This is a genomic window from Geodermatophilus saharensis (assembly GCF_900188205.1).
In the GTDB taxonomy this organism is placed as follows: domain Bacteria; phylum Actinomycetota; class Actinomycetes; order Mycobacteriales; family Geodermatophilaceae; genus Geodermatophilus; species Geodermatophilus saharensis.
In genome coordinates, this window is the sequence record NZ_FZOH01000001.1 from 34,359 (window position 1) to 149,701 (window position 115,343).

At 73.2% G+C, this 115,343-nt stretch carries 97 protein-coding genes, 2 tRNA genes and 1 pseudogene (1 of these 100 only partly in view); 50 read left to right on the forward strand and 50 right to left on the reverse strand.

The annotated features are described in order from the left end of the window. The 5 genes from CHC04_RS24425 to CHC04_RS00195 form a co-directional block, all read left to right on the forward strand. On the forward strand, window positions 1-516 hold a 516-nt coding region (locus CHC04_RS24425; protein WP_217897114.1), incomplete at its 5' end, for a tetratricopeptide repeat protein. Window positions 517-618: 102 nt separating this feature from the next. Then, a complete protein-coding gene (locus CHC04_RS25160; protein ID WP_176449773.1) occupies window positions 619-3,573 on the forward strand; it encodes a tetratricopeptide repeat protein in 2,955 nt (984 codons plus the stop codon). A gap of 165 nt (window positions 3,574-3,738) precedes the next feature. After that, window positions 3,739-4,446, forward strand: a complete 708-nt coding sequence (locus tag CHC04_RS00190) for a hypothetical protein (RefSeq protein ID WP_176449774.1) — start codon at window positions 3,739-3,741, stop codon at window positions 4,444-4,446. Window positions 4,447-4,890: 444 nt separating this feature from the next. Then, entirely contained in the window at window positions 4,891-5,391 is a 501-nt protein-coding gene (locus CHC04_RS23345; protein ID WP_176449775.1) for an HNH endonuclease signature motif containing protein, read from the forward strand. Between the two features lie 164 nt (window positions 5,392-5,555). Continuing rightward, window positions 5,556-6,695, forward strand: coding sequence for a PDDEXK family nuclease (locus CHC04_RS00195; RefSeq protein ID WP_089401923.1), 1,140 nt, complete (start codon window positions 5,556-5,558; stop codon window positions 6,693-6,695). A gap of 721 nt (window positions 6,696-7,416) precedes the next feature. Here the strand turns inward: CHC04_RS00195 and CHC04_RS00200 are convergent. The 8 genes from CHC04_RS00200 to CHC04_RS00235 form a co-directional block, all read right to left on the reverse strand. Then, window positions 7,417-7,758 carry a hypothetical protein gene (locus CHC04_RS00200; protein WP_089401924.1) on the reverse strand — a complete coding sequence of 114 codons (342 nt, stop codon included), beginning with the start codon at window positions 7,756-7,758 and terminating at the stop codon, window positions 7,417-7,419. A gap of 69 nt (window positions 7,759-7,827) precedes the next feature. Continuing rightward, window positions 7,828-8,991: a hypothetical protein gene (locus tag CHC04_RS00205; RefSeq protein WP_089401925.1), complete on the reverse strand. Its 1,164-nt coding sequence runs from the start codon at window positions 8,989-8,991 to the stop codon at window positions 7,828-7,830. Window positions 8,992-9,043: 52 nt separating this feature from the next. Continuing rightward, a complete protein-coding gene (locus CHC04_RS00210; protein ID WP_089401926.1) occupies window positions 9,044-10,138 on the reverse strand; it encodes a hypothetical protein in 1,095 nt (364 codons plus the stop codon). Further along, window positions 10,110-11,171, reverse strand: coding sequence for a hypothetical protein (locus CHC04_RS00215; RefSeq protein ID WP_089401927.1), 1,062 nt, complete (start codon window positions 11,169-11,171; stop codon window positions 10,110-10,112). The genes CHC04_RS00210 and CHC04_RS00215 overlap by 29 nt, the downstream gene beginning before the upstream one ends. Window positions 11,172-11,367: 196 nt before the next feature. Further along, the gene (locus CHC04_RS00220) at window positions 11,368-11,778 is read right to left on the reverse strand and encodes a hypothetical protein (protein ID WP_141233655.1); all 411 of its coding nucleotides are present in this window, start codon (window positions 11,776-11,778) and stop codon (window positions 11,368-11,370) included. A gap of 80 nt (window positions 11,779-11,858) precedes the next feature. Next, window positions 11,859-12,497 carry a hypothetical protein gene (locus tag CHC04_RS00225; RefSeq protein ID WP_141233656.1) on the reverse strand — a complete coding sequence of 213 codons (639 nt, stop codon included), beginning with the start codon at window positions 12,495-12,497 and terminating at the stop codon, window positions 11,859-11,861. Between the two features lie 311 nt (window positions 12,498-12,808). Next, the gene (locus tag CHC04_RS00230; protein WP_089401930.1) at window positions 12,809-13,522 is read right to left on the reverse strand and encodes a hypothetical protein; all 714 of its coding nucleotides are present in this window, start codon (window positions 13,520-13,522) and stop codon (window positions 12,809-12,811) included. Window positions 13,523-13,788: 266 nt separating this feature from the next. Then, window positions 13,789-14,187 (reverse strand): hypothetical protein, encoded by a 399-nt coding sequence (locus CHC04_RS00235; protein ID WP_141233657.1) that lies wholly within the window; start codon window positions 14,185-14,187, stop codon window positions 13,789-13,791. Window positions 14,188-14,382: 195 nt separating this feature from the next. On the opposite strand from CHC04_RS00235, the gene CHC04_RS00240 reads away from it, so the two are divergent. From CHC04_RS00240 to CHC04_RS00255, 4 genes are all read left to right on the forward strand, one after another. Further along, a complete protein-coding gene (locus CHC04_RS00240) occupies window positions 14,383-14,739 on the forward strand; it encodes a hypothetical protein (RefSeq protein WP_089401932.1) in 357 nt (118 codons plus the stop codon). After that, a complete protein-coding gene (locus tag CHC04_RS00245; RefSeq protein ID WP_089401933.1) occupies window positions 14,739-16,697 on the forward strand; it encodes a HesA/MoeB/ThiF family protein in 1,959 nt (652 codons plus the stop codon). Before CHC04_RS00240 ends, CHC04_RS00245 begins: the two co-directional genes overlap by 1 nt. 147 nt (window positions 16,698-16,844) lie before the next feature. After that, entirely contained in the window at window positions 16,845-17,777 is a 933-nt protein-coding gene (locus tag CHC04_RS00250; RefSeq protein ID WP_176449776.1) for a tyrosine-type recombinase/integrase, read from the forward strand. Beyond that, on the forward strand, window positions 17,774-19,261 hold the full coding sequence (locus CHC04_RS00255) for a hypothetical protein (protein ID WP_089401935.1): 1,488 nt from the start codon (window positions 17,774-17,776) through the stop codon (window positions 19,259-19,261). Before CHC04_RS00250 ends, CHC04_RS00255 begins: the two co-directional genes overlap by 4 nt. Before the next feature lie 176 nt (window positions 19,262-19,437). Here CHC04_RS00255 and CHC04_RS00260 read toward each other — a convergent pair whose 3' ends face one another. Further along, entirely contained in the window at window positions 19,438-20,163 is a 726-nt protein-coding gene (locus CHC04_RS00260; RefSeq protein WP_089401936.1) for a DUF6308 family protein, read from the reverse strand. Window positions 20,164-20,454: 291 nt separating this feature from the next. Next, window positions 20,455-21,789 carry an SAM-dependent methyltransferase gene (locus CHC04_RS00265; RefSeq protein WP_141233658.1) on the reverse strand — a complete coding sequence of 445 codons (1,335 nt, stop codon included), beginning with the start codon at window positions 21,787-21,789 and terminating at the stop codon, window positions 20,455-20,457. 404 nt (window positions 21,790-22,193) lie between these two features. On the opposite strand from CHC04_RS00265, the gene CHC04_RS00270 reads away from it, so the two are divergent. The 5 genes from CHC04_RS00270 (at window position 22,194) to CHC04_RS00290 (ending at window position 33,052) form a co-directional block, all read left to right on the forward strand. Beyond that, window positions 22,194-22,940: a GP88 family protein gene (locus tag CHC04_RS00270; RefSeq protein ID WP_089401938.1), complete on the forward strand. Its 747-nt coding sequence runs from the start codon at window positions 22,194-22,196 to the stop codon at window positions 22,938-22,940. Window positions 22,941-23,135: 195 nt separating this feature from the next. Then, window positions 23,136-26,642, forward strand: coding sequence for a helicase-related protein (locus CHC04_RS00275; RefSeq protein WP_089401939.1), 3,507 nt, complete (start codon window positions 23,136-23,138; stop codon window positions 26,640-26,642). After that, window positions 26,639-29,368, forward strand: a complete 2,730-nt coding sequence (locus tag CHC04_RS00280; RefSeq protein WP_176449777.1) for a DUF1156 domain-containing protein — start codon at window positions 26,639-26,641, stop codon at window positions 29,366-29,368. The genes CHC04_RS00275 and CHC04_RS00280 overlap by 4 nt, the downstream gene beginning before the upstream one ends. A gap of 35 nt (window positions 29,369-29,403) precedes the next feature. Then, the gene (locus CHC04_RS00285) at window positions 29,404-32,766 is read left to right on the forward strand and encodes a DUF499 domain-containing protein (protein ID WP_176449778.1); all 3,363 of its coding nucleotides are present in this window, start codon (window positions 29,404-29,406) and stop codon (window positions 32,764-32,766) included. A gap of 213 nt (window positions 32,767-32,979) precedes the next feature. Further along, window positions 32,980-33,052, forward strand: a tRNA-Lys gene (locus CHC04_RS00290). A 218-nt stretch (window positions 33,053-33,270) separates the two neighbouring features. On the opposite strand, the pseudogene CHC04_RS25460 reads toward CHC04_RS00290, so the two are convergent. Together CHC04_RS25460 and CHC04_RS00305 are read right to left on the reverse strand one after the other, a co-directional pair. Beyond that, a pseudogene (locus CHC04_RS25460) lies at window positions 33,271-34,209 on the reverse strand (tyrosine-type recombinase/integrase); the annotation flags it as partial. 128 nt (window positions 34,210-34,337) lie between these two features. Next, window positions 34,338-35,018, reverse strand: a complete 681-nt coding sequence (locus tag CHC04_RS00305; protein ID WP_089401943.1) for a hypothetical protein — start codon at window positions 35,016-35,018, stop codon at window positions 34,338-34,340. 184 nt (window positions 35,019-35,202) lie between these two features. On the opposite strand from CHC04_RS00305, the gene CHC04_RS23820 reads away from it, so the two are divergent. The 6 genes from CHC04_RS23820 to CHC04_RS00340 all read left to right on the forward strand — a co-directional run bounded on the left by CHC04_RS23820 (window position 35,203) and on the right by CHC04_RS00340 (window position 46,424). Then, the gene (locus CHC04_RS23820; RefSeq protein WP_176449779.1) at window positions 35,203-35,376 is read left to right on the forward strand and encodes a helix-turn-helix domain-containing protein; all 174 of its coding nucleotides are present in this window, start codon (window positions 35,203-35,205) and stop codon (window positions 35,374-35,376) included. Then, complete coding sequence (locus tag CHC04_RS00315; protein WP_217897115.1) at window positions 35,373-35,567, forward strand: hypothetical protein; 195 nt, start codon at window positions 35,373-35,375, stop codon at window positions 35,565-35,567. Before CHC04_RS23820 ends, CHC04_RS00315 begins: the two co-directional genes overlap by 4 nt. Window positions 35,568-35,987: 420 nt before the next feature. Continuing rightward, window positions 35,988-36,482: a DnaB-like helicase N-terminal domain-containing protein gene (locus CHC04_RS00325; RefSeq protein ID WP_089401946.1), complete on the forward strand. Its 495-nt coding sequence runs from the start codon at window positions 35,988-35,990 to the stop codon at window positions 36,480-36,482. Further along, entirely contained in the window at window positions 36,479-38,371 is a 1,893-nt protein-coding gene (locus tag CHC04_RS00330) for a hypothetical protein (protein ID WP_089401947.1), read from the forward strand. Before CHC04_RS00325 ends, CHC04_RS00330 begins: the two co-directional genes overlap by 4 nt. Before the next feature lie 628 nt (window positions 38,372-38,999). Further along, complete coding sequence (locus tag CHC04_RS00335) at window positions 39,000-43,043, forward strand: Eco57I restriction-modification methylase domain-containing protein (protein WP_089401948.1); 4,044 nt, start codon at window positions 39,000-39,002, stop codon at window positions 43,041-43,043. A gap of 3 nt (window positions 43,044-43,046) precedes the next feature. Then, window positions 43,047-46,424, forward strand: a complete 3,378-nt coding sequence (locus tag CHC04_RS00340; RefSeq protein WP_089401949.1) for a helicase-related protein — start codon at window positions 43,047-43,049, stop codon at window positions 46,422-46,424. 457 nt (window positions 46,425-46,881) lie between these two features. Here CHC04_RS00340 and CHC04_RS00345 read toward each other — a convergent pair whose 3' ends face one another. Then, window positions 46,882-50,640: a tetratricopeptide repeat protein gene (locus CHC04_RS00345; RefSeq protein WP_176449780.1), complete on the reverse strand. Its 3,759-nt coding sequence runs from the start codon at window positions 50,638-50,640 to the stop codon at window positions 46,882-46,884. Between the two features lie 32 nt (window positions 50,641-50,672). Next, on the reverse strand, window positions 50,673-50,978 hold the full coding sequence (locus tag CHC04_RS00350; RefSeq protein WP_089401951.1) for a trypco2 family protein: 306 nt from the start codon (window positions 50,976-50,978) through the stop codon (window positions 50,673-50,675). Window positions 50,979-51,493: 515 nt separating this feature from the next. On the opposite strand from CHC04_RS00350, the gene CHC04_RS23825 reads away from it, so the two are divergent. Then, window positions 51,494-51,560 (forward strand) — tRNA-Lys (locus tag CHC04_RS23825). Between the two features lie 53 nt (window positions 51,561-51,613). Here CHC04_RS23825 and CHC04_RS00355 read toward each other — a convergent pair. From CHC04_RS00355 to CHC04_RS25165, 3 genes are read right to left on the reverse strand one after another with little or no spacing between them, the layout of a single operon-like run. Beyond that, window positions 51,614-52,633, reverse strand: coding sequence for an ABC transporter substrate-binding protein (locus CHC04_RS00355; RefSeq protein WP_217897116.1), 1,020 nt, complete (start codon window positions 52,631-52,633; stop codon window positions 51,614-51,616). 27 nt (window positions 52,634-52,660) lie between these two features. Further along, complete coding sequence (locus tag CHC04_RS00360; RefSeq protein WP_141233659.1) at window positions 52,661-53,158, reverse strand: hypothetical protein; 498 nt, start codon at window positions 53,156-53,158, stop codon at window positions 52,661-52,663. 9 nt (window positions 53,159-53,167) lie between these two features. Beyond that, window positions 53,168-53,782 carry a GNAT family N-acetyltransferase gene (locus tag CHC04_RS25165; protein WP_089401953.1) on the reverse strand — a complete coding sequence of 205 codons (615 nt, stop codon included), beginning with the start codon at window positions 53,780-53,782 and terminating at the stop codon, window positions 53,168-53,170. Between CHC04_RS25165 and CHC04_RS00370 the strand changes: the two genes are divergently transcribed. From CHC04_RS00370 to CHC04_RS00390, 5 genes are read left to right on the forward strand one after another with little or no spacing between them, the layout of a single operon-like run. Further along, window positions 53,781-54,275, forward strand: coding sequence for a DUF2975 domain-containing protein (locus CHC04_RS00370; RefSeq protein WP_089401954.1), 495 nt, complete (start codon window positions 53,781-53,783; stop codon window positions 54,273-54,275). The two genes, CHC04_RS25165 and CHC04_RS00370, sit on opposite strands and share 2 nt — an antisense overlap. After that, window positions 54,275-54,520: a helix-turn-helix domain-containing protein gene (locus CHC04_RS00375; RefSeq protein ID WP_089401955.1), complete on the forward strand. Its 246-nt coding sequence runs from the start codon at window positions 54,275-54,277 to the stop codon at window positions 54,518-54,520. Before CHC04_RS00370 ends, CHC04_RS00375 begins: the two co-directional genes overlap by 1 nt. After that, window positions 54,517-55,446: an ABC transporter ATP-binding protein gene (locus CHC04_RS00380; protein ID WP_089401956.1), complete on the forward strand. Its 930-nt coding sequence runs from the start codon at window positions 54,517-54,519 to the stop codon at window positions 55,444-55,446. Before CHC04_RS00375 ends, CHC04_RS00380 begins: the two co-directional genes overlap by 4 nt. 29 nt (window positions 55,447-55,475) lie before the next feature. Then, window positions 55,476-56,237 (forward strand): hypothetical protein, encoded by a 762-nt coding sequence (locus CHC04_RS00385; RefSeq protein ID WP_141233660.1) that lies wholly within the window; start codon window positions 55,476-55,478, stop codon window positions 56,235-56,237. After that, on the forward strand, window positions 56,234-57,445 hold the full coding sequence (locus tag CHC04_RS00390) for an FAD-dependent oxidoreductase (protein ID WP_089401958.1): 1,212 nt from the start codon (window positions 56,234-56,236) through the stop codon (window positions 57,443-57,445). Before CHC04_RS00385 ends, CHC04_RS00390 begins: the two co-directional genes overlap by 4 nt. Here CHC04_RS00390 and CHC04_RS00395 read toward each other — a convergent pair. The 4 genes from CHC04_RS00395 to CHC04_RS00410 all read right to left on the reverse strand — a co-directional run bounded on the left by CHC04_RS00395 (window position 57,364) and on the right by CHC04_RS00410 (window position 59,984). Next, window positions 57,364-57,864, reverse strand: a complete 501-nt coding sequence (locus CHC04_RS00395) for a VOC family protein (protein WP_089401959.1) — start codon at window positions 57,862-57,864, stop codon at window positions 57,364-57,366. The two genes, CHC04_RS00390 and CHC04_RS00395, sit on opposite strands and share 82 nt — an antisense overlap. Further along, on the reverse strand, window positions 57,861-58,217 hold the full coding sequence (locus CHC04_RS00400; RefSeq protein ID WP_245816877.1) for a GNAT family N-acetyltransferase: 357 nt from the start codon (window positions 58,215-58,217) through the stop codon (window positions 57,861-57,863). Before CHC04_RS00400 ends, CHC04_RS00395 begins: the two co-directional genes overlap by 4 nt. A 79-nt stretch (window positions 58,218-58,296) precedes the next feature. Beyond that, the gene (locus tag CHC04_RS00405; RefSeq protein ID WP_089401961.1) at window positions 58,297-59,670 is read right to left on the reverse strand and encodes a cytochrome P450; all 1,374 of its coding nucleotides are present in this window, start codon (window positions 59,668-59,670) and stop codon (window positions 58,297-58,299) included. A 107-nt stretch (window positions 59,671-59,777) separates the two neighbouring features. After that, window positions 59,778-59,984, reverse strand: coding sequence for a hypothetical protein (locus CHC04_RS00410; protein ID WP_089401962.1), 207 nt, complete (start codon window positions 59,982-59,984; stop codon window positions 59,778-59,780). A 303-nt stretch (window positions 59,985-60,287) separates the two neighbouring features. Between CHC04_RS00410 and CHC04_RS00415 the strand changes: the two genes are divergently transcribed. The 5 genes from CHC04_RS00415 (at window position 60,288) to CHC04_RS00435 (ending at window position 65,363) form a co-directional block, all read left to right on the forward strand. Next, on the forward strand, window positions 60,288-60,920 hold the full coding sequence (locus CHC04_RS00415; protein ID WP_089401963.1) for a hypothetical protein: 633 nt from the start codon (window positions 60,288-60,290) through the stop codon (window positions 60,918-60,920). 448 nt (window positions 60,921-61,368) lie between these two features. Continuing rightward, window positions 61,369-61,617: a hypothetical protein gene (locus tag CHC04_RS00420; protein ID WP_089401964.1), complete on the forward strand. Its 249-nt coding sequence runs from the start codon at window positions 61,369-61,371 to the stop codon at window positions 61,615-61,617. Next, the gene (locus CHC04_RS00425) at window positions 61,614-62,555 is read left to right on the forward strand and encodes a hypothetical protein (protein WP_245816879.1); all 942 of its coding nucleotides are present in this window, start codon (window positions 61,614-61,616) and stop codon (window positions 62,553-62,555) included. Before CHC04_RS00420 ends, CHC04_RS00425 begins: the two co-directional genes overlap by 4 nt. A 125-nt stretch (window positions 62,556-62,680) precedes the next feature. Then, entirely contained in the window at window positions 62,681-64,036 is a 1,356-nt protein-coding gene (locus CHC04_RS00430; RefSeq protein ID WP_089401965.1) for a neutral zinc metallopeptidase, read from the forward strand. A gap of 166 nt (window positions 64,037-64,202) precedes the next feature. Continuing rightward, window positions 64,203-65,363 carry a papain-like cysteine protease family protein gene (locus CHC04_RS00435; RefSeq protein ID WP_089401966.1) on the forward strand — a complete coding sequence of 387 codons (1,161 nt, stop codon included), beginning with the start codon at window positions 64,203-64,205 and terminating at the stop codon, window positions 65,361-65,363. On the opposite strand, the gene CHC04_RS00440 is transcribed toward CHC04_RS00435, so the two are convergent. From CHC04_RS00440 to CHC04_RS00470, 7 genes are all read right to left on the reverse strand, one after another. Further along, the gene (locus CHC04_RS00440) at window positions 65,248-66,948 is read right to left on the reverse strand and encodes an HNH endonuclease signature motif containing protein (RefSeq protein ID WP_342743445.1); all 1,701 of its coding nucleotides are present in this window, start codon (window positions 66,946-66,948) and stop codon (window positions 65,248-65,250) included. The genes CHC04_RS00435 and CHC04_RS00440 overlap by 116 nt on opposite strands. Window positions 66,949-67,014: 66 nt before the next feature. Continuing rightward, entirely contained in the window at window positions 67,015-67,860 is an 846-nt protein-coding gene (phaZ, locus tag CHC04_RS00445; protein ID WP_089401967.1) for a poly(3-hydroxyalkanoate) depolymerase, read from the reverse strand. After that, on the reverse strand, window positions 67,844-69,598 hold the full coding sequence (locus CHC04_RS00450; RefSeq protein ID WP_089401968.1) for a PHA/PHB synthase family protein: 1,755 nt from the start codon (window positions 69,596-69,598) through the stop codon (window positions 67,844-67,846). The genes phaZ and CHC04_RS00450 overlap by 17 nt, the downstream gene beginning before the upstream one ends. Further along, window positions 69,534-70,286: a phosphatase PAP2 family protein gene (locus CHC04_RS00455; RefSeq protein ID WP_089401969.1), complete on the reverse strand. Its 753-nt coding sequence runs from the start codon at window positions 70,284-70,286 to the stop codon at window positions 69,534-69,536. The genes CHC04_RS00450 and CHC04_RS00455 overlap by 65 nt, the downstream gene beginning before the upstream one ends. After that, window positions 70,283-71,386, reverse strand: a complete 1,104-nt coding sequence (locus CHC04_RS00460; RefSeq protein ID WP_089401970.1) for a lysylphosphatidylglycerol synthase transmembrane domain-containing protein — start codon at window positions 71,384-71,386, stop codon at window positions 70,283-70,285. Before CHC04_RS00460 ends, CHC04_RS00455 begins: the two co-directional genes overlap by 4 nt. Continuing rightward, window positions 71,383-72,018: a hypothetical protein gene (locus CHC04_RS00465; protein ID WP_176449782.1), complete on the reverse strand. Its 636-nt coding sequence runs from the start codon at window positions 72,016-72,018 to the stop codon at window positions 71,383-71,385. The genes CHC04_RS00460 and CHC04_RS00465 overlap by 4 nt, the downstream gene beginning before the upstream one ends. Beyond that, complete coding sequence (locus tag CHC04_RS00470; protein ID WP_089401971.1) at window positions 72,015-73,775, reverse strand: phosphatase PAP2 family protein; 1,761 nt, start codon at window positions 73,773-73,775, stop codon at window positions 72,015-72,017. The genes CHC04_RS00465 and CHC04_RS00470 overlap by 4 nt, the downstream gene beginning before the upstream one ends. Before the next feature lie 122 nt (window positions 73,776-73,897). On the opposite strand from CHC04_RS00470, the gene CHC04_RS00475 reads away from it, so the two are divergent. Beyond that, window positions 73,898-74,806 (forward strand): ABC transporter substrate-binding protein, encoded by a 909-nt coding sequence (locus CHC04_RS00475; RefSeq protein WP_089401972.1) that lies wholly within the window; start codon window positions 73,898-73,900, stop codon window positions 74,804-74,806. Between the two features lie 125 nt (window positions 74,807-74,931). Here the strand turns inward: CHC04_RS00475 and CHC04_RS00480 are convergent, their stop codons facing one another. Continuing rightward, window positions 74,932-76,113: an acyl-CoA dehydrogenase family protein gene (locus CHC04_RS00480; protein ID WP_089401973.1), complete on the reverse strand. Its 1,182-nt coding sequence runs from the start codon at window positions 76,111-76,113 to the stop codon at window positions 74,932-74,934. Between the two features lie 143 nt (window positions 76,114-76,256). Here CHC04_RS00480 and CHC04_RS00485 point away from each other — a divergent pair, with 143 nt between their 5' ends. After that, window positions 76,257-76,961, forward strand: coding sequence for a hemerythrin domain-containing protein (locus CHC04_RS00485; protein ID WP_089401974.1), 705 nt, complete (start codon window positions 76,257-76,259; stop codon window positions 76,959-76,961). A 63-nt stretch (window positions 76,962-77,024) separates the two neighbouring features. On the opposite strand, the gene CHC04_RS00490 is transcribed toward CHC04_RS00485, so the two are convergent. Together CHC04_RS00490 and CHC04_RS00495 are read right to left on the reverse strand one after the other, a co-directional pair. Then, window positions 77,025-78,071 (reverse strand): YihY/virulence factor BrkB family protein, encoded by a 1,047-nt coding sequence (locus CHC04_RS00490; RefSeq protein WP_089401975.1) that lies wholly within the window; start codon window positions 78,069-78,071, stop codon window positions 77,025-77,027. Window positions 78,072-78,173: 102 nt separating this feature from the next. After that, window positions 78,174-79,691 (reverse strand): MFS transporter, encoded by a 1,518-nt coding sequence (locus CHC04_RS00495; protein WP_089401976.1) that lies wholly within the window; start codon window positions 79,689-79,691, stop codon window positions 78,174-78,176. A 167-nt stretch (window positions 79,692-79,858) separates the two neighbouring features. On the opposite strand from CHC04_RS00495, the gene CHC04_RS00500 reads away from it, so the two are divergent. Then, window positions 79,859-80,083 carry a hypothetical protein gene (locus CHC04_RS00500; RefSeq protein ID WP_245816883.1) on the forward strand — a complete coding sequence of 75 codons (225 nt, stop codon included), beginning with the start codon at window positions 79,859-79,861 and terminating at the stop codon, window positions 80,081-80,083. A 73-nt stretch (window positions 80,084-80,156) separates the two neighbouring features. Here CHC04_RS00500 and CHC04_RS00505 read toward each other — a convergent pair whose 3' ends face one another. Next, complete coding sequence (locus CHC04_RS00505) at window positions 80,157-81,947, reverse strand: acyl-CoA dehydrogenase (RefSeq protein WP_089401977.1); 1,791 nt, start codon at window positions 81,945-81,947, stop codon at window positions 80,157-80,159. A 93-nt stretch (window positions 81,948-82,040) separates the two neighbouring features. Between CHC04_RS00505 and CHC04_RS00510 the strand changes: the two genes are divergently transcribed. Both CHC04_RS00510 and CHC04_RS00515 read left to right on the forward strand, forming a co-directional pair. Further along, window positions 82,041-82,511 carry a hypothetical protein gene (locus tag CHC04_RS00510; RefSeq protein ID WP_089401978.1) on the forward strand — a complete coding sequence of 157 codons (471 nt, stop codon included), beginning with the start codon at window positions 82,041-82,043 and terminating at the stop codon, window positions 82,509-82,511. Next, window positions 82,508-83,683 (forward strand): zinc-dependent alcohol dehydrogenase, encoded by a 1,176-nt coding sequence (locus CHC04_RS00515; RefSeq protein WP_089401979.1) that lies wholly within the window; start codon window positions 82,508-82,510, stop codon window positions 83,681-83,683. The genes CHC04_RS00510 and CHC04_RS00515 overlap by 4 nt, the downstream gene beginning before the upstream one ends. A 90-nt stretch (window positions 83,684-83,773) precedes the next feature. Here the strand turns inward: CHC04_RS00515 and CHC04_RS00520 are convergent, their stop codons facing one another. Both CHC04_RS00520 and CHC04_RS00525 read right to left on the reverse strand, forming a co-directional pair. After that, complete coding sequence (locus tag CHC04_RS00520; protein WP_089401980.1) at window positions 83,774-85,552, reverse strand: MDR family MFS transporter; 1,779 nt, start codon at window positions 85,550-85,552, stop codon at window positions 83,774-83,776. Then, window positions 85,549-86,076 carry a MarR family winged helix-turn-helix transcriptional regulator gene (locus CHC04_RS00525; protein WP_089401981.1) on the reverse strand — a complete coding sequence of 176 codons (528 nt, stop codon included), beginning with the start codon at window positions 86,074-86,076 and terminating at the stop codon, window positions 85,549-85,551. The genes CHC04_RS00520 and CHC04_RS00525 overlap by 4 nt, the downstream gene beginning before the upstream one ends. A 263-nt stretch (window positions 86,077-86,339) precedes the next feature. Between CHC04_RS00525 and hrpA the strand changes: the two genes are divergently transcribed. Continuing rightward, window positions 86,340-90,287 carry an ATP-dependent RNA helicase HrpA gene (hrpA, locus tag CHC04_RS00530; protein WP_089401982.1) on the forward strand — a complete coding sequence of 1,316 codons (3,948 nt, stop codon included), beginning with the start codon at window positions 86,340-86,342 and terminating at the stop codon, window positions 90,285-90,287. 13 nt (window positions 90,288-90,300) lie between these two features. Here hrpA and CHC04_RS00535 read toward each other — a convergent pair whose 3' ends face one another. Continuing rightward, window positions 90,301-90,684, reverse strand: coding sequence for a hypothetical protein (locus tag CHC04_RS00535; protein WP_089401983.1), 384 nt, complete (start codon window positions 90,682-90,684; stop codon window positions 90,301-90,303). 217 nt (window positions 90,685-90,901) lie between these two features. On the opposite strand from CHC04_RS00535, the gene CHC04_RS00540 reads away from it, so the two are divergent. The 3 genes from CHC04_RS00540 (at window position 90,902) to CHC04_RS00550 (ending at window position 92,588) form a co-directional block, all read left to right on the forward strand. Next, on the forward strand, window positions 90,902-91,291 hold the full coding sequence (locus CHC04_RS00540) for an ATP-binding protein (protein WP_089401984.1): 390 nt from the start codon (window positions 90,902-90,904) through the stop codon (window positions 91,289-91,291). 76 nt (window positions 91,292-91,367) lie between these two features. Then, the gene (locus tag CHC04_RS00545; protein ID WP_089401985.1) at window positions 91,368-91,547 is read left to right on the forward strand and encodes a hypothetical protein; all 180 of its coding nucleotides are present in this window, start codon (window positions 91,368-91,370) and stop codon (window positions 91,545-91,547) included. A 126-nt stretch (window positions 91,548-91,673) separates the two neighbouring features. Further along, on the forward strand, window positions 91,674-92,588 hold the full coding sequence (locus CHC04_RS00550; protein ID WP_089401986.1) for an NAD-dependent epimerase/dehydratase family protein: 915 nt from the start codon (window positions 91,674-91,676) through the stop codon (window positions 92,586-92,588). Here the strand turns inward: CHC04_RS00550 and CHC04_RS00555 are convergent. Further along, the gene (locus CHC04_RS00555; RefSeq protein ID WP_089402577.1) at window positions 92,585-93,898 is read right to left on the reverse strand and encodes a sulfate adenylyltransferase subunit 1; all 1,314 of its coding nucleotides are present in this window, start codon (window positions 93,896-93,898) and stop codon (window positions 92,585-92,587) included. The genes CHC04_RS00550 and CHC04_RS00555 overlap by 4 nt on opposite strands. A gap of 100 nt (window positions 93,899-93,998) precedes the next feature. On the opposite strand from CHC04_RS00555, the gene CHC04_RS00560 reads away from it, so the two are divergent. Further along, a complete protein-coding gene (locus CHC04_RS00560; protein WP_089401987.1) occupies window positions 93,999-94,229 on the forward strand; it encodes a hypothetical protein in 231 nt (76 codons plus the stop codon). Here CHC04_RS00560 and cysD read toward each other — a convergent pair. From cysD to CHC04_RS00590, 6 genes are all read right to left on the reverse strand, one after another. Further along, a complete protein-coding gene (gene cysD, locus CHC04_RS00565; protein ID WP_089401988.1) occupies window positions 94,183-95,094 on the reverse strand; it encodes a sulfate adenylyltransferase subunit CysD in 912 nt (303 codons plus the stop codon). The genes CHC04_RS00560 and cysD overlap by 47 nt on opposite strands. A 23-nt stretch (window positions 95,095-95,117) precedes the next feature. Further along, window positions 95,118-95,843, reverse strand: a complete 726-nt coding sequence (locus tag CHC04_RS00570) for an inositol monophosphatase family protein (RefSeq protein ID WP_089401989.1) — start codon at window positions 95,841-95,843, stop codon at window positions 95,118-95,120. Then, on the reverse strand, window positions 95,840-96,559 hold the full coding sequence (locus tag CHC04_RS00575; protein ID WP_089401990.1) for a PaaI family thioesterase: 720 nt from the start codon (window positions 96,557-96,559) through the stop codon (window positions 95,840-95,842). The genes CHC04_RS00570 and CHC04_RS00575 overlap by 4 nt, the downstream gene beginning before the upstream one ends. Then, window positions 96,549-98,138, reverse strand: a complete 1,590-nt coding sequence (locus tag CHC04_RS00580; RefSeq protein WP_089401991.1) for a sensor histidine kinase — start codon at window positions 98,136-98,138, stop codon at window positions 96,549-96,551. The genes CHC04_RS00575 and CHC04_RS00580 overlap by 11 nt, the downstream gene beginning before the upstream one ends. Next, the gene (locus CHC04_RS00585; protein WP_089401992.1) at window positions 98,135-98,863 is read right to left on the reverse strand and encodes a response regulator transcription factor; all 729 of its coding nucleotides are present in this window, start codon (window positions 98,861-98,863) and stop codon (window positions 98,135-98,137) included. Before CHC04_RS00585 ends, CHC04_RS00580 begins: the two co-directional genes overlap by 4 nt. A 112-nt stretch (window positions 98,864-98,975) precedes the next feature. Next, window positions 98,976-99,752, reverse strand: a complete 777-nt coding sequence (locus CHC04_RS00590) for a siderophore-interacting protein (protein WP_089401993.1) — start codon at window positions 99,750-99,752, stop codon at window positions 98,976-98,978. Window positions 99,753-100,086: 334 nt separating this feature from the next. On the opposite strand from CHC04_RS00590, the gene CHC04_RS00595 reads away from it, so the two are divergent. Together CHC04_RS00595 and CHC04_RS00600 are read left to right on the forward strand one after the other, a co-directional pair. Further along, window positions 100,087-100,296 (forward strand): hypervirulence associated TUDOR domain-containing protein, encoded by a 210-nt coding sequence (locus tag CHC04_RS00595; protein ID WP_089401994.1) that lies wholly within the window; start codon window positions 100,087-100,089, stop codon window positions 100,294-100,296. Between the two features lie 25 nt (window positions 100,297-100,321). Beyond that, a complete protein-coding gene (locus CHC04_RS00600) occupies window positions 100,322-100,753 on the forward strand; it encodes a DUF2795 domain-containing protein (protein WP_089401995.1) in 432 nt (143 codons plus the stop codon). A 25-nt stretch (window positions 100,754-100,778) separates the two neighbouring features. On the opposite strand, the gene CHC04_RS00605 is transcribed toward CHC04_RS00600, so the two are convergent. Continuing rightward, window positions 100,779-101,720: a hypothetical protein gene (locus CHC04_RS00605; protein WP_089401996.1), complete on the reverse strand. Its 942-nt coding sequence runs from the start codon at window positions 101,718-101,720 to the stop codon at window positions 100,779-100,781. Between the two features lie 213 nt (window positions 101,721-101,933). On the opposite strand from CHC04_RS00605, the gene CHC04_RS00610 reads away from it, so the two are divergent. Further along, complete coding sequence (locus CHC04_RS00610) at window positions 101,934-104,063, forward strand: LCP family protein (RefSeq protein WP_089401997.1); 2,130 nt, start codon at window positions 101,934-101,936, stop codon at window positions 104,061-104,063. Window positions 104,064-104,255: 192 nt separating this feature from the next. Here the strand turns inward: CHC04_RS00610 and pstB are convergent, their stop codons facing one another. The 6 genes from pstB to CHC04_RS00640 all read right to left on the reverse strand — a co-directional run bounded on the left by pstB (window position 104,256) and on the right by CHC04_RS00640 (window position 110,277). Next, entirely contained in the window at window positions 104,256-105,035 is a 780-nt protein-coding gene (pstB, locus tag CHC04_RS00615) for a phosphate ABC transporter ATP-binding protein PstB (protein ID WP_089401998.1), read from the reverse strand. A 26-nt stretch (window positions 105,036-105,061) separates the two neighbouring features. Further along, window positions 105,062-106,141: a phosphate ABC transporter permease PstA gene (gene pstA, locus CHC04_RS00620; RefSeq protein ID WP_089401999.1), complete on the reverse strand. Its 1,080-nt coding sequence runs from the start codon at window positions 106,139-106,141 to the stop codon at window positions 105,062-105,064. Next, the gene (gene pstC, locus CHC04_RS00625) at window positions 106,141-107,094 is read right to left on the reverse strand and encodes a phosphate ABC transporter permease subunit PstC (RefSeq protein ID WP_089402000.1); all 954 of its coding nucleotides are present in this window, start codon (window positions 107,092-107,094) and stop codon (window positions 106,141-106,143) included. The genes pstA and pstC overlap by 1 nt, the downstream gene beginning before the upstream one ends. Window positions 107,095-107,195: 101 nt before the next feature. Next, window positions 107,196-108,317 carry a phosphate ABC transporter substrate-binding protein PstS gene (gene pstS / locus CHC04_RS00630; RefSeq protein ID WP_089402001.1) on the reverse strand — a complete coding sequence of 374 codons (1,122 nt, stop codon included), beginning with the start codon at window positions 108,315-108,317 and terminating at the stop codon, window positions 107,196-107,198. Between the two features lie 245 nt (window positions 108,318-108,562). Then, entirely contained in the window at window positions 108,563-109,501 is a 939-nt protein-coding gene (gene mshD, locus CHC04_RS00635; RefSeq protein WP_089402578.1) for a mycothiol synthase, read from the reverse strand. Next, a complete protein-coding gene (locus tag CHC04_RS00640) occupies window positions 109,498-110,277 on the reverse strand; it encodes a winged helix-turn-helix domain-containing protein (protein ID WP_089402002.1) in 780 nt (259 codons plus the stop codon). The genes mshD and CHC04_RS00640 overlap by 4 nt, the downstream gene beginning before the upstream one ends. Window positions 110,278-110,503: 226 nt before the next feature. Between CHC04_RS00640 and CHC04_RS00645 the strand changes: the two genes are divergently transcribed. The 6 genes from CHC04_RS00645 to CHC04_RS00670 all read left to right on the forward strand — a co-directional run bounded on the left by CHC04_RS00645 (window position 110,504) and on the right by CHC04_RS00670 (window position 114,525). After that, complete coding sequence (locus CHC04_RS00645) at window positions 110,504-111,319, forward strand: hypothetical protein (RefSeq protein ID WP_089402003.1); 816 nt, start codon at window positions 110,504-110,506, stop codon at window positions 111,317-111,319. A gap of 5 nt (window positions 111,320-111,324) precedes the next feature. After that, window positions 111,325-112,026, forward strand: a complete 702-nt coding sequence (locus CHC04_RS00650) for an LmeA family phospholipid-binding protein (RefSeq protein ID WP_245816886.1) — start codon at window positions 111,325-111,327, stop codon at window positions 112,024-112,026. 36 nt (window positions 112,027-112,062) lie between these two features. Then, entirely contained in the window at window positions 112,063-112,386 is a 324-nt protein-coding gene (locus CHC04_RS00655; protein ID WP_089402004.1) for a thioredoxin family protein, read from the forward strand. 275 nt (window positions 112,387-112,661) lie between these two features. Next, on the forward strand, window positions 112,662-113,495 hold the full coding sequence (locus tag CHC04_RS00660) for a sulfurtransferase (RefSeq protein WP_089402005.1): 834 nt from the start codon (window positions 112,662-112,664) through the stop codon (window positions 113,493-113,495). Window positions 113,496-113,497: 2 nt separating this feature from the next. Next, the gene (locus CHC04_RS00665) at window positions 113,498-113,791 is read left to right on the forward strand and encodes a DUF1416 domain-containing protein (RefSeq protein ID WP_089402006.1); all 294 of its coding nucleotides are present in this window, start codon (window positions 113,498-113,500) and stop codon (window positions 113,789-113,791) included. Window positions 113,792-113,913: 122 nt separating this feature from the next. Beyond that, window positions 113,914-114,525 carry an NADPH-dependent F420 reductase gene (locus tag CHC04_RS00670; RefSeq protein WP_089402007.1) on the forward strand — a complete coding sequence of 204 codons (612 nt, stop codon included), beginning with the start codon at window positions 113,914-113,916 and terminating at the stop codon, window positions 114,523-114,525. A gap of 34 nt (window positions 114,526-114,559) precedes the next feature. On the opposite strand, the gene CHC04_RS00675 is transcribed toward CHC04_RS00670, so the two are convergent. Further along, on the reverse strand, window positions 114,560-115,343 hold the 3' portion of the coding sequence (locus CHC04_RS00675) for a PP2C family protein-serine/threonine phosphatase (RefSeq protein WP_245816887.1). The gene runs 425 nt beyond the window's last position; 784 of the gene's 1,209 nt are visible here — the last part of the coding sequence; the start codon falls outside the window, past its right edge — the gene reads right to left on this strand; it ends in the stop codon at window positions 114,560-114,562.

Consider the following 115,343-nt stretch of genomic DNA (forward strand, 5'->3'; position numbering starts at 1 on the left):
GACCGTGAACGCATCCTCGGTCCCGACCACCCCGACACCCTCACCAGCCGCGGCAACCTGGCCAGGGCTCTAACCCAGTCCGGCCGTCCGGCAGATGCGCTACCGCTGTTCGAGCGCACGCTTGCCGACCGCGAGCGACTGCTCGGCCCCGACCACCCCGACACTTTGACTAGCTGCAACAACCTTGCCGCCGCCTATGCGGACGCCATGCAACTAGAGAAGGCGCTGGCGCTATTCGAACGCACTCTTGCCTCTCGTGAACAACTACTCGGGCCCGACCACCCCGACACCATCATCAGCCGCAACAACCTCGCCCATGCCTACTTCTCAGCAGGCCGACCAGACGCAGCAATGACGCTACTCAAGCGGAGTCTTGCCGCCCGGGAACGCGGCTTGAACCCGGACCATCCTGAGACCTTGAGCAGCCTCGAGAACCTCGCGATCATTCGCCGGAGCAGCCCTTCCCAGGAAAAACGCCGTCGGAGGTGGATACCGTCTTGGTGGCGCAAGCGGTGATCGTTTGCGGGGTCGGTGTACCGGGTCGAGGAACACCGCGCTGATCGCAGGGAGGGGGAGCCGGCGATGGGCGAGGACACCGATGGGTCAGGTGGGGTGTTCGTGTCGTGGACGCGGGCGGACACCGACCGGCACGGTCCGCTGGGCCACCTCGTGGATGCGCTGCGCGACCTCGGGGTGCCGGTGTGGGTCGACGACGCCGGTATCGGCCCGTTCGACTCCGTTCCCGACCGGGTGCGGGAAGGGCTGGCCGCCTCAAGGGTGGTGCTCGCCTGGTACTCGCACGCCTATCCGACCCGGCGCGCCTGCCGGGAGGAGCTGACCCTGGCGCTGCTGGCCGCTGAGCGGGCCGGGCAGGGTGCGGGGCGGGTGCTGGTGGTCAACCCCGAATCGGGCATGGGGCACGTGCTGGAGGGGCGGCTGCTGGAGCGCCGGTTCGCCGGCCCGGACGACCTGGCCGACCTGCCGGGTCTGGCCGCCCGAATCGCCGACCGCGTTCCGGCACACCCGGTCCCGTTTGGTGCGCTGCCGGCGCCGGGGCGGCCACGGTGGTACGGCGGGGCCGGCTGGGAGGGCAGCTCGATTCGGTTCGTGGGCCGGCTCGGCCAGTTGTGGGCGGTGCACGACCGGCTGCATCGCACGACCGGGCTGGCTGGCCCCGGTGCCGCGGGCCGGTCGGTGGCGGTCGTGTCGGGGTTCGGGGGGATGGGCAAGTCGTTGCTGGCCGCCGAGTACGCCCACCTGTTCGCCGACTGCTACCCCGGTGGGGTGGTGTGGCTGTCGGCGGCCGGCAACGACCCCACCGGCACCCCACCGAGCCCCGAGCAGACCCGCGCCGCCGCCGACACCCAGATCGCCGCGGTCGCCACCGCGCTGGAGATCGACGTGGCCGGGCTGGACCCGGACACCGTCCGGGAGCGGGTCAAGACCGCCCTCGACGAGCGAGGGCAGCCGGTGCTGTGGATCGCCGACGACCTGCCCACCGGCCTCGACGCCGCCGGCCTGGACGCCTGGCGCTGCCCCGCCGCGGTGGTGCACGAGATCATCACCACCCGCGACCGCGCCCACAGCAAGCTGGATCGGGTCGACCTTGACGAGCTTTCCGACGCCGATGCCCTGGCCCTGCTGACCCAGGGCCGCCCGCTGCTCAACGAAGAACTTGAGCAGGCCCGGCTGCTCGCCGAGGACCTGGGCCATCACCCGCTGGCCTGTGATGTCGCCGGCCTCTACCTCGCCGGCACCGGCACCACCTTCACCGCATACCGCCGGCGCCTGAACGCCGATCTGGGCCGCTTCGACCAGCTCGCCGCCCGGCTGGCCGACCAGCTGCCCGGCGGGCACGCCCGCCAGATCACCGCCACCCTCGCCACCAGCCTCAACGGCCTGGGTAAGGATGCCTGGACCCTGCTGCGCCTGACCGGCCAACTCGCCCCCACCGCCATCCCCCGCCGGCTTATTGCGGACGTGTTCGCCCGGCGGGGGGCCTCCAGCGACGCCGAGGACGGCGGCAAGGGCGGTGACGAGGCCGAGGACGCCGTCGACCGGGCGCTGCTCGACCCGCACCGGGACGGGCTGTTCAGCGCCGACCCGGCCACCCAGACAGTCCTGGTGCACGTCCTCGTGCGCGCGGCAGCCATTCTGCTGGACCCCCACCCCGACGACCAGGCACCCACCCGTGCCGCCGCGGTCACGGCCCTGCTCGACCAGTTCGGCGACGCAGCGGACGACGTCCGCCGACATCCGCCCCTCACCGACCTGGCCGCCCACGCCCGGCACCTCACCACCACATCCGAGCCCCTCCTGGACGTCGATGCCGTGAGGCTGCTCGCCCTGCTGGCCCGCTACGACCTCGAAGCCGGGCGCCCGGCCCTCGCCGCCCAGGAGTACGAGCGCACCCTCGTCCAGGTCGAACGGCTGCTCGGCCCCGACCACCCCGACACCCTCATCACCCGCGGCGACCTCGCCTTCGCCTACCAGGACGCCGGCCGGCTGGACCAGGCGCTGCCGCTCTACGAGCGCACGCTGGCCGACCGCGACCGGCTGCAAGGCCCCGACCACCCGCACACCCTGACCAGCCGCGGCAACCTCGCCGCCGCCTACCACGCCGCAGGCCGGCTGGACCAGGCGCTGCCTCTGTTCGAGCGCACGCTGGCCGACCACGAACGGCTCCTCGGCCCTGACCACCCCGCCACCCTCACCAGCCGCAACAACGTCGCCGCCGCCTACCACGACGCCGGTCGGACGACCGAAGCCCTGCCGCTGCACGAGCGCACCCTCACCGATGTCGAGCGGCTGCTCGGCCCCGACCACCCGCACACCCTGGGCAGCCGCCACAACCTCGCCTTCGCCTACCGGGCAGCCGGCCGACTGGACGAGGCGCTGCCTCTGTACGAGCGCACGCTGGCCGACCGCGAGCGGATACTCGGCCCCGACCACCCCGACACCGTGACCAGCCGCGGCAACCTCGCCCAGGGTTACGGGGCCGCCGGGCGGCTGACTGAGGCGCTGCCGCTCTACGAGCGCACGCTGGCCGACTTCAAGAGGTTGCTCGGCCCCGACCACCCCGCCACCCTCGCCAGCCGCGGAGCGCTCGCCTTCGCCTACCAGGACGCCGGCCGGCTGGACCAGGCGCTGCCGCTCTACGAGCGCACGCTGGCCGACCACGAACGGCTGCAAGGCCCCGACCACCCGCACACCCTGACCAGCCGCAGCAACGTCGCCGCCGCCTACCACGCCGCCGGCCGCCTGGACGAGGCACTGCCTCTGTTCGAGCGCACGCTGGCCGACCACGAACGGCTGCAAGGCCCCGACCACCCGCACACCCTGACCAGCCGCAGCAACGTCGCCGCCGCCTACCACGCCGCCGGCCGCCTGGACGAGGCGCTGCCGCTGTACGAGCGCACGCTGGCCGACCGCGAGCGGATTCTCGGCCCCGGCCACCCCGCCACCCTCACCAGCCGCGAAGCCCTCGCCGCCGCCTACCGCGCCGCCGGCCGGACGGACGAGGCCTCGGCGCTGTACGAGCGCAACCTCACTGAACCAGGCGGTGCACGGTGACGAAATGCAGAAGGACACTCTTTATCGCCTTACGGACCCGCGCATCGAGCCACAGGTCAGCCCCGGACCGGCACCGTCTGCCGGCCCAGTTGTGCCGGTGCCAGAGGGGGTTGGCTCCTGCCGTAGGGCCGAAGGCCCGGCTCTGCTAGTCGTTAGCGTCCTGTCGTGGCTTTCGCCCCGGTTTTCTTCGCCAAGCCCGACGCCGGGATGGCGGCACTGGAGATCGCCCCTCGGCTGGCCAGTTGGGAGGCGGCCGGGCATCCCGACCAGGTGGCGTTGCGGGCGTTCCTGGATTACGCGGAGGCGGTGTTCGCGCCGCAACTGGCCCAGCTGTCCGCACCGAGGGCGCTGCGTCTCGATGTCGGGCTGCCCCAGAACGTCGACCTCCTCGACGCGCACGATCTCGACAACTACGGCTTCCCGCTGGCCGCGCGGCTCACCCAGGCAACCGGCCGGTCGTTGGCCAGCGTGTGGGTCACCAAGCTGACCGGCACGACTTCCGTGGCGGCCGTGCAGGAGGCCGTGCCGCGCGCCACGCCGTCGATCGGCGCGCCGGTGCTGGAGGTGCGAACGACCGCCTCGGCCACCACCGCCGCGTACAAGCAGCAGATCCACGACCAGGTGCACGCCGCCTTGCCACCGACCGGCCCCGTCGCCCTGGAGTTGAGCTTCACCGTCGGTCCACGGCGGAACTGGCTGAACCTGTGGAAGCCGACCATCGATGCTCTGGATGCGCTGCTCGGCCAGGCGGTCCTCGGGCAGGCATGGCACCCCCGGGACGGGCGGATCGTGTGGTTGGGGCTGCACCAGCAGGTCGACGACACTCTCGGCGACGACGTCGTGGTCGCCATCGCGGCCACCGTGCCTAGCTGAGTCGCGTCGGTCAGAGCGCCGGTTGGGGTGCATGGCGCCGACCCAGGGGCGCTGGATCGTCATCCGCCACCGCACCGCCGCGGACTTCGCTCCGTCCTCGGCCGGGCCGTCCACGCCCTGCGTCAACTGCGGACCTGCCTGCCGGCGTCGTGACAGCGGGGTGCCACCGCCATCGCTTCAGTCACGATGCCAGCTAGCCGATGACTTCCACGACGCGCCAACGCAACTGCGGAGCGCGCCGCCGCGGGATGGCCGACCTACCCTGCGGTGCTGGATTGGCGACTGAGAGGACACTTGATGGGATTATTGCGATGGCTTCTCGGGTCGGGTAACAAGAAGCTGCCCGCGATAGAGGTGCCTCAGTCGTCCCAGTTGTGGACGCCGTGTGGGTTTTCCGTGGTCAACGTTGACACTCGAGATGCGGCATTTCTCAATGGGGCGGTCATGCCGCTCTACAAGACACGAATCCGAGAAATCGCTGATTCTCCGCACACGCCGTGGGTCTGCGGCGAGTGGCAGGAGGATAGTCGGACACGTTGTCTGGAATGCAACAAGGAGATAGCCCTGCCTCAGCATCATCATTGCTGTGGGGGGCACATCCATGTCACCAGCGGCGGATCCTGCTACTTCAAGCACATCCGGACTCACCTGAAGTTGGATGTTCCCGTCCAGCCGCTGTCCGAGCTTCTCGCTCATCGCCTGCTGCGGCCCGCCACGACGCCGGGTCCCGTCTACCAGGTGCTCAGGCGGTCCTGGTGTCAGCACTGCCACTACATCGGTCCCAGCCTCACGGTTGACCACTGGGATGGGGATCATGCCAACAACGATCCCGACAACCTGGTGACTCTCTGCGCGAACTGCCACATGATGAAGACACGTGCGAAGGGTGAAAATCGGCCGATAAGGCTCAGGCGCCGCGACGCCGACTACATGCCCGTCGGCTAAATCCTTGAAGTAGCGTTCATTGGAATGGAATCCTTCATGTGGCAGTCTGCCCGTCTCCAATAAGTGTGCATGTGGCCGTAGGGCCACCCAGTGGGAGTGGGACGCCTTCGGTCTGCCGGGACATGGGATCGGTGCCTGTTAGAACTGTGCATAGTGAGGTTCGTATGACGAATCCGGCGATTTTCCTGCAACTGGATGGTCGGCTTGAGCCGTTGATCGAGACCAGCTACGAGAATGAGCCGCTCCTACAGCAGTTGCTGCAGGACTTCCCCGACCTGATCGCCGGCGTCGCTACCACCGGCGAGGGTGGCCGACTGCTCCTCGTTCAGCGGGAGATGCCAGTCCCCGGCCCCTCTGGGGCGCTCGGGCTGAGCCTGGACCACCTATTCGTTGATCACGCCGGGGTCCCCGTCTTCGTCGAGGTGAAACGGGCCAGCGATACCCGGGCGCGTCGGGAGGTCGTGGCGCAGATGCTCGACTACGCCGCCAACGGCAGCACCCAGTGGACCGCCGACCGGCTGCGCGGTGCCGCCGAGACCACGGCCGAGGCCGCTGATGCTGCGGAGCTGCTACACGACCGGCTCGGCATCGACGACGATCCCGACGGCTTCTGGCGCACCGTCGAGGACAACCTTCGGCAGGGGCGCATGCGGCTGATTTTCTTGGCCGACCGCATCCACCCGGAGCTGATCAGCATCATCGAGTTCCTCAACGCGCAGATGCGCGACACCGAGGTGCTCGGTATCGAACTGCCGCAGTTCACCGGGGCCGGCGCCGGCACCGCCTACGTTCCACGGGTGGTCGGGCGCACCGCCGTCGCGGCCGCAACGAAGGGTGCCTACCGCGCCAAGTCCGGCCCGCGCTGGACCGAGGAGACCCTGCTGGCCGCCGCCGAGGCCGAGCGCAGCCCGGAGGAGGTGGCCTTCCTCCGGCGACTGATCCAGCACGTTCGCGACTACCACGGCCACTTTTACTGGGGCACCGGCACCGCCGCCGGGCTGACCGGCTACTACATCATCGCTGGTGTGGACACCCCGGTCTGGAACTTCAACCTGCTCAAGCGCGGGACGATGTACTTCCCGCTTCGCGACTTTCGAAGCAGGCACACCGAGGAGCGAACCGCGCAGTTCGCTCGCGCGATCGCCGGCCTCGACCGCGCCCGCGCCGATGTAGACCGGGTTCGGGACAAGGACTGGAAGGGTTGGGCGTCTTTGCCGTTGGCCGACGCGACAGCCGCTCAGGACGCTGTGGTGGCCGTCCTCGACCACGTGCTGGACGCTCCGCAGACTGCCGCACTGCCGTAACCCTGGTGGCGCCGGAGTGGCAAGACTAGGGCGGCGCGGCTGCCGTCGTCAGTCAGCGGCCGAGGAGGGCGAGCCCGGCCTCGTCCTCGTGCCGGACGCAGACACCGGGTCGATGCCTAGTGGGAGGACGCCACCAGGCTTCGGCGTGCCCCGCCGCGGACGTGACCTTCGCCAGGTGAGAGGTGCGCTGGCGCGACCGACTCGCGCGTTCGAGGGATTGCCCGGCGGTCTCGCTGGCTTGTCTGGAGGCGGCTGAACGGCGCGGTAACCATGCGACGCGCATCGGCGCAGGTCAGGGCAAATGGCGAGCAAGTCGGGCGACGTCGTCGCCCGAAGAGCACTATCCGCAATGATTGGTGCCGCCGCGTGGCATGTCGGCTGGTGGAGGCGGCGATGCGTACCCTCCGTATCTCAATGGTTGCGTAAGGGGTCGCAGCCGACGTCGATGGAGCGCAGACATGGCACGCGGGCACCTGTGCAGGTTGTGCGAGACCTACACCGTTCAGCCGCTGAGCACGAACCGGTCCAAGTGCTCGAAGTGCGGCACCGTCTATCCCAACGACGTACTCGGCCGCTGACGGCATCTAAGGAGGGAACGCCGGCCTTCCGTGCCCTCCCGATGAAGGCTGGATGGATGGCTTCAGCTCTCCTCCGATGTGGTTGGCCACCCCAGGCGTGACACCCGCCCGGACGCCTTACGACCGGGCCGGGCACGCTGGGGTCAGGCGCCCGCGGCCGGCTCGTCGTTGGCTTCCCACCTGAGCAGCTGCGCACGCTCGGCGTAGTAGACGTTGTCGGCCACATCGACCAATCCGGTAAGCCGTGCGGCGAGTTCCACGATGGCGCCGTGGGGCATTGTCCCGAGGGTGCTCGACGGGGAGGCGGTCAGCCGGACACTGGCCCCGACGGCGGTCTGAATGCGCAGCCAGACGTTGCGGTAGGTACCGCTGTAGCCGTCCCCGCTCTCGGCGACGATGCCCCGGACGCGCACCCGCTCCCGGCTGATCGCGGCGGTGTGCAGCCGCTTGCGACTGCGGATGAGCTCCAGGTCTCGCGCGGGCATGGTTTCTCCGTTCGTCCCCGGGATCTCCCCGGCTGTGGACGACGGTGACGAGCGGTCCGGGCGGCGCAATCAGGTCCGAGCGGAGGGCCCCGGGAGGTGGGCGACCGCTGCGCGGAGGTCCAGCACGGCGAGCGTCACGCGATCGCGCATCACCGACCAGGCCGCCGTCCAGTCGCACGGGGGACCGGCGACGCCGAGTTCGTTGAGCGCGGCGATGGCGTCGTGGGCCTGGTGGGCGTGCTGTTGCCCGGTCCGGGTTCGGCGCACGGCCTCCAGCACCTTCAGCGCGGGGCTGGTGTCTCCGGCGTCGTCCTCGTCCAGGTGGGCGGCCAGGTAGGCGCCAAGCCGTTGCAGGGGATGGCCGCCGCCGGCGCCCGGTACTCCCGGGACGTCCCAGTTCTTGATCAGGTCCATCAGAGCGCTGCACCGGCCGCGGAACTCGTCCTCGTTGCCCGCCTCGAAGGCCAGGCTGGTGGCGCCGGCCAGATCACTGACCTCCCGCTGCAGGCGCTTGCCCGTGTGCAGCTGCCAGGTGACGTCGAGGTAGCCGAGCGCGGTGGCGAGGCTCACGGGGCTGGATAGAACTCGCGGCGGCAGAGCCGTCAGCGCCGGCGTGAGGTACGTCCGCACGGTGGCCAGGTACTGGTCGACGCTCCCGATCCCGGCGTAGATGCGGATGTCGGGGTCCAGTTCCATGCGCCAGTTGCCGCCCTGGTCGAGACCGCGTGATCCGACGCCCTGCAGCGGTTCGTCGGTCACGACCTCATACAGGCGATTGACCTCGTCGAGCGGAGTCCGGATGCGCTCGGCCAGGGTGTTGCTGATCAGCGTGAGCGGCGTCGAACTGAGGGGGTGAAGCTCAGTGTCGCGCTCGACTTCGGCCGCGGTGCGCAGTAGATCGAGGAAGAGGTTGACCCTGGCGTTGCACCGGGGGAGGCGATGTTGGCGGGCGAGCCCGGAGACGGTCAGCCGCACCCGGCTTTCCGGGCTGGGCGGCGTCGCCCACCACTCGTAGGCCACGTCCGCGTAGCTGAGGGTGTTGTGCCGTCGGGTGCCGATGGTCGGGAACGAGGCGAGCGTCTCAAGCGGGTCCAAGCCCATTCGGCGCAGCTGGTGATTGACCCACCGGTAGGTCGGCCACGCGTCACGCTCCACCCAGACCGAGATCAGAGCGTCAGCGAGCGTCTGTTGTGCATCAGTCCAGGGGTCCCCGAAGGCCCGCAGCTCGGTCATACCGCTCCCTCTTCACGCCGGGCCGGAGGTGTCTGCATTCTCAGACACCCGCTCAGGGGCCCGTCGTTCGGGTGGCCTCGTGGGCTCGGCCCGGTGGCCCTCCGTCGGCTGCGGCCGTTCCCGGGGGTGTGCCCTGGTAGGTCGGGAAGGCGCTGTCGAGGAAGCTGCGTATGGCGGCGGGCTCCGGGTTAGGTTCCCAGCCGACACGGCGTAGATCGCGGAGCGCTTGCCGGAGGCTGGCGCGGCCGAGAAGTGCGAAACCGGCGTCGTCGCCGTGGCGGAGGCAGACGCGGTCGGCGGCCTGGAAGGTGATGCTGCTGGCCGTCAGGTCGGGCAGTTGGCCAAGTCCGGCGTGTCTCAGCAGCCTGGTGAGGGATCCGTCCGCGGAGGCGCTGGCGTCCTCGCTGCCCGGAGCCTTCTTGCCGTTGTAGGTGAGCGGACGGGGGGCCAGTCCGGCGGTGATGCGTTGTTCGGCGTGTCGGGCGAGGATGGGTTGCTGCCAGTCGTCGAGCGGCAGGCGGCGGCGGTCGCGGTCGCGGTAGCCGGGGGCCCAGAACCATTCGGGCTTGGCCGGATCACTCAAATCGTCGAGCATGACCGCGGTGGTTTCGCCGGGGGTCGCGCCGGCTTCGGCGAGCACGTAGCGGGCGGCGGCGAGCAGATCCCGGTGCTTGCCGGTCTGCGTCAGGTGGTGCACGAGCAGGCGCAGCAGAAGCCGCTCGTCGTCCTCGAGCGGGCGGCCCCGGGACAGCCATGTGCGCCGCCCGAGGCGTGGTACACGCTTGGGTTGGAGCGCGTCCCGGGGGGATCGGCCGTGCAGCAACGCGTGTGTGGCCAGCAGCGCGCCGGCCAGGTTGCGGTAGGCGTGCAGGCGGTGCGCCACGTCCTCGTCGTGCTCGGCGTTCAGGCTGGTGGCGCCGGACAGGGCCAGCAGCACGTCGGTCAGGTGTTCGGCCAACGCGTGCGGCGCACGCAGGCCGCGCCGGGCTGCCTCCTCGGTGAGCCTGTGAAGCGGCTGGAGGAAGGAGGGCAGGTCCTCCTCGGCAAGGAGTGAGTGCTCCACCCAGTACCGGCCGGCGCGATCGGCCAGTTCCCGCAGCCGTGCCGGCCCCTCGGCATCATTCCCCGGCGAGCCGGCCGTGGTCACCGGGTCCCCAGGCCCGCTGCGACGGGCGGGGATGCCACGGGTGCCATGCGTAGGGATGGCGCTGCCAGGTGCGGGCATTGGTGACCCGGCCGAAGCTGAAGTGGTCCAGCAACTGCAGATTCGGGTGGAGGTGCGAGGCGCGGCCGTAGTGGGCCATTCCGCTCTTGGTGACGTTGTTCTCGGTTTCCGAGGTGCTCCGGCGACCGTGTGTGGGCTGGAACTGGGCGATGGCGCGGGGTAATGGCCGTATGTGGGCGATCAGGCTGCGGTCGGTGAGTTCATCCTCCGGCGTAGGGCCGGTGTCGGCCGGCGCCCAGAGCTTCTCGAGCACCCAGTCCCCGCAGTCGCAAGGAATGCGCCACTGCGTGCGCCGAGCCCATGCGCCGGTGCGTGTGCGCTCGCGAGTGGAATGCAGCGTCTCGCACAGGTCACCCTTGTTGCCATTCTCGTCTTCGAGAAAGAGCGCTTCGTCGTCGAGAATAAGCCGCTCTTGGTGGAGAATGTGGTGGCCCACCTGATGCGGCTCGGTGAATCGGCGCCAGGCGCTGTCGATCACGTCGTAGCCGCCGGTGGTCTTGTAGATGCTCATGCCCGGGGGCAGATGCCCGGCCGCCAGTTTCTCGCCGGCGAAGTGGGCCACCGCAAGGTCCAGCGCGCGCCCGGTTAGCGTCCGACGTCGGGTCAAGGCGGCCTCGGCTTGTGCCTTGCGGATCAGCCAGCGCAGGGTGGAGTCCTCCCTGTCCCTCAGCGCGCGAGCGATGGCCTTGTTGACCACCTCGATGCCGTAGAGGGCCATCAGATGCGCCAAGATCCAGCCGGAGACGGCACGGTCGTAGACGAGCGTGTGCAGGCCGTCGCCGGCCTCGGCGGCGAGGATCTCCACCATCGGCACGACGCACAGCGATTCGCCGCCCAGTGTCATGTCGAGGGCGAGCACGATGCATCCATTCTCGGTCCAGGTGTAGAGGGTGACGAAGTTGATCCCTGGGTCGCGTTTGCCGTCCGCGCCCCGGTGGCGCTGGGTGTTCTGCACGCGGACGCGGCGGGGATCACGGGCGCGGCTTCCCACCGGAACCTGGGCTCCGGTGATGGGATCCTCAACCCAGGCAATGTTGCTGTACGGCAGGAAGATGGTTCCGTCACCGAACGCGAGATGCGCGGGGTCGGGATGGGCCCAGTCGGGTACGGCCCCGGGCCGCAGGTTGCCGTGCCGGCGGCTGTGGCGGACCTCAACATGGACGAAACCGCTTCAGCATCTCGGCGAGGGCGTCTTCGTCCGCGGCCAGGCGCGTGGCTACTTCGGCGATCTGGTCGGGCCGCGGGGCCGTGCGGGGTACCCGGCGCCCGGTGATCGTGGTGTAGGCGTTGCGGCCCGCGCGGTTGAGGTCGTCGTCGTGCTCGAGCAGCAGCGGCACCCCGGCGTCGGATTGCACGATCCGCCCGGCCTGCCACCAGGCGAACAGGTAGTCGGTGGGGTACTCCCACGACGGTCCGCCGCGGCCGGTCTTGCGGCAGACCCAGTCGAGGATGTCCTTGTCCTCGTAGCAGCCCGGGTAGGCCATGAGGTCGGCGATCAGCTCGCGGGCCACAGGCTTCGCCGACGGTTGTCCGAGCGGTCGGGTTTCCGGTGCGTAGGGCATGGCTTCTCCTTGCCGTGCGCGGCGACGTGGCCGCGGCCGGCGGTGGTAGTGGGACCCGATTCGGGAGACGGCTGAGGCGCCTATGCCCGGGTCGGTGGCGATGAGGGGTGGCCGTCGCGCGCCGTCGTGGCCGCCGACGGCCCCGGGACGTCGTCTGCGAGCATCTGGGCGTAGGCGCGCGCGTCCGGGGTGAGCTGGTACCGCCCCGGGCGCGCGCTGTGTGTCCCGCCGAGATCGGTGAGCCGCTTCAGGACCTTGCGCACGCTCTCCCGGTTCGCTGGTTCACCGAGGTCGTCGAGCTCGTCGGCCAGCTCGGCGGGGCTGAACACGCGGGGTGGTCCGTCCGTCCGCGACGTGGCCAGCAGGTGCTGCCACACCCGGCGTTGGCTGGGACCCACCAGCCTGTCGGCGATGTCCGCGACTGACGTCGGTGGCAGCGTGGCCCGGGGAAGAGGCGGTGTCCGCGTCCGGCGGCGACCGAGGAACCCTCCGGTCGCGCCGAGGCCCAGGACCTTGCGCATTGAATCGGTCACCACCGGTGGCAGGAGTGCCTCGATCTCCGCAGGTGCAACGCCTTCAAGCACGAGAAGGTTGGCCAGGCCTGCGACCTTTCGGCGTAAGACGCGCACCGCCTCCTCCCGTACGCCGAGCTCGTCGGCGCTCACCTGCAGCCAGTCCTTGACTAGGGAGACCTGGACCGGGCTGTCGTCCGGGCTCACCGCCGGCACCGCCACCGACGTCGCGGACACTCGGGTGCGGGCACATGCCAGCGCGGCGGACACCGCAGCTGGCCAAGCCGCTGTCGACTTGCTCGCTGCGCGATCGTTCCCGGCCTAGCCGGGGACGGTGAATCAGCGGGATGGAGAATCTGAGTTGAGGACATGCCGAAATGACCCTTCCCCGCGCGGAGCGCGTGAGGGCCCAGGCGTCGGCCTCAGTCGCTAGACTGGCGCCGCACCGAGGGGCTCGAGTGGTCTGGTCGGTGTAGGTCGCCGGTCGAGCTGCCATCTCGGCCGGCGGCGTCATGTGGTCAGGTGGCTATACGCATCGCCTCCCGATCGGGTGCCGTTTCCACGTCGCCGTGGCCGTTGCCAGCAACAGCAAGGCCGTGCTCGTCGGCGGCCAGAAGCTCCCAAGTGTTGGCTGTCGGCGAGAAGCGGTGGCCGACGTGGGCGGCCCATCCCCTCTCTGTCATGCGTCTGAGTGTCGTGCCGACCGTGTCGTCCCGGCTCTTCTTCCGTTTGCCCGTCAGACTGCCCGGCGGGTCGTTGTAGAGCAGGGGCACCAGATCCTGGATTCGCCACGACCGCTGCGGCTCCCTGCACATGATCCTCGCGATCCGGACCGGCTTGGGCTCGTCGGCTGCTGGTGTTGCCGCGGTGGGCGGTCGCGCGTCCGCGCTGTCGGGCGTGGTTGACGGCGGGGCAAGGTCTGAAGTCAGCGACTCCCTACCTGGCCCGCCGTCAGGTCCTGTTGACGGCTTGTCGCTGTCGGTGTGCCCGACGATGCGTACGGCGTCCACGTGCAGGGGGGAGTCGTTGGACTGGGCGAAATCGACGAACAGAGCGATCGCGTGGCGGCCGTCCTCGACCCGCGCATGCTCGGCCTCCAGGTCGGCCAGCTGTCGGGCTACCTTGTCGGCCTCTGCGGACAGCCGAGCCTTCTCAGCCTCGTAGTAGGCCTTCTCCTTCGCGTAGAAGGCCTCGACTTGCGGTACCAGATCCTTCGCGACCACGTCGCGCATGCGGGGAGGGTAGACCTGCCCCGGTCGTATGTCAGCGGACGTCAGCGTCCTGTTCGCCGCTGCCAGCGCCAATGCTGCGGTCGTCATCTGCGGTCAACCTCAGCGTCAGCGGGCCGCGCACACCACGGCGCTGGGCGCGGTTCCGCAGTGCTGGGAGGCGAGTCGGGTGGGCACGTCAAGATGTCCCTGCCGGAATGCACCCCAGCTGGATCGTGCCAGCCGGCGTCTCACGGCCCAGCGCAACAGGTGGAGTACGGGCCTCGGCGTCAGCTCCGGCCGTCGGTGAAGCCGTGGGTGCGAGGACGCCCCGGCCGTCGCGGACTCGGGCGGCTCGTCGTGCGGGGCAGCGCGTCCAGGTGGTGCAGCAACGCACTCATGACGGTCTCACCCATCCATCGCTCCCCGAGTAGGCAACGGCTCCACACCGAGGACGAGACCCCGAACGCGGCGGCGTCCCGAGTGCCCGACCGCGGCGGCCGGCGCGCCCGCCAGGCAAGGGCGAGGGCGTGCTGGCCCTGCGCGATCTTCGCCGACACCACATCGCCGCCGTCCGGGATGTGGAAGCGCGCCATCGGGTTTTCGCCGAAGTCGCTCGGGTCGACCGCATAGTCACGCGGCAGCAGTTGGCGGCGCCGGTCGGCGTGGTTGCCTCCAGGTCGGTTCATGGCCCGGGCGGTGCCGGACCCACCGCGGCCGGCAGTCGGCTGCGGAGGGCGTCACTCGAACGGCGGACTTACGCCCGGGCTTGCCCGGCGATGGCCGGGCAATGGGGCCGGTTCCTGCTTGCTCCGGTGCGGCCTGGCTGCGCAGATCGGCCGCGGCGCCGCTGATCCGCAGCGGCCGGAGGAGAGGACAAGCGCATGACGGACACCCCGCCGAGCGGCGGAGCGACCGAGGAGCCGGGCGCGGCCGAGCAGCCGACGGGACCGGGCGACGCCGGCTCCGAGGCGCGCGTCGAGGAGCAGGCCCCGACCGCGGCCGACGCCGACCGCGTGGCCGACGAGCCCGCGCCGACGGCGCCGGCGGCCCCCGAGCCACCGCCCGCGGGCGCGGGCGAGCGCGGGCAGCGGCGCATCACCCGGGAGACCCACAACACCACGACCCGCTCGCAGAGCCAGACGACCACCCACGAGACCAGCACCACGGTGGAGGACATCGCCGTGGCGCCGCCGGTGTACGCCGCACCGGTGGGTGAGCACCCGCGGCCGGTCGGCTGATGAACGCGTCGGCGGCGGTCAGCGCGCCCGCCCCCTGGTGGCGGGCGTACCCGGAGATCTGGCGCGCCGAGATCGAGGCGCTGACCGTCGCCGGCGCCTCCTGGGGCGAGGAGCCCCCGGGGGCACCGGACGGCGGTCCCACACCGGCCGTGGACGCGCCCGAGCCGCTGACCCTGCGGCTGCGGTGGCCGCACCCCGCCCCCCAGCCCGGCGACCCCGCCGCGCTCACGCTGCTGGCCACCTTCGCCGCCCACCACCCGTGGTTCCCCCCGAGGGTGCGGCTCCCCGAGCCGCTGGCCGGCCTGCGGCGGCACCGCAACCCGGTCGACGGCGGCCTGTGCCTGCTGGCCAGCGACGACGACTGGCGGCCCGGCACCACGCTGGCGCAGCTGCTGAGCGAGCAGCTGCCGCGGCTGCTGGCGGCCGGCCGCGACCCGGGTACCGACGCGGCGACGCTCGCTTTGGAGGCGGGCGCGGAGGCGGCCTGGACGCGGGTGCGGCTGGCCTGGGGCGGGCTGCTGGTCGACTCAGCCTGCGCCCCGCCGGCCGAGGTGCCCGGTGGCTGGGCCGATCTGGTCCGGATCAGCGGAACCGTCGCTCCGGTCTCGGCGCTCGTCACCCTCCTGGACCCCGAGCACCGTGTGTTGTGGGAGAGCCGCGCGTTCGGGCTACGGCAGGCCGCCCGCGTCCGCTGGGCGCGCCTGCCCGGCCTGCCGCCGGAGGCCGCCGACACCGGCGAGCTGTGGCGCCGCGCCACCGAGCGGCTGGTCGGCCTCGGCGCCGAGCAGACGCGCTGCGACGAGCCGAACGCCGTAGTCGTCTTGGTGCCCAGCGAGGGCGCGGGGCGGCGTTCCTGCGAGGAGTGGCTGCTGCTCACCCGCGGCGTGCTGCGCGGGGAGGGGCCGAAGGCCGCGGTGGCGCCGGCCGAGCCGGAGGACCTGGACGGTTCCGACCAGCCGGACGGGCCGGGGCAGCAGGCGCCGGCCGGCGAGCAGCTGGCCCTTTTCGGCGACGCCGACCTGCCCCAGCCGCCCACGGACACCGGGCCGGCCGATCCCGTCGCCGACGCGCTGCGGGTCCGGGTGCGCCGCGGCTACCCCGCCGGCCGGGACGACCTCACCGCCCGCCTGCCCGGCGCGCCCGGCCACCTCGCCGGGACCACGGTCAGCGTGGTCGGCGTCGGCGCGCTCGGCGGCCCGCTCGCGCTCGAGCTGGCCCGCGCCGGCGTCGGGCGGCTGCACCTGGTCGACGGGGATCTGCACGACCCGGCCACCGGGGCTCGCCAGCTGCTGACCATCCGCGACGCCGGCAGCCCGAAGGCGCTGGCGCTCGCACTGCGGATCCTGGACACCAACCCCCATGTGCAGCTCACCGTCGGGCTGCGTCCCCTGGGCGGCGACGACGGCACCGAGCTGGCCGGGCTCGCCGCCAGCGACCTGGTCATCGACGGCACCGCCAACCAGGCCGCGACCCGGTTCCTCGCCGCCCACCTCCGAGTCTCCGGCACGCCCCTGGTGATCGCCGCGGCGACCGCCGGCGGCTGGGGCGGCACCATAACCACGCTGCCCTCATCCGGCGGCGGCTGCTGGGAGTGCCTGCAGTGGCACCGGGCCGACCGCACGGTGCCCTGGCCGCCGGCCCGCCCAGACGGGGCGCTCACCCCGGTCGGGTGCTCGCACCCGACCTACGTCGGCGGCTGGTTCGACCTCGGCGCGATCGCGCTGCAGGCCACCCGCACCGCGCTGGCGGTGCTCGCCGCCGGCCCGGCGGACACGCCGCCGGCGGCGCGCTTCGGCGACGTGCAGGTCCTGACGCAGTACCGGCGCGGCCGCCCGGTCCACCCGCGCTGGCAGACCCGGCCGCTGGCCGTCCATCCCGCCTGCCCGCTGCACCCGCCGCCCGCCGACCGGCCGGCGGCGGCAGGACACGCGAGCCCCGGCGCGGGCGCCGATGCCTGACCCGAGCGCCCGCCGATGGCCGCCCCGGCGCTGCGGACCCGCACTCGCAGCGGGCACCACCTCCCTGCCGGACACGCACGCCTGCACCGCCCGCCGGCGACAGCGACGCCCGCCGCGCGCCGGGAAGGCCGGTAGATGCCCCGCCGCGTGACCCAGCCCAGCCGCAGTACGCCACCCCGCTCGGCCCCGCTGAGCCTCGACGTCGCCCTGACCGCGGTGCTGGCCTCCTGGCACTCCGAGGGCCTGCACAGCGAACAGACCGTCGCCCGGGTGGGGGAGACCGCGGCCCGCTTCACCGCCCGGCTGCAGGCCAGCGGGGTGGCCACCTTCGCCGACGTGACCCCGGCCGACGCCGCCGGCTTCATCGACGCCCGCACCCGCGCCGGCGCGTCGCCGGAACTGGCCACCCGGCACGCCCGCCGCACCGCCGTGCGCATGCTGTACCGGACGCTGCGCGCCCTGGGGCAGCCCGTCGGCGACCCCACCCTGGACCTGCGGCTGCCCCCACGGGGACTGCTCGCTGCGCGCCCGCTGACCGACGACGAGGTCATGCTCTGCCGCGCCACCGCCCAGCTGGGCTGGCCGACCGCGGCGCGGCTGCGGGCGGTGGTCTGGGCGCTCGGTGAGAGCGGCGCGGTCACCAGCGAGATCACCACGCTCACCGTTGCCGACCTCGACGACCCGGCCGCGCCGACCACCGTGCGGCTGCCCGGCACCGCCCGGCACGATCCCCGCTCCGGGGACCTCAGCCCGTGGGGCGCGCGCCTGCTGGCCCGGCACGCCGCGGACCTGACCAGCCGCGGTGCCACGCCGGCCACCCCGTTGGCCTACGCCGGCGCCGCACCGCGCGGCGGGGCGAAGGCGCAGGCCGCCGCCTGCAACGCCATCCGCACCGTGCTGGACCGGGCCGGCTTCGGCGACGACGCCGACGTGCGCCCGGCCAGCCTGCGCAACTGGGCCGGCCGCCGGCTCTACGACGCCGGCGCTCCGCTGGAGCAGGTGGCCCGCGCGCTGGGGCACCGGTCGCTGGACGCCTGCGCCGAGGACATCGCGCTGACCTGGCGGGAGGACACCCGGTGAGCCGGCTGCGGGCGCTGCCCGCGCCGCGCCGGCTGTCGACCGCCGAGCAGATCGAGGCGGTGTTCGCCCACCCCGCGCTGTACGAGCTCGCCCAGGTCATTCCGCGTCCGCCGGTGGGCCGCCCTCCGGCCAACCCCGCCTACGTGGTGCTCGCCTACGGCGTGCTGGCCCGGCTGTTCCGCTCCGGCATCCGGGTGCAGGCCGAACTAGCCCACCCCACGACCTGGCGGCTGGTGCACGACACCGTCGCCCGCGCCGCCGCCCGGCTGCCCGAGAGCCTGGTGCCGCGGCTGCCCGGCGATCGGCCGGCCACGTTCGAGGCCTTCCGCAACGCCCGCGACCGCTATCTCACCGCCCCCGACCTCGCCGCCGAGCTGCGCCAACGGTTCATCACCGGCGCCGTGCGGCAGGCCCACGACCTCGGGCTGCTGGACCCCAACGGGCCCGGCTCTCTGTCCCACCCGGACCGCTCCCGCACCATCTACGGCGACGGCACCGTCGTGCGCCCGCTGTACCGGCCACCGGCCGCCCGGCGGAAGACCGACCCGAGGACGGGCGAGACCCGCGTGGTCTACCTGGATGCTGCCGGTGACCCGATCGACGCCCCGACCCGCCGCTTCGACCCCGATGTCGCCGAGTACCACGGCCACACCGGCAGCGTCACCGGGCAGAACTTCGTCGCCCTCTACGTCCGCGGTGATGCGCCGCAGCAGCGGGTCGTGCTCGCCGTCGACCGCGTGCCCCGGCCCGGTCAGGAAGCCGACACCGCGGTCGAGCTGATCAAGCAGGTGCACGCCGTGGCCGGCGGCGGGATCCAGGCCGTCGCCTACGACGGGGCGTTCCAGGGCCCGCAGATCGAAGAGATCATGACCCGCACCGGCCTGATCGTGATCAACAAGGTCGCCGCGGCGCCGCAGAGCAGCGAACAGAAGCAGCGCAGCGGCGGCGCGAAGGTTCCCCGCTGGTTCCCGCTCGGGGTGTGGGAGCACGACACCGACGCCGGCGCCTGCGGGCACACGCTGGCCGCGGTGAACGGTGCGGTCAGCGAGATCGGCCTGGACGAGGCCGGCGAGCCGGTGGTGCTGGTGCGGCTGGACCGCCTCCAGGTCAAGCGCTCCCGTCGGGCGACCGGCCTCTACCACTTCAACGTCGCCTACCGGGTGCCCTGCCCGGCCGGTGCGTTCACCGCATGGATCACTCCGCACGGCGAGGCCGGCGACGCCGACCACCGCCGCGCCGGCCATGTCCGCGTCGTCGCCGAAGGCGAGCCCGAGTTCACCAAGCTCTACGGGCTCAGGAACGACGCCGAGAGCTGGAACTCGATGTTCAAGCGGAGCCTGCTGGTCGATCGGGCGATGTCACTCGGCGGAGCGCGGCAACTGGTCGACGTGCTCTGCTTCGCCCTGCTGCACAACGCCACGACGGCTCACCAGGCGACGCTGTCGAGGAAGAACCGCCCGGGCCTGACGCGGACCGCCTACTGACCGAGCTGACCGCCGCCCTCGGGCTGGCCTGTTTGCCGAGGGTCGACCGGCGGCCCGGCGGACCGGGCTCCGGCGGCCGCCCGGTTCTCGTGCCCGGCGGCCGCTCCGCGGTTCCTCCCGGGGCTGGCCGGAGGCTCGGACTCACCGATCCGGCCGGCTGGCGCCTGTCGTGCTGGTCAGTTTCGAAGCCAGGTCCACAGGGCGACGTCCAGCACCCGCAGCGGCACCGAGTCGCAGCGCACTCCGTGAGCCGTCCGCACCTGCTCGGCAAGCTCGTCGATCCGGTCGACGAGCTCGCGATCCCTCATCAGACAGGCGAACACCTGCCAGTCCACCCGGCGGTCACCCAGGCGGCGGCGAGACGTGCCGAACAGCCCCAGCCCCTTGCAGACGACGTTGTCCCGCACCGGGAACAGCCGCGGCCGCTTACGCGCACACAGCTTGGCCGCGGTCACCCACGGGTTCGACTCCGACGCCCAGGGGTCTCGACAGGCCGCCTGGATGGGCTGCGACAGCGCCTCCATCGCGAGGAACGTGGTCCAGTCTGCGGTCGCGAGGTCGGCGGTCGGCTCGAGGCGCGCCAGGGCCGCCTTGATGTCCGCGCGGGTGTCCTCATCGTCGAGCAGACGGCGGGTAGTCAACGCGTTGACCGGAGCGTTCAGCACGGTCAGCGCGTGCAGGTCCGCCGCGGTCACCGTCGTGGGCGCGACGGGGGACAGCTCGAGGAAGGTGGTGCCCGCGCCTCGCCCGGCGGGGTCGTAGTGCGCGGCCAGCCGCTGGGTGGCCGGCCGGGCGGAGTCGTCGCTGAGCGCCGCCCGGGCGATCCGGAGCGCCTCCTCAATCTCGTCGCCGTAGGGGCGGGGCCAGTCGTCGGGAACGTCTGGAGGCGGCTCGCAGGTCACGGAGGCGGACGGTAGCGCCCCGAGTTGGAGGACTTGTGCAAGCGCGCGACATCGCGGAGCCGGCCCGCGCCGCACGCCCGAGGTGGAAGATGATGCCCACCGCGCCGGCGGCGATCGACTCGCCCGCGGGGTGGGTGGCGGCGCACCGCCCGCCGGACGCACCTGATCACCGCGGACACCGGTGCGGCCGGAGACGATCCTGGCCCTGAAGACGGGTCCGGGATGGGCCCACCCGAGCCGCGACCAGTGGGGCTCCGGGCCGCCCGCGCGGCGAACGGTGCAGCCGTGCATCTACGCCGGCGCGATCGTCGAGCCTGACTGCAAGCCGTCATCACTGGTGACGACCACGCAGCTGCCCGCGGTGGTCATCTGGCCGACCTGATCGCGCCACCGCGCCACCGCCTCCGCCAGCGCGCCGACGGGCAGGCGCAGGAGCTCGCGCATCCGCTTGCTCGTGGCCTGCCACACCCACCCGCTCTGACCGTCGGGAATGATCTCGACCCGGTGCACCCCGCCACCGGTCGACTCCGGATACCGGATCTCCGCCCACCACAGCGGCGGACTCGTCAGCCGGGCACGCGGATGCTCGGCGTCGATGTCGGGCAATCGGTCGTTCCGGGGCGCGGCCTGGGCCCAGGCCAGCAGCGCGGCGGCGTCGATCGGCTCCTTGCCACGCCGCCCGACCAGCCGCACCATCCGCACCGCGTCCGCGCCGTCGGGAACGGCGCCCGATTGCACCCCGCTGTCGACGAGGTCGACCGCTGCGCCGGCGATCTGCATCCCGGCCGCCAGCACCGCCAGCTCGCCAGCATCGTGCACCCGCTCGGCCAGCAGCAGCACACCGCCGTCGGTGAGCGCGGCGACCGACGGGGCGAGCAGCGCGGCGACCGCCTCCGCTGCTTGGCTCGACCAGCCGGCCCGTACCGCAGCCGGCGCATCGACCGCGTCGCCGATGATGTCCCGCGGCCACAGCCCCCGCTGATTGGCCAGCACGCGGGTGATCACGACCTGGTCCACCGTGCCGCCGAGGGCGGCGGTGTCCAGGTCGCTCAGACCGCCGCGGGATGGCCGCACCCGGTCGGCCACGCCCAGCCGGTGCGCGAGCGCAGAGGTCACCGCGGCGGCAGCCGGATGCGGCTCCACCGCGACGACCTCCATCTCCGGCCGCAGCGCCGCGTAGCCGCAGGCGAGCAGCCCGGCGCCGGCTCCGATGTCCAGCAGCCGCTGCGCGGGCGGCGCGTGCTCGGCCCACCACGGCAGCCAGGCGTGCACGAAGCGGGCATCCTCGGCGTCGCGGTAGCCGAGCAGCGCCCGCTCCGGGGTCGCCCACAGCGCCGCGCATCTCTGCTCCACGAACGCCGCCACCTGGCGTTCGTAGGCGTCCAGCTCCTCCGGGGAGGCGTCCTCCGGCGGCTTGTGCACCCCGTGCATTGCCGCGCGGAGCGCGCGCGCCAGTTCCGGATCGGCGGCCACCTGGCTGTGCCACTGGTCGGCGGTCGGCGGTCGGCGAGGTACGCCGGCGGTCTCCAACCATCGGGTGGCCTGCCGCATCGGCGACATCGGGGCCGACGCTGCGGCGGCATTCGGCGGCCGCCGTCGAATCTGCTGGCCCCGCTTCTTGCTCATGTGGCACTGCCCCCGTCCCGTGCGGCGGCCAGTATGTCCGCCGACCGTAGTGAAACGGCTACAGCGCGTAGAGACGCGGTGTTTCGGGCCCGGAAGATCCGTGCGGGGGATCACGACACCCAACCGAGGGACGCCGCGGCAGCTCGACGGTCCTTGACGGCGGGCGGAGACCGCTGGACCGTTCTTCCGAGACCGGGGAGGTCGCCATGAGGGGTTGACCGCGGCGGGCGGTACGCAGTTGCCCGATGGCCCATCCGGTCACGGTCAACGAACCGAGCCGCTCCTGGCCCGGGTATGCCGACCGCTCGCCGTTCACAGGGTGTAGCGCGGGCCGTCCGTCACGACCTCTGCTGCGTCGCGCCGCGGCGGGGTCGGTCACCGATTGAGGGCCGGCGGGGTCTCCGATGAGCCTGCGCCGTTCCACCGACCGCAAGACCGCCAACCTGGTCTCCCCCAACGGCAAGACTCCCAAGATCGCCAACAGTTTCGGGCTTCCCGCCGGCCGCGCGTACAGCTGCCCCGGCGCGACCGCGACCTGCCAGCGCGTCTGCTACGCGGGCAGGCTTGAGCATGGCAAGGGGGTGCGTGAGTTCGTCGCCCGCAACCTCGACCAGCTCATCGAGCAGGACCGAGCAGGCATGGCCGAACTGCTGGCCGAGATGCTCACCGACTTCCGGACCGACTGCGAGCGCGCCCGCAGCAAGGGTGCGACCGTGCCGCTCGCCTTCCGCATCCACTGGGACGGGGACTTTTTCTCTCTGCCCTATGCGCAGGCCTGGGCCGACGTCATCGGCGCCAACCCCGACATCCGGTTCTGGGTCTACACGCGCAGCTTCGACCCCGCGACCCTCGATGTCCTGCCCGCGCTGGGCGGCCTGCCGAACCTCACCGTGTATCTGTCGGTCGACCCGGACAACATCGCGGCCGCCGAACAGGCCAGGCGACGCCATCCCTGGGTCGGCTGGGCCTATCTGGCCGAGACGTTCACCGCCGGCCGGGAGGTTCTGGCCGACCAACCGGGCAAGCGGTATCCGTGTCCGGAGAACGGTGGCCGCATCCCTCTGATTTCGGGCAAGGGCTCCGCCTGCATCCGCTGCGGAATCTGCCCCAGCGGGCGCGGGGACGTCATTTTCTCGATCAGCAAGAGATGAGCGTGATCTGCGGCCGAGCCCCGTCCTCGCGCCGGTGTGAGGGGCCACACCTGGCGCCGGGCAAGCCGCCAGGCCGTCCACCGTTGGCAGTCCCGACGACACCCCGGCCGGACTAGGGGAAACGGCCGGTCCTGTACCAAGTGACAGTCGGTGTGTTCTGATGCACGGACTGTCATAGCAAGGAGTTCAACGGGGATGACGGGGGACGACGCCCTCAGCGGCGCCGCCGGTGGCTTGCTGCAGGTACTTCGCCCGGGTGCGGTGCTGCGCGGCCTGGCCGGCCCGGAGCCGGTCACCATCGTGGCCGTCGATCGGCTCACCGACGACGCGGCGAACGTGGCCTACCGCACCGAGTCCGGCGCGCTCGCCGAGCGGATGGTCTTCGCCGACCAGCTGCCCGGGCTGAGCCCGGTGCAGGCGGGTGCGGCGTTCTCCTTCGCCGGCGACCCCGCCTCGTTCAAGCTCGCCGCCGAGGCCCGCCGGATGCGCTTGGCCTACCTGTTCGACCCGCAGGCGGCGTTGGGCACCTCGGACGTGGACCCGCTGCCGCACCAGCTGCGCGCCGTCTACGAGGAGATGCTGCCGCGGCACCCGCTGCGCTACGTCCTCGCCGACGACCCGGGCGCCGGCAAGACCATCATGGCCGGGCTGCTGGTCAAGGAGCTGCTGATCCGCGGCGACGCCCAGAACGTCATGGTCGTGGCTCCCGGCTCGCTGGTCGACCAGTGGGGCGACGAGATGCGGGACAAGTTCGGCCTGGACTTCACCCAGCTGACTAAGGACCAGATCGAGCAGGGCGGCAACCCGTTCGCCCGCGGCGGCCTGTGGCTGGCCCGCTTGGACGTCCTGGCCCGCAACAACGACGCGATCCTGGACAAGGCCTGCGAGGTCGACTGGGACCTGGTCATCTTCGACGAGGCGCACAAGCTGTCCGCCACCGTCTTCGGCGGCGAGGTCAAGAAGACCAAGCGTTACCAGCTGGGCGAGCGGCTGGGTGCGGCCCGCAACACCCTGCTGATGACGGCGACGCCGCACTCGGGCAAGGAGGAGCAGTTCCAGCTGTTCCTGGCGCTGCTCGACGCCGACCGGTTCGAGGGCGTCGTGCGCGAGGGAACCCGCCGCGTCGACGTCTCCGACCTGATGCGCCGGCTGGTGAAGGAGGAGCTGCTCCGCTTCGACGGCACGAGGCTGTTTCCCGAGCGCCGCTCCTACACCGTCCAGTACCCGCTGTCGGACGCTGAGGCGGCGCTCTACGCCGCGGTCACCGACTACGTGCGCGACCAGATGAACCTGGCCGACCGTCTGCAGGACCAGGACAACCGCCGTCGCGTCGCCGTCGGGTTCGCCCTCACCACCCTGCAGCGCCGGCTGGCCTCCAGCCCGGCCGCGATTCACCGCTCGCTGGAGCGCCGCCTACACCGGCTGCAGAGCGAACTCCGCGAGGCTCGCCTGGGCCTCGCGACCAGGCCCGTGAACCTCGAGGTCGACGCCGATAACGTCGACGAGCTCACCGACGAGGAGCGCGAGGCGCTGGAGGACACCGCCGTCTCCACCGCCACCGCGGCCGCCTCGATCCCGGAGCTGGAGACCGAGATCGCCGCGCTGAGGCTGCTGGAGGAGCAGGCCCGGGCGATCCGCAACTCCGGCTCCTACTCCAAGTGGAACCGGCTGCGCGAGACCCTCGACGACGCCGCGCCGATGCGGGATGACTCCGGCGCCCGCCGCAAGGTCATCATCTTCACCGAGCACAAGGACACCCTCGACGACCTCACCGCGCGGCTGCGCAACCACCTCGGCCGCGACGACGCGGTGGTGACCATTCACGGCGGCACCCGCCGCGAGGACCGCAGGAAGGCCCAGGAGACCTTCCGCACCGGCGCCAGCTGCGTGTTCCTGGTCGCCACCGACGCCGCCGGCGAAGGCGTCAACCTGCAGAACGCCCACCTGCTGATCAACTACGACCTGCCGTGGAACCCCAACCGCATCGAGCAGCGGTTCGGCCGGGTGCACCGCATCGGCCAGCACGAGGTCTGCCACATGTGGTCCCTCGTGGCGAAGGACACCCGCGAGGGCGACGTCTACGCCCGGCTGCTGGAGAAGCTCGAGCAGCAGCGCAGCGCCCTGGGCGGGCGCGTCTACGACGTGCTCGGCCAGGTCTTCGAGGGCACCTCCCTGCGGGACCTGATGATCCAGGCCGTCCGGGACGGCGACGCCCCCGAGACCCGGGCGCGGCTGTTCGAGGTCGTCGACGCGCACGTCGGCGACGGCATCCGGGACCTCCTCGCCGCCGACCAGCTCGTGCCCACCGCGCTCACCGGCAGCGACATCGAGCAGGTGCGCCGGGAGATGGACCGCGCGGAGGCGGCCCGGCTGCAGCCGCACCACGTCGAGGCCTTCTTCGCCAACGCCTTCGCCGACCTCGGCGGCAGCCTGCGCGTTCGCGAGCAGCACCGCTACGAGATCCGGTCGGTGCCCGCGGCGATCAAGGACCAGGACCGGATCATCGGCCGGGGCACGCCGGTCGTCGGCGCCTACTCCCGCGTCGCCTTCGACCGCGCCCACGTGCGGGTTGAGGGCCATGCCGCGGACGCGACCCTCATGCACCCGGGGCACCCGCTGATGGCCGCGGTGCTCTCGCTGATCGGCGACCGGCACGGCGACACGCTTCGCCACGGCGCTGTGCTGGTCGAACGGCACGACGCGGCCGTGGACCCGTACGTCGTCTGCCTGCTCGAGCACGAGGTCACCGACGGCCGCGCCGACGCGACAGGTCAGCTGCAGGTCATCTCCCGGCGCGTTCAGTACGTCCGGCTCGACCCCGACGGGACCGTCAGCCCGATCACCCAGACGCCGATCCCGAACCTCGACCCGCCCACCGATGAGGAGCGCGACGCCGCCCAAGACGTCCTCAAGCAGCCGTGGTGCCAGGCCAGCGACCTGGACCGGCGCATGGTCGCCTACGCCTCGGCAACCGTCGCCCGGGCACACGTGGAGGCAGTCACCGCTGTCACCCAGGAGCGGGTCGACAAGACCAAGCGCCTGGTGCGCGAGCGTCTTCAGCGCGAGATCAACTACTGGGACCGCCGCGCCGGCGAAATCCGCGAGAACGAGCGCGCCGGCAAGCGCAGCCGCCTTCCCGCCGATCAGGCCCAAGCGCGCGCCGAAGAGCTCGCACGCCGCCTGGATCGGCGCATCCGCGAGCTCGACCTCGAGGGCGCCGTCGCGGCGACCCCGCCGCGGGTGACCGGTGCGGCCCTCGTCATCCCGCAGGGCTGGATCGACTCCCTCACCGACCCGGAAGGCGCACGAGCGCGAGCCCGGGAAACCCAGCGAATCGAGCGGATCGCCGTCGACGTGGTGCTTGCCATCGAGGCCGCACTCGGCCACCGAACCGTCGAGATGGCGCACAACAACCCCGGCTACGACATCGAGTCCGACACCCCGGATGGCCTCGATTTCATTGAGGTCAAGGGCCGCGTCGAGGGTGAGAACACGTTCGTCCTCACCCGACAGGAGGCAGTGACCGCGCTCAACAAGCGCCGGCACAGCGTCCTCGCCCTAGTTCGCGTTCACGCGGACGACACCACCACGGTCAGGTACGTGCGAGAGCCGATCACCGAACCGATCCAGCCGTGGCAAACCGCCGTGGAAGCCGACTGGAACTACTTCTGGAACCGCGGAACGGAGATGGCCCCGCAGTGAGCAAGACCTGCGAGCGTCGGAAACTCATCGAAGTCGCCCTGCCGTTGGATGAAATCAATGCGGCGTGCAAGGCGGACAAGGGGCGGGCGCACGGGACGATCAAGAACCTGCATAAGTGGTTTGCGCCAATGCCCCTGCCGGCATGGCGTGCACTGCTTTTTGCTGCTTTGGTTGATGACCCGGAAGACGATGAGAGGCGCGCCTATCTGCTCGACGTAATCAAGCGCCTGGTGGCGAATGGGGCCGATGTTCCGGATAGGGATGCGGTCGACGAAGCGCGAGAGATTATCGCCACTCAGTTTCCTTCCGGCGCCCCACTTGTGATGGATCCATTCTGCGGTGGGGGATCCACGCTCGTCGAAGGCCAGCGCCTGGGTCTGTCGACGTATGGCACTGATCTGAACCCGGTGCCCGCACTGGTCAGCCGTACCTTGACAGAACTGCTGCCCCCAGTTTACGGACGGCAACCTCTGCACCCCGCCTCTATGGATTCACACGACCGGGTAGGGCGCGGCGGCACCGTCGCCAGGAGCGAGATGGCGCTCGTGCCGTCAGTGGTCAACAGCAAGCGCTATGCAGGATTCGACGGTGTTGTGTGCGATGTTATGCACTATGCGGAGCGCATTCGCGATGACGCGTGGGAACTCCTGAAGGAACACTATCCACAAGCCGCGGACGAACAGATCGTTGCATGGCTTTGGGCGCGGACCGCGACCTGTCCTAATCCGGCGTGCAAGACTGAGACCATTCTTACGACATCCTGGTGGTTGTCGAAGAAGAACAACGACCTGGCGTGGATTCAGCCGCGCGTCCAAGACGGCGTGGTGCACCTTGATGTCGTGACAGGCCAGCGAGCCGGCGAGGCGCCCGCGGCGCCGAAGTCGCCGAGAGGTGCCACTTTCCAGTGCCTCGCGTGCTCAAGTCCTATCGGCGAGGAAGATCTGAACAAGCAGGTCGCGGATGGAGGACTCGGCCTCCGAATGACCGCCGTTGTGATCGAGAAGAGTGGGCGTCGGACGTATCGGGCGGCGACACCTCAAGACGTGGATGCGATCGCCGGCATCGACCTGCGCGACTTCGATTCTCCGGTCAATGTCCCAGCGGCTGATGGTGGCTCGCGAAATCGGTTCGGGCTGGATACGCAGGCGGACCTCTACACGCAACGACAGTTGCTTTCACTGGCGACGCTCAGCAACCTTGTCGCGGTCGCGCATGACCGAGTGCTGCTGGATGGTGGCACGCAGGCTTGGGCGGATGCCGTGACGACCGTGCTCGGGCTAGGTGTTGGTCGCCTTGCTCAGTTCGCGTCGTCGCAGGCTCGTTGGACCGTGAGAGACAACGTCTCATCCTTCGAAGGGGCCTTTCCTAGAAACGATCTCCCCATGACCTGGGATTTTTATGAGATCAACGTGTTCGGGGACGCAGGTCCTAGCTGGATTCAGACTTTCGTGTCGACAACCCGTTCTCTGAAGAATGTCGTCCCAGATGGTGATGGTCGGGTTGTCCTGGCGGATGCTCGGACGGTCATTGCGCCGCAGCCCGCACTCGTGGCAACGGATCCTCCCTACTTTGATGCAATCGGGTACGCCGACCTGTCGGACTATTTTTATGTGTGGCATCGCAGGGCGCTTCGAAAGGTCCATCCCGACCTCTACGCAACTATTGCAGCCCCCAAAGTCGGCGAACTGACCGCTATGCCGGCGCACCACGGAAACAGCAGGTCGGCGGCGCAGTCCTACTTCATTGAAGGTTTTACTGAGACTTTCAAGAACCTTCAAGAATCACTGGCAAACGAACTGCCGATGATCGTCGTCTACGCTTCGAGGGAACAGAAGGGAGGGGCCGACGAGGAGACTCGTTGGTCCTCCATCCTTACAGCAATGGTGCAGGCGGATCTGGAGATCACAGGCACCTGGCCAATCCTCGGTACGACCGATCGACGCATGGTGGGGCAGGGGGCGAACGCAGTCGCGACATACGTTGCGATGGTCTGTCGCCCGCGTTCGAATGCGGCCGGTACTTGTTCGCTGGCTGATTTCAACCGAGCACTACGTCGAGAACTTAGGCCCGCGGTACACGACTTCCAGGCTGCTGGCATCTTGCCTGTCGATCTTGCGCAGGCGGCGATGGGGCCCGGTATGCAGGTCTACTCCCGCTATCGTGAGGTACTGGATCAATCCGGTAAGCGGGTATCGGTCAAGCAAGCGCTTGGCCTAATCAACGCCGCGCTTGGGGAAGTCCTAGACGAGCAAGAGGGGGAACTTGACCCCTTTTCACGCTTCGCCGTGGCCTGGTGGGAGCGGTATGGCTGGGAGGCGGCGCCCTTCGGTCAAGCGGATCAGCTAGCGCGTCCGCAAGGAATCTCCGTTGACGATGTCGTTCGAGCAGGGGTAGCTGCGTACCCACGCCCAGGGTTTGTGGGTGCTGAGGGAGCTGAGTCCCTTGATCGGGAGTGGAAGCCCTCCAGTGACAGGCGGCCCACTGCTTGGGAGGCGGTCCATCACCTCGCCGATCGGCTCATCAATGGTGGCGGGGCGCTAGAGGCCGGACGGCTCATGAGTGAGCTAGGGACTTTGCGTGACCCGGCTCAAGCGCTCGTTTATCGGCTCCATTCGATCGCGGCGAAGAAGGGCTGGACGAAGGACCAAGAGCGGTACAACGCGCTGATCGGGAGCTGGTCGGACCTGCTCGCGGTCGCGGCGACGGAGAAGGACGGACTCTTCTGATGGCTGGGCTCTCGAATAAGGAGCGTGTCGGGCGGGTGCTCGACACCGTCGCGGCGGGACTTGGGCCGTGGATGATTGACCTGCTCACGCGGAAGTACGGAGAGACCTGGCAGGCCCAGGTCCGCGCCGCCGCCGGCGCAACACCGCGGGAGTTCGGCGACAACATCGACGACCCGTCCTACTTGTTCTGGGTTCTTGACAAGCAGTGGAACAGCCTGTTTCGCAACCACGCCTCCCACGAGGAACGGCGGTGTGTATCCGCGCTGTGGGACGCCCGCAACATGTGGGCGCACAAGGGCGCGGCCCGGTTCTCCGACGAGCAGACTGAGCGCGTCCTCTCCGACGGGGAGCACCTGCTCCGGCGCGTGGGTGCGGTTGCTCGGGCCGACGAGGTGGACGAGCTACGGCGTGAACTGCGACGCATCCGATTTGAGAAGGACCAGCAGCAGTACCAGGCGGCCGCCGAGCGCCAGCTGAGCGTCCGACTCAACACTGGAGGGTTGCCGGCCTGGCGCGACGTCGTCGAACCGCACGACGACGTCGCGCACGGCACCTTTCAGCTGGCCCAGTTCGCCGCGGACCTGCGGCAGGTCGCGGCCGGTATCGCTCGCCCTGAGTACGGCGACCCGGTGCAGTTCTTCGAGCGGACCTACATCACCCGTGGCCTGCGGTACCTACTGTCGCAGACGCTGCAGCGCCTCAACGGCGTCGGCGGTGAACCGGTCATCGACCTGATGACCACCTTCGGTGGCGGCAAGACGCACTCCGAGATCGCCGTGTACCACCTCGCCGGTGGCACGCCCGCGGAGTCGCTCCTGGGCATCGCTGAGATGTGCCAGCAGGCCGGCGTTGCCGGCATCCCGGCGGGGGTCAATCGCGCAGTCATCGTCGGCAACGACTTCTCTGTGCTTGGCACAGAGAAGTCCGACGGCACCGTCGTGAACACCATGTGGGGCGAGCTGGCCTGGCAGCTCGGCGGCAACAAGGCCTTCGCGGCCGTCGCCCGCTACGACAGCAACGGCGTTCCCCCGCCGACCACCGAGCTCGCCGATCTGCTCGCCGCCTATGCGCCGTGCGTCATCCTCATCGACGAGTGGGTCGCCTACCTGCGGCAGCTGTACTCCCGTGGTACCGAGCAGCCCTATCCGGCCGGCACCTTCGACGCGCACCAAACATTCGCGCAGTCACTCACCGAGGCGGTCAAGGCCGTCGACACCGCTCTGCTCGTTGTGTCCCTGCCCGCCTCGGACTCGGTGCGGGACATGGGCGACGGGCTCCTCGACAACACGCACGAGATTGGCGGCACCCCGGGTCTGGAGGCGCTGCGGTCTCTACGCTCGGTCATCCACCGGGTGGAGACCCCCTGGCAGCCGGCAACGGTCCAGGAGTCCTACGAGATTGTCCGCCGGCGCATCTTCAAGCCCCTCGTCGGCGACGGCGCCCGTGGCCGCGACCTGGTGGTGGCCAAGTTCGAGGACCACTACCGCAGGCATGGGGGCACCGTGCCAAGCGAGGTGCTGCAGCCGCAGTACCGCGACGTGATGAAGGCGGCCTACCCGATCCACCCGGAGCTGTTCGCCCGGCTCTACCAGGACTGGTCAACGCTGGAGCGCTTCCAGCGCACCCGCGGTGTCTTGCGCCTGATGGCCACTGTGGTCCACGCCCTGTGGGTGCGTGGTGACCAGTCGCCACTGATCATGCCTGCGTCCATCCCGCTGGAGGACACGAAGGTCTTCGAGGAGATCACCAGCCACCTCGACGACCCGTGGAAGCCGATCGTGGACGCCGACATCGCCGGCTTCGGATCTACCGCGGACGTGATCGACCGCGAGATCCCGCTGCTGGGCAAGACGATGGCCGCCAAGCGCGTCGCCCGGGTGGTGTTCCTCGGCACCGCCCCGAACGTCAGCAAGAGCGCCCGCAACGGCGACAACACCCCAATCCACGGCATCGAACAGAAGCGCGTCGTGCTGGGCGCGACCTATCCGAGCGACAACCCGGCGCACGTCGTCGACGCGCTGCGCCAGCTCGGTGATCGCGGCAAGTACATGAACCGCGACCACGACCGGTACTGGCTGTCCCTGCAGCAGACCGTCTCGCGGATGGTGCAGGAGCTCGCCGACGGTTACGACGTGACCGAGGTCCAGGCCGAGCTCATCGCCACGCTGCGCGAGGAGAACGACCGGGGCGTGTTTGCCCGCGTGCACCGGTTCCCCGAGGGCACCGCCGACGTCGACGATGAGCCGACGGCTGCGCTCGTCATCTTCGGTCTGGACCGCCCGCACACTAGGAAGGCGAACTCGGTGGCGGCCGATGCCGCCCGGGAGTTCCTGGCCCGGCGCGGCGGCCAGCCCCGCATGCACAAGAACGCGCTCGTGTTCCTCGCCCCGGACGTGGACCGGATCGATGCGCTGGACTCGAACCTGCGCCGCAAGATGGCGTGGGAGTCGGTGAAAAGGCGGGTCCGCGAGCTCAACCTCGACCAGCACAACATCAGCGTGGTTGAGAGCCGGCTCACGCAGGCCGTGCAGGCCGTGGCCGACACGATCCGCGAGACCTATAAGTGGATCATCGTGCCGTACCAGGATCTCGGCGCCAGCGACATCCAGCTGGAGCCGATCATCATGAACGGCACCGGCACGCTCGTCGAGCGGGTCACCAAGAAGGCGCAGTCCACCGAGTTCGTCCTGAACAGCTTCGCGCCGTCGCTGCTTCGCCAGCAGATCGACCGGCTCAAGCTATGGAAGAACGAGCCTCACATCCAGGTCGACACCCTCAGCGGGTACTTCACCCAGTACCTGTACATGCCGCGGGTCCGCGACCATGAAGTGATCCGCACCGCCGTCCGGCACATGGGCGAGGTGCTCCTGCCGGAGATGGACGGGTTGGCCTACGCCGACGGCTTTGAAGACGGGCGCTACCGCGGCCTGACGGTCGCCGAGCCGCCGAGCACCGTGAGCGGAACCGGACTCATCGTCGACCCCGCCGCGGCGCAGGCACAGATCGCCGAGGAACAGGTGGCCGTGCGTGCGGACGTCGCCTTTCCCGACGGGGTGGTGGTCGACGTCGACCAGCACGGGGCGGGCAGCCGGTCCACTGGTGGGCAAGCGCGTCCGGAAACCCCGGGGGTGGGCGCCTCCGTTGGCGGGCAGGGCGGTGTGTCTGTCGCGAAGGCCACGCGGTTTCACGCCACGAAGGCGCTCGATCCCAGCCGACCGGTCCGTGACGTGAGCGTCATCAGCGACGAGATCCTCACGCCGCTGTCGACCGCAAGCGCGCATGTCCGCATCACCATCGACATCGAGAGCGCCGATCTCGACAAGCTCAGCCCCGACCAGATCGCCGCGCTCAAGGAAAACCTGACCACCCTGGGCTTCGCGGACTGGAACGTCGAGTAGCTGACGAGGCGGCATGTCGAGGGGGCGGCCTGGGCGCGGAAGCCTGAGCCGCCCCCTTCGACATGCGACGGGTTGCGAGCTGGTGCCGTCCCGGACCGGGGGCGGCGCCGAGCTGCCGTAGGCTCGCGGCGTAGTGGGATCCGGCGCCTGACCACGGCGATAACCCCGAGGGAAACCCCGAGGACAACACCGATTGAAGGACTGATCCCCCCCGGGCCTCTAGCTCAACTGGCAGAGCAGCGGACTTTTAATCCGCGGGTTGTGGGTTCGATCCCCACGGGGCCCACCGTGCTGACCAGCGGGTTCTCCCGTCTGGTCCGTCTGCGGGGCATCGCCGGCGGCAGCAGTGGTCGCAGTGTGGTCGCCGGCTGCCGCGGCGGTGGTCGCGAAGGCCTGCTCGAGTGCGGCCGCCATGGCGTCCGACGCGGTGCGCGCGGTGTCCTCGGACAGGTGGCCGTAGGTGTCGACCGTGATGCCGATCGAGGAGTGCCGCAGCATCTTCGACACGATCGCCATCGGGACGCCGGCGGCGAGCATCAGCGACGCCGCGCCGTGGCGGAGGTCATGCAACCGGACCTGGCGCAGGCCCGCGGCCTTAGTCAGGGCGACGAAGCGACGGGTGACGTACTCCGGCCGCAGCGGGGCGCCGTTCTCCCGGGCGAACACCAGGTCGTGCGCCTCGTAGGCGTCGCCCCAGCCCTGCCGATCGAGGTCTTGGCCGAGTCGGACCTGCAGCAGCGCCTGGACGGCGCGCTCGGTCAGCGGCACGGTCGCCTCCGACGACCGGGTCTTGGGCGTCGAGAACTGCAGGCGGCCGCCGATGTCGACCACGGTCTGCCGGATCCGTGCGGTGCGGTTGGTGAGGTCCAGGTCGGACCACCGCAGGCCCAGCGCCTCACCGCGACGGAGACCGCAGGCGGCGATGACCTCGAACAGCGGGCCGAGGCGGTCGGTCTCGGCGTGCCGGAGAAACGCAGCGAGCTCGGCCGCGGACCACGGGCGCACCTCGGGCCGGGCACCGTTCGGCGGGGTGACGTTGCTCGCGACGTTGAACGGCAGCCGTCGGGTCCTCACGCCGTAGCTGAGCGCGGACCGGAGCGTCGCGTGGATCCGCCGGACGGTGACCGGCCCGCGGCCGTCCGCAGCGTCGACGAGCAGCTGCTCGACGTGCTCGGCGCGCAACTTCTCGATCGGGATGTGGCCGATGGCCGGGACTATGACGCGCTCGACGTGCGCTCGGTAGGAGCGGAGCGTTGTCGGTTTGGCCTCGCCGGCCTTCACCTGCAGCCAGCGGGCCAGGAAGGTCGCGACGGTCTCACGGTCGTCCACGCGCACGCCCTGGGCTGTGCGGTTGGCGATGTCGGCCAGTGCCCGGTTCGCCGCGGCCTTGGTCGGGAAGCCCCCGCGGCGCATGGTGCTGCGCTTGCCGGCGGTGGTCGGCATGTCCACGGCGAAGTACCAGGTGCCGTGCTTCCCGTCGGTGGCCAGCCGGGGGCACGTCTGCCCCAGCTGTTTGCCGGCTCTGTCGCGGCAGGAGCAGCGGCGGTAGACGCGGCCGCGGCGGTCGCCGTTCACCGGTCGCCTCGGGCGTAGTTGCGAACCAGCTCCTGGCTGAAGGGCTCGTGGTCCAGTTGTTGGTTGGGGAGCCGCAGGAGTCCGCGCGACCGGGCTTCCTTGAGCCAGCGGTGCGCGGTCGACTTCGGCACGTCGTTCGCCTCGGCCAGGTCGTGGGCCGGTCGGTTGCTGATCGTGGCCTGGGCCAGGTAGGCGTCGGCGACGCGGGCGTAGAACTCGTCGGGCTTCCGTCGGTCCTCTGGCACCTCGAGCTTGAGCTCGGGTGCGGGCATCGTCGGCGGAGAGGCTGGGGGGAGCGTCCACGCGGTCCGCGGTGAGAAGCCGTGCGTCTCGATCGTGTTCGCCGGCATCAGGAGCGGTCGAAGCTGGTCGCGGACGGAGTCGCGGTTGATCGCGGCCACCATGCGGCCGAAGGGCAGAGTGCGCAGCAGGGGGCTGTTCCAGCTGGTCCTGTCCCGGTGGGTGGCCAGGTGGAGCTCATAGATCTGCAGCGGAGACGTCGGCTCGACGTCGACGGGTCCGAAGCGGAGCTGGACCGCGAAGCCGGAGCGGTGCGTCGCGGGGGAGTGATAGGCCGCCCAGCCGGACGGGCCCTGAGGGTCGAACGTCAGGGCCTCTGAGCCGTCGAGACTGAGGGTCACCACGATCGGTGCCGGCTCGAGATCGCGGGTGTTCACGAGGCCGACCGTAGAACTGCCGTCCCACCCCGTCAACAACGGCAGAGATAGACGTCTACGTGTGCCGTTGTTGACGGATGGCATGGGTGTAACTACCGTCGGCAGCATTACGTCTACCGCTGCCGCCGTAGACGGTGAGGACCTGGTGAGCCGAGTCCGCGCCGCGCAGCTCCCTCCCGTAGCCGTGCGACGGAGCATCCGTCGCCGCGCCAACGCCTCCCTGCGCGACATGGGTCTCACGCTCGGGGTCAGCCCCATGACGGTCCTGCGCTGGGAGCACGGCACATCAGAGCCCCGGCTCGAGAACGCCATCGCCTACCGGCGACTGCTCGACGCCCTGCATGAGGCGACGAGATGAGCACCATGACCCGCGCCCAGCTCGCCGCGCTGCCGGCGACGGTTGACATCCCCACCGCGGCCCGGGCGTTGAGCATCGGCCGGACGCTCGCCTACCAGCTGGCCAGTTTCCCGTGCGTGTGCTGCGCCTCGGCGCCCGCTACCGCGTGGTCACCGGCGGCCCGGACGGGCTCCTGGCCGCCCTTGGCGTGACCCCGGGGGCTGACATTGAGCCCCCGATGGCTGCGGCGCCCATGCTGCGGCCGATCGCCGGCCCCTGACAGGAGGCGCTGGGGTCGCCACAACCCCAGCCGCCCCCGATCACCAACCCCCGACGACCCCGGGAGCCAAGCCCATGATGTCACCACCGACGAGGACCAACCTCGCCGAGCGCCTGCCCGACCGGAGACCCCGAGACGCTGGCTGTCCGACGCTGCGCATCGAGCTGGACCGGCACACCGCTCGGCTGCGCGGTCGCCGTGTCCTGCCGCTGTTGGACGAAGCCGGTGTCACCACTCGCATGTACGACCGCGGGCACGGGTGCTGGACGGTGCCGCTGACCGTCATCAGCGACGTGATCGGCGCCGCGGAGTTCCGGCAGGGGCGGTCTGTCACGGTCGTGGAGGCGGCCTCATGACCGCGCCGACGACTGACGCCGCCCGCGCCCTGCTCGGCGCTGCACTCCTGAGCGGCGTCCCGCAGGTGCTCGACCTCCTCCAGGACGGCGACCTCGCCGACGAGCGGCTGCGCGTGGTTGCCGGCGTCATCCGGGGGATGGGCGCCTCGGGCATCCCGGTCGACGCGGTCACGGTGCTCGCTCACGCCCGCGGCACCGGCACGGTCACCCGCCCGGCCGCGGTGCAGGGGTTGGCGGTGCTGCTGGCCGAGCTGATCGGCGAGTGCCCGAACCCGGCATCCGCACGCTGGTACGCGGCCGCCGTGCTCGAGGATGCGCTGCGCCGCCGCACGGCCGAGGCCGGCGAGCGGCTGACCCAGGCCGCCGAGGTGGAGAGCCTGGAGTCCCTCCTGAAACTGGTGGACCGTGAGTACCGCGCCGTGCGTGAACTCGCCGATCGCCGCACCGCCGCCGGCGAGGACCGACTCCGACTCCGGGCGGTGGGCGCGTGAACCAGGATCACGCCTTCGCCGAGATCGGCGACGGTTCGCCGGACGTGACGCCGTCGGCGGCGGAGAAGAAGTCCGTCGCCACGATGCTGGTGGAGATCGGCGAGGAGCTGTACGAGTTCGGCTTCAGCGACGCCGGAGAGACCTTCGGCGTGCCCCGCACCGGGCCGAAGGTGATCCGGATGCTGCGCGGCGGGAAGACGTCGCTGCGCCGGCAGCTGGCCCGCGAGTACTTCATCCGCACCGGCAAGGCCGCCCCGCAGCAGGCCCTGACCGACGCCCTGCTCGTGATCGAGGGCAAGGCCCAGGACGGCGACGAGCAGCCCATGGCGCTGCGCGTGGCAGGCCACGACGGCGCGCTGTGGCTGGACCTGGGCGACGCGACCGGACGGGCGGTGCGGATCACCGGCGACGGCTGGCAGGTGTGCGAGCAGGCGCCGATGCTGTTCAGGCGCACCGCGCTGAACGCCGAGCTGCCCGAGCCGGTGGCAGGTGGGGACCTGGCCGAGCTGTGGAACCTGCTCAACGTCGCCGAGGAAGACCAGCCCCTGCTGCTGGCCGCACTGGTCGCCGTCCTCGTCCCGGACATCCCGCACCCGGTGCTCGGGCTGTTCGGCGAGCAGGGCACCGGCAAGAGCACCGCGGCCAGGGTGCTCACCATGCTGCTCGACCCCTCCCCGGTGCCGCTGCGCAAGCCGCCGCGGGATGCCGACTCCTGGGTGACCGCGGCGGCCGGGTCCTGGGTGGTCGGCATGGACAACCTGTCGGAGATCCCCGACTGGCTGTCCGACTCCATGTGCCGGGCCGTCACCGGCGACGGCGACGTGCGCCGCCGGCTCTACACCGACGGCGACCTCGCCGTCTTCGCCTTCCGCCGCTGCCTGATCATCAACGGCATCGACCTCGGCGCCGTCCGCGGCGACCTGACCGAGCGGCTGCTGCCGATCCACCTGCGCACGATCGACGCCCGCCAGCGCCGCGAGGAACACGAGCTGTGGCCGGCCTGGCAGCAGACCCATCCCCGGCTGCTCGGCGCGCTCCTCGACCTTGCCGCGGGTGTGCTCGCCGCCCGGCCCTCCGTCCGTCTGGACAGCAAGCCCCGGATGGCCGACTTCGCCCGCATCCTCGCCGCCGTCGACTCCGTGCTCGGCACCAGCGGCCTCCAGAGCTACCTCGCCAAGCAAGGCCAGACCGCCGTCGACACCCTGACCGGCGACCGGTTCATCACCGCCATCGCCGCCATCTTCAGCGCCAGCACATTCCACGGCACGGCCGCCGAACTGCTCGCGCAGGTCCCCTGGACTGCCGAGAGCCGCCCGCCGAAGGGCTGGCCGACCGCCGCCCGCCAGGTCACCACCGTGCTCAGGAAGCAGGCGCCCACCATGCGCAAGGCCGGGTGGAGGATCGACGACGACCGGGGAGCCAACCACGACAAGGTGATTCGCTGGACGATCACTCCACCCGGTCCTGAGATGACCGGGAAAGCTGACCCGCAGCGCCCGCAACCCCCGCACCCCGACGCTGAACAGTACGAACACGACCAGGCCCGTGCGGGCCTCGCGGGGCACGCGGGGACCGCCGACGACGATCGGGATCTGACCCCCGCACCAGACCCGCACCCGGCAGGCGGCATCTCCGCAGGTCTGCTCGCCGCTGCGGGTCTCGCGGGTGTCGCGGGGATCGGTTCCGGGCGATCTCAGGGAGCTGAGAAGCGGACCGCACCCTGCGGCCACCCGGTCGAGGCGATCACCTCGGACACCGGCCGGTGCGGCATCTGCATCAGCGAGCGCCTCGCCGCTCGACGGACCGCCGTCTGCCGCACCTGCCAGCAACCCATCTACCCGGCCGCTGGCGACGTCCATCCCGGCTGCGAGATGGAGCAATCGGCATGACCACCACCATGGGACCCGATCGGCAGGCCGCAGGGCCCTCCGGCCTGCCCGATCGATGAACCCCGCGGACGAATTTCATGTGCTCACCGGGTGCTCACGTCAGGTGTCCCCGCTGCTCAGGGCCACGACAGGGGATCTGTAATCCCTGGCTCCACCTGTCACGGAAAGCCTGACCACTGACCGCCAGCCCATCTCGACTCCGCGCCCGCGCGAAAGGACCTGTCGCGAAAGTCCCACAACTACTCTTCGCCGCGGCTGGGCCAAGCAGCCAGCGGTCGCGAGTAGAACCCGAGGACACGCGGGAGCCTGGGGCGGGAGCTGCGCCTTTGTAGTCCCTCAGCAGCTCCCGGCCTGAGCGCACAAGGGATGCCGCGGTGTTGATGGTGCGGCGCTGACGTATCACGCCGGACTGCCCGGGCGCCGTGTAGCCGTCGTAACGAGGGTTGCTCAACTTGATGGAAGCTCGCGACACGGCGACCACCTGGGGCAAGGGCCCGTGACCGGGTGTCCTACCGTCAGGCCGCGGGTCGTCGGTCCGTTGCTATAGGACGCGGTCGTGATGCGGATGTACCCACTCCCGGGTTTCCGTTGCCCGACAGCGGAGGGCGGCTCAGGCAACGGAGGGATCATGACCTGGTACGACGCGTTCCTGACGGAGCTCGAGCCGATCACCTGGCGTCCCAAGCCTGGCGATGGACTTCCAGCGAGCATTGAGGCCGGTCAAGTCTTTGTGCAGGCGACGCAGTACGGACTGGAAGTAGCTGTGGCGTCCGCCGGGTCCAGGCCGACCAGCGCCGACATGCGCAAGACGTGGAAGGCGCGGCAGGCCAACCGCCCGTCGCCGGTCCTGCTCGCCGTCGGTTACCCCGGCCGGGGCGGCACTCTGGTGGCAGTCTGCGGCCCGGTCGGCGACGAGCCGCCGGTCACGCACGATCTGGAGCCCTCGCGTGTCGAGCGGCTCGCGGCGGCGGCGCTGGCCGAACCGTCGAGGCACGCGGCGGCCCGATGCCTGCTGCGCCTGCTCCCCGAGGTCGAGTCGGACCTCCCGGGCATCATCAACTCCGGCTTGCTGGCGACGCAGGAGATACGCGGCGGTGTGCCCCAGCGCAGCGACTGGTCTGCCGCGACGACGACCGGTCGCGCCTCGCTTAAGCGCCGGGGGAGGGACCTCATCAAGGCCCTCGGCTTCGCCGTCGACCAGCTGGGCGCGAACACCTCCGTACTGACCGCCGGCCGGGACCGTAGGGCCATCGCCGTCTTCCTCGACGAGGGGGAGACGTTCGAGGTTCCGGTGCCCCGGTTCGACGGCGTCTCACCGGTCGCGCACGCCCTGGCCGTCGCCGACCGCGAGCACCTGTCGTGGGTGGTGATGACGCGCGCGTCGGAAATCCGGCTGTACGCCGCCCGGCCGGACACCGGCGTCGGGCGTAAGGGCCGGACCGAGACCTTCGTCGAGGTGAACCTCGCGCTTCTGCCCGACGACCGGGCCGGCTACCTGCACTTGCTGTTCTCTGCGGATGCGCTCGCCCCGGCCGGGACGCTCGAGCAGATCCTGGCCTCATCTGCGGACTTCGCCGCGGACCTCGCCTACCGTCTACGGGACCGCGTCTACCGCGAGGCGGTTCCGGTCCTCGCCCGCGCCGTCGCGCAGCGGCTCGACCCGGACCCGGACGAGGAGACGCTCGCGCAGGCTTACGACCAGACCCTCAACATCCTGTTCCGGCTGCTGTTCGTCGCCTACGGCGAGGACAAGGGGCTTTTGCCCTACAACAGCAACAACCGCTACCGCGACCACAGCCTCAAGCGGCTCGCGCGCCTGGTGTCGGACGACATCAACGACGGCAGGCTGGTCTACGACGCACGGCAGACCGATTTGTGGGATGACGTGGTGCAGATCTGGGAGGCCATCCACCGCGGCAATAGAGGCTGGGGCGTGCCGGCCTACAACGGCGGGCTGTTCTCCTCTGCGCCCGAGGTCAACGCCGCCGGCGCGGCGCTGGCCAAGTTGCGGCTCGACAACTCGGAGTTCGGTCCGGCCCTCACTGCGTTGCTCGTCGACACCGGTGACGCCGACGTCGTCGGTCCCGTCGACTTCCGCAGCCTGTCGGTGCGCGAGTTCGGGACGATCTACGAGGGCCTCCTTGAATCAGCCTTGTCGGTCGCGCCGGCCGACCTCGCAGTGGATGCGAAGGGCAACTACGTTCCCGCGAGAGCGCACGAGCACGTCGAGGTCCCGGCTGGAGCCGTGTACCTGCACAACCAGTCCGGGGCGCGCAAGGCGACGGGGAGCTACTTCACCAAGCCGTTCGCCGTCGAGCACCTGCTGGACCACGCGCTCGAACCGGCGCTCGACGAGCACCTCGCCCGGATCACGCAGCACCTAGACGCCGGCGATGAAGCCGCCGCCGCGAGCGCGTTCTTCGACTTCCGGTGCGCCGACATCGCGATGGGGTCGGCGCACTTCTTGGTCGCCGCCGTGGACCGGATTGAAGCCAGGCTGTCGGCGTTCCTGGCGCTGAATCCGATCCCCGCGGTGACCGCCGAGCTGGAGACGCTGGCGACGGCGGCCTACGAGGCGCTGGGTGAGCTCAAGGACGGCGTCGAAATCGAGACGACCTCCCTGCTGCGCCGGCAGGTTGGGCGGCGGTGCATCTACGGCGTGGACCGCAACCCGATCGCGGTTGAGCTCGCGCGCCTGGCGATCTGGATCCACACGTTCGTGCCCGGTCTGCCGCTGTCGTTCCTCGACCACAACCTCACTGTCGGTGACAGCCTCACCGGCATTGCGACCGTCGATGAGGCGCTCGCCGAGCTCACCGGCGGCGGCACCGATGCACCGCAGACGCTCTTCCACGACCGGATCGTCGAGTTCCTCGCGCGCGCGTCGAAGGCGCTCAGACGGCTCGGCACCATCTCCGACGCCACCGTGGCCGACGTCAAGGAGGCCCGGCAAGTCCACCTTGAGGCAATCGACCAGGTCAAGCCGGCTACAGCCCTGTTCGATCTGCTCGTCGCTCACCGGCTCGGCAAGGCCGCCGTCCCGGTCGACGCCGACGAGGACACCGTCACCCGCGCCGCCGCCGTGACCAACGCCGCCGCAGTCGCGGCCGGCGCGCACGCGCTGCACTTCCCGGTCGCCTTCCCCGAGGTCTTCCTACGCGACCGCCCCGGCTTCGACTGCCTCCTGGGCAATCCGCCCTGGGAGGAGGCCACCGTTGAGGAGCTCGGCTTCTGGGCCGTCCGCTTCCCGGGCCTCAAGAGCCTGACTGCCGCCCAGCAGAAGGCCGAGATCAAGAGGCTGCGGGCCGCCCGGCCCGACCTGGTCGCCGAGTACGACGCGGCCCTCGCCGACGCCGAGCTGACCCGCGCCCTGCTTGTCCGCGGTCCCTACCCCGGCATGGGTACCGGGGACCCCGACCTCTACAAGGCGTTCGCCTGGCGGTTCTGGCAGACCCTGCGGACCGGGGGCGCCATCGGCATCGTCCTGCCGAGATCGGCGCTGGCCGCGAAGGGGTCGACACCCTGGAGGCAAACCGTGCTGTCCGAAGGTGCCTTCGCTGACACGACAATGCTGCTCAACACAGGTGGCTGGGTATTCGACGACGCCGAGCATCGCTACACCATCGGCCTCGTGACGATTCGGCGTGGCGCGCAGCACGCTGGCGAAGTGGCACTGCGCGGGCCCTTCTCTAGCCTCCAGCGGTTCCTCGACGGTGTACAACTGCCACCGGCGTCGTTCCCCGTCGAGGAATTCCTCGGCTGGTCGGACGGCGCGGCGTTTCCGCTCCTCCCGTCGCCGGAGGCCGTCACGGTGTTCCAGAAGCTCCGGGCACACCCGCGGCTCGACGCGCCGCGTCAAGACTGGCGAGCTCGACCGGCCACCGAATTCCACGCGACGAACGACAAGCCCTTTCTCATCCTCGACGAGAACGACGCGAACGACGACGCGTGGCCCGTGTTCAAGGGGGCTTCCTTTAACGTATGGGCCCCCGACACCGGCACCTACTACGCCTGGGCAGACCCCGAGGTGGTGACCAAGGAGCTGCAGCGCCGCCGCGTGCGCGGGCAACGCAGCGCCCGGTCGGCGTTCAGCGAGTTCACCGCGGACTGGGCGAAGGATCGCGACACGCTGCCGTGCTGGTACCCCCGGATCGCCTTCCGCGACATCGCTCGAGCAACTGACTCGCGCACTTTGATCACCTGCCTGATACGCGGCGAGCTCGTCCTCACCAACCAGGCGCCATACGTACTGTGGCCGAAGGGCGACGAGCGGGATGAGGCGTTCCTGCTCGGCGTGCTGAGTTCGATGCCGCTGGACTGGTACGCACGCCGCGTCGTCGAAACTCACGTGAACTTCCACGTCTTCAACGGCTTACCGATCCCGGACCCCGGACACGACGACCGGCACCGGCGGCGCGTCGAGGAGGTCGCCGGCCGGCTCGCCGCGGTCGACGACTGGTACACCGATTGGGCCGAAGCCGTCGGCGTGCCCGTCGGCCGTGTCACTCCTGAGGAACGCCCCGAGCTGCTCGCCGAACTCGACGCCGCGGTCGCCCACCTGTATGGGCTGGGCACGGACGACCTGCGGGTCATCTATGGCACCTTCCACGAGGGCGCCGACTACTCCGCCCACCGCGACCGGGTGCTCGCCCACCACGAGAAGCTGGCCTGACCGATGACGGACCCCAAGCCCACCTTCCTCACCAACCAGGACGGGACCCGCGTTGCCGACGGCATCAACGCGCACCTCGAGCACCTGCGCACTCAACTGATCAACCCCTACGAGCTGGCGATCGCCACCGCCTACTTCAACGTCGGCGGCTATCAGCTGCTCGCCGGTGAGCTGGATCACCCGCGGCGAGTTCGGCTGCTCCTCGGCGCGGAGCCCGACCAGAATTTGCGCTCGCGGCGCCTCGACGAACCCGTTTCACCGGCGCGCGCGCAGGCCATGCGATTGCGCCGGGCGTTGGAAGGTCACGACCGGGATCTCGCCGATGCGCGCGACCTGCTCGGGTTCACCTTCGACGCCGACCGGGGCGCCCGCCGGCTCCTCGACTGGCTCCGCTCCGGGACGGTCGAGGTACGCCGGCTCACCGACCGGTTTCTGCACGGCAAGGCCTTCATCACGATCACTGATCATGACGAAGGCGTCATCGCTGGCTCGTCCAACTTCACCTACGCCGGCCTCGGGACGAACATCGAGCTCAACCTCGGGCATTACCAGCCGAACGTCGTCACGGACGTCCGGGCGTGGTTTGACGAGCTGTGGGACGCTGCCGACGCGTATGACCTCGCGGCGCTGTACGAGGCCCGGTTCGACGCTCACCCGCCACAGCTGATCTACCTGCGGATGCTGTGGGAACGGTATGGCGCGGAGATCGAAGCCGAGGCCGAGGTGATGACCCGAGGCGCCATCCACCTCACGACGTTCCAGCGGGACGGCCTGTGGCGCGCGCGACGCATCCTCGCCGAACGCCGCGGTGTGCTCATTGCCGACGAGGTGGGCCTCGGCAAGACTTTCCTCGCCGGCAAGCTGATCGAAGAGGCGGCGATTGAGCGCCGTCAGCGCGTGCTCGTGGTAGCCCCGGCGACGCTGCGCGACGGGCCCTGGCGCAAGTTCGCGTCCGACTTCAACTTGCCGATCGAGCTGCGGTCGTTCGACGACCTCATCGCCGATCGGCGGCTCATCCCAACGGCGAGCGGCTTCGCTCTCGACCAGGACCCGGACGACTACGCACTCGTCGTCATCGACGAGGCGCACAACGCTCGCAACCCGGGCACGCAGCGCGCCGAGGCGCTACGCCGGCTACTGGCCGGGGCTTACCGTAAGGACCTCGTCCTGCTCACCGCGACGCCTGTGAACAACAGCCTGTGGGACTTGTACTACCTTCTGGTGCTGTTTCTCCGGAACGACGCCGTCTTCACTGACCTGGGTATCCCCTCGATGCGGGACCACTTCGCTCGGGCGATGGCGCTCAACCCCGACGACCTCTCCCCGGACTACCTGTTCGACGTGCTGGACGCCGTTGCAGTCCGTCGTACGCGCCCGTTCGTGAAGCGGTTCTACCCGACCGACACTGTCCGCATCGCAGGCCGCGACGTCCCGATCACCTTCCCCACACCCCGGGTGCGTCGGGTGTCGTACGACCTTGACGCCGTGCTGCCGGGGTTCTTCGACCGTTTCGCCGCTGCGCTCGACGCCGACGACGTCGGACACCCTGATCCCGACCGGCGGCCCGGGGTGCTCACACTCGCCCGATACGCACCGTCGCGGTACGGCCCGGGCGGCGTTGACGCCCGCGAGGTGCAGCTCACCGGCTTGCTCCGGTCCGGACTGCTGAAGCGGTTCGAGTCCTCGCCCCATGCCTTCGCCCGCACGTGCGACAAGATGGCCGACAGCCACGACGGGTTCCTGGCGCTGCTCGCCACCGGCAAGATCGCGACCGGCTCGGCGCTGCGGGCCTGGGCCGCCACCGATTCCGACGACCCAGACGAGGTCGATGAGTACCTGCACGGCCACTGGGAAGAGCTCGAGGACGCCGCCGACTACGACATCGAACTGCTCCGCGCCCATGCTGAGCATGACCGCGACCTGCTGCGGCAGTTCGCCGTTGAGGCCGACACCGTCACCCAGGACCAGGACCCGAACCTCGCCGCCATCGTCGAGGAGCTGGCCGAGATCGCGGAACAAGCCGCAGCTGAAGGCGTAACCATGCAGGAGATCCGCGACAAGGGCAAAGTCCTGATCTTCAGCTACTTCGCCGACACCGTGAACTGGATCGTCGACTACCTTTGCGACGCGGTCGACCGCGACGACCGCCTCGCCCGCTACCGCGACCGCATCACTGCGCTCACCGGCAGCGACGGCGACAAGCGGGACGTGCTTTGGGGCTTTGCGCCGCGCACCACCGACGCGCCGGAATCCGACGACCGGCACGACATCGTCGTGTCCACGGACGTCCTCGCCGAGGGTGTCAACCTGCAGCAGGCACGCCACATCATCAACTACGACTTGCCCTGGAACCCACAGCGACTCGTCCAGCGCCACGGACGGATCGATCGCATCGGCTCGTTCCACACCGAAGTCTTTCTGCGCTGCGTCTTCCCGGACCAGCGCCTCGATGACCTGCTCGGGCTGGAAGAGCGGCTGCACCGCAAGATCAAGCAGGCTGCGGCGGCCATCGGCGTCGGGGAGATTCTGCCCGGCTCCCGGACGGCGGATGTGACGTTCGCCGAGACGCGTGAGGAGGTTGAGCGGCTGCGTGCCGAGGACCCGACGATCTTCGAGTTCGGGGGCGTCGGACGCACGGCACTGTCCGGTGAGGAGTACCGCCAGGAGCTGCGTCGCGCGCTTGACAATCCCGAGGTCGCCGGCCGGATCCGCGACCTGCCGTGGGGCTCTGGCTCCGGAATGGCAGTGCCAGTACCGGTCGGCGCACCGGGCGGGTACGTCTTCTGCATCAGAGTGGGCGACCATTCGACGCCGCAGTTCCGCTACGTGACCGCCGCCGCCGATGGTGCACCGCTGATCGTCGACGACACCCTCGCCTGCCTCGACCGCGCGCGGCCGCCGGCGGAGTGGGACACCCCGCGGAACCTCGACGAAGAGACCTACCGCGGTGCCTTCGACAGCTGGATCCTTGCGCGCGGCCACGTTGTGGACCGCTGGAACTTCCTCGCCGACCCGGCGAATCTCGCGCCTGTCGTGCCGGCAGTCATGCGTCGGGCCGCCCAGGCTGTGCGCGATCATGCGACCGGCGTCGACCTTGAGCAGATTGATCGCGCTGTTGAGGCACTCGAGGCGCCCTACGCCGAACGGATCCTGCGACTGTTTCGCCAGGCGCTCACCGTCGAGAACGGGACCGAACGCGCCCAGGTCGTGCTTGACCTCGTGCGGGACCTCGGCCTCGAACCGCCTCCACCGCCGGAGCCGCTGCCCGAGGTGACGGCGAACGACGTCCATCTGCTCTGCTGGCTGGCATTGGTTCCGGATGCGCCGGCTGAGCCAACGGGCCTGGTCAGCGGCGAGGGCCGCGAGACGCCGCTGGGATAGCCCTCGGACGCGCAGCGTCTCATATTCCCTGGGTCGGTCGGTTCTCGCCTCGCTCGACCGCTGGACGCGTCGGGGAGGTGCGCCTGCGGATGAAGTATCCGCAGGCGCAAGGCTTGACCTGCGTGAACGGGTGATGTGGTCGCGGTGTGGTCGCACCATCCCCGCCGAGCCCAAGCGATAGCGGTGGAACTTGCCCGAAGATTTCCAGGCGGGATGCCAGGAGTGTCCGGGTCATCTCCGCGGCCTCCAGCTCCTCATGCAGTCCTAAGGTGAACTCCGCGATCGGCATCCAACCGTCCTCATCACCCACTGCGGCCTTCCCCCTGATGTTGGCCGCACCGTGACACACCCACGCGAAGGCAAAAGTCCGTTGCGCGCTGACCGAGAGGTCACGAGGGGACCTGCCGTTTCCACGACGGGGCGCACAAGGCCCATCGAGCTTTGCCGGGCGGCGGTGTCACTCGGCAAGCCTTGCGGCCTCTCGTTCCACCTGCTCTGCCTCCGCGTTGAGGTCTAAAGCCCGCAAGTCAAGGGCAAGCTTCGCGAGGGCGGTTGTGAGTGCGTCCTTGTAAGAGTCTGAGTGACGGGCGTGCAATCCTCGGTAGATGGCAACTACTTCCCGGTCAGCAGCGAGCGCGTCCTCGTGGCGGCGTAGCTCAGTAAGAAGAGAGCCGTACAACCGTAGGGAATCGGCGACGGCCGGGGTGAAGGCGGCCGGGTAGGTCGTGGCCAGCTGCCGGTAGGTGCTGGTGGCTTCCTTGATCGCGCTCAGCGCCTCCTCGCGGCGGCCGAGGGCTGCCAGCCGGCCCGCGAGGTTGCTCAACGTCGTGGCGAGGTCGGGGGCATAGACGGCCGGGTGTGCGATGGCCAGGGGGCGATAAGCGGCCAAGGCCTCCTCGATGGCGGTCAGCGCCTCCCCATGGCGGCCGAGGGCGGCCAGCCGGATCGCGAGGTTGTTAACTGACGCGGCGAGGTCAGGAGTGTGGGCGTCGGGGTGGGCGGCGGCGAGGGCACGGCGCAAGGCGACGGCCTCCTCGATGGCGGCCAGCGCCTCCTCGCGGCGGCCGAGGGCGCCCAGCCGGCCCGACAGGTTGTCCAGCGACCTGGCCAGGTGCGGGGTGAAGGCGCCCGGGTAGGTGGTGGCCAGCTGCTGGTAGACGCCGGTGGCTTCCTCGATGGCGGTCAGCGCCTCCTCGCGGCGGCCGAGGCGGGCCAGGATGACCGACAGGTTGTGCAGCGACCCGGCGAGGTCGGAGATGAAGGCGTCGGGGTAGGCGGCGGCGAGGGCGCGGCGCAAGGTGGCGGCCTCCTCGATGGCGGCCAGCGCCTCCTCGAGGCGGCCGAGGTCAGCCAGCCCGCCCGACAGATTGTGCAGCGACGTGGCCAAGTTGGGTGCAAAGGCGGCCGGGCGCGCGGCGCATAGGGCGCGGTCGACGGCGGTGGCCTCCTCGATGGCGGCCAGCGCCTCCTCGCGGCGGCGGAGGTCTCCCAGCAGGCTTGACAGGTTGTGCAGCGACCTAGCCAGGTCGGGGGTGAAGGCGTCGGGGTCGGTGGTGGCTAGCTGCCGGTAGACGCTGGTGGATTCCTGGATGGTGGTCAGCGCCTCCTCGCGGCGGCCGAGTTCAGCCAGCCGGCCTGACAGGTTGTGCAGCGACCCTGCGAGGTCGGAGATGGAAGCGGCCGGGTCGGTGTTGGCTAGCTGCCGGTAGACGCTGGTGGATTCCTCGATGGCGGCCAGCGCCTCCTCGCGGCGGCCGAGGGCGCCCAGCCGGTTCGACAGGGTGTTCAGCGACCCGGCCAGGTGCGGGGTGAAGGCGCCCGGGTAGGTGGTGGCCAGCTGCTGGTAGACGCCGGTGGCTTCCTCGATGGCGGTCAGCGCCTCCTCGCGGCGGCCGAGGTAGGCCAGCATGACCGACAGGTTGTGCAGCGACCCGGCGAGGTCGGAGATGAAGGCGTCGGGGTAGGCGGCGGCGAGGGCGCGGCGCAAGGTGACGGCCTCCTCGATGGCGGCCAGCGCCTCCTCGAGGCGGCCGAGAGCGGCCAGCCGGCCCGACAGATCGTTGAGCGACCCGGCGAGGTCCGGATTGAAAGCCTCGGGGTCATTGGCGGCGAGGTGGCGGTGGTGGTCGACGGCCTGGGCGGTGACGGTGACGGCGAGTGTGGCGAGCCCAGTGCTGTACTCCGGTAGGCGCTCGATGAGGGCGGCGGCGGTCTGCGGTTGCGGGCATTTGGTAAGGGCTCGGTCGAGCAGGTCGGGCAGCCTTCCGGCCGGGTTGATGAGGGCGGCGTCGAGCAGGTCGGGGAGACGGTCGCTAAGCAGGCGGTCCAGCGCCGCGCTAACGGGGTTGCGACCGGCCGCCCGGGTCAGCTCGGCTAGGACTTGCTCTGCCTGCGCGCCGCTGGCATTGCCCTCATCGGTGATCCGGCCGTAGCCGGTGAGCACCAGGTCGGTCAGTTCCGCGCAGGTGGCTAGCAGCTGTTCGGTAAGCAGGTCGGGGCGCAGAGGGACCACCCAGACGGGTGTGGTGCCGGGGTAGATGCCGTGCAACCAGGTGGCCACCGCGCCGCGGATGCCCGCGGGGGCATCGATGAAGTCGCTGATCAGGCTAAGCAGTTCGGTGGTGGCGTGCTCAGTGGGTGGAGCGAACAAGGTGGTGACAGTGACCGCTTGCTGGCGCGTGAGGTCACCGCGGGTCGGTACGTCAGATGGAAAGGTTTGAGCCCAGCGATTTCGTTCGCGGTCGAGGACCGCGTCGAGCACGCGTTCACGAACTTCCTCGTCAGTGGTGCTCACGTGGGCACCGGTGGCGACCAATAGGGCGTGCATGTGAACCAATAGCGGGTTAGCGAACGCGGCGTCGCCAAGGTCCGATGCTGGTGGCTCCGCTTCCGGGGGCAGGTCCTGTGATCTGGTCATCAGGTGGCGGGTGAAGGAGGCCACCGCTTCAGCGTGATGCGCGGCTCGATGAGTGCGGGGCAGTTCGCCCTCCCGGAGGCTCAGCATCCGATCAGTCAGCTCCGCTGCGAGCTGGTTGCTGCGCCGGTTGAGGGTGTTCCACCAGCCGGTGGTGTGCCGGGCGAGCAGCAGCAACCGCACGGGCGGCGCGTCGGTTGGCCAGTAGCCGAGGGCGCGCACCAACGCCTCGAGAAGGGGGACGTTGAGGTCGGCGTCGTCAACGACGACCAGCGTGGGCCGGTCGAAGTTCAGCACGGGTTCCCCGCCGGGGATGCTGGGGTCGGCGAGGCCGGCTTGCCAACCGCGCCCGGTCATGCGTAGACAGGCTTCGGCGGCCAGCCGGGTCTTACCGGCCCCGCCGGCGCCGAGCAGCAGTCGTAGCGCCGCCCCTCCGCCGGTCAGACACCACTCCTCCAGCTCCTCTAGCTCTGCCTCGCGGCCGAGGAAGGGGACGATGCCGTACTCGGGTAGCAGCAGCCGCGACGGCTCCCGACCGAGCCGGTCAGTGGGGGCCCGGTAGGGAGGGGCGATCGCGACGGAAGTGTCGGCGGTTACGGCCAAGCGCATCCGTGGTTCCACCGGCGTGATTACGGGGTTGAGGGCGCCGACCAGCCCGCCCAGGCCGGTGTGGGTTAGCAGGGGAGCGATAGGGGCGGCGAGCACCCGGGCGGGTCCGAAGCGTCCGGGGTCGACGATGACCACGCCGATCAAGAATGGCCCGGCGAAGACGGCAGCGCCGGACATGCCCGCCCACGGCGAGCCTCCTCCGCGGTCGGCCGGTGGTGAGGTAAGTGCGGTGATCGCGAGCAGCCCGGCTTTCAACTGGGTGCCCGAGGCCAGAAAGCCGTGCAGGTGTTCGGTGTCACGCACCTCATCTGGGCGCTCCTGCGCCCAGGGAAAGCCGACCGCGTCGACCGCGATCGGCTCGGTGCCATGCTTTCGGCCCCAGCGCGGGGTTGGGCTGCCCGCTGGCAGCGTCGGCGCGTCGGCGGCCAACCGCAGGACTGCCACGTCCGCGTCCTGGTCGCGCCATACCACCACTGCGGAGGTGGTTTCCTGGCGACCTAGCGGCCTCGCCTTACCCCCAGCCACGTTCGGGTCGTCCGATACCGACGATTCTGGCGGGTGAAGAGGCAGCCCGGCGACGACGTGGGCGGCGGTGAGTACCAGCTCATCGCTGATCCGATAGCCCGAGCCGATCTCCCAGCCGGCGCCATCCGTGGCGGGCGCGTACACCTCCACGACGCGGGCGACATCCACCGCCAACCCTGCCTACACCAGCGGTCCGCCGGTCACTGGCCGGGCAGGCCGGGTGGCGGCTTGCGCACCCGGTCCCCGATCCGGACGTCCTGACCGCGCTCGTCGACCGGGGTCAGGGTCAGCGTCACCGTCTGGGTCTCGGAGTTTGACCACTTCGCCGCTCCGCCGGCCTCGATGACCCAGAACCGCACTTTGCCCTCCGGGCCGCCCTCCCGACCAGTGACCACGGTGAACTCCACCGTCACCGGCCCGACGTTGAACTGCAGCTGCGGATCCCGCTCTGCCTCCGCGGCCCTCAGCTCCTCACGCAGCCCCGAGATGAACTCCGCGATCGGCACCCGACCGTCCCCATCACCCACTGCGGCCTCCCCCAGACGCCCTGCACCGCACCGTGACACACCTGCACTGGTATCGAAACTCGAAGACAACACACTGCGACCCAGCAGGACAGCCCGCAGTCACGGGGGACCTCTTGGTCCCACGGCGAGGTGCATGAGTTTCATCGGGTCCCGCACTGGCGTGTCGCCGGATGGTGCGGCTCAAGGCGATCGCGAAGGGTGCACAGCCGCTCCTTGGAGGTACTGCACTCACCGCCTCGCGGCCGGCGATCGCCTACTACTTCGGAGGGCTGCTGGTCGTAGCCCCCGGCATCGCGGACTGAACCTTGTCCGTACCCCGCATCGTCAACCCTCCACGACATAAGGGTGTCGGATCAGTCGCCCGTCTAGGGCGTACCTGAGGCTGGCAGCGCGTGGTCGCGGTGTGAGCGCGGACTGCGCGCTAGGGGGCGGCAATCGGCGGTCACTGCCGGCAGCGACTTCGGGTCTGACCAGCCAATATGGCACTAGGAGTCACCGTCGGACAGGTTCGGGCTCGGACTTTTAATCCGCGGGTTGTGGGTTCGATCCCCACGGGGCCCACCGTGAGCGTGTGTCGCTCCGCGGCGCGGATCGACCGGGGCGTGCCGGCCGGCTCAGCCCAGAGCCGGGACCTCGGTGGACGGGTCGCCGTCGCCGGCAGCGGCCAGGGCCGGCACGACCTCGTCGAGCAGGTAAGGGAGCGACAGCGGGCTGCCGAAGCCGAGCGCGGCCGACACGTCGCCGGAGTAGCCGCCGAGCAGGACCGTGCGGTCCTCGGTCACCACGTCGAGGGCGGACAGCAGCGTGTCGGCGTCGGCGTCGTCCCGGTCGTACCCGTTCACCGCCAGCACGTCGGCTTCCAGCAGGTCCAGCCGCTCCTGGCTGACGTCGGTGCTCGCGTCGGGCACGGTGAAGCCGAGGTCGGTGAAGAACTGGGTGCGCAGGTCGTCCGCGCCGAGCAGGTAGTGGCCCGAGCCGACGCCGGTCAGGTCCACGGCGATCGAGCTGCCGCTGAACCCGGGGTTCTCCTCGACCGCCTGCCGGAACCGGCCCTCGACGTCGTCGACGAGCTGCTGCGCCTCGTCCTCCCGGCCGAGCGCCCGGCCGGTGAGCAGGGTCTGCTCCTGCCACGGGGTGGCGCCGTCGGCGTACTCGTCGGTCTGCGCGAGCGTCGGCGCGATCCCGGACAGCTGGTCGTAGACCGCCTCGTCCATGAAGGAGTACACGCCCACGATCAGGTCGGGCTCGAGGGCGGCGACCGCCTCGACGTCGATCTCGTCGCTGCCCACGGTCGGGACGTCCTCCGCCGGGAGCAGGTCCTCCGCCCACGGGCGGCTCGTGGCGTCGTAGTCGCCCAGGAGCTGGCGCTCGCCGACCGGGGTCACGCCCAGGGCCAGCACGAAGTCCTGGTCGTTGAAGCCGACGGTGACCACGCGCTGCGGCTCCGCGGGGATCTCGGTGGTGCCGAACCTGTTCTCGATGGTCACCGGGAAGGCGTCCGACGAGGAGGACGGGCCGGCGGCGGACGCGGCGTCGTCGTGCTCGGCGCCGCCGCAGGCGGTCAGCCCCCCGGACAGGACCAGGACGGCGAGGGGGACGGCGAGGCGAGCGGGGCGCGGCAGGTTCGTGGGCACCGGATGAGGTTAGCCTCGCCTAATTCCTCAGTACGCGGTGCACTCCCCGTCGGCCGCCGCCGGGTCGCCGTGCCGCACCAGACCGGTGCCGTCGGCCCCCTGCACGTCGACGTACGGGTCGGCCACCCCCTGCCCCTCCAGCCAGCCGACCGCTCCCTCGCAGACGGCGATCGCCTGCTGCGCCTCCGGGCTCCCGGGATCGGTGATGTTCGTCCGGACCTCGACCCGGCCGGGCTCGGTCCGCTCGGCGGAGACGACGGCCGCACCCCACACCGCGCCCCCGGCGGCGGTCCGCAGCTCCTCGGTGACGTCGCCGACCTGCGCGCCGGGCGGGACCTCGCCCCCGGACGGCGACGGCGCGACGGACGGGCTGCTGCTCGCCGAGGACGTCGCGGACGAGTCGGCGCCGTCCTCGTCGGTGCCGGCCGCGAGGGCCACGACGACGGCGAGGGCGGCGAGGAGAGCGGCCGCGACCAGTGCCCACCGCACCCACGGCCTGCGCACCTGCGGTGGGGTCCCGTCCACGGCGGGACCCTAGTGCTCCCCTGGTCCGCCCGGAACCGGATCGGTCGCGGGCCGCCGGCTGCCGTCCAGCACCAGCACGAGCTCGCGGAACGGGCGGTCGCCGGGGCCGGGGAAGTCGCGGACCGGCCGGAACCCGGCCGACCGGCACAGCGCGAGCGACCGCTCGTTGAAGACCGCCACGGCGGCACGCACCGCCGTCGTCGCCCCGAGGTCGCGGGCCAGGTCCACCACCTGCCCGACCAGGTGGGTGCCGAGCCCCCGGCTCGTGGCGGCCGGGTGCACGCCCATGCCGACGTCGACGGTCCCGGGTGCCGGCTCCTGGCCGCGCACCCACGCCTCGGGGCCGACCACCGCGAAGGCGAGCACCCGGCCGTCCCGGCCGACGGCGGGGTGGTAGCCCGCGCCGTCGGCGTCCCGGACCAGGAACAGCGCGGCGGAGCAGGGGTCGGAGTCGTACAGGTCGAAGGGCGGGGGTGGGCCCAGCCCGCGACCTCCGCCGCCTCGGCGTCGGTGAACGGCCTGCGCAGGAGCGGGAGCACGACGGCACGGTAGACCGTCCGACGGGTGCGACACACCCTCAGGAGCTATTGACTGTCGATAGATCATCGCCGACAGTCGATGCATGTCGATCGTGAACCGGGTGGTCCTGCCCCTCCGGGTCCTGCTCGTGGTGGTGTTCGTGGCCCTGCTGGCCGCCCAGGTGTGGGCGGTGCCGCGGATGGTGCCGGACCTGGCCGACCCGACGCTGGAGCAGTCGCTGGTGCAGTCGGTGATGACCGCCGCGGCGGTGGTCGCGCTGCTGTGCGTGCAGGCCGTCGTCGTGTGCACCTGGCAGCTGCTGACCCTGGTCACCCGCGACCGCATCTTCAGCGAGGCCGCCCTGCCCTGGGTCAACGGGATCGTGTGGGCGGTCGTCGTCGGCTGGGGAGGGCTCCTGGGGACCTTCGTCGGCACCTGGTACTTCATCGTCGACGACGTCAGCGACGACGCGGCGCTGTTCGCGATCCTGCTGGTGCTGCTGCTCGTGGGCGCCGTGGTGGGGCTCCTCATGGTGGTGATGCGCGCGCTGCTGCGGCAGGCCACCACGCTGCGGACCGACATGGAAGCGGTCATCTGATGCCCATCGTCGTCCGCATCGACGTCGAGCTGGCCCGCCGCAAGATGAGCGTGGGGGAGTTCGCCGAGCGCGTCGGGCTCACCCCCGCCAACGTCGCCGTCCTCAAGAACGGCCGGGCCAAGGCCGTCCGCTTCAGCACCCTCGAGGCCATGTGCCGGGTGCTCGGCTGCCAGCCCGGCGACCTGCTCGAGTGGGTCCCCGACGAACAGGACGCCGCCCAGGCGCCGCAGGAGGCCCACCGGTGATCACCGTCCGCGGCCTCACGAAGCGCTACGGCCGGGTCCTCGCCGTCGACGACCTGAGCTTCGACGTCGAGCCGGGGAAGGTCACCGGCTTCCTCGGGCCCAACGGGGCCGGCAAGTCCACGACGATGCGGGCCGTCCTCGGGCTGGACCGGCCGACGGCGGGGACGGCGCTGGTCGGCGGCCGGCCGTACGCCGCGCTCGGCGAGCCGCTGCGCGAGGTCGGCGCGCTGCTCGACCCCGGCGCCGTGCACCCCGGACGCACCGGACGCGCGCACCTGCGGGTGGCCGCCCGGACCAACGGCATCCCCCTGCGCCGCGTGGACGAGGTGGTCGAGCAGGCCGGGCTCGGCGCCGCGGCGCACCGCCGGATCGGCGGCTACTCCCTCGGCATGCGCCAGCGCCTCGGCATCGCCGCCGCGCTGCTCGGCGACCCGGGCGTGCTGCTGTTCGACGAGCCGGTCAACGGCCTGGACCTCGACGGCGTCCGGTGGATCCGCGGGTTGCTGCGCCGCCTCGCCGACGAGGGCCGCACGGTGCTGGTCTCCAGCCACCTGCTCGGCGAGGTCGAGCAGACCGCCGACCGGCTGGTGGTCGTCGGCCGCGGCCGCCTCGTCGCCGACACGACGACCGCGGAGCTCCTGCGCGGGCTGGGCAGCCGCCGGGTCCGGGTGCGCTGCGCCCGGCCGGACCTCCTCCTGGCCGGGCTCGCCGCGCGCGGGGCGGCCGTCGAGCGCGTCGACGCGCACGAGCTGCGCGTCGAGGGCATCGGTGCCGAGGACGTCGGCGAGGTCGCCGCGGCCGCCGGTGTCCCGCTGCACCACCTGTCCGAGGTGCGGCAGTCGCTGGAGGAGGCCTACCTCGCGCTGACCGCCGGGAGCGTGGAGTACGCCGGGAGCGACCCGGTGCAGGCCGGAGCGGCCCGGTGACGGCGGCCCCGGCCCGGGGAGCCGGCCCCGTGTCCACCCCGCGTGTCCTGGGGCGCACCTGCGCCGCCGAGTGGGCCCGCCTGTGGACGGTGCGCACGAGCTGGTGGTTCCTGCTGGCCGCCGCCGTGGTCCTGCTCGGCGTCGGCGCCCTGGTTGGCACCGAGGTGGCGGGCGAGCCCGCCACCGGCTCGCCGGAGCCCGCCTGGCGGGTGGCCTCGGCCGCGGTGGTGCCCGCGCAGTTCGCCCTCCTCGGTCTGGCCCTCACCGCCGTGACCGCCGACCACGGCACCGGCGGGATCGTCCCGACCCTGCAGTGGACGCCCCGGCGCAGCGTGCTCTTCACCGCGCGCGCGGCCGTGGCGGTGCTGTCGGCGACCGCCCTCGGTGTCGTCCTCGCCGCCGCCTCCGCCGGCGCGGCCGCCCTCGCCTCCGGCGGGCGGCTCGACCTGCCCGCCGCCGACGGCGTCTCGGTGCTGGGCACCGTGGCGCTCGTCGTCGCGGCCGGGGCTGCCCTCGCGGTCGGGCTGGGCGCCCTGCTGCGCAGCACCGCCGGGGCGCTCGTCGGGGTGTTCCTCCTCGTGCTGGTGCTCCCGCTGCTGCTGGGCAACGCCGGCTGGACGTGGGCGACGGCCGTGGCCGAGGTGCTGCCCGGCACCGGCGCCGTCTCCCTCCTGCTGGGCGAGGACGGGCAGGGGACCACCCGGCAGGCCGCGGGTGCCGTGCTGCTGGCCTGGGCCGGCGGCGCGCTCCTGCTGGGCTGGCTGCGCACGGTCCGGGACGACGTCCGGTGAACGCCGACGTCCTGGTGGTCGGCGCCGGGCTGGCCGGCCTGCACACCGCCACCCGGCTCGCCCGGCGCGGGCACGACGTGCTGCTGGTCGACCGGCGGACCCGGCCGGCCGGCGCCGTCCGCACCACGGGCATCTTCGTCCGCAAGACGCTCGACGACTTCCCGCTGCCCGCCGAGCACCTCGGCCCCCCGATCCGGCGCGTGGTGCTCCACCCGCCGCGGCTCGACCGCCCGGTGGTCCTCGACAGCGAGCGCGACGAGTTCCGGGTCGGCGACATGGGCCCGCTGTACGAGGCCGCCGCCCGCGACGCCGCCGACGCGGGCGTGCGCACCGCCTTCGGCACCCGGTACGCCGGCCGGCACGACGGCGCGGCCCTCCTCGCCGGTCCCGGCGGGCCCGTCCGGGTGCGCGCCCGTTTCCTCGTCGGCGCCGACGGGGCCCGCTCCCGGGTGGCCGCCGACCTCGGCCTCGACCGCAACACCCACCTGCTCGTCGGCGCGGAGGAGGTCTTCCCGCTCGCCGGCAGCGGGGGCCCGCCGACCTTCCACTGCGTCCTCGACCCGACGCTCGCGCCCGGCTACCTGGCCTGGGTGGTCGACGACGGCCGGCACGCCCACGTGGGCGTCGCCGGGTACCCCGACCGGTTCCCCGACGGCCTGCGCCGGGCCCTCGACCGGTTCCGCGCGCTGGCGCCCCGGGTGGCGCCCGGGCTGGCTCTCCCGGACGACGTCGAGCGGCGTGGGGGCCCGATCCCCGTCGGCGGGCTGCTGCGCCGGATCTCCTGCGCCGACGGGCTGCTGGTCGGGGACGCCGCGGGCGCGGTCTCCCCGCTCACCGCCGGCGGCCTCGACCCCTGCCTGCGGCTGTCCGACCACGCCGTCGACGTCCTCGACGACGCGCTGCGCACCGGGCGGCCCGACGCGCTGGCCCGCTACGACGGCGCCGCGCTGCGCGACCGGTTCCGGGGCAGGCTCGCGCTGCGCCGCGGGCTGGCCCGGGTGCGCACGCCCGCGGTGGCGACGGCGGCGTCCACCCTGCTGCGCACGCCCCCGGGACGCGCGGCGGCCCGCCGGGTGCTCTTCGGCGACCGGTCCTTCCCGACCGTCGCCGCACCCTCCCCGGTGGATCAGAGCACGGTCGAGCCGTACATCTCGCCGAGCGGGTCGGAGATCAGCTCGATGCGGGCGCCGTCGGGGTCGCGGAAGTAGACCGAGACGCCGCTGTGCACCTCGTGCGGCACGCCGGCGTCGGTGAGCCGCTGCACCAGCTCCTGCCAGCGCTCGGGCTCGACGCTGATCGCCATGTGGTGCAGCCCGCCGAGGACCTCGGCGTAGGGGCCCACGTCGAGGCCGGGGAAGTCGAAGAACGCGACGAGGTTGCCGTTGCCGATGTCGAAGAAGAAGTGCGAGGAGCCGGGGTAGTCGCGGTTCTCGATCAGCTCGGTGAGCGGGAACCCGAGGACGTCCTGGTAGAAGCGGATCGTCCGCTCGACGTCGCTGCTGATCAGGGCCGTGTGGTGCAGGCCGCGCGCGGTGGAGGCCGGGCGCTGCCCCGCGGGCCGCAGGTGCGCGTCGCGGATGCGGGCGCGCTCGGCCTCCAGGGCGGCCAGGTCGCGGGTCTGGGTCATCGGGGCGCTCCCTCGGGGTCGGGGGCCGGCTGGTCGGTGGGCAGCCCGAACTGGGCCCGGCGGCGGGCGGGGACCAGGTCGAGGTACTCGGGGTGGCGCTCCACGTAGGCGCGGATGAACGGGCAGAACGGGAGCACCTGCGCTCCCCACGCCCGGGCGGCGTCGAGGGCTCCCCGGGCGAGCACCGACCCGAGCCCCCGACCCTCGAACGCCGGCTCGACCACCGTGTGGGTGAACGACACCGACGACGGCGTCCGCCGGTACTCGGCGTACCCGGCGACCTCGCCGTCGACGAGCACCTCGAAGCGGGAGGCCTCGGGGTGGTCGACGACCCGCGGCTGGCTGTCGGTCACGGCGCTCCTCCGATCGTCGCGCGCACCGTCGGCCGGCATCGTCGCGCAGATCGGCCGGGGACGGGTAGGGCCGGCCGCGTCAGGCGGGGACGTGCGGGCGCCCGCGCGCCGGCGCGGCCGGGCCCAGGACCACCGGCAGGGTGGCGTGGCCGCGCAGGATGACGGTGCCGCGGCGCGTCGGCGGGCCGGCCGGGGTGAGGTCGGGGAACCGCTCGAACAGCGCCTGCAGCGCCACCTCGCCCTCCATCCGCGCCAGCGCGGCACCGAGGCAGAAGTGGATGCCGCCGGAGAAGGCGACGTGGTCGCGGGCGTTGGGGCGGGTGACGTCGAAGGTGTGCGGGTCGGGGAAGACCAGCGGGTCGCGGTTGGCCGCGGCCAGCACCAGGATGACCAGGTCGCCCTCGCGGACCGGGACGCCGGCGACCGTGGTGTCGCGCAGCGCCCGCCGCCCGGTCCGCTGCACCGGCGACTCCACCCGCAGCACCTCGTCGACGGCGTTGGGCCACAGCGACGGGTCCGCGGCCAGCAGGCGGCGCTGGTCGGGGGAGGCGAACAGCAGCGCCGCGCCGTTGCTCACCAGGTTGACCGTGGTCTCGAAGCCGGCGCCGAACACCAGCGCCGCGGTGGCCAGCAGCTCCTGCTCGGTGAGCGCGCCGCCGTCGTCGTCGGCCGCCGTGACCAGCGCGGACAGCAGGTCGTCCCCGGGGTCGCGGCGCAGCCGCCGCAGGTGCCCGCGGAACCAGGCGTCGAGCTCGGCGAGGTTGCGCTCGACCTCGCGGAAGGTGCGCCAGCGGAGGCCCATGTCCAGGCTCGGGGTGGCGCCGTCGGCCCAGGTGAGGAACTGCTCGCGCATCGCCACCGGGACGCCCAGCACCTCGGAGATGACCGTGACCGGCAGCAGGCTGGCGTAGCGGGCGACCAGGTCGACCTGCCCGCCGGCCGCGGCCTCGCGCTCGAGGTCGTCGAGCAGCTCGTCGGCGATCGCGCGCGTGCGCTCCCGCAGCCGGGCGACGGCGCGGGCGCTGAAGGCGCGGCTGACCAGCCGGCGGTAGCGGGTGTGCTCGGGCGGGTCGACGGCGAGCATCGACGGCGGGTCGATCGGCCCCACGCTGGGCCGCGGGCCGGCCAGCCGCAGCGCGGTCCGCAGCACCGGCGGCAGGCCCTCGGTGCGCGACCCGCCGATCTGCCCGAAGTCGCCGCTGCGCAGCACCTCGGTGCAGACGGCGTGGTGGACGCTGACCTTGGAGAACGCGCCGCCGACGAGGGGAGCCGGGGTGCGCAGCCGCTCGTAGTGCGCGTACGGGTCCTCCCGGACGGCGGGGTCGCGCAGCACCTCGGCGTCGGGGTTGCCGGCGCGGGCCCGGGCCCGGATCGCCAGCCGCATCACCCCGTGCGTCGCCGCCCAGCGGACCCCGCTGCGCGCCGTCGACCCCACCCTCGGCCCGGCTGCCATCCCCGCCGCCTCCCGCTCCGTCCGGTGCGCCCGCGGATCCGGTACCGCGCGGTACGCCGGGCAGGCCCATCCTGCGCAGCGGCCCGCCGGCCGTCCACCCCGGCCGCTCAGCCCTCCGGGGTGCCGGCCTCCCCGTCCGGTCCCGCTGCCCCGGTCGCCCGTGCCGCCTCGTAGGCCGCGAGCTCCTCCTCGTAGCGGTCCGCGGGCACCAGCGTCCGGTCGGGCAGCCGCCGCAGGTGCACGCCGCGCTCCTCGCAGTCGTTGCGGTGCCAGTCGACGCGGTCCGGCGTCAGCCGCCACAGCCGGTCTCCCATGACGACATCCTCCGCCGGGACGCGCCGGGGGGGTTGAGCCGAACCGGGGTCGCCGTGCGGTTTCGGCACATCCCCACGCTCCGCGCAGCGCGGAACGGTCGACTTGTGGGCGGTTGGAGAGGCAGGTCAGCGGCCCGCGCGAACACCTTCGCAACGATCCGGGAACGCCGTGTCCCGCGCGCCGTCCGCGGCGGTGGGACACCGGTCCCGCGCCCCTACCGTCCTGTCATCCGCACCACCTCCCCCGGTGGTCGCGGTCGCCGTCGCACTTCCCCTCGACGGCCCCCATGGACGGGACGAACGGTGGACACGGTGGTTCTGCGCAGCAGTGAGATCCGGCTCGACGGCGAGGCACGCCTGGGCTGGTGGTTGGTGAGCGAGGACGGGTTCGGGCCCGGCCGGCTGGTCGACGGTCCCTTCCCCGACCGCGCCGGCGCGGCGTGGGCCGCGGCCGGGCACGCGGTCGACGAGGGCGCCAGCCTGCGCCCGGTGTACGGGCTGCGCCGGCCCGACGGCGGGCTGCACCGCCGCCCCTCCCCGCAGGAGATGGCGTGGCTGGCCCACCTCGGCGACCAGCTCGACCGGCTGCCCGAGGACTGGGACGCCGCTCTCGCCGACGACGACCCGCTGGCGACCCTCGTCGTCGAGGTCGCCGCGGCGCTGACCGAGGCGGGCCTGCCGCTGTGGGACGCCACCGGCTCCGGCACGGCCCTCGGCGGCGCGTGCGTCAGCGCCGAGCCCGGTCTCGACGGCGTCGTCGTCGGCTGGCGGCAGCACGACCGGATGAGCGTCGAGCAGGTCCACGGCCTGGTCGCCGACATCTCCATCCAGGCGGTCATGAACCGTGCGCTGGCCGACGTCCTCTGGCTGCGTGGCCTGGAGGTCACCCCGCTCGGCGGCGACGCCGGCGGTTCCGTCGTCCGCTACGCCGACTGATCGAAGGACCCCGTCCTCCTCACCCCTCGCACGCTCGGGGCGAGCCTCGGGACGGGGCCGCCGCGCGCACCGCACCGCACGTCCACAGGGACGCCGTCGACACCGACGGCGTCCCTGTGGCGTTGGTGGGGCCGGCGTGCTCGTGGCCCGGCGCCCGTGGCAGGCTCGCTCCCCGCGGGCCCGGCGCGCGACACGCCGTCCCCGAGGCGGCCGCTCCGGGACGACCGAACTCACCGCGGGGCGCACCACGCGGGGACGCCGACGGCGAGTCGACAAGACGGTGCCCGCAACGGCGGGTGACCCGCCTCTGAGCAGGGCGGACACAACGATCACGTGACGCCGCCGCCGCGGGTGCCGCCGGCGGGCCGTGCCGGGGGCCCGCGGGCCCGATGCTCCTCCCGTCACCGGCACTTCCCCGGCCGGGACGTCCGCACGGGAGGAACCCATCGTGAGCGCGCCCGCACCACCGGCACCGACCCCGCTCGCCCCGGCCGCACCCGGCACCGGGCGCGGCGACGACGGGCTGGGCATCGCCGACCTCGTCACCCTGCTCGGCCTCGAGACCGCCGCCGACCCGGCCGACGACGCACCCGACGGCGCGCGCAGCCCGCGCGAGGCCGTCGCCGTCGTCCGCGCCTGGGTCCGCCGAGCCGCCGACTGGGGCTCCGGCCCGCAGCGTTCCTGGTGCGCCTGGTGAACGAGCCGGTCCTCCTCTGGCCCCTGGTCGCGATCCTGGGGTTCGTCGCGATGGCCGGCGTGGTCGTCGCGCTCGGCCGCGCCTCCACCGCGCGCTACGAGTTCGAGCGCAACCGCGTGCGTGCCCCGCAGCCGGCCCCCGCGCCGCTGCCCGCCGACGGCGGCGGTGAGGTCGCCGCCGTCCTCGCCGACGTCCCGGTGCCGGTCTCCGGCGGCCCGGCCGGGGACGGCGGGGAGGCGGCGCTGCAGTCCCGCACCGCCGTCGGTCTCGCGCCGCACCCGGCGCCCGCGCCGACCGCCCACCCCGCGGGCCGGCGGCTCGCCGACGCCGGCGCGCCCGCCGCGTGGTGGCTCGTCGACAACGAGAGCGACCCCGCCGCCCCCGCGGCGCTGGCCGGCCCGTTCGACGACCGGGTCGAGGCGGAGTGGACGGCGGTGTCGTGCGGGCTCGAGGGCGACGCGCGCGCCGTCCACGGCACCCTGCGCACGGACGGCACGGTCGCCCGTCGCCCGTCGGTGCAGGACCGCGCGTGGCTCACCGAGCTCGGGGAGCAGCTCGACCGGCTCGCCGACGACTGGGACGAGCTGCTCACCGACGAGGACGCGCTCACCACGCTGGTCGTCGAGGTGACCGCGGCGCTGGTCGAGGCGGGGCTGCCGCTGCACGACTGCTCGGGCGCCGACCGCGGCGAGGTGCCGGCGGGCGGGGTGTGCCTGACCCCGGAGCCGCTGTACGGCGGCATCCTGGTCAGCTGGCGCCAGCACGACCGGATGGCCGTGCAGCAGGTGCGCGGGGCGGCGCTGGACACCTCCGTGCAGCGCACGATGAACCAGACGCTGACCGCGCTGCTGGTGCAGTTCGGGTTCGTCGTCGAGGAGTTCGGTGAGGCCGGGTGCCCGCTGGTCACCGCGATCCGGTCCTCCCCGTCGGCGGTGTAGCGGGGCCCCGTCCGAGGCATCGGAAGCTTCCCGCACGTCCTGGCGGCGCCGACGTGCGGAAAGCTTCCGATGCCTCGCCCGTGCGGACGCCGTCCGCGCCGCCCGCCGTCCGGAGGGAGCCCGCCGTGCGCGTCCCGCACTCCGCCGCCGGGCTGCTGCTGGCCGCGGGCGTGGGCCTGACCGGCTGCACCACGGTCGTCGCCGGCGTGGCCTCCCCGCCCGGGGGCGGGCCGCGCACCGACGCCGAGCTGCCGGTGCACCTGGCCGAGGCCGGGGACGAGGCCGACCGGAACGCCCGCAACGCCGTCGCCGACGTGCTCGCCTGGTGGGAGGAGATGGCCCCGCAGCTGCACGGGGGCGACTTCGACGGGCTCGACGGCGGCGTCTGGTCGATCGACCCGGCCGAGACCGACCCCGCCGACCTGCCCCGCGGCGACTGCTTCTCCGACGACGTCGCCGACCTGGCCGAGAACGCCTACTACTGCGGTGACGACGACGCCGTCGTCTACGACCGGGCGTGGCTGGCCGACCTGGCCGACGAGTACGGCCCGTTCATGGTCGCCGAGATCATGGCGCACGAGATCGCCCACGCCGTCCAGGCCGACGTCGGACTCGACGCCCCCTCGATCGTCGCCGAGACCCAGGCCGAGTGCTTCGCCGGGGCGTGGACGCGGTGGGTGGTCGACGGCAATGCCGCGCACGTCGCCGTCCGGCCCGCGGAGCTCGACCCCTACCTGCTCGGCTACCTGTACTTCGCCGACGCCCCCGGCACCTCACCGGACGCCGAGGACGCGCACGGGTCGCTGTTCGACCAGCTGTCGGCCTTCCAGGAGGGCTACGCCGACGGGGCGCGCGCCTGTGCCGCCTTCGACGACTCGCGGCTGTTCACCCAGCAGGAGTCCGACCCGGCGCGCGTCAAGGACGACCTGCCCGCCGGCGAGGTCGTGGCCGTCGCCGACGAGGTGCTCGACGCGTTCTGGCGGGAGGCACTCGCCGCGGGCTTCCCCGGCACCGACGCCCTCGGCGGCCGGCTGACCGAGCCCGACGTGCGGGCCGCCGACGGTGTGGCGTGCGGGGGTGCCGACCTCGGCCTGCAGTACTGCCCCGCGGACGGGTCGGTGCGCTACGACTCCGCGGGCCTGCTCGAGCCCGCCTACACCGACGTCGGCGACTTCGCGGTGCCGGCGCTGCTCGGCCTGCCCTACGGGCTGGCGGTACGCGACCAGCGCGGGCTGACCGTGGACGGCCCGGCCGCGGTCGCCGGCGCCGCGTGCGCCACCGGCTGGCTGACCCGCGAGGCGTTCGACGGCGAGATCGAGGACGTGCGGCTCGCGCCGGGTGACGTCGACGAGGCCGCGACGGCGCTGCTGCGGTACGCCACCGACCCGGCCGTGCTCGCGCCCTCGGGTCTGTCGGGCTTCGAGCTGGTCGACGCCTTCCGGCGGGGCTTCGTCGACGGCGGCGACCGCTGCGGGTTCTGACGGCGTCGATCGTCCTGGTCGCCCGACCCGGGACGGATGCGCAGGCCCTGGTCCCCGGCCCGCCGGCTCCCTCCGCGGTGACGCCCAGGTGACGCTCGACCCCTAGGTTCCGGGCTCAGCCGTCCCGGCCCACGTGGCGGGTGCCCCAGGAGCGGAGGGACCGCGCATGCCTGCCCCAGAACTTGTGTCGGCCTCGTCGACGCCGTACCGAGCGCTGCTGTGGGAGCTCGACGTCGCGGGGAGGCTGATCAGGTCCAAGCAGCTGGACTTCACGATGCAGGCGCAGACCGAGTCGAACTGGTGCTGGGCGGCGACGTCGAGGAGTGTGTCGCACTTCTACTGGTTCCTGAGTCCGTGGACGCAGTGCCGGGTGGCCAACGCGGAACTGGCACGCGTCGACTGCTGCGGATCACCGGCACCCACGCCGTGCAACGTGCCGTGGTACCTCGACCGGGCTCTCACCCGGACCCGCAACTTCGTCAGGATCACCGGACCGGTCGCCTTCTCGGTGATCCGCGCGGAGATCGATGCGGGCCGGCCCGTGGGGGCTCGGATCGGCTGGTCCGGCGGTGGCGGGCACTTCATGTGCATCTACGGGTACAGCACGGTCCTGGGTCAGGAGTACCTCGACATCGACGACCCCATCTACGGCAAGTCGCACCTCACGGTCGCGGACTTCTCGACGAACTACCAGGGCAGTGGTACCTGGACTCACACCTACTTCACGAAGAGGTACTCCCAGGTGCCGATCAGGAGAATCCCGGTGCAGGACCCCGTCATGCGGCGCATCTGGGAGGCCCGGTCACTGCTCAGGCTCAAGACGGACGTGACCCCGGAGCAGGCCCGGCAGTCAGCCACCGACACGTCCCCGTCCCTGGGCCTGGCGCAGCCCGTGTTCGTCGTGGGCCTCGACGCTCTCGCAGGCGAGCAGGACGCCACCGGCACGGCGGTCGGGCTCCGGGTCTACGAGACGGTCACCGGTGTTCCCCAGGCGTTCTACGACGTGGACGAGGGGGAGGACGGTCGGATCCGTCAGATGTCGGCCTCCGCCCAGCACCTGGAACCCTTCGCACGGGCGCTCGACACAGCGGTGCAGGTCTCCGAGGAGCAGGAACGGGAAGCCGAGCTCCGGCTCTATCGGGTCCCCGCACTCAACTTCGAGGCCCTGTGGCTGCACTACGAGGAACCCGGTCACGATCAGTTGGTCCCCATCACCGGCCTGGGACCGATCCCGGCGGGAGTGGCTGCGCCCTTCGGTGAGGCGGTCGGTGCGCTCCGTGAGGCCGCTCGCCCGCTGATCCAGATGGACGACACGATGGGGGCCTGACGCTCCCTGGTGCTGGAGGGTCGCGCCGCGCAACCGGACGCGACCCGGCTGGAGATCGCAGCAAGCCGCACGGATGGTCCTGCCCGTGCACGTCAGAAGGGCGGTGGGTCGTCGTGCGGGTCGGCCGGCTCGTCCGCTCCAGGTGGTTCCGGGTTCGGCGGCGGTGGTGGTCGCAGGCCCGGTGGCCGGGTGGTGCGGGTGGTGCCCGAGGGGTGGTGACGATGAGGGTGCCGTCGGGGCTCATCTCGAAGCGCCAGCCGCGGGCGAGGGTCTTGAGCCGGTGGTGGCTGCGGCACAGGCAGCAGAGGTTGGCGCAGTCGGTGGCTCCGCCGTGGGCGTGCGGGACGACGTGGTCGGCGTCGGCCCAGCCGACCCGCTGGCCGCAGGTGGGGAAGCGGCAGGTGCGGTCGCGGGTGCGCACGAACGCCTGCTGCGCGGCGGAGGGCGTGTAGCCGTCCCGGCCCGCCGGCCGGTCGAGCACCGCACATCCGCACTCGGCGTCCGGATGCTCTCGGCAGCCGCGGGCGGCCAGCCGGCGCAGCCGGTCCAGCGTCGCGGTCGCGCGCAGCGTGCCGTCGTCGTCGGTGAGTGCGACGGTGACCGTCCCGCCCTCGGGTGCCTGCACCCCCAGCGCGTCCAACTCGCGCAGCAGCGCGCGCAGGTGGGCGGCGGTGATCGGCAGCCCGTTGACCTCACCGGCCTGCGCCGACCGCCCGGCCAGCGACGCCAGGGTGGCGACGATCTGCAGGTGCGCGGTCACCGCCACCCCCGCCTGCCACGGCCGCTGCAGCAGATCGGCGAACACGACCGTGCGCAGCTGCCCGATCGGGCGCGGATCACCGTCGGCCTTCACCATCCGCGCCAACTCGTCGACGGTCGCGTGGCAGGCCGCGGCCACGTCGGTGGGCAGGTCGGCGGCGACGGTGCTCATCCCGTCCGACGGCGAGGGGTAGACCCGCACGTCCGACCGCCGTTCGGCGGTCTTGCGCCGCCGGTCGACCGCGTCGGCGTCGGCCTCCAGCAGCAGTTCGATCGCCCGCTTCTCGAGCCGCCCGACGGTCAGGGCGGTGGCGTCGGGCAGCACGGCGGCCTCGATGCGGCGGGCGATGCCCGGGGTGGTGTGCTGCAGCACGTCGGCCAGCGCCTTGGCGCGGGCCTCGTCCAGCTCCCCGGCGGCCAGCGCCGCCCAGGTGGCGGGCAGGCGCTCGCGGTAGGTCCCGGCGCGGGTGGCCAGGTGGCTGGCGGTGCTGCGACCGCAGTTGAGCACCAGCGCCAGCTCGGCGGTGAAGAACTCCGACACCCCGGGCAGCTCGGTGTCCGGCGCCCACGACCCGGGCCGCCTGGCGCCCGGCGTGCCGGGCGGGGGGTCGTCGTCGGCCGGGCGGGCCTCGGCCAGCCGCAGTACCAGCTCCGCCTCGTAGGCCGCCTCCATGGCCTTCCGGGCCTGCAGCCGCTGCAGCTCGGCGGCGGCCTGCTCATCGGACAGCAGGCTGACCGGTAGGCGGGCAAGCCGCACCGGCCGCTCGAGCAGCCACCCGGCGAGCGCCCGCTCGACGGGTGACACGTGCTCCGCGACCTCCTGCACGACCCCGAACCTACGGACGAGGTACGACAGTTCCCGCAGGTCAGCGGCCATCCGGAGCGCGAGAGGTCAGTCGTCCTCGTCGAGGAACGCGTCGACCACCGGCGCCAGCTCACCGGCCTCGGTGACCAGCGCCAGGTGCCCGCCGTCGTAGAGGTGCAGCCGGGCACGCGGGATGCCGCGGGCCAGGATGCGGGCGTTGACCATCGGGATGATCGGGTCGTCGTCGCCGGCGAGCACCAGGGTCGGCTGCCGGATGAGGGAGAGGAACGGCAGGCTGCTCCAGCCGGCGCTCGCGGCCAGCTGGTAGTAGTAGCCGCGCCGCGGCCCCACCCGGGTGTGGGAGTGCAGCGCCTGCGCCGCGCGTGCCGGGTCGTCCCGCACCGTGCCGCCGTAGAGCTCCCCGGCCACGCGGGTGGCGTACCCGGGGTCGCGGTGCCGCCGCGGCGTGAGCATGTGCGAGAGCACCCGCGGGTGCGCGGGCACCATCAGCGACCCGGTGCCGGTGGCGGCCAGCACCAGCCGGCGGCAGCGGCGGCGGTGCTGGACGGCGAAGTGCTGCGCGAGCCCTCCGCCCCACGACAGCCCCAGCACGTCGACGGCGCCGCGGTGCCCGAGCCGGTGCAGGACACCGGAGACCACCGGCGTCAGCGTGGCCAGCACGTAGGGCACGACGGGCGCCGGCGAGCCGCCCACCCCCGGCACGTCGAAGCGGACGACGGTGCGGCGCGGGTCGAGCGCGTCGACGAAGGGCTGCAACACCTCGAGGCTGGCGCCGATGCCGTTCATCAGCACCAGCGGGGGGCGGGAGCCGTCACCGGTGCGCTCGGACACGCGCAGCGTGCGGCCCCCCACGGTCAGCGCCCGGACGGTCTCCCGCCCCGGGCGCCGCCGCGGCTCACTTGTCGAAGACATACGTCCCCGGCGCGTCACCCAGCACCGGCAGGTCGGCGCTCCCCAGCGCCTCCGGCGCCGGAACCTCCTCGCCGGCGCGCTCGGCCAGCCACGCGGTGAAGTCCGGCCACCACGAGCCCTTCTCCTTGTGCGCCGAGGCCAGCCACTCCTCCGGGTCGGCCGGGGTCTTGTCGGCCACCTGGAAGGACGCCTTCGGGTTGGTCGGCGGGTTGACCAGCGAGGCGATGTGCCCGGCGGTCGACAGCACGAACCGGCTGTCCCCGCCGAGCAGCTGGGTGGTGCGGTAGCAGGACTGCCAGGGGCACAGGTGGTCGGCGATGCCGGCGGTGACGTAGGTGTCGACGTCGACGGTGCCGAGGTCGACCGGGGTCCCGAGCATGCTCGCCCGGCCGGGCTCGGTGAGCTGGTTGCCGACGGCGACGTCGATGAAGTCGCGGTGCAGCGCGGCGGTCATCCGGGTGGTGTCGGCGTTCCAGTAGAGGATGTCGAAGGCCGGCGGGGGCTGCCCCTGCAGGTAGTTGTTGACCCAGTAGTTCCACACCAGGTCGTTGGGCCGCAGCCACGCGAACACCTCGGCCAGCATCGCGCCGTCGAGGTAGCCCTTCTTCCGCGACCGCTCGGTCGCCTCCTTGACCGCCTCCTCGTCCATGAGCGCCCCGATCGTCCCGGCGCGGCCCCAGTCGAGCACGGTGACGGCGAAGCTGGCGGCGGCCACCCGGTCGAGCCGGCCGGCCGCGGCCAGGTGCGAGAGCACCATCGCGAGGATGATCCCGCCGGAGCAGAAGCCCTGGAACGCGGTGCGGTCGCTGCCGGTGATCCGCTCGGCGGCGTCGGCGGCGTCCAGGACCGCCTGGCCGTAGGTGTCCAGGCCCCACTCGGCGTGCCGGGCGTCGGGGTTGCGCCAGCTCATCATGAAGACCTGGTGACCGGCGGAGACGTAGTGCTCGACGATGCTGCGCCCCGGCGCGAGGTCGGTGACGTAGTACTTGTTGATCGTCGGCGGCACGATCACCAGCGGCACGGCGCGGACGGTCTCCGTCGTCGGCCGGTACTGGATCAGCTCGAACACGTCGGTGCGCAGGACGACGGCGCCCGGGGTGACGGCGAGGTCCTCGCCGACGGTGAAGGCGTCGGGCTCGACCATCGAGGGCACCCGCGGCGCGGAGGCGACGTCGGAGACCAGCCGGCGCAGACCCGACACGGCGTTGCGGCCGCCGGTGTCGATGACCGCCTTGAGCGCCAGCGGGTTGAGGAACGGGACGTTGCTCGGCGCGAGCGCGTCGACGACGTTGGTCAGCGCGAAGCGGATCCGCTCGTCGTCGCGCCAGTCGAGCTCGACGTCGTCGACGAGGCCGACCGCGGCGCGGGCCGCGGCGATGTGGGCCTGCATCGTCCGCTTGAACAGGGGGTTGCCGGTCCAGGCCGGGTCGGCGAAGCGGCGGTCCTTGGGGTTGGGGGCGATGTCCGAGCGGCCGACCGCGATCCGCCCGACCTCGCGCGCCAGCTCCCCGCCGCGCCGGGCCACCGCGTCGGGGTGGCGGGCCAGCGCCGAGCCGAGCGCGGCGAGCGTGCGGACCGGCGGGACCATGCGCCGCAGCGGGCCGCGGGCGGCGTCGACGAGGACCATGTCCAGGCCCATGACGGCGTCACCGGCCTGCTCCTCGGCACTGCCGTCAGGAGCCGCCGCCGGGCGCGGGCGGGCGGTGTCGCGGTCGGGACGCTGGGCGGTGCTGGTCATCGGGGCTCCCGGAGATCGTCGGATCCTGCGACCCGCTCCACTCAAGCACAGCGGCCCGGCTCCGGCAGGGGGACGGCCGGCCGACCACGAGCAGCACCACCCCGCCGACGAGCAGCCCCAGCCCCGCGCCGCCCACCACGTCCAGCGGCAGGTGCGCGCCGGTCCACACCCGGGCCAGGCACACCACCGTCGCCAGGACCACCCCGGCGACCCGCGCGCGGCGGCCCAGCCACGGCCAGGCCACCGTCAGCACGGCGGCGACGACGGCGGCGTGCCCGGAGACGAACCCGCGCCCCTGGGCGGCGGCCCCGCGCAGGACGGTGTCCTCCAGCAGCCCGGCCGGTCTCCCCCGGACGACGACGTCCTTGACGCCCTTGGCGGCCAGGTAGGTGCCGGCGCCGGCGAGCAGCAGCCCCGCGGCGAGCCGCCACCTGCGCAGCAGGGCCGCGACCAGCGCGCTGGCCGGCACCACCAGGAAGTTGCCCAGCTGCATGAACGGCCAGACCAGCAGGAACGGCAGCGCGTCCACCCCGTTGACCGCCCGGAACACCGCCGCCTCGGCCGCGCCCACGTGCGTGCGCTCCACAGGCAGTGCCGCCAGCACCAGCACCAGCGCGCCCGAGACGCCCAGGAGGGCGTCGCCGCCCCGCCGCAGGGGTGCCCGGCGGGGAGCCGCCGGCCCGGTCACACCGTCTCCGGGACCAGCTCCGTGCGCGGCGCGGTGTTCGGCTCCCGGCGCCAGGAGCGGTTGGTCCGCCAGAACACGTAGGCGCCCAGGCCCAGGGGGATCGGCAGCACGTAGGTCAGCCCGCGGAACACCAGGACCCCGGCGGCCACCAGCGCCCGGTCGCCACCGGCCGCCGACAGGCCCGTGATCAGCGCGAGCTCGACGACCCCCAGCCCGCCCGGGGTGAACGGGATCGCGGTGAGCAGCCGGGCGAAGGCGAACACCGCGAGGATCTCGACGACGCCCACCTGCGCGGAGGTCACGCCCACGGCGCGCAGGGCGAGCACCAGGACCAGGAACAGCGACAGGTGGCTGACCAGGGTGGCCAGCGTCAGCCAGTGCCAGCGGGCGTGCAGCAGCAGCGCCGTCCGGTCGCGGAACTTCGTCGTCGCCAGGTCCCAGCCGTGCACCGGCGGCCGGCCGAGGGGGCGGATCACGGCGGACGCCACGCGGCCCAGGCCCCGGCCGATGCGCGCCGCGCCCTCCCGGCTGTGCAGGAGCAGGCCGAGGACGACCACGGCCGCCACCAGGCCGGCGACCCCCGCCAGCCCGCCCAGCAGCCGGCCGGTGGTCGGGGGAGAGGTGAAGGCCAGCAGCGCGAGGGCGAACACCGGCAGGCCGAGCTTGGCGAAGTTGTTCCACAGCCCCGACAGCAGCAGCATCACCGACGTCCGCGAGCGCGAGAAGCCCCACGAGGAGTTCATCGCGTAGGTCAGCCCCAGCGACAGCGCCGCCCCGGCGACGACGGTGTTGGACACCGCGGTGGTGGTCAGCGTCGACACCGTCGCCTCGCGCAGCCGCAGGCCCGGCATGGTCGTGACCATCACGAACTGGTAGGTGGCGAGGTTCCACGCCGCGGCCAGCGCCAGCAGGGCCAGCTCGGCCCAGGTCATGCTCCGCACCGCCGACCAGACGTCGGACAGGCTGGTGAACTGCGGCAGGAACCAGACGAAGACGGCGACGACCAGCGCCAGGGACAGCAGCGGGGTCAGCACCCGGCGCCACAGCGGCTTGCGCTGCGGCGGCCGGGCGGCCTGGGCCTGGGGTGCGACGGCGGTCACGGCGGGTCCCTCCCGTCGTCGGTGGCGGACCGGCCGGCCTCGGGAGGGTCGGCGTCGGGCGGGTCCAGGTCCAGGCGTTCCCCGCTGGCCTCGTGGACCTGGGTGGCCAGCTGCTCGCGGCTGACGACGTCCAGGCTCTGCGTGGCGAGGGCCAGCGGCTCGCCGCGGTTGTCGCCGGAGAGGGTGAAGACGATGGTCAGGCAGCCGCCCGGGAAGAGGTAGAGGCGCCGGCCCAGGTACTGCGGGGTCACCTGGGTCACCCGCTCGAAGCGGCGCAGGCCGTCACGCTCGCTGGGGATCTCGGTGGCGCCGCGGGTGTCGCAGTCGGCGGTCAGCCGCACCTCGATGGCGCGCGCGCCGTCCCGGTCGGAGTCCAGCCAGAACCGGGCCGACCCCCTGCGGGCGTCGAGCCCGGCGAACGACCAGCCCACCGGCACGCTCTCCACGCACGGGACCCAGGTCGCCGTCGGCACCGCCTGGGCCATGAGGACGACGCCGTTGGCGGCGTGGTCCTCGTCGCCGGTGGCGCAGGCGGGCACCTCGAGGCTGACGCTCGTCGACCCGGTCCCGCAGCCGGCGGTGGCCAGCGCGGCCGCGAGCAGCACGGCGGCGGAGCGCCGGGACGCGTTCACAGCGGGGACCCGAGCAGGTTCAGGCCGACGGCGAGGGCCAGCGCGATCGCCAGGACGCTGACCAGCGTGAGCCCGACCCGGCGGAAGGACCACCGCTGGATGCGCACCGGCGGCAGCCGGTAGGGCAGCAGCCGCAGGAAGTCCGCGTGCAGGTCGCGGCCCTGCGCCCGCAGCATCCGGCGCAGCTGGGAGGGCATGGTCAGGCCGCGGGTGGCGGCGAAGGCCTCGGCGATCTCCTCGTCGGAGAACTGCAGCCGCGCCCGGGCCAGGACGCGCGCGGCGTCGGTGCGCAGGGCCAGGACCAGCAGCATGTTCGCCAGGTCCACCGCCTGCCGCCACGGGCTGGGGCGCACCTCGGCGAACGCCGAGTCGATGAGGAACACCGTGCCGTCGCGCACCATGAGGTTGGCCGGCTTGATGTCGCGGTGGGCCAGGCCGGTCTCCCACAGCCGGCGGACGATGGCCAGCCCCTGGTCGATCACGTCGTCGTCGACGTGGACGTCGGGGTCGCCGATCTCGCGCGCGCCCTGGAGGAACTCGGCGACGAGCAGGTACTCCCGCTCCGGGGTGATCTCGACGATGCCCAGCGGGTGCGGCACCGGCAGCCCGGCGTCGGAGAGCAGGTGCAGCACGTAGTCCTCGTACTGCACCAGCCGGCGCACGCTGTGGTAGGGCTTCTCGTCCTCGAGCCGGCCGTAGAGCAGCGTGCGGCCGAGCTTGAACCAGCGGTCGGACCGCAGGTGCGTGACCGCGTACAGCTTGCCGAAGACGCAGCTCTCGTCCTCCTCCGCGGCGTCGTCGGCCTTGACGGTGATCTTGAGCGGGGTGGAGCCGCCCGAGCCGGCCAGGCCGAAGGGCTTCACCGACGTGGCCAGCAGGCCCAGCTGGTCCTGCAGCGCCCGCACGATCGCCTCGCCGCGCGCTCCGGTGACGTCGAGGTGGGCCGGGCTGCCCCGCCGGTAGACGACGGGGTAGACCTCGTTGGGCGTCAGCAGGCGGAAGGCGGCCACCGGGGCGGCGACCCCGAGGACGACGCCGGCGAGGACGTCGGTGGGGTGGTCCTGGGCCAGGTAGAGCCGCGAGGCGGCCGTGACCAGCAGCAGGCCCCACACGACCCACTTGCCGACGTCGCGGGGGCGGCCGGCCGGCACCAGGGAGTAGAGGCTGCTGACCAGGAAGGTGGCCAGGACCGTCATCGGCACCGAGGGCATCGAGAAGCCCGACCAGGGGCCGAGCACCTCCACCTCGTAGGGCCGGGGCCGCTGCAGCGTGCCGGCCACGGTGGCCGCGGTGTTGATCACCAACAGCCCGACGCCGAGCCAGACGAACAGGTGCCGCCACCGCCGGAAGACGAGCAGGACGAGCAGGTTGGCCAGCCACAGCACGTGGATGGCCCGGCCGGTGGCCAGGACCCCGGCCACCTCGGCGACCCGGGTCAGCCCGGGGGAGCGGATGCTGGCGATCGCCTGCAGGATGCGCGTGTCGACCAGGTCGAAGGCGGCCACGCTGCCGGTGACGACGACGACGACCCAGGTCGCCAGCACCAGGCCGCTGAGCGACAGCCACCACTTGCCGGACGCGTTGAGGTGCCGCGGCAGCGGGGGCGCCTCGCCGGAGGGGCGGCGGCGGCGGTGGACGCGCTGCACCGGCGGGGGGTCGGGGCGCCGCAGCTGCCCGCCCGCCGGTGGTCGTGCGGCGGGCGCGGGCGCCGTCGTCGCCGGTGCCTGCGCCGCAGGGACCCGTGCCGTCGCCGCCATGCCGCCCGATGCTGCACCTGATGCGCGCCCGGGACCATCGACCTTGGTCCCGTTCGCGACTAGCGTGGCCGTCCCCGCTCCGGTCCGCCGCGGGGCGCCGCCTCCTGCCCGGAGGGCCCGCGATGCGCCGTCGCCCGTTCCCGCCGTCCACCGTCGCCGCGGTGCTCGCCGTCGTCGCCGCCCTGCTGTGCGGCTGCGGCGGCACCCCGGCCGACGCCGGACCGGCCCCGGACCCGGGGGTGCGGATCGCCTCCTACGACTTCCCCGAGAACCAGACGCTCGCCGAGGTGTACGCCGAGGCGCTGCGCCGGGCGGGCGTGGAGGTGACCGTGCAGCACGGGATCGGCCCGCGCGAGGTCGTCTTCCCGGCGCTGGAGCAGGGGGTGGTCGACCTCGTCGTCGACTACCTCGGCACCGCCTCGGACTTCGCCGAGCCCGGCTCCGGCTCGGTGCACGACGACCCGGCACCGCTGCGCGAGGGCCTGGCGCAGGAGCTCGCGCCCCGCGGGCTGACCGTGCTCGCCGCCGCGCGGGCCGAGGACCAGAACGGGTTCGTCGTCCTCACCCGCCTGGCCGAGCAGCACGGGACGACCACGCTGACCCAGCTGGCCCCGCTGGCCCGCGAGCTGGTCTTCGGCGGGCCGCCGGAGTGCACCGAGCGGCGGTTCTGCCTGCCGGGGCTGCGGGAGGTCTACGGCATCGACTTCGCCGAGGTCCGCAGCATGCCGTCGCGCTCGGCCACGGTGGAGGCCCTGCTCAGCGGGCAGATCGACGTCGGCATGCTCGAGACCACCGACGCCCGGCTGACCGACGCCTCGCTGCTGTTGCTCCGCGACGACCGGTCGCTGCAGCCGCGGGAGAACGTGGTGCCCATCGTGCGCACCGCGGTGGTCGACGAGCGGCTGCGCGCGGCGCTCGACGGGGTCAGCGCGCAGCTGACCACGCTCGACCTGGTCGGGCTCAACCGGGCCGTCGCCGTGGACGGCGTCTCACCGCGGGAGGCGGCGCAGCGCTGGTGGGTCGGCCGATGAAGGACCTCCCTGCCCCACCCGGAAGGACCCCCGTCCCCCTCCCCCTCGCACGCTCGGGGCGAGCCTCCGGACGGGGCCATCCGACGCTCGCGGCGGGACCCTGCAGGGAGGCCGTCCCAGCACCGTCACGCGATGGCGCTGGTGCCGGTGATCGCGCGGCCGACGATGAGGCTGTTGACCTCGCGGGTGCCCTCGTAGGAGTAGATGGCCTCGGCGTCGGCGACGAAGCGGCCGACGTGGTTCTCCAGCAGGATCCCGTTGCCGCCCATGAGCTCCCGCGCCCAGCCGACCGTCTCGCGCATCCGCATCGTCGAGTAGCCCTTGGCCATCGAGGCGTGCTCGTCGCGCAGCATGCCGCAGTCCTGCAGCTGCGAGGCCCGGGCGCAGAGCGCTGCCGAGGCGGTGATGTTGCCGAGCATCCGGAACAGCAGGTCCTGCACCAGCTGGAAGGAGGTGATCGACCGGCCGAACTGGTCGCGCTCCAGGGCGTAGCGCAGCGCGTGCTCGTAGGCGCCGCGCGAGCAGCCCACCGCCGACCAGGCGACGCTCACCCGGGTGGCCCGCAGCACGTTGGCGGTGTCGCGGAAGCTGTTCGCGTTCTGCAGCCGGTTCTCCTCGGGCACGCGGACGCCGTCGAGGGTGATCAACGCGTTCTGCACCGCGCGCAGCGCGATCTTGTCCTCGAGGTCGACGGCGCTGAACCCCGGCGTCGGCGTCTCGACGACGAAGCCGAGCACCCGGTCGGTCTCGACGTCGCGCGCCCAGATGACCACCAGGTCGGCGAAGCTGCCGTTGCCGATCCACTTCTTCTGCCCGTCGAGCACCCACTCGTCGCCGTCGCGGCGGGCCGTCGTCTGGATGCCCCGGGCCACGTCGGACCCGTGGTCGGGCTCGGTCAGACCGAAGGCGCCGATCAGCTCCATCCGGGCCATCGCCGGCAGCCAGCGCTCCTTCTGCTCGTCGGAGGCGCACAGGTGCAGCGTGCCCATGGCCAGGCCGCCGTGGACGCCCATGAAGGTGGCCACCGACGGGTCACCGCGCCCCAGCTCCATGGACACCATGCCGTCGAACAGCGAGGAGCGGCCGGGACAGCCGTAGCCGGAGTACTGCGCGCCGGCGATGCCGAGCTCGGCGATCGCGGGGATGAGCTGCCGGGGGAACTGGGCGCGGGTCCAGTACTCGTTGATGATCGGCTCGACCTGCTCGTCCATGAACGCCCGGACGCGGTGCAGCGTCGCGCGGTCCTGCTCGTCGAGCAGGGCCTCGAGGTCGTAGAAGTCCGACGTGACGGTGGGCCGGTCGGCCATGGCACTGCCCTCCTCGCAGCCGGGACCGCGGTGTCCCGCGCGCTCGCCCTACCCCTCGCCGGGCAGGGCAACCGGTGTACGCGGTGCCGCGTGCGGGCAGATCCGGACGGCTCCGTCCGCACGACGCCCCGAGGAGGGTCCCCGTGCCCCGATCCATCGCCGACCAGACCGACGAGGAGCTCGGCGGCCCCGGCAGCGTGCTGGTGCGCCAGCGCGCCGACCACGTCGAGCTCGACCGCCTGCTGCACGAGCTGCAGGGCACCGCCGGCCGCGCCCAGGAGGAGGTGCTCACGCGGATCGACCGGCTGGTGTTCAGCCACGCCTTCGCCGAGGAGACCGTCATCTGGCCGGTGGTGCGCCGGGTGCTGCCCGACGGGGAGGAGGTCACCCTGCGCATCGAGGAGGAGCACCAGGAGGTCAACGAGCTCGTCGCCGCGCTGGAGGCCGGCGGGCCCGACGACCCGCAGCGCCCCGCACGCCTCGCCCGGCTGGTCGAGGTGCTGCGCGAGGACGTCCGGGACGAGGAGGACGTGCTCTTCCCGCGCCTGCAGGAGCGGCTCGACGCCGCCGAGCTGCGCCGTCTCGGGCGGCAGTGGGCGCTGGTCCGGCGCGTCTCGCCGACCCGGCCGCACCCGACGGTGTCCCGCCGCCCGCCGGGCAACGCGCTGTCGGGCCTGCCGTTGTCGTTGCTCGACCGCAGCCGCGACGTCGTCGACGCCGTCGTCCGGCGGGTGCCGGCGGTCGCCCCGGCCGGCCGGGCGGCCAGCCGGGGGCTGGCCGTGGTCGCCGGCCTGGTGGAGCGCACCCCGCCGGCCCGCAGCGGTGACTGGGCGCCGACCTCCCGCTGAGCACACGACGGAGGCCCCCTCCCCGGCCGGGGAGGGGGCCTCCGTCGTGAGCGGGGCCGCCCGCTAGTTGGTGTTGCGGGGCTTGGGCTCGGCGCGGGCGTCCAGCTGGATCTCCTTCTCCGCCCCCGGCACGCCCTCCTTCAGCTCCTTGGTCCGCTCCTTCTCGGCGTCGAACTCGATGCCGAACAGCAGCGCGACGTTGATGAGCCAGAACCAGATGAGGAAGACCACGACGCCGGCCAGCGCACCGTAGGTCTTGTTGTAGCTGCCGAAGTTGGCCACGTAGAAGGCGAAGGCGGCCGAGGCGATGACGGCCACGAGGATCGCCACGCCCGCGCCGGGGCTGATGAACCGGAACCCGCGCAGCTTGACGTTCGGCGTCGAGTAGTAGAGGACGGCGATCATCAGCGCCAGGATCACCAGGATCACCGGCCACTTGACGACGTTCCACACGGTGAGGGCCGTGTCGCCGATCCCGACGGCCGAGGCGATGGCCTCGACGACCCCGCCGCTGAGCACCAGCATCGCCACGATGACGGCGGCGAAGAGGATGCCGACCAGGGTGACCAGCAGCTGCAGCGGCTTGAGCTTCCAGAACTTGCGGCCCTCGGGCGTCTCGTAGACGACGTTGGACGCGCGGGTGAAGGCGCCGACGTAGCCCGACGCCGACCAGACGGCGCCGACCAGACCGAGGACCAGGCCGAAGCCGGCGGTGCTCTGGCTGCCGGCGACCTGCTCGATGACCGGGCCCAGGGTGTCCGCGGCGCTGGCGGGGACGACGGTGGTCAGCGCGTCGGTGAGCTGCTGCGGCGTGGTGAGCAGGCCGACGATCGAGGTCAGCGCGATCAGCGCCGGGAAGAGCGCCAGGACGCCGTAGTAGGTGAGCGACGCCGCCCAGTCGGTGAGGTTGTCCTCGCTGAACTCCTTCACCGTGCGCTTGACCGTGCCGAAGAACGTGGCCTTGGTGTCGGTGCCGCGCGGGGCGTTGTCGAACCGCGTCGAGTTGACCTTGTCGTCGTGCGGCGCGGGGTCACCGGTGGAGTTGCCCGAGAAGCGCGTCGGCTTCGACGCCTCGGTGTTCGCGGCGCGGGAGCCGTGGGGGCGGGCCATCGTGGTCCTCCGGGGCAGGGATGGGGTGGATCGGGTGATCGATTCCCCGGACGGCCCCGTTCCATGCACCGCGTGATCACGCCGGGCGCGTCGGGTGATCGCTCAGCGCAGCCCGGACACCGGTGACCACTCGCCGGCGCAGGCCGTGGCCCGCCCGACGTCGGCGGTGTCGTCGGCGTCGTCGCGGTCCTGCCGCCGCGTGCGGGCCATCCCGCCCAGGCTGACCAGCGCCACCACCAGGGCGGCGCCCGCGCCCAGCAGGGAGACCACGGTGAACGACGACGCCCGCGGGAACCCGGTGGCCGGGTCGACCGCGGCGCCGAGCAGCGCGACGGTGACCGTGCTGCCGACCGCCTGGCCCACCGAGCGGGCGATGGAGTTCACCGCGTTGGCCACCCCGGTCTCGCCGCGCCGCACCGCCGAGACCACCAGCGTCGGCAGCGCGGCGTAGGCCACCGTCACCCACGCCTGCGTGAGCAGGCCCGCGACGACGACCGCGGCCGGCTCGGCCCGCCCGACGGCGAGCACCACGAAACCGGCGACGCCGGCGAGCGACCCGCCGAGCAGGGTGAGCAGCGCGCCGACCCGGTCGACGACCCGGCCGGCGACCGGGGCGAGCGCGATGCCCAGCACGCCGCCGGGCAGCAGGTAGACGACGGCCGCCTCGAGCACCGGCGCGCCGAACCCGTACCCGGCGGCCGCGGGCGGGGTCTGCACGTACTGCATGACGACGAGGAAGGAGACGAACAGGCCCACGCCCGTCGCCAGCCCGGCGAGGTTGGGCACCAGCATCCGCGGGTCGGCCAGCAGCGCCGGGCGCACCAGCGGCGCGGCGCGGCGGCGCTGGAACAGCACCCACCCGGTGAGGACGGCCACGGCACCGGCCGCGCAGCCCAGGGTGGCCGGCGAGGTCCACCCCCAGGCGTTGCCCTGCGAGACCGGCAGCAGGAGGAGCACCAGCCCGATCCCGAGCAGGCCGGCACCGGCCCAGTCCACGCCGCCGGTCGCCGTCGCCGGGCGGCGGGGCAGCAGGACCGCGGCCAGGGCGAGGGAGACCAGCGTGACGCCGAGGCCCACCCAGAACGGGCGGTGGTAGTCCCCGCCGTCACCGGTCAGCAGCCCGGCGGCGACCAGCCCGACCACCCCGCCGACGCCGAGGGTGCTGCTGACGATCGACATCGCCACGCTCAGCCGCGCGGGCGGGAGCTCGCGGCGCAGCAGGCTGATCGACAGCGGGAACAGGCCGTAGGAGGAGCCCTGCAGCACCCGGGCGACCAGCAGCAGCGGCAGCGAGCGGGTGACGATCGCCAGCAGGGTGCCGACGGCGACGGCGGTGAGGATGCCCAGGACGACCGGGCGCTCGCCGTGCACGTCCCCGAGCCGGCCGAGGACCGGGGTGAGCACGGCGGCGGCCAGCAGGTTCGCGGTGAGCACCCAGCCGGCTGCGGCGGAGGAGACACCGAGCTGCTCACCGATCGGGCCGAGGACGGGGACGACCAGGCTCTGCAGCAGCGACAGCGTCGTCACCCCGAGTGACAGGGTGAGGACCAGGAGCGCCGGACGCGTCGGGCGGGTGAGCGAGGCCGTGCCGGGCGGGGCGACCTCGGCTCCGGCGGACACCCCCCGATGACACCATGCGGTCACCGCCCGCACCGTGCCGGGCCGTCGGGCTGCCCGGACGTGCAGTCGGTCACCGACGGTCAGGTGAACAGTGCGTGCCGACGATTGAGACGGCGTTCGGCTGGGGACACAGTCCCCGACGAACGAGTCGCGGGAGTCCGCTCCCGGTGGCACGAGACGAGACGAGCAAGGGGACGTTCGAGATGGTTCTGTGGCCGGCAGTCGCCGTCGTCGGGTTCCTGGTCCTGACCGGACTGGTGATCGCGATGGGCGCCTCGACGACGGCACGCTACGAGCGCGAGCAGCGGGCCGCGGCCTCGGCCGGCGCTCGCCGGGAGAGCGCCGTGACCAGCGCCTCCGTCGAGCCGGTGGGGGTGGCCCAGGCGGCCTGACGCCCCGCCGGACACGCGACCGCGCCCCGCCGCTCCTGCCGGAGCCGCGGGGCGCGGTCGCGTACGGGCCCGACTAGAGGTGGGCGTCGGGGGTGTCGAGGACCGTGCGGTCCAGCGACTCCAGCAGGTCCAGCCAGGTGTGCACCTTCGGCAGCTCCCAGCGCTGGAAGTACCGCGCCGCGGCGCGCTTCCCCTCGTGGAAGTCGCTGGTCTCCTCCCGGGTGGCCAGCGCCTGCTCCAGCCACAGCCAGCCGACGACGGTGTGGCCGGCCGCGTCGAGGTAGGCGCTGGCGTTGGCCAGGGCCAGCGCCGGGTCGCCGGTGCCCCACAGCGTCCCGGTGACCGAGACGAGCCGGGTGAGCGCGGCGTCGACGTCGGCGGCGAGGTCGGCGAACGGCGTCCCTGCCGCCCGCGCCGTCGTCGCCCGGATCGTCTCGGCGAGCAGCGCGAGCCCGGCACCGCCGTGCACGGTCACCTTGCGGCCGAGCAGGTCGAGGGCCTGGATGCCGTTGGTGCCCTCGTGGATCGGGTTGAGCCGGTTGTCCCGGTAGAACTGCTCGACCGGGTAGTCGCGGGTGTAGCCGTAGCCGCCGTGCACCTGGATGGCCAGGTCGTCGGCGACCGGGCCCCACTGCGAGGGCCACGCCTTGGCGATCGGGGTCAGCGTGTCGAGCAGCAGGTGGGCGCGGTCGCGCTCCTCCTGGCTCTCGGCGGTCCTCTCCTCGTCGACCAGCCGCGCGCAGTACAGGCCCAGCGCCAGCCCGCCCTGCGCGTAGCTCTTGGCGGCCAGCAGCATGCGGCGCACGTCGGGGTGGTCGACCAGCCGCACCATCGGCGACGACGGGTCCCGGCCGGTGGCGGGGCGGCCCTGGGTGCGGGTGCGGGCGTAGTCCAGCGCGTGCAGGTAGCCGGTGTAGCCGAGGACGGTCGCGCCCATCCCGACGCCGATCCGGGCCTCGTTCATCATGTGGAACATGTAGGACAGCCCCCTGTGGGGCTCGCCCACCAGGTACCCGACGGCGCCGGCCCGACCGCCCGGGGTGTGCACGCCCTCGCCGAAGTTGAGCAGCGTGTTCGTCGTCCCGCGGTAGCCCATCTTGTGGTTGAGCCCGGCCAGGACGACGTCGTTGCGCTCGCCGATCGACCCGTCGGCGGTGACCAGGAACTTGGGCACCACGAACAGCGAGATGCCCTTCACCCCGGGGGGACCGCCGGGGATCTTGGCCAGCACCAGGTGGACGATGTTCTCGGTCAGCTCGTGGTCGCCGGCCGAGATCCACATCTTGTTGCCGACGAGCCGGTACGTGCCGTCCTCCTGCGGCTCGGCGCGGGTGGTGATGTCGGCGAGCGAGGAGCCGGCCTGCGGCTCCGACAGCGCCATCGTGCCGAACCAGCGCCCCTCGAGCATCGGCCGGACGTAGGTGTCCTTCTGCTCCTGCGAGCCGTGCGCGAGCAGCAGGCGGGCGTTGCCCATGGTCAGGAACGGGTAGCTCGACGTGCCGACGTTGGCCGCCTTGAACCAGGCGAAGGCCGCCTGCCCGACGGTCTGCGGCAGCTGCATGCCGCCGTACTCCTCGTCGAAGGTGCCGGCCATGATCCCCGACTCGACGAACACCGCCAGCGCCTGCGCGACCTCGGGGATCATCTGGACCCGCCCGTCGACGAACCGCGGCTCGTTCTCGTCGGCCTTCCGGTTGTGCGGCGCGAAGTGCTCGGTGGCGATCTGCTCGGCCAGCTCCATGACCGCGTCGAAGGTCTCGCGCGAGTGCTCGGCGAACCGCGGCCGCTTGGTCAGCGTCTCGACCTCCAGCCACTCGTGCAGGAGGAACTCCAGGTCGCGGCGGGACAGGATCAGCGAGGACACGGGAGCCTCCACGGGCGAGGGTGGCGGGAGCGCGGGCGCGCGGCCCGACCGGCCCACGATAGGCCGGGTCCCGCGCCGGGTAGCAGCTCGCCCATGGACCTCAACCAGCTGATCGGCCGGGCGACCGGCCTGGCCGGGGAGGCGGGCGCGGCACTGCTCCGGCAGGTGCAGCACGTCCGCCTGCCCGGGGCCGGGCAGGCGTCGGCCACCGACGACCCGGAGGTCGCCGCCCGCCGCTGGCGCGTGGTGACCGTGCTGCGGGAGCCGGCCGACGTCGACGCCGCCCTGCCCGCGCCCCTGACCGCGCTCGGGGACCGCATCGAGGTGCGCACGACCCGCGCGCCGGGCGACCGCGGCACCGAGCTGGCCGCCCGCTTCCGCGGCACGCCCACCGAGCACGAGGTCGGCGAGCTGCGGGCGGCGCTGCGCGAGGCCAAGGCGCTGCTGGAGGTCGGCGAGGTGCTGCGGGTGGACCCGCAGCCGCACGGCGAGCGCGCCGCGACCCCGCAGGGTGCGGCACTGGAGGGCGCCGCGAAGGCGGCGCCGAGGGAGGGTGTGCTGTGAGGGCGGTGACCTGGCAGGGCGTCAACGAGGTCGGCGTCGAGACCGTGCCCGACCCGACGATCCTCAACGACCACGACGTCGTCCTGCGGGTGACCAGGACGACGACGTGCGGCTCGGACCTGCACCTGATCGGCGGCTACATCCCGGCGATGCGGACCGGCGACGTCATCGGCCACGAGTTCCTGGGCGAGGTCGTCGAGGTCGGCCCGGGCGTGCGGGACCGCCGCGTCGGCGACCGCGTCGTCGTCAACTCCTTCGTCGCCTGCGGGCACTGCTGGTACTGCCGGCAGGAGCTGTACTCGCTGTGCGACAACGGGAACCCGGACCCGGGGATCACCGAGGGCCTGTGGGGCCAGAGCCCGGGTGGGTGCTTCGGGTACTCCCACGCGATGGGCGGCTTCGCCGGGTCGCACGCGGAGTACGTCCGGGTGCCCTACGCCGACGTCGGCACCTTCGTGGTGCCCGACGAGGTCAGCGACGACCGGGCGCTGTTCGCCTCCGACGCGGTCTCCACCGGGTGGATGGGCGCGGACCTGGCCGGCACGAAGCCGGGCGACACCGTGGCCGTGTGGGGCGCCGGCGGCGTCGGGCAGATGGCGGCGCGGGCGGCGATGCTGCTGGGCGCCGAGCAGGTGCACGTCATCGACCGGCTGCCCGAGCGGCTCGAGCAGGTGCGGCGGCACGTCGGCGCCGAGGTGATCGACTACTCCACCACCGACGTCATGGCGGAGCTGCGCGAGCGCACCGGTGGCCGCGGGCCCGACGTCTGCATCGAGGCGGTGGGCATGGAGGCGCACAGCACCGGCGTGCAGGGCGTGTACGACCAGGTCAAGCAGCAGCTGCGGCTGCAGACCGACCGCCCCTCCGCCGTCCGCGAGGCGATCCTGGCCTGCCGCAAGGGCGGGAGCGTGTTCGTCCTGGGCGTCTTCGCGGGGCCGGTGGACAAGTTCCCGCTGGGCGCGGCCATGAACAAGGGGCTCACCCTGCGCGGGGCGCAGGTGCACGGGCAGCGCTACACACCGCGGATCCTCGAGCACATGGCCCGCGGCGAGCTGGTCACCGAGCACCTGGCCACGCACGTCATGCCGCTGGAGGACGCCGCCCGCGGCTACCGCATGTTCAAGGACAAGGAGGACGGCTGCGTGCGCGCGGTCTTCCTGCCCCACGGCTGACGCCCGGACCGTGCACTTCCGCGGAAGTGCACGCCGGGACGACGAGAGGCCCCTCCCGGGCGGGGGAGGGGCCTCTCGTCGTGCGGGGTGCTAGCCGCGGTGCCGGCCGGACGGCTCCGCGCCGCCGGGACGCCCGGCCGGGGGAGCCGTCGACGTCGGCGCGGCCTCGCCGGCGGCCTGCACGGCCTGCTCACCGGGGCCGGCCTCCAGGCCACCGGCGGTCTGCTGCGCGGCCTGCTGCGCCTGGATCCCCGACTGGGTGCGCAGTTCCAGCTGCGGGAGGAACCACAGGACGACGAAGCCGACCGCCACGACCGCGGCGGCGACCATGAACACCAGGTCGAGGGTGTTGGAGAAGCCGACCCGGAAGGGCGTGACCAGCGCCGGGAAGGCGTCGATGGCGCTGGTGTCGGACAGCACCCGGTCGGCGCCGGCCTGCTGCAGTGCGGCCGCCTGCTGCGCCGCCTCGGGGCTGGCCTGGGCCGCCTGCCGGATCTGGTCCGGGATCTCCGTCCCGAGCCGGGTGAACAGGATCGACAGGAAGGCCGCCGTCCCGATCGTGCCGCCCATCTGCCGGAAGAACGTCACCGACGAGGTGGCGACGCCGATCTCCCGCGGCGACACGGCGTTCTGCACGGCGAGGATGACCGGCTGCATGTTGAAGCCGAGCCCCACGCCGAGCAGCAGCATGAAGGGCGCCAGCGTCCAGATCGAGGTGTCGGCCCCGACCACGAGGGACAGCGCGACGAGCGCGACGACCATGAGGACGACGCCGACGAGCGGGAAGACCTTGTACTTGCCGGTCCGCGCGATCGTCTGACCGGAGGTCATGGCGCCGGTCATGATGCCCAGCACCAGCGGCAGCATCTGCAGGCCGGCGACCGTCGGGCTGGAGCCGTGGACGACCTGCAGGTACTGCGGGAGCAGCAGGATGCCGCCGAACATGCCGGCACCGAGCACGATGCTCGACGCGCTGGTCACCGAGAAGGTGCGGTTGGCGAACATCCGCAGCGGCAGGATCGCGTCGTCGCGGTAGGACCGCTCGGCCAGGACGAAGGCGGCCAGGCCGACGGCGCCGATGGCGTAGCAGGTCAGCGCCCGGCCCGAGGTCCAGCCCCACAGGCGGCCCTGCTCGGCGACGATGAGCAGCGGCACGAGGAACGTGACCAGCGCCAGCGCGCCGGGCCAGTCGATGCGGTGGTCACGCCGCTGGTGCGGCAGGTGCAGGACCCGCATCACCACGATGAAGGCGGCGACGGCGAGCGGGACGTTGACCCAGAAGATCCACCGCCACCCGGTGAGACCGAGGATCGACCCCTGCCCGGCGAGGAACCCGCCGATGACCGGGCCGAGCACGCTCGAGGTGCCCCACACCGCCATGAAGTAGCCCTGGTACTTCGAGCGCTCCCGGGGCGGGACGACGTCGGCGATGATCGCCAGCGCCAGCGACATCAGGCCACCGGCGCCGATGCCCTGGACGGCGCGGTAGGCGGCCAGCTGGTACATCGAGTCGGCGATGCCGCAGAGGGCCGAGCCGATCGCGAACACGGCGATGGCGAACAGGTAGAAGGGCCGCCGGCCGTAGATGTCGGAGAGCTTGCCGTAGAGCGGCGTGGCGATCGTCGAGGTGATGAGGAACGCCGTCGTCGCCCAGGCCTGCAGGTCGTAGCCCTGCAGGTCGTCCGCGATGGTGCGGATGGCCGTCGAGACGACCGTCTGGTCGAGCGCGGCCAGGAACATGCCGAGCATGAGGCCGGACAGGATCGTGAGGATCTGCCGGTGGGTGAAGGCTCCGGAGGCGTCCGGTGCGGCCGCCGCGGCGCGGGCGCCGCTGGGCCCGCCGGCGGGGCGGGCGGTGGTCTGGCTCATGACTGCTCTCTCGGGACGGGAGGTGCGGAGGGGGAGCGGGGATCGGACGGCAACGCTGCCGTGAGGTCGTCGAGCAGGCGCCCGAACAGCCCGGTGAGGGTGGCGAGGTCGGTGTCGGACCAGCCGGTGAGCATCGCGCCGAGCTGAGCGGTGCGTTCCTCGGCCAGCCGCTCCACGGCCGCGTGCCCGGCGTCGGTGACGACCAGCAGGGAGGCGCGGCCGTCGTTCTCGTCGGCCACCCGCTGCACCAGCCCCTGCTCGACGAGAGAGGCGACGTGCCGGCTGACCGTGGAGGGGTCGGCGTGCACGACCTCGGCCAGCGCGCTCTGGCGCAGCGGCCCGAGGCGGGTGAGCGGGAAGAGCAGCACCAGCGCCGCGCGCTCGCGCCCGTCGATCGCGGACGGGAGCGACTTGAAGGCGTGGACCAGCCGGATGAGGCGGGGGAACTGCTCGGCGAGCCGGCGGACCTCGGCCGCCCGGTGCGGGGCGGGGGTCCCGGCGACGCGGGGGGGTGAAGCGGGCACGGGGGCTCCGGACAGGTGGAGGGCGGTGCGTGCACGGTACAAGACGTTGTACCGTACATGCAACCAGTTGCACGGTACACGGGGTGTGAGCCGGACGACGGCGCGGGCGCCGGGTACCCCGGGTCGCGGCTGGCGGAACAGCGACGCGACCGCCGTCGTTGTCCTCCCTGGCCCCGGACGCCGCACGGCGCGGGCCTCCCCGATGCGATCCTGGCGGTGGAGCAGTCCGCTCCCCGCCCCCTGGAAGGAAGCCGAGCACCGCCGTGACCGCGACCCTCCCGGACCTCCGGTCCCGGCTGGCCGCGCTGACCCTCGAGGACGAGCACCGGCTGGGCCGCCGTCTCGAGGGGCTGCGCCGCACCCGCGACGAGGCCGCGCGCGCCCGGGCGCTGGAGCGGATCGCCGCCGACGTCGCGGCCGCCGAGGAGCGCATCGCCCGCAGGCGGGCCGCCGTCCCCGCGGTCACCTACCCCGAGGCGCTGCCGGTCAGCGCCCGCCGCGACGACATCGCCGCGGCACTGCGCGAGCACCAGGTGGTCGTCGTCGCCGGGGAGACCGGCTCGGGCAAGACCACCCAGCTGCCCAAGATCGCCCTGGAGCTCGGCCGCGGCGTCCGCGGCCGGATCGGGCACACGCAGCCCCGGCGGATCGCCGCGCGCACGGTGGCCGAGCGGATCGCGGAGGAGCTCGACACCCCGCTGGGCGGGGCGGTGGGCTGGAAGGTCCGCTTCACCGACCAGGTGGGCGACGGCACCCTGGTCAAGCTGATGACCGACGGCGTGCTGCTGGCCGAGATCGCGCACGACCGGCTGCTGCGCCAGTACGACACGATCATCGTCGACGAGGCGCACGAGCGGAGCCTCACCATCGACTTCCTGCTGGGCTACCTCGCCCAGCTGCTGCCGCAGCGCCCCGACCTCAAGGTCGTCATCACCTCGGCCACGATCGACGTCGACCGGATCGCCAAGCACTTCGGCGTCGACGGCGCCGAGGTCCCCGTCGTCGAGGTCAGCGGCCGCACCTACCCGGTCGAGATCCGCTACCGGCCGGTGGTCGACCCCGACGACCCGGACGCCGACCCCGACCGCGACCAGGTCACCGCGATCGGCGACGCGGTCGAGGAGCTGGCGGCCGAGGGCCCCGGCGACGTGCTGGTCTTCCTGGCCGGCGAGCGGGAGATCCGCGACGCCGCCGACGGCCTCACCGAGCGCTTCCCCGGCGTCGAGGTGCTGCCGCTCTACTCGCGGCTGTCGGCCGCCGACCAGCACCGCGTCTTCCAGCCGCACACCGGACGGCGCATCGTGCTGGCCACCAACGTCGCCGAGACGTCGCTGACCGTGCCGGGCATCCGCTACGTCGTCGACCCCGGCACCGCCCGCATCTCCCGCTACAGCGCGCGGACCAAGGTGCAGCGGCTGCCGATCGAGCCGATCAGCCAGGCCTCGGCGCGCCAGCGCTCGGGCCGCTGCGGCCGCGTGGCCGAGGGTGTGGCGATCCGGCTCTACACCGAGGACGACTTCGACGCCCGCCCGGAGTACACCGACCCGGAGATCCTGCGGACCAGCCTGGCCGCGGTGCTGCTGCAGATGGCCGCGCTCGACCTCGGCGCGGTCGAGGACTTCCCCTTCGTCGACCCGCCGGACCGCCGCGCCGTCGCCGACGGCCGGGCCCTGCTCGAGGAGCTCGGGGCGCTGCAGGACGGGCGGCTCACCGACACCGGACGGGCGCTCGCCCAGCTGCCCCTCGACCCGCGGCTGGGCCGCATGGTGGTCGAGGCCGACCGCCGCGGCGTGCTGGAGGAGGTGCTGGTCATCGCCGCGGGCCTGACCATCCAGGACCCGCGCGAGCGCCCCGCCGAGCACCAGCAGGCCGCCGACCAGGCGCACGCCCGCTTCGCCGACGAGCACTCCGACTTCCTCACGCTGCTCAACCTGTGGCGCTACCTCACCGAGCAGCAGGACGCGCTGTCGGGCAGCGCCTTCCGCCGCACGGTCAAGCGCGAGTTCCTCCACTACCTGCGCATCCGCGAGTGGCAGGACCTGCACGGCCAGCTGCGCGGCACCGCCCGGCGCCTGGGCATGACCGTCGGCGACCTCGCCGCCGAGCCCGACGAGCGCGGCGTCTCCGTCTCGCTGCTCGCCGGCCTGCTGTCCCAGGTCGGCCTGCAGCTCGAGGACCTCGCGAGCAAGAAGGACGCATCCCGGCGGCGCGGCGGGCGGGAGTACCTCGGTGCCCGCGGCGCCCGCTTCGTCATCGCTCCCGGCACCCCCCTGGCGAAGAAGCCGCCGCGCTGGGTCGTGGCTGCCGAGCTGGTGGAGACCAGCCGGCTGTTCGCCCGCACCGTGGCCCGCGTCGACCCCGACGACGTCGAGCGGCTGGCCGGCCACCTGGTGAAGCGGGAGTACTCCGAGCCGCGGTGGGACGCCAAGCGGGGCTCGGTCGTGGCCAGCGAGCGGGTCACGCTCTACGGCATCCCGCTCGTGGTCGGCCGCCGGGTGCAGTACGGCTCGATCGACCCGGTCGTGTCCCGCGAGCTGTTCATCCGGCACGCGCTGGTGCAGGGCGAGTGGACGACGCACCACCGGTTCTGGGCCGAGAACCAGCGCGCGCTGCAGCGGGTGGCCGAGCTCGAGGAGCGCGCCCGCCGCCGGGACATCCGGGTCGACGACGAGACGCTGTTCGAGCTCTACGACGCGCGCATCCCGGCCGACGTCGTCTCCACCCGGCACTTCGACCGCTGGTGGAAGCGGGCCCGGCACGAGACGCCGGACCTGCTCACCCTCACGCCGGAGGTGCTCACCAACGCGGCCGCGGCCGGGCAGCTGCGGGTCGAGGACTTCCCCGACGAGGTGCCCCTCACCCAGGGCCTCACCCTGCCGCTGTCCTACGCCTTCGCCCCCGGGGCGCCGCAGGACGGCGTGACCGTCGACGTGCCCCTGGCGGTGCTCGACACCGTCACCGAGCAGACGTCGGGGGAGTCGCTGGCCTTCACCGTCCCCGGGCTGCGCGAGGAGCTGGTGACGGCGCTGCTGCGGACGCTGCCCAAGCAGCTGCGCCGCGCGCTGGTGCCCATCCCCGACCGGGTGCGCGAGGTGCTGCCGCGCATCGCCCCGACCGAGCCGCTGCTGCCGGCGCTCGAGCGGGAGCTGCGGCGGTCGGCGGGCGTCGTCGTCCCGCCGGACGCCTGGCAGCCGGCGCAGGTGCCCGACCACCTGCGGGCGACCTTCCGGGTGCTGGACGACGCCGGCCGCGCGCTGGCGACGGGCAAGGAGCTCCCGCGGCTGCGCGCCCAGGTGGCGCCGCAGGCCCGGGCCAGCCTGGCCCGCGCGGCCTCCGACCTGGAGCGCACCGGGCTGACGGCCTGGACGATCGGCGAGCTGCCCCGCACCGTCGAGGTCAGGCGCGGCGGTCACGTGGTCACCGCCTTCCCGGCGCTGGTCGACGAGGGCGCCACCGTCGGCGTCCGGGTGGTGGCCACCGAGGCCGAGGCCACCCGGCTGAGCTGGCGGGGCGCGCGCCGGCTGCTGGTGCTGGTGGCCGGCTCGCCCACCCGGCAGGTGGTCAAGGGCATGTCGCCGAGGACCCGGCTGGCGCTGCAGTTCAACCCCGACGGCGAGATCCCCGCGCTGGTCGACGACTGCGTCGACGCCGCGGCCGACGAGCTGGTCGCCGCCGCGGGCGGGCCGCCGCGGGACGAGGCCGCCTTCACCGCGCTGGTCGCCACGGCCCGCCAGCAGCTGCTGCCGCTCACGCAGGACGCCGTCCGGCGGGTGGAGGCGGTGCTGACCCAGGCCCGCGAGGTCGCCGTCGCGATCGGCGCGGCGCCGGGACGCCGGGTGCCCGAGGCGGCGATCGCCGACCTGCGCCGTCAGATGGGCGGCCTGCTGCACCGCGGCTTCGTGGCCGACGCCGGCCGCCGCCGGCTGCCCGACCTGGTGCGCTACCTGCGGGCGATGGCCCACAGGCTGGAGAAGCTGCCGGCCAACGCGGTGCGCGACGCGCTGTGGATGGACCAGGTCGCCGCGGTCACCGCCGAGTACGAGGCGCTGCGCCGGCAGGTGCCGCCCACCGGCGCTCCCGACGACCCGGTCGCGCGGATCCGCTGGATGGTCGAGGAGCTGCGGGTGGGGCTGTTCGCGCAGCAGATCGGCACGCCGCGCCCGGTGTCCGAGCAGCGGCTCTACAAGGCGATCGACGCCCTGACCGCCTGAGGCCCCGGCGGGGTCACTCGCGCAGCAGGGCGGAGATGCGCTGGCGGGTCACGCCGAAGAGGGCGGCGATCCGGTTGATGCTCACCCGCTCGTCCTGCAGCGCTCGGGCCTGCGCCCGGCGCCACGCCGACCCGGCGCCGGCCAGGCCGGAGAGCACCGTGCTGACCCGCTCGACGACGAGCGGGTGGCCCTCGGCCGTGACGATGTCCAGCCACGCCCGGCCGGTGCGCCGCTCGGTGAGCAGCAGCTCGGCACGCGCCCGCGCCTCCCGCAGCTCGGCGGCACAGTGGTCGATCTCGCGCACCAGGTCCTCGAGTGCCTGCACGGCGCTGTCCTCCCCGGTCGCCCCGGCGACGTCGTCGGGCTCGTCGGGCCCGGGTCGCGGTCCTGCCGTCACGGGTGGTCCTCCCCGTCCCCGCCGGCGGTCGGCTCCCGCCGGGTCGGTTGCACGCTATCTTGTTGAACCCCTCGTTGCACGCAACTCCCGTGGCACGCAACGGCCCCTTCCGGTGCAAGCGGTCGTTGCTCCGCGTACACCGACCTGTCAGGCTCGGGCCGCTTCGATCGTGCACAACCCATCAGGGCCCCCGGTGCCCGGCCACAGGGAGACCTCGATGTCGACACTCACCGCGCGGGTGGACCTCCCGCCCTCGGCGCGCAGCGTCCCGGTGGCCCGGCACCTGGCCCGGGAGGTGCTGCTGGCCTGGGATGCGCCCCAGGACGGCGCGGACGTGGAGCTGCTCGTCACCGAGCTGGTGGCCAACGTCGTCGACCACGTGGGCGGGGAGAGCGTGCTGTCCCTGGAGCTGGAGTACTCCGACGGCTGGCTGCGCATCGCCGTCGCCGACGGCAGCGCCGTGCGCCCGGTCGTCGGCGAGCTGCGCGGCGACCAGCCCCGCGGCCGGGGCATGCAGATCGTGGAGGCCATCGCCGACGACTGGGGCGTCGAGAGCGTCGACGGCGGGAAGCGGGTGTGGTTCTCGCTGCGGCCCGGCGAGGGCTGAGGCCGGCGCCGCGTTTCGCGCGCGGGCCCACCGGGGAGGGCCCGGGGGACCGATGCCGCCCGACGGAGGAGACGCGATGAGCGAGCCCAGCAGCAACACCGAGGCCGCCGGCGAGGGCCTGTCCGACGAGGAGATGGTGCAGACCGTCGCCGAGCAGACCGACAGCGCCTCGGGGCACGCCTACCAGGCCGGCAAGGACTGGGACGGCGACGCGAGCCAGGCCCCGGCGCCGCCGGACGCGGACACCCAGCAGTAGGACGGGGCGGCCCCGGCCTCCGGCCGGGGTCCCCACCGCCGCCCGGCACGCGCCGGGTACCCGACGCTCGGATCGGATCGCCATCAACGCCCACACCAGCACCCACCCGACCGGGGAGCGCCCCCGGTGACCGCCTCCCCCGACCCGCGGGCCGGTGCTCCCCGGCACGTCCTGGTGACCGGCGGGAGCGGCAAGCTCGGCCGCGCGGTGGTCGAGCTGCTGGTGCAGCGCGGTCACCGGGTGTCGGTCGTCGACCTCGTGGACCCCGGCCGCTCCGACGTCGCCTGGACCCGGGCCGACCTCACCGACTACGGCCAGGCCGTCGGCGTGCTGACCGGGGTCGACGACCGGTGGCCGGCCCCGGACGCCGTCGTCCACCTGGCCGCCCTCCCGGCCCCGGGCCTGCGGCCCGACGCGACGCTGTTCGCCGCGAACGTGACGACGACGTACAACGTCTTCGCCGCCGCCCGCGTCGCCGCCATCGACACCGTGGTCTGGGCCTCCAGCGAGACGGTGCTGGGGCTGCCGTTCGACACCCCGCCGCCCTACCTGCCCCTCGACGAGGGCTGCGGGCCGACCCCCAACTCGTCCTACTCGCTGTCGAAGACGCTGGAGGAGGAGATGGCGCGGCAGTTCGCCCGGTGGCGGCCGGAGCTGTCGATCATCGGGCTGCGCTTCTCCAACGTCATGGAGCCGGCCGACTACGCGGCCTTCCCCTCCTTCGACGCCGACCCGGCGCTGCGGCGGTGGAACGCGTGGTCCTACATCGACGCGCGGGACGGTGCCGGCGCGGTGCTGGCCGCGCTGGAGCACCCCGGACGCGGCGCGGAGGTCTTCGTGATCGCCAACGCCGACACCGTCATGAGCCGGCCCAGCGCCGAGCTCGCCGCCGAGCAGTTCCCCGGCGTCCCGGTGCGCGGCCCGGTGGAGGGCACCCAGGCCCTCATGAGCAGCGAGCGGGCGCGCCGGGTGCTCGGCTGGACGCCCGTGCACAGCTGGCGCGACGGGGTGACCGGGGAGAGCGCGCCGGGTCCGTCCTAGCGGTGCGGGACGAGCATCCCGGCGCCGACCGTGGCGTTGGTGGCCTCGTCGACCAGGATGAACCGGCCGGTGGCCCGGTTGTGCGTGTAGTCGTCGACGAACAGCGGCTGGGTGGTGCGCAGCCGCACCCGGCCGATGTCGTTGAGGCCGAGCTCGCCGGCCTCCTCCTCGTGCTCGAGGGTGTTGACGTCGAGCCGGTGGACGACCTCCTTGACCACCGCCCGCACGCTGCGGGTGGTGTGCTTGACCGCCAGCCGCTGCCGCGGCCGCAGCGGCTCGTCGGCCATCCAGCAGACCAGCGCGTCGAGGTCCTGGGTCACCTCGGGCGCGCCCTGCGGCGCGCACAGCAGGTCGCCGCGGGAGACGTCGAGGTCGTCGGCGAGCCGCACGGTGACCGCCATGGGCGGGAAGGCGACGTCCACCGGGCCGCGGGGGCCGTCGACGGCGGCGATCGTCGTCGTCCGGCCGCCGGGCAGCACCTGCACCTCGTCGCCGGGCCGCAGCACCCCGCTGGCCACCGTGCCGGCGTAGCCGCGGTAGTCGTGGAAGGCGTCCGACTGCGGCCGGATCACGTACTGGACGGGGAAGCGGACGTCGGTGAGATTGCGGTCGCCGGCCACCTCCACCGACTCCAGGTGCTCGAGCAGCGCCGGGCCGTCGTACCACGGCGCCGCGTCGGAGCGGGTGACCACGTTGTCCCCGCGCAGCGCCGAGATCGGGACGACGGTCAGGTCGGGGACGTCGAGCCGGGCGGCGAAGGCGCGGAACTCCGCGCGGATCGCCTCGAAGGTCTCCTGCGACCAGCCGACCAGGTCCATCTTGTTGACGGCGACCACCAGGTGCGGCACCCGCAGCAGCGCGGCCAGGTAGGCGTGCCGCCGGCTCTGCTCGAGGATGCCCCGGCGGGCGTCGACGAGCACGATCGCCAGGTCCGCCGTCGAGGCGCCGGTGACCGTGTTGCGGGTGTACTGCACGTGCCCGGGGGTGTCGGCGAGGATGAAGGTGCGCCGCGGGGTGCTGAAGTAGCGGTAGGCGACGTCGATGGTGATGCCCTGCTCGCGCTCGGCGCGCAGGCCGTCGGTGAGCAGCGCGAGGTCGACGTAGTCGCCGCGGCTGGCCCGCTCGATCGCCGCGTACTGGTCCTCGAAGACGGCCTTGCTGTCGTAGAGCAGCCGGCCGATCAGGGTGCTCTTGCCGTCGTCGACCGAGCCGGCGGTGGCGATGCGGAGGATGTCCCGGCGCGCCGTCGCGATCTCGGCCGCCTGCTCGGCGGCGGCGGAGTGGACGTCGACGACGGACTGCTCGGACATGCGCTCCATCTTCCCCAGCGGCGCGCGGCCCCGGCGCGCGGGGCCGTCGTCGGGGACGCTGGTGGCGGCGGGACTCCCGACCCCGCGGGGAGGAGCGGCGGTGGGCGGGCTGGTGTTCCTCGTGCCGGTGCTGCTGGTGGTGGTGGCCGGGTACTCGGTCGGTTACGTCGTGGCCGAGGCGCTCGGCGTCGGTGCCCCGGAGGCGGTGGGCTGGCCGGCCGGGCTGCTGCTGCTCGCCGTCACCGTCGTCGTCCTGCTGCGCTACCGGCGCCGGCGCCGCCGGCTCAGAAGTAGCCCTCCTTCTTCCGGTCCTCCATCGCCGCGTCGCTGACCCGGTCGTCGCCGCGGGTGGCGCCGCGCTCGGTCATGCGGGTCACCGCGATCTCGGCGATGACCTCCTCGACCGTCGTCGCCTCCGAGCGGACCGCGGCGGTGAGGTTGGCGTCGCCCACGGTCCGGTAGCGGACGGTGGCGCGGGAGACCGGCTCGCCCTCGCGGGGGCGGACGAACTCGTTGACGGCGTAGAGCATCCCCTGCCGCTCGACCACCTCCCGCTCCCGCGCGAGGTACAGCGGCGGGATCGCGATGGACTCGCGGGCGATGTACTGCCAGACGTCGAGCTCGGTCCAGTTCGACAGCGGGAAGACCCGGATCGACTCACCGAGGTGGATCCGGCCGTTGTAGAGGTCCCACAGCTCCGGCCGCTGGTTCTTCGGGTCCCACTGGCCGAACTCGTCGCGGAAGGAGAACACCCGCTCCTTGGCGCGGGCCTTGTCCTCGTCGCGCCGGGCGCCGCCGAACAGGGCGGTGAAGCCGTGCTCCTCGACCGCCTCGAGCAGCACCGGCGTCTGGATCCGGTTGCGCGAGCCGTTGGGCTCCTCGCGCACCAGGCCGCGGGCCATCGCGTCGGGCACGGAGGCGACGACGAGCTCGACGCCCAGCTCGGCCACCCGCCGGTCGCGGAACTCGAGGACCTCGGGGAAGTTCAGACCGGTGTCGACGTGCATCACCGGGAACGGGATGCGGGCCGGCGCGAACGCCTTGCGGGCGAGCTCGAGCATGACGATGGAGTCCTTGCCGCCGGAGAACAGCAGCACCGGGCGCTCGAGCTCGGCGGCCACCTCGCGGATGACGTGGATGGACTCGGCCTCGAGCGTCTCCAGCTGGGTCAGCCGGTGGTCGGTCGTCGTCGTCACCCGGCCAGTGTCCGCCACGCGGGTCAGCGCACCGCGGCCAGGAGGTCGGCGGCCAGCTCCGGCCGGCAGACCAGCAGGTCGGGCAGCGACGGGTCGGGCTCGTTGTAGCGCAGCGGCGACCCGTCGAGGCGCAGGGCGGTCAGTCCGGCGGCCTGCGCGACGGCGACCGGCGCGGCGGAGTCCCACTGGTACATGCCCCCGGCGTGCACGTAGGCGTCGACCTCGCCGCGCACCACCGCCGTCGTCTTCCACCCGGCCGAGCCCAGCGGCACCAGCTCCCCGCCGACCGCCCGCGCCGCGGCCGCCGCCTGCGCCGGCGGGCGCGTCCGGCTGACCGCGATCCGCGGCCGGCGGGCCGCCGCCGCGGGCGGCGGGGGAGCGGGGTCGGTGAGGAGCACCTCCCCGACGGCGGGCAGCGCGACGGCGGCCGCGCTCAGCCGCCCCGACGCCCACAGCGCCACGTGGACGGCGAAGTCGGACCGGTCCGTCTCGCCGTACTCGCGGGTGCCGTCGAGCGGGTCGACGATCCACACCCGCCCGGCCCCGAGCCGGCTGCGGTCGTCGGCGGCCTCCTCGCTGAAGACGACGTCGTCGGGCCGGTGCCGCGCCAGCACTGCCGTGATCGCCACCTGCGCCGCGGCGTCCCCGGCGTCGCCGAGCGCCCCGCCGGTCAGCCCGCCGGCGCGCAGCTCCACCAGCGCGGCGGCGGCCGCCCGCGCCGCCGCGTCGGCGACCTCGACGTCCCTCACCGGTCGCCGCCCGGAGCGGGCGCGGTCGCGTCGGTCGGCCGCTGCGGCGGAGCGTGCCGGCCGGAGGCGTCGGTGACCTCGGAGAAGTAGGCGGCGCGCAGCTCCTCGCGGGGCAGCACGAACACCGCCCCCGCCTCCACCAGCGGCAGGTCCGGCTCGGTGGCCAGCGCGATGGAGCCGGTGACGACGGACGTGCGGCCGCCGGACTCGACGACCCGCCCGCGGCACACCACCGGGGTGCCCAGGGGGACCGGGCGGCGGTAGTCGAGCTCGAGCCGTGCGGTCATGCCCCACAGGCCCGCGCGGATGGTGGCCGCGCCGAGCACCTGGTCCATGACCAGGCCGCTCATCCCGCCGTGCAGGTAGCCCGGCGGGCCCTCGTGGGTCAGGCCGAAGGAGACCTCGCCGACGACGCCGCCGGGCTCCTCGCGCAGCACCAGCGGCGGCGCGAGCGCGCTGCCGACACCGGTGACCGGGTTGTAGACCCGCCGGAACCGCACCGGGTCGTCCAGCGCCGGGAGCTGGGTGGCCGGTCGGGTCGAGGCCGCCAGCCGGGTGGTGGCCGCGCGCGCCGTGGCCGCGACCGCGCGCAGCTCCGCGGCCGGGACGGTGGTGCGCACCGAGGCCTCCACCAGGCCGCGCAGCGCGTCGCCCAGGTCGGTGACGGCCGCCATCAGCTCGGGGTCGTAGGGGGCGCCGTCGTCGTCAGTGGTCACCCGCGGACGGTACGTCCGCGGCCGGCGGGGCCTCGGCGGGGACCCCGGCGGTCCCGAGGTCGGGGCCCGAGCGGGGCAGCCGGACGGTGAAGACCGCACCGCGGCCGGGCGCGGTGTCCAGGGACACGTCCCCGCCGTGCGCGGCGACCAGCGCGGCCACGATGGACAGCCCCAGACCGGTGCCGCCGGCCGCGCGGCTGCGGGAGGCGTCGGCCCGGTAGAAGCGCTCGAACACCCGCGCGGCGTCCTCCGGCGCCATGCCCGGCCCCTCGTCGGCGACCCGCAGCACCACCCGGTCGCCGCCGTCGCTGGTGTCCTCGCTGATCGAGACGGTGACCGGCGCCGTCTCGGGGGTGTGGGCCAGCGCGTTGGTCACCAGGTTGCCGAGGACCTGGCGCAGCCGTGCCTCGTCGCCGAGCACCACCGGCACCTCGGTCATCGCGTCGTCGACGTGCAGGGACAGCGGCCGGTCCGGCTGCAGCACGTGGCCGTCGTGGACGGCGTCGGCGGCGAGCTCGGCGAGGTCGACCGGGGTGAGCGAGAGCGGCCGCTGCTGGTCCAGGCGGGCCAGCTGCAGCAGGTCCTCGACGAGCAGGCCCATCCGCGCGCCCTCGCTCTCGATCCGCTGCATCAGCCGCGCCACCTCGTCGGGACTGCCCGCGGCGCCCTGCCGGTAGAGCTCGGCGAAGCCGCGGATCGACGTCAGCGGGGTGCGCAGCTCGTGGCTGGCGTCGGCGACGAAGCGGCGCATCCGCTCCTCGGAGGCCCGCGCCTGCTCCTCGGAGGCCTGCTGCGCACGGAAGGCGCTCTCGATGCGGGCCAGCATGCCGTTGAGGGCCTGCAGCAGCCGGCCCACCTCCGTGCGGCCGTCCCCGGAGGGGACCCGCTGCGACAGGTCGCCGGCGGCGATGGCCTGCGCGGTCCGCTCCACGGCGGCCAGCGGGCGCAGGCTGCTGCGCACCAGCCAGTAGCCGGCCAGGCCGAGGGCGACCAGCACCACCAGGCCGACGACGACCTCGATGGTCACCAGGCGGCCGATCACCCGGTCGTCGCGGTCGAGGTCCCCGCCGACGACGACGGTCAGCCCGTTGGGCAGCGTCTCGGCGGTGACCCGCCAGAGGGTGTCCCCGTCGACGGAGCGGACCGTGTACGCCGCCGGCCCGCCCCGGTCGTCGCGGGGGGCGTGGTGGGCCGCGTGGGCGAGCGCCATCACCTGCGCGACGTCGAGGTCGGGCAGGGCGTCGTCGGAGAGCGGGCCGTAGATGACGACCGGCGCCGCGTCGCCGGGCACCCCGCAGGCCACGTAGCTGCCGAAGGTGACCAGCCGCTGCTGCCCACCGAGCAGGCAGGCGACGACGACGTCGTCGGACTCGCGCGCCTGGCGCAGCGCGCTCTGCAGCTCCTGGTCCTGCTGTTCGACGAGGTACCGCTTGAGCAGCGAGGTCGCCGTCAGGCCGGTGGCGACGAGGGCGAGGGTGACCAGCGCCAGGAGCAGCACCACCAGCGTGATGCGCAGCGGGACCCGCGGCAGCCGGAGGCCGCCGCGGGTCCAGGGTGTCGCGCCGGGGGGTCGGCTCACGAACCGCGTGGCAGCCGCAGCGTGTAGCCGACCCCGCGGATGGTGTGCAGCAGCCGGGGCTCGGTCGTGTCGATCTTGCGCCGCAGGTAGGAGATGTAGGACTCGACGACGTTGGCCTCGCCGTTGAAGTCGTAGTTCCACACATGGTCGAGGATCTGCGCCTTCGACAGCACCCGCCCGGCGTTGGCCATGAGGTAGCGCAGCAGCTTGAACTCGGTGGGCGACAGGCTCACGACCTCGCCGGCCTTGACGACCTCGTGGGACTCCTCGTCGAGCTCGATGTCGGCGAAGGACAGCCGGGGGCTCTCGGCGGCGCGCTGCTGGCCGGTGCTGCGGCGCAGCACGGCCCGGATCCGGGCGAGCACCTCGTCGAGGCTGAAGGGCTTGGTGACGTAGTCGTCACCGCCGAGGGTCAGGCCGGAGACCTTGTCCTCGGCCGCGTCCCGGGCGGTGAGGAACAGCACCGGGGTGTGCCGGCCGCTCTCGCGCAGCCGCCGCACCACCCCGAAGCCGTCGAGCCCCGGCATCATCACGTCGAGGACGAGCAGGTCGGGGCGGAACGACGCGGCCAGCGCCAGCGCCTGCTGCCCGTCGGACGCGGTGGCCACCTCGAAGCCGGCGTAGCGCAGGCTGGCCGACAGCAGCTCGCGGATGTTGGGCTCGTCGTCGACCACCAGGAGGCGCGCCTCCGGGGCCGAGGATCGAGCGCTGCGCGTCCCCGTCACGACATCTCCCGTCGGACGCCTGGTCACCGTCGTCATGGTGTCCACCGTGCGTGGTGCTGCTGCGGCCGCCCTGGAGGGTACCTGTGAGGTCGCTGGACGTCGCCGTCCCGCGTCAACCGGCCGGTGCCATCGCCCGGCCGCGCCGCCAGTAGCCGATCGCGTGGTGCTGTGCCCGGGACAGCCCCCACCGGCCGCGCAGGTCCGCGCGCACCGCCCGGACGGCGGCCGACTCGGCGGCGACCCAGGCGAACAGGTCGTCCCCGGCGGGGCGCCCGAGCGCGGCGACGGCGTCGGCCAGCAGCGTGCCCTCCCCCGGCGGCGTGCCGCCGCGGTGCAGCCAGTGCACCTCGACGCCGGCCGGTGCGGGCAGCGGCTGCTCCTCCTCGGCCCCGGCCACCTCGAGCAGCGCGGTGCCGACGGCGTCCGGCGCGGCCGCGGCGAGGATGCGGCTGATCGCCGGCAGCGCCGTCTCGTCCCCGGCCAGCAGCAGGGTGCCGGCCGGCCGGTCGCCGAGCGGACCGCTGCCGGCCACACCGAGCACGGCGCCCGGAGCCGCCGCGGCGGCCCAGGCCGCGGCGGGTCCGTCGCCGTGCAGGACGAAGTCGATCTCGACCTCGCCGCGCTGCGGGTCCTGCCGCCGCGCGGTGTAGCTGCGCAGGCTCACCCCGTGGGCGCCGACCGGCCACACGACCCGCCCGTCGCGCGCCACGGCCGGCCAGCGGGGGTCGGGGTCGCCCACGCGCGGCACCAGCAGGTTGACCGTGGGCCCGGCGGCGGCCACCGCCTCGGCGGTGCCCGAGAGGACGACCCGGCGGACCGAGGGGGTGGGGTCGGCCACGGAGACGACGGTGAGGACGTCGGCCGCGCGGGAGTCCCCGGGTGCAGTCACGACGGGAGCGTAGGCACCGGGTGCCGGTGCGGGCCGACCCGGCCGACCCCGGGGGAATGGGGTCGACCGGGCCGGCGATCGAGGACGGAAGGATGTCACCGAACGTCACCGCTGCTCGACGCTCAGCAGCAGGTTCGCCCGGACGGCCCCCGTCGACGGCAACGCTACGTGATCGGCCGCCGGTTGGCACTGCCCGATCGGGTGGCACCCCTCCGCCGGGGGGTGATCCGTGTCCCCGGCACGGCCCTGCCGGGGCCGTACCGGGGCCCATGTGTGCTCCCCGGACGGGAGGGGCACCGGGGAGGGACCCACCCGACGCCGACGGAGGACGGACATGGCCGACGACTTCACGAAGGGCGACCACGTCACCTGGAACAGCCACGGCAGCGAGGCCGAGGGCACGGTGACCAGGAAGATCACCGAGGAGACCGAGGCCGGCGGCCGCAAGGTGAAGGCCAGCACCGACGACCCCCAGTACGAGGTGAGGAGCGACAAGAGCGGCAAGACGGCGGTGCACAAGCCGTCCGCTCTGCACGAGAAGTGAGCCGCACCGGAAGAGGAGAGACACCGTGAGCGAGACCGACGACCGCTTCGCCGGGGCGTCATCGCGCAGCAACAAGCACAACCCGCGGCTCGACGAGGAGATCGAGCACGAGATCCAGGGGATGCTCAAGGGCAACCACGCGACGCGCTCGGAGGAGTTCCGCGAGGTCGAGCCGGTGGCCGAGGGCGAGCCGGACATGAACGGCGACCCCCACGGCACGCTGATCGGCGGCGTCCCGGTGGGGATGACGGAGGACGCCGTCGTCGCCCGGGCCGAGCTCGCACGCTGGCTCGTCCGCGCCGACTTCCCGAACGACGGCCCGGGCCTGGTCGAGGCGGCGCTCGACCACCGGGCGCCGGACGTCGTGGTGACCGAGCTGCAGCGGCTGCCCGAGGGCGAGAGCTACGAGCGCATCGGCGACGTCGTCCGCGCGCTCGGGTACCCGACCGAGACCTGACCGGCAGGTCCGCCGAGGAGGAGGCTCAGGAGCTCAGCCGCTCCTGGGCCTCCTCGTCGTTGTCCTCGTTCTCCGCGATCTCCTCGGCGCCGCGCCGGCGGAACAGCTTCGAGCCGGGGAACCCCTTCACCACCTGGCGCAGGTCCTGCATGGTGTCGACCAGGTCGTGCACGTCGGTCCCGACGCTCTCCAGCGAGGACAGGACGGGGATCACCGTCTGGTCCAGCGAGTCGACGAGGGTCGGCAGCCGGTCCACGAGCGCGACCAGCGCCTCGACCTCGTGCGGCTCCACCGTCTCGGCCAGCCGGCGCACCGCCGGCGTCAGCCGGGTCAGCGGTTCCTCGTAGCCGGCCAGCAGCGGGTCGATCCGGCCGACCAGACCCTCGGTCCGCTCGACGGCGTCGCCCGCGCGGCCGGTGGTCGACCGGGCCGCCTCGACCGCCTCCTCGGCGCGCTGCTGGATCTGCCGCACGGCGGTGATGGCGTCGTCGGCGCGTTGCTGGGTGGTGGCGACGGCGGTGATGGCGTCGTCGGCCCGCTTCTGCGTGCTCTCCACGGCGGTGATGGCCTCGTCGGCGCGGCGCTGGGTGGTGCCGACCGCGGTGATCGCGTCGTCCGCGCGCTGCCGGGTGGCGCCGACGGCCTCGATCGCGCCGTCGGCGCGCTGCCGCGTCCCGTCCACGGCGTCGATCTCCGCGTGCGCCCGTCGCCGGGTCGCGTCCACGGCCGCGATCTCGGCATCGGCCCGCTCCCGGGTGGCGCCCACGGCCGCGATCGCGCGGTCGGCGTGCTCGGCGAGGTCCTCGACGCGTCCGACGGCCCGGTCGACGCGGTCGAGCAGGCCCTCCAGCCGGCCCACCGCCGCCGTCACCCGGGGCAGCAGGGCCAGCGCCTCGGTGACGCCGTCGCGCAGGCTCTCGACGGCGGAGAACACGTCGGACGGACCGGGGATGGAGGGCAGCCGCACGCGCCGACGCTACGTCCGCGCAGGTGGCGGTGCCCGGCCGCACCGTGACCCGCCACCCGCTCGGGTGCGCCCCGGAGGATCCGCCGTGCCGTCCTCCCGCGCGTCAGCCACCGCAGGGGACCGTGGGCCGTATCGTGGAGTGCTGGCGCGAGCACGGGGCGCAACTGATCGGCCGCCGCCGCGCGGGCGACGGACACGGACGACGACGATGGGATGTCGACACCGGTGGGCGACGAGCGGGGGCGGGACGACCGGGCCGGGAGCCGCGGCCCCGACGCGTCCGGGCCGATCACGGTCGAGCAGCTCCTCGCGCGTTCCGGCAGCGCCACGGGCCGCCGCGCCGCCCGCCGCACCGGTGAGGTGCCGATCCCGCTCGAGCCCGGCCAGTCCCTGCCGCCGCACCGCGGGCCGCGACCACCGGTGCCCCCGCCCGCCGGCCAGCCGGCCCCGCAGCCCGGCCTCCGGCCCGCCGTGGACGACACCCCGGGCCCGCGCCGCGGCCTGCCGCCGGTCCCCGCCACCCCCGCCGGGGTCCAGCGGTCCCAGCCGGTGCCGCCGCTGCCCCCGGCCGGCGACGGCGTGCAGCGGTCCCAGCCGGTGCCGCCGCTGCCCCCGGCCGGCGACGGCGTGCAGCGGTCCCAGCCGGTGCCGCCGCTGCCCGGGGCGGTCCACCGCTCGGGTCCGGTGCCGCCCCTGCCCGGTGCCGTGCACCGCTCGGGTCCGGTGCCGCCCCTGCCCGGCGGCGTCCACCGCTCCGCGCCCGTCCCGCCGATCCCCGGGCTGGACGCCCCCGCGATCTCCGGGGCCGGCAGCACCCGCCGCGGCGCGGCGCCCCGGCCGCCGCGCAGCCCGTTCCGTCGCCGGCTGGTCCGCGCCGGCCTGGCGCTGGCCGCGGTGGTCGGCCTCGCCCTCGCCTACCACCTGGGCCTCTACGTCTACGTCGACCAGGGCATCGCCCGCGTCGCCGCCCTGACCCCCGACGGGCCCGAGGTGATCGCCCCGCAGCTGCAGGAGGGGTCGACCACCTACCTCGTCGTCGGCACCGGCCTGCCCGGCACCGACGGCCCGGCGTCGGTGACCACCCTGCTCGTGCACGCCTCGCCCGGCGGGGAGAGCGCCGTCCTCGTCAGCGTGCCGCCGACCGCCCTGGTCGACACCCCCGCCTGCCGGACCGGCGACGGCACCGTCCGCGAGCCGGTCACCGAGGCCTTCGCGACGGCGCTCCTCGACGGCGGACCGGCGTGCCTGGTCCGCGCCGTCCAGCAGGTGTCGGGCCTGCGCGTCGACCACTACCTCGCCGTCGACCTCGGCCGGCTGCCGGCCCTGGTCGACGCCGTCGGCGGGGTGAGCGTGTGCCTGCCCGCCGTCGGCCCGGCCGACGCCGCCTCGGCCGCGCCGCTGCCGGCCGGCTCCTCGCGGCTGACCGGGGACACCGCGACCCGCTACCTGACCCCCGGCGACGCCGGATCCGACGTCACCGGCGCCGCCGCGGCCGAGCGCACCCAGCTGCTGCTGACGGCGACGCTGCGCGCGGCTGTGAGCGCCGGCACGCTGGCGAACACCGTCGAGCTGACCCGGTTCCTCACCCGCGCCGCCGACGCGCTCACCGTCGACGAGCAGACGACGCTGGGCGACCTGCGGACCCTGGCCACGGCGCTGGGCGGTCTCGACGCCGACGCCGTGCAGCGCGCCGGCCTGCCGGTGGCCCAGGTCGGCCACGTCCCCGCGGGCAGCGAGCAGGCCTACGTCGTGCTCGACGGCCCCGGCGTCCGCGCGCTGTTCGACAGCGTCATCGAGGACAGCCGGGTGCCCGAGGAGCTCGCCGCCCCGGCGGTCGCCGCCGCCACCGCCGCGGCCCCCGAGCCGACGCCGACGCCGGCGCCCGAGCCGCCGGCCGAGACCCCCGGCCCGCAGGGCCCCACAGTCGAGCCGGCCGCGGTGACCGTCGACGTGCTCAACGGCACCGCCACCCGCGGGCTCGCGTCGACGGTGGCCGACCAGCTGCGCCAGCAGGGCTTCACCGTCGGCCAGGTGGGCAACGAGACCGGCACGGTGAACCAGACCGTGGTCCGCCACGGCCCGGCGGCACTCGAGCGGGCGCGCACGGTGGCCGCCGCCGTCCCCGGCGCGGTGCTGCAGCAGAGCGACGCCGTCGGTGACGCCGTGCAGCTGGTCATCGGCCCGGGCTACGACCGCGTCGTCCCCGTCCAGGTGGTCGCCCCGGCGCCCGCCCCGGTCGCCGCTGCCGCCCCCGGCACCGAGGCCCCCGCCGGCGGGGCCGCGCCGACGACGGCGCCGCCGGCCGACCCGGCGACCACCACGGGCCCGGCCTCCTGCGGCTGACGGAGGACCCCGCCGCCCCACCGCGGTACGTGCACAGCGCGCGGCGCCAGGGGGATGCCGGGCGCACCACGGGCACGGACGACGAGGGCCGCCGCGGACGATCCGCGGCGGCCCGGGCGGGAGATGGAACGGCCCCTCTCGCAGGGTCCCGGCGCGAGCGTGCGAGCGCCGGGGGGCGAGGGGGTCCTCCCTCTAGCCGAAGCGGCCGGAGATGTAGTCCTCGGTCGCCTTCTGGTCGGGGTTGCTGAAGATCTTCTCGGTCGGGTTGAACTCGATGAGCCGGCCCGGCTGGCCCACGCCGTTGAGGTTGAAGAAGCCGGTGGACTCGCTCACCCGCGCCGCCTGCTGCATGTTGTGCGTGACGATCACGATCGTGTAGCGGTCCTTGAGCTCGGCCATGAGGTCCTCGATGGCCAGCGTGGAGATCGGGTCCAGCGCGGAGCAGGGCTCGTCCATGAGCAGCACGTCGGGCTCGACGGCGATCGCACGGGCGATGCACAGCCGCTGCTGCTGGCCACCGGACAGGCTCGAGCCGGGCCGGTCGAGACGGTCCTTGACCTCGTTCCAGAGGTTGGCGCCGCGCAGCGAGCGCTCGACGAGCTCGTCGCTCTCGGCCTTCTTCATCTTCCGGTTGTTGAGCCGGTTGCCCGCGACGACGTTGTCGTAGATCGACATCGTCGGGAACGGGTTGGGCCGCTGGAAGACCATGCCGATCTGGCGGCGCACGTCGACCGGGTCGGCGTCGGGGCTGTAGAGGTCCTGGCCGTCCATGACGACCTTGCCCTCGACGCGGGCGCCGGGGATGACCTCGTGCATCCGGTTGAGCGAGCGCAGGAAGGTGGACTTGCCGCAGCCCGAGGGCCCGATCAGCGCGGTGATGCTGCGCGGCTCGATCGAGACGTTGACACCCTCCACGGCGAGGAAGTTGCCGTAGTAGATGTTGAGGTCGGAGACCTCGATGCGCTTGGCCACGTGTTGATCCTCCGGGATCGGTCCGGTCAGCGACCGGTCTTGGGGGCGAAGAAGCGGCTGATCAGGCGGGCCACGACGTTGAGGGCCATGACCAGGATGATGAGGAGGAGAGCCGCCGTCCAGGCTCGGTCCAGGAAGGCCTGGGTGGCCGTCCCGGGCTGGGTCAGCTGGTAGTAGGCGAACACCGGCAGCGTCGCCATGCGTCCGTCGAACGGGTTGAGGTTGGTCCCCGTGATCAGGCCCACCGTCACCAGCAGCGGCGCGGTCTCGCCCACGACGCGGGCGACGGCCAGCGTGATGCCGGTGCCCAGCCCCGCGACGGCGGTCGGGAGGACCACCTTCACGACCGTCCGCCACTTGGGTACGCCGAGGGCGTAGCTGGCCTCCCGAAGCTCGTTGGGGACGAGCTTGAGGACCTCCTCGCACGAGCGGACGACGACCGGGATCATCAGCACCGACAGCGCGACCGCGCCCATGACGCCCAGCCGGACGTCGTTGCCGAAGACCAGCGTGAACAGGGCGAAGGCGAACAGGCCGGCGACGATCGACGGGATGCCGGTCATGACGTCGACGAAGAACGTGATGGCCCTCTTCAGCCGGCCCCGGCCGTACTCGACGAGGTAGATGGCCGTCAGCAGCCCGATCGGCACCGAGATGACGGCGGTCAGCGCGGTGATGATCAGCGTGCCGAAGATGGCGTGGTAGGCGCCACCGCCCTCGCCGACCACCCGGTACATCGAGTTGCTGAAGAAGGTGGCGTCGAACCGCGCCAGCCCCTTCTCCAGGACGGTGTAGACCAGCGACACCAGCGGGATCATCGCGATGGCGAACGCCGTGGTGACGAGGGCGGTGACCAGCCGGTCGGTGGCCTTGCGGCCGCCCTCGACCGCCCGGGACCCGGCGTAGACGGCCAGCGTGCCGAGGACCGCGCCGTAGACGACGGTCAGGGCGGTGCTGAAGCCGGTGAGGGCCGACAGGGCGGCGCCGAGCGCGATCCCGGCGGCGTAGAGGCCCAGGGGCGCGTAGCGGGGGAGCCGGCGCCGCGCGCGGATGGGCGCCCCGGGCTCGCCGGCGACCAGGACGGGGGACTGGGTCTCGGTGCTCATCAGTTGGCTCCGGAGAAGTCGGCGCGCCGGTTGACGATCCAGCGGGCGAGCATGTTGACCGCGAGCGTGATCACGAACAGCACCAGGCCGCTGGCGACGAGGGTGTTGACGTCGATGCCGGTCGCCTCGGGGAAGCGCAGGGCGATGTTCGACGCGATCGTCGAGGGGTTCGAGCTGCCGATCAGGTTCAGCGTGGCGCCGGCGCCGCCGGACAGCACGATGGCGACCGCCATGGTCTCCCCGAGGGCGCGGCCCAGGCCGAGCATCGCGCCGGCGATGACACCCGACCGGCCGTAGGGCAGCACGGCCATCTTGATCATCTCCCAGCGGGTCGCGCCGAGGGCGAGGGCGGCCTCGCGGTGCAGCGCCGGGGCCTGGCTGAACACCTCGCGGGCGATCGCCGAGATGATCGGCAGGATCATGACGGCCAGCACCAGGCCCACCGTGAGCATCGTGCGCCCGCTGGCGGAGGCCGGGCCGGCGAAGAACGGCAGCCAGCCGAGGTCGTCGGCGGCCCACCGGTGGAAGGGGACGAGGGCGGGCGCGAGGACCGCCAGCCCCCAGAAGCCGTAGACGACGCTGGGGATCGCCGCGAGCAGGTCGATGACGTAGCCCATGGTGGCGGCGATCCGCCGCGGCGCGTAGTAGGTGATGTAGAGCGCGATGCCCACCGCCAGCGGTGTGGCCACCAGCAGCGCGAGGACGGCGCCGAGCAGGGTCCCGACGATCAGCGGGGCGACGTAGCCGGTCAGGCCCTCCCCGCCGGGGATCTCCTCCGCCGGAGCCGTGAGCGCCGGGATCGCCTCGCTGACCAGGAAGGCGGCCACGCCGGCGAGCACGAGCAGGATGAAGATGCCCGAGCCCTTGGCGCTGCCGGCGAAGACGCGGTCGCCCAGTCGGCGGACGGCGCGCTGCTGCGGCGGGGACGGGGTGGGGGCCTTCGTGGCGGTCACCGTTGCTCCGGGGTCGATCGGGAGTGCGGGGAGCCCGTCTCCGGGCGGGGCGGTGGCCCGGGGCGTCACCGACGCCCCGGGCCACCGGGGGAGTGCTCCGGTCAGCCGGCGTTGATCGCGTCGACCGCGGTCTGCGCCTGCTCCCGCAGTGTGTCGGAGATCGGGGCGTTGCCGGCGTTCTCGGCCGCGGTCTGCTGGCCGTCCTCGCTGATCACGTAGGACATGAAGGCCTGCACGTTGTCGGCGGTCGACTGGTCGTCGTACCGGAGGCACCCGATGTGGTAGCTGACCAGGACGATCGGGTACTCGCCGGACCCCTCGGTCTGCCGGTTGACCTCGATGGCGAAGTCGTACTCGCCGCGGCCCTCGACGGCCGGGGAGTTCTCGACCACGGCGGCGGCGGCCTCGGCCGACGGGGCGACGAACTCGTCGCCGACGCCGACGTTGACCACGCCGAGGTCGCCGGCGCGGCTGGCGTCGGCGTAGGTGACCGCGCCGGCGGTGCTGGTCACGACCTCGACGACGCCGGAGGTGCCGTTCGCGGCCTCGCCACCGGGCAGCGGCCACACGCCGTCGGGCTCGGAGGTCCAGACGTCACCGGCGGTCTGGAACAGGTAGTCGGTGAAGTTGTCGGTGGTGCCCGAGTCGTCACCGCGGTGCACCGGGGTGATCGGCGTGTCCGGCAGCTGCGCGTCGGGGTTCTCCTGCGCGATGGCCGGGTCGTTCCAGGTGGTGATCTGGCCGGCGAAGATGCGCGCGATGGTGGCCGGCGACAGGTCCAGCTCCTCGACGCCCTCGAGGTTGAAGACCACCGCGATCGGCGAGATGTAGTTGGGCAGCTCGAAGACCTCACCGCCGCCGCAGCGCTCCTGCGCGGCGGCGAGCTCCTCCTCGTCGAGGGCGGCGTCGGAGCCGGCGAAGTCGGTGGACCCGGCGATGAACTGCTCGCGGCCACCCCCGGAGCCGACCGGGTCGTAGCTGAACTGCACCTCGGGGTGCTCGCCCTCGAAGCCGGCCTGCCAGGCCTCCATGGCCGCCTGCTGGCTGCTGGCGCCGGCGCCGACGAGGTCACCGCTGAGCTCGGCGGCGCTGGAGTCGCTGCCGCCGCCGCTGCCACCCGACGCACTCTCGGACTCGTTCGCCGCGCCGCACGCGGCGAGCGCGAGGGTGCCGGCCAGCGTCGTCGAGAGGACGGCGGCGCGCGACCTGGTGCTGAGCTTCAACTCGGTGCCTTTCGCAAGAGGGGACCGGACCGGTCGCCGGGCACGAGAGGACCCGACGGGCAGCGACGGTAGGCAGCCGAGGTGGCCGGTCCCGGGTCGATCGGTGAACGGCCGGTGAACGCCCCCCGAGCCTTTCCCGACGGGGTGGGGACGACGTCCCGTCCGGGAGGTGAACGCGTGCGTTTCGGGTGGCGCCGGGCACACCCGGTACGGCAGAAAGGGCCGGTTGCCCACCGGCCCGCGGCTCAGGGGACGCGCCGCCAGGAGACGTCGACGGCGTGCCGCGTGAAGCCGCTGCGCTCGTAGAGCGCGACCGCGGGGACGTTGTCCTCCTCCACGTACAGCAGCACCTGCTCCAGCCCGAGGCCGCGCAGGTGGGCCAGCCCGAGGTCGGTCAGGGCGCGGCCGAGGCCCAGGCCCTGCGCGTCCGGGTCGATGCCGAGCACGTAGACCTCACCGACCGGGTCGGGGCCGGCGTCGCCGGGCGGGTGCACCTTCGTCCAGTGCGAGCCGAGCAGCGTGCCGCCCGCGTCGGGGTCGCCCCGCCAGGCCAGGAGGAAGCCCGCCGGGTCGAACCAGGGCTCGGCCTGGCGCAGCCGCAGGTCCTCCGCCGTCCAGGAGCCCTGCTCGGGGTGGGTGGCGAAGGCCCGGGCGTTGACCCGCAGCCACGCCGGCTCGTCGCGGCCGGGGCGGAAGGCGGCGACGGCGACGCCGTCGGGCAGCGCCGGGCGCGGGTCGCGGTCGGCGTCGGTGAGCGGTCGGCGCATCTGCAGCAGCACCCGCGCCCGCGTGTAGCCGCGTGCGGTGGCCAGCGCGGTGGCGGCGGGGAGGTCACCGTGCGCCCAGACCCGCAGCGGCCGGTCCCCGGCGAGCTCCTCGAGCCGGGACAGCAGCGCCCGCCCGGTGCCCTGGCGGCGGGCCACGGGGGCGACGACGACCTCGCCCTCGGCGTCGCTCCCCGGCTCCCCCAGCTCGAGGCGGGCGTAGCCGACGGGGACGCCGTCGGCGCCGGTGGCCAGCACGTCGCGGCCCCCGGCCGGGCCGCCGTGCTGCAGCCGCAGCTCGGCCTCCTCCGACAGCGGGCGGACGCCGTCGTCGGCGGCGGCGGCGCGCAGCAGCGCGAGCACCGCCGCGGTCTCGGCGGGTGCGAGCCGCTCGGTGTCGCGGACGGCGGCGGTGCTCAGCGCAGCGGGGCGGTGCGGCGGGAGCCCTCGGCGAGGGGCTCGGCGAGGGGCTCGGCGGCCTCGGCCGAGGCGCGCGCCGCGGCGGCGGTGGCGTCGGCGACCTGCTGGTCGAGCTTGTAGCCCACGTTGCGGACGGTGCCGATCAGCGCCTCGTGCTCGGTGCCGAGCTTGGCGCGCAGCCGCCGGACGTGGACGTCGACGGTGCGGGTGCCGCCGAAGTAGTCGTAGCCCCAGATCTCCTGCAGCAGCTGGGCGCGGGAGAACACCCGGCCCGGGTGCTGGGCGAGGTACTTGAGGAGCTCGAACTCCTTGTACGTCAGGTCCAGCGGCCGGCCGCGCAGCCGCGCGGAGTAGCTGTGCTCGTCGATGACCAGCTCGCCGGCCTGGGTGACGCCGCCGTCGGGGCCGTCGACCGGGGTGGCCGCGGCCAGCCGGCGGGCGGTCGCCCACCGGAGCCGGGCGTCGACCTCCGCCGGGCCGGCGGTGTCGAGCAGGACGTCGTCGACGCCCCAGTCCGCCGACAGCGCGACCAGCCCGCCCTCGGAGAGGACGGCGACCAGCGCGGAGGCCACGCCGGTGGAGGACAGCAGGCCGCACAGCGCGCGGGCGCGGACCAGGTCGTGGCGGGCGTCGACGAGCACGACGTCACCGGAGTCGCCGTCGAGCAGGCTGGACAGCTCCGGCGCCACCACGCGCACCTGGTGGCCGAGCAGCCCCAGGGCGGGCAGCACCTCGGTGGTCGCCTGGCGCGCCGCCGTCATGAGCACGAGTCGCATGTCGTCTCCTCGGGGAGGGTGTCGACGGCGCTGTCGGACCGAGTGCGCAGGATAACCGACGCGCGCGGGCCGGACCCCGAGGTCACCCGAGCGCGTCGACATGCCCCGGGGGACGGACACGCCGCGCCGCCCGGCTCGTGCGGCGCGGCGGGCGGCGGGCGTCTGCGACGATCGGGGCCGAGCGGGGGCCGGTGCGCGGACCCGCCGGGGGCGGGCAGGAGGCGACGTGACCACCGCGCTGGACAGCGGCCCCGCCACGCGCGGGCAGCACGTCGCCGCGGCCGTCGTCGTGGCGGCCGCCGCCGCGGCCGTCGTCCTGGCGCCTCGGGTGGCCGGGGACGACGGCCGGCTCGGCGCGGTGCTGCTGCTGCAGGTGGCGCTGGCCGCCGGGTGGGCGCGGGCGATGGCCCCGCCCGGGGCGCCCGGGGCCGTGGTGCTGGCCGTGGCGGCCGCCGTCGCCGCGGACCTGCTGGTCGTCGGCGTCGAGGACCCCGGTCCGGGGGTGCTGCTGGTGGTGGCGGGGCCGGCGCTGGTGGTCGCCGTCGTGCACCAGATGCTGCGCCGCCCGCCGCGCACCGACGTCGTCGGCTCGCTCGGCGCGGTGGCGCTGCTCGTCGCGTCGGCCTGCGCGCTGGCGCTGCTCCTGCTGCCCGGCGTGCCCGGGGAGGCGGACTCGTGGGCCGGCTCGCCGCTGGTCGTCGTCGCGGCCGGCCTCGCCGCCGGCCTGCTGGTCGACGCCGTGCTGCCGCGCCCCGCCATCGCCGAGGAGGCCTCCCGCGGTGTGCCGGGGCTGCTCGCCGCGGTGGGCGCCGCGGTCGCGGTGGCCCTGCTGGCCGGCGACGCCGGCACGCTCGTCGACGCCCTCTCCGGGATCACCACCGGCGTGGTGCTCGGCCTGGTCGCCGCGCTGGCCGGGACGGCGGCCTCCTTCCTGCTCGCCGACGCCGGCCGCCGGGTGCCCGCGGTCGCGGGGGCGGCGGTCGAGGGGTTGCTGCCGCTGGCCGTCTGCGCGCCGGCGCTGCTGGCGCTGGCCGTCGTCTGATCCACGTGCGCACCCTCCTCGTCCTGCTGGCGCTGCTGGTCGCGCTGCTGCTCGTCGTCGGGCTGGTCGCCGACCCGGTCGCCGAGGGCGTCGCCGAGGAGCGGGTCGCGGCCGCGCTGCGCGACGGCGGCGACCTCGCCGGGACACCCGACGTCGACGTCACCGGCTGGCCCTTCCTCACCCAGGCGGTGTCGGGCACCTACGACGACGTCCGCATCTCCCTGACCGCCGAGGACCTCGGCCGGCCCGCGGGGACGCACGCCGACGTCACGCTGCGCGGCGTGCACGTGCCGCTGCCGGACGTGCTCTCCGGCTCGGTGCAGGAGGTCCCCGTCGACCGGATCGACGGGACGGCGACGCTGTCCTACGCCCTCCTCTCCGAGCAGCTCGGCGCCGACACCGTCCTGCAGCGCGAGGGCGACGGGCTGCGCGTCACCCGCACCGTCGAGGTGCTCGGGTACACCGTGCCGCTGACCGCCGTCGGCCGGGTGACCCTCGACGGGCAGGACCTCGTCGTCGAGGTCGAGGACGCCGCGGCGGCCGGCGTCGACGTGCCCGACGTCGTCGTCGACCGGGCCGGCGACGCGCTCGACCTGCGCTACCCGGTCCAGCTGCCCTTCGGCCTGCGGCTGACCGGCGTCCGCCCCGCCGACGACGGGGTCGACGTCGCCGTCGAGGCCACCGACACGGTGCTGCGCGTGTCCTGAGGAATGCTCATCCCCCCGGCCGGGTTGGCCGGGGGGATGACTCCCGCCGTGCTCGAGGGGCTGGGCTTCCGGCCCGGCGAGGCCGACCTGACCGTGGTCCAGTTCTCGACGGCGTTCTGCGGGCCCTGCCGGACCACCCGCGCCCGGCTGCAGCACCTGGCGGCCACCCGACCGGAACTGGCCCACCTCGACGTCGACGCCGAGAGCGCCCTCGACGCCGTCCGCGCGCTCGACGTCCGGCGCACACCGACGCTGTTCTACCTGGACCGGGAGGGGCGCTTGCTGGGCCGCCGCAGCGGCGCCCCGCACCCCCGGGAGCTCACCGCCCTCGTCGACGCCCACACGGGGGTGCGGTCCTGATCGGTTACCCTCGCCACGTGGGCACCCTGCTGACCTCGCGCCGCACAGTGGACCTGTGCCGCGTCGGCAGCTGCCTGTGTCGCGCCTCCTGAGGGCGGCCCCGCTCCGCCCAGACGTGCCCTGACCGCCGTCCGGAGAGCCCATCCCATGCTCCTGAGCCCCGCACGCACCGTCGTGGTGTGCCCGGGCTGCGAGCCGTACCCGACCGTCCGCCGGGTCCCTCCGGCGTGCACCGCCTGACCGCCGCACACCCACCACAGGGAGGAACACCCCCCATGAGCCGCAACGACGTGCTCGTCACCGCCGACTGGGCCCAGGAGCACCTCGGCCAGCCCGGGATCGTCTTCGTCGAGGTCGACGAGGACACCAGCGCCTACGACAAGGGCCACATCGAGGGCGCGGTCAAGCTCGACTGGAAGAAGGACCTGCAGGACCCGCTGCGCCGCGACTTCGTCGACCGCGAGCAGTTCGAGCAGCTGCTCAGCGCCAAGGGCATCGGCAACGACGACACCGTGGTGCTCTACGGCGGCAACAACAACTGGTTCGCCGCCTACGCGTACTGGTACTTCCAGCTCTACGGCCACGACCAGGTCAAGCTCCTCGACGGCGGCCGCAAGAAGTGGGAGCTCGACAGCCGCCCGCTGTCCTCCGACGCCGTCGAGCGCCCGGCCACCCAGTACGAGGCCTCGGAGCCCGACACCTCGATCCGCGCCTTCCGCGACGAGGTGATCGCCGCGATCGGCCAGCAGAACCTGGTCGACGTGCGCTCGCCCGACGAGTTCGCCGGCAAGCTGGTCGCCCCCGCGCACCTGCCGCAGGAGGGTGCGCAGCGCCCCGGCCACATCCCCACCGCGGTGAACGTGCCGTGGAGCAAGGCGGCCAACGAGGACGGCACCTTCAAGAGCGACGAGGAGCTGCGCGAGCTCTACGCCGCCGCCGGCCTCGACGAGTCCAAGGACACCATCGCCTACTGCCGGATCGGCGAGCGCTCGAGCCACACCTGGTTCGTGCTGCGCGAGCTGCTCGGCCAGCAGAACGTCAAGAACTACGACGGCTCGTGGACCGAGTACGGCTCGCTGGTCGGCGTCCCGATCGAGAAGGGGGCCTGAGCATGTGCGGAGCCCCGAAGCAGGGCGGCGCGCTCGCCGGCATCGACCTGGACACCCAGACGGTGATCCAGGGCCAGGTCTGGTTCGACGGCGCCCCGGTGCCCGGCGCCTACGTCCGGCTGCTCGACGCCACCGACGAGTTCACCGCCGAGGTGGTCACCAGCCCGGAGGGCGAGTTCCGCTTCTTCGCCGCGCCGGGGAAGTGGAAGCTGCGCTCGCTGGCCCCGGTCGGCCGGGGTGAGCGCGTGGTGTCCGCCGAGGTCGGCCTGACCGAGACCACCGTCGTCCTCGACTGACGGAGGACCCCTCGGCCCCACGGCTCGCCCGCTCGCCGCGGGCCCCTGCGAGGGGGCCGTCCCAGCACGTCCCCGCGCCCGTCCCCCTTCCCGGGGGGCGGGCGCGGTGCTGTGCTCGCACCGTGCGCATCGGCATCCTCGGCAGCGGGCAGGTCGGGCAGGCGCTGGCGCGGGGGTACGGCCGGCACGGGCACGACGTCGTCGTCGGCACGCGGCAGGCAGCGGTCGGCGACCTGGCCGTCGCCCGGCCGGAGGACGCGGTACGGGGTGCCGACCTCGTCGTCCTGGCCGTGCGGGGGGACGCCGCCGTCGAGCTGGTCGGCTCCCTGGCCGGCCCGCTCGACGGCACGGTGCTCGTCGACGCCACCAATCCGCTGGACGCCTCCGCGGGAGCGCCGCGGCTGTTCGTCGGGCACACCGACTCCCTCGGCGAGCAGGTGCAGCGGGCGGCCCCCGGAGCGCGGGTGGTCAAGGCCTACAACACCGTCGGCAACGCGCTGATGGTCGACCCGCAGCTGCCGGGCGGCCCGCCGACGATGTTCATCGGCGGCGACGACGAGGCGGCCAAGGCCACGGTCGCCGGGCTGCTGCGCGACACCGGCTGGGACGTCGTCGACCTCGGGGGCATCGAGGCCAGCCGGTGGCTGGAACCCATGTGCATGGCCTGGGTCGCCCACGGGGTGCGCACCGGCACCTGGGGCCACGCCTTCCGGCTGCTGCGCCCGGAGGTCTGAGGGCTGCTGCGCGCTAGGACCCGAGGACGCCCGGTCAGGGGACGCCGGGCGGGAGCCGGTTCGGGCCGGCCTCGGGCGGCCGCGGGCGGTCCTCGGGGTACGCGCGGACGGCGACCAGCGCGACGTCGTCGGCGCCGGGCTCGGGCACCATCCGGGACAGCAGCGTGTCACACAGCTCCTCCAGCGGCACCCGCCCGAGGTCGCGCAGCGCGTCCTGCAGCGCGGCCAGCCCGGCGTCGAGGTCGCTGTCGCGGCGCTCGACGAGGCCGTCGGTGTAGAGCAGCAGCGTCTGGCCGTCGCGGACGTCGGCCGTCGCGTCGGTGCGCCGCGCGTGCGGGTCGACGCCGAGCACCAGCTCCGGCCGGGTGGCCAGCAGCCTGCTCGTGCCGTCGGGGTCGAGCAGCAGGGGCGGCAGGTGCCCGGCGTTGCTCCACCGCAGCACCCGGGTGCCGGCGACGGGGACGTCGGGGTGCCGCTCGATGCGCGCGAGCACCACGGTGGCCAGCGTGCTCACCGCCAGGCCGAGGGCGGTCCGCTCGGCCCTGGCCAGGGTCGCCGACGGCGGCTGCTCCTCGTCGTAGGCCAGCGCCCGCAGCAGCCCGCGCAGCTGCCCCATCGCGGCGGCCGCGTCGCTGCCGTGCCCGACGACGTCGCCGATGACGAGCACGGTGGCGCCGTCGGGCTGGAGGAAGGCGTCGTACCAGTCACCCCCGACCTGGGCGCCGTCGGCGGCGGGGCGGTAGCGCACGGCGACGTGCAGGTGGTCGGGCTCGGGCGGCGGGGTCAGCAGCGCCTGCTGCAGCCGGTCGGACAGCGCC

Coding starts and splice junctions, on each gene's coding strand:
- CHC04_RS00475 (WP_089401972.1), top strand. CDS start 73,898: ATGCGCCGTCGCCCGTTCCCGCCGTCCACCGTCGCCGCGGTGCTCGCC.
- CHC04_RS00435 (WP_089401966.1), top strand. CDS start 64,203: ATGCCTGCCCCAGAACTTGTGTCGGCCTCGTCGACGCCGTACCGAGCG.
- CHC04_RS00235 (WP_141233657.1), bottom strand. CDS start 14,187: ATGAACCGACCTGGAGGCAACCACGCCGACCGGCGCCGCCAACTGCTG.
- CHC04_RS00490 (WP_089401975.1), bottom strand. CDS start 78,071: ATGGCCCGCCCCCACGGCTCCCGCGCCGCGAACACCGAGGCGTCGAAG.
- CHC04_RS00230 (WP_089401930.1), bottom strand. CDS start 13,522: ATGCGCGACGTGGTCGCGAAGGATCTGGTACCGCAAGTCGAGGCCTTC.
- CHC04_RS00665 (WP_089402006.1), top strand. CDS start 113,498: ATGTGCGGAGCCCCGAAGCAGGGCGGCGCGCTCGCCGGCATCGACCTG.
- CHC04_RS00410 (WP_089401962.1), bottom strand. CDS start 59,984: ATGGGAGACCGGCTGTGGCGGCTGACGCCGGACCGCGTCGACTGGCAC.
- CHC04_RS00555 (WP_089402577.1), bottom strand. CDS start 93,898: ATGTCCGAGCAGTCCGTCGTCGACGTCCACTCCGCCGCCGCCGAGCAG.
- CHC04_RS00275 (WP_089401939.1), top strand. CDS start 23,136: ATGACGGGGGACGACGCCCTCAGCGGCGCCGCCGGTGGCTTGCTGCAG.
- CHC04_RS00245 (WP_089401933.1), top strand. CDS start 14,739: ATGAACGCGTCGGCGGCGGTCAGCGCGCCCGCCCCCTGGTGGCGGGCG.
- CHC04_RS25165 (WP_089401953.1), bottom strand. CDS start 53,782: ATGCATCGACTGTCGGCGATGATCTATCGACAGTCAATAGCTCCTGAG.
- CHC04_RS00335 (WP_089401948.1), top strand. CDS start 39,000: ATGACCTGGTACGACGCGTTCCTGACGGAGCTCGAGCCGATCACCTGG.
- CHC04_RS00480 (WP_089401973.1), bottom strand. CDS start 76,113: ATGGCCGACCGGCCCACCGTCACGTCGGACTTCTACGACCTCGAGGCC.
- CHC04_RS00265 (WP_141233658.1), bottom strand. CDS start 21,789: ATGAGCAAGAAGCGGGGCCAGCAGATTCGACGGCGGCCGCCGAATGCC.
- CHC04_RS00200 (WP_089401924.1), bottom strand. CDS start 7,758: ATGCCCGCGCGAGACCTGGAGCTCATCCGCAGTCGCAAGCGGCTGCAC.
- CHC04_RS00640 (WP_089402002.1), bottom strand. CDS start 110,277: ATGCGACTCGTGCTCATGACGGCGGCGCGCCAGGCGACCACCGAGGTG.
- CHC04_RS00315 (WP_217897115.1), top strand. CDS start 35,373: ATGAGCACCATGACCCGCGCCCAGCTCGCCGCGCTGCCGGCGACGGTT.
- CHC04_RS00220 (WP_141233655.1), bottom strand. CDS start 11,778: ATGCCCTACGCACCGGAAACCCGACCGCTCGGACAACCGTCGGCGAAG.
- CHC04_RS00375 (WP_089401955.1), top strand. CDS start 54,275: ATGCCCATCGTCGTCCGCATCGACGTCGAGCTGGCCCGCCGCAAGATG.
- CHC04_RS00595 (WP_089401994.1), top strand. CDS start 100,087: ATGGCCGACGACTTCACGAAGGGCGACCACGTCACCTGGAACAGCCAC.
- CHC04_RS00240 (WP_089401932.1), top strand. CDS start 14,383: ATGACGGACACCCCGCCGAGCGGCGGAGCGACCGAGGAGCCGGGCGCG.
- phaZ (WP_089401967.1), bottom strand. CDS start 67,860: ATGTCTTCGACAAGTGAGCCGCGGCGGCGCCCGGGGCGGGAGACCGTC.
- CHC04_RS00540 (WP_089401984.1), top strand. CDS start 90,902: ATGTCGACACTCACCGCGCGGGTGGACCTCCCGCCCTCGGCGCGCAGC.
- CHC04_RS00450 (WP_089401968.1), bottom strand. CDS start 69,598: ATGACCAGCACCGCCCAGCGTCCCGACCGCGACACCGCCCGCCCGCGC.
- CHC04_RS00395 (WP_089401959.1), bottom strand. CDS start 57,864: ATGACCCAGACCCGCGACCTGGCCGCCCTGGAGGCCGAGCGCGCCCGC.
- CHC04_RS00370 (WP_089401954.1), top strand. CDS start 53,781: ATGTCGATCGTGAACCGGGTGGTCCTGCCCCTCCGGGTCCTGCTCGTG.
- CHC04_RS00270 (WP_089401938.1), top strand. CDS start 22,194: ATGAGCCTGCGCCGTTCCACCGACCGCAAGACCGCCAACCTGGTCTCC.
- CHC04_RS00195 (WP_089401923.1), top strand. CDS start 5,556: ATGACGAATCCGGCGATTTTCCTGCAACTGGATGGTCGGCTTGAGCCG.
- CHC04_RS00610 (WP_089401997.1), top strand. CDS start 101,934: ATGTCGACACCGGTGGGCGACGAGCGGGGGCGGGACGACCGGGCCGGG.
- CHC04_RS00660 (WP_089402005.1), top strand. CDS start 112,662: ATGAGCCGCAACGACGTGCTCGTCACCGCCGACTGGGCCCAGGAGCAC.
- CHC04_RS00325 (WP_089401946.1), top strand. CDS start 35,988: ATGACCGCGCCGACGACTGACGCCGCCCGCGCCCTGCTCGGCGCTGCA.
- CHC04_RS00205 (WP_089401925.1), bottom strand. CDS start 8,991: ATGACCGAGCTGCGGGCCTTCGGGGACCCCTGGACTGATGCACAACAG.
- CHC04_RS00520 (WP_089401980.1), bottom strand. CDS start 85,552: ATGAGCCAGACCACCGCCCGCCCCGCCGGCGGGCCCAGCGGCGCCCGC.
- CHC04_RS23345 (WP_176449775.1), top strand. CDS start 4,891: ATGCCGCTCTACAAGACACGAATCCGAGAAATCGCTGATTCTCCGCAC.
- CHC04_RS00510 (WP_089401978.1), top strand. CDS start 82,041: ATGGACCTCAACCAGCTGATCGGCCGGGCGACCGGCCTGGCCGGGGAG.
- CHC04_RS00655 (WP_089402004.1), top strand. CDS start 112,063: ATGACTCCCGCCGTGCTCGAGGGGCTGGGCTTCCGGCCCGGCGAGGCC.
- CHC04_RS00470 (WP_089401971.1), bottom strand. CDS start 73,775: ATGGCGGCGACGGCACGGGTCCCTGCGGCGCAGGCACCGGCGACGACG.
- CHC04_RS00405 (WP_089401961.1), bottom strand. CDS start 59,670: ATGGCAGCCGGGCCGAGGGTGGGGTCGACGGCGCGCAGCGGGGTCCGC.
- pstA (WP_089401999.1), bottom strand. CDS start 106,141: ATGAGCACCGAGACCCAGTCCCCCGTCCTGGTCGCCGGCGAGCCCGGG.
- CHC04_RS00545 (WP_089401985.1), top strand. CDS start 91,368: ATGAGCGAGCCCAGCAGCAACACCGAGGCCGCCGGCGAGGGCCTGTCC.
- CHC04_RS00340 (WP_089401949.1), top strand. CDS start 43,047: ATGACGGACCCCAAGCCCACCTTCCTCACCAACCAGGACGGGACCCGC.